The following is a 92,642-nucleotide window of genomic DNA, read 5'->3' as shown; positions in this document are numbered from 1 at the left end:
TTTTACAGATTTTAAAACATTGAAAGGGGCTGCCCCTAAAGCCTATGGCTTTTGGGACAGCCCCTTTATAAACTTGACAGCTTAGGACGATCTCTTTCTTATAATTGGTGAGGATCGTAACCGTTCAGCACGTTTTCTATTTCAATGCAGGGGTTGAAAGAGGCATACGGCGATGATCCGTCCCTTTCTCAAATCCATAGGCCATCTGAATTAATGCAGGCTCGCTGAACGGTTTGCCCAACAATTCGATGCCCACAGGAACTCCGATTGGTGCCGTATCAGTCGGCGTTGAGAATCCTCCTTGGAAAGTAATCGCTGGGAATCCGGTCACCGAAGCTAATATTCCGTTTCGGTCAGCCTGAGAAGCTCCACCGGTATCGACGACCAACCTCTTTTGATGCGGATACAGCAAGGCATCCAAATGATTGTCGTTCAATACCTGCAGCATTTGTTTTTTCAGATTTTCCATCTTCGCCAACCTTGCTTTATAATCAGGCTGTTCCAGAGGCGAATCGATAGATTGGGCCGTTTTTAAAGTGTTTGCGATAGACGGATCGATTTGACCTATTGCAAGGAGCTCTTCAAGAGACTTTACAGGTGTTCCGTATTTTGAAAAATATTGGTTCAACACGGTTTTGATTTCGTATTTTTGGACATCGTAATCCTTGACGACTTGATCGGTATCCAAGTTCGGAACTGTAATCGGCACTAGAGTCGCGCCAAGTCCCTCCATCTCTTTTATTGCCTCATTCGTGACGAGATTGACTTCGTCGTGAACAGGTTGATTGCCGAAGAAATTTTGCAATATTCCGATTCGCTTTCCTTTGAGGCCGTTTTTATCCAAAGAACTTGTCAATTTGACAGGGATATGGCCTAGGCTTAAGGCGGTATATGAATCGTTCGGGTCAAAGCCGCGCATCGCATCCAGCATAATCGCAGCATCTTCAACCGTTCGCGCAATAGGTCCCGCTTCATCCTGCGTGAAAGATACCGGGACGATTCCGTCGATGCTTACTAATCCCTTCGTCGGACGAATCCCAACCAGATTGTCGGCAGATGCCGGAGAGCGTACAGAATTCACTGTATCCGATCCTGTTCCAGCAACCGCGAAATTAGCGGTAACCGAATCCGCTGTCCCCCCGCTCGATCCGCCCGGGGTCTTCGTTAAATCGTATGGGTTCAGCGTCTGCCCGCCTAACGAACTGATGGTCGTTCCGGACAAAGCAAGCTCATGCAGATTCGCCTTGCCCAGAATGATGGCCCCCGCGTCGCGCAATTTCTTGACTGCAAATGCATCGTCTGCCGGAGTAAATCCCTTCAGAGCAGCTGTACCTCCCGTTGTCGGCATTTCTTTCGTATTATAATTATCCTTCAAAATAATCGGGATCCCATATAATGGGCCTCTCGATTTAGTTTGCTTCCTTTCGGCGTCAAACTGGCCTGCTTCATCCAATACATGGGGGTTAATCGTAAGTATTGCATTTAATTTGGGCCCTTGATGATCGTAGGCTTGAATCCGGTCCAAATACATCTGCACTAACTGTTTCGAGGTGATTTTTCCGGTTTCCATAGCAGCTTGTATTTCATTAATGGTAGCATCCATGATGTTAAACGGCTGCTTTTTATAGATCCGCAAGGCTATCACGGACGCCTCGATCTCATTAACCGCTCTGCCCCTCCCGTAAATTTTGCCGCTTTCACCTTGAATGATGCCATCCTTTACAGCGGCACCAACTTCACCCGCATATTTGCTGCTTTTAGAAATATCCTCAAACAGCGCTTCTGTATCCTTCAATTTCAAGACACGGCTCACGATAATCGCCATTTCTTCTTTAGAGATCGGTTTGTTTGGCTGAAAACTGCCATCGGGATAACCGGAGATAAAACCGGAGGCAACTGCCTTGTCAATACTGTCTTTGAACATTTCATCTCCAGCTACATCCGTAAACGGGGAGTTCTTCACGGGAGCCATCGTCTGTCCAGCTAATTCAAGCGCACTAATCATTAGACTCACAAATTCGTCTCTCTTGACAGGCGTATTTTCCTGATGATCAGCCTGATTCGCAAGGAGAAGTTTGATGCGCTGCGCCGTATTTACTTCTTCGTCATCCCAGTACTTTGCTTTCACAGGAGCGGCGTAAGCCATACTCCCTATTGCGGGAATGGAGAATAAAGAAACGGTCAATAGTAAAGAGGTCACACTTCTTGTTAATCGGCGGCCAGGTTTTTGATGAATGTTATGTTGGGTGTTCTTTGGCGTAAACAGTTGGCATAACTCCTTTTAATTGAGATTAAAACCTTTAGATGAGCCCAAATATAATGTTACATAACTAACACTATTTAACTGTTTAACAGATCTTTAATCGCTTGGTCGACGAAGTCCGCATCCGATTTGTTAAGTCCTCTGCCGGCATAGTGACCATAAATACTTGGAATTACGCGAACTTGGGCATTTGGAATAAACTTCGCTTCATATTGAATGTCCTCAACCGGAAAATATAGATCCGTCTGTCCCGGAAGAATCATCGCTTTTGCCTTAATACGGCTTAAAGCTTTCTCGCGGTTGCCGTCACAACCGGGTGTCATGCCAATATCGCCGTGCTGCCAAGTCCAAGCCATCGATAGCAAATTGTTCGCATCTTTGCGCAGGAAATTGCCTTCCCAAAAACCGATCAGGAAATCCTCAAGCGATGAGTATCCATGCTCAAGATAAAGCCTTTGGTAATAAAAAGCTTGCGATAATCCCCATCCGGCATAAACACGCGCCAATGCCCTCAACCCGGTATTTGGCTGCTGGCTGTAGAATCCATTGTTCCAAGCCGCATCAGCACGCAAAGCATTTACAAACCCCTCAATAAATACAAAGTTGTGAGGGGTGGTGGATGCCGTTGCGCACCAAGGCGCAATACGCTCGACCATGTCCGGATAAGCGGCAGCCCATTGGAAAGTTTGCTGCGCTCCCATTGAATAACCGCATACGAGCGCCACACGTTCAATGCCAAATTTTTCAGTCACCAGCTTATGCTGACATTCGACATTGTCAAGTATAGTTATGCGGGGAAAACGTCCTTGATTGTATGGAGCCGGGGTGTTGCTGGGCGAAGAAGATAATCCGTTTCCAAGCTGGTTCAGCTGAATGATGAAATATTTGTCTGGGTCCAATGCTTTTCCTGCACCGATCATATATTCATCATTTTTATGAGTACCGGAAAAGAAGGTTGGAACCAAAATCACATTATCTTTATTGGGATTCAAAGTCCCGTGAGTTTTATAGGCAAGCTTTGCATTGCGTAAAGTAGCTCCACTTTTCAAAAGAACATCGCCTAAATTAAAAGTTTCATAATCCGTAATAAGGTCATATTCCGTCATATCGCTTGGTTCTCCTTCCTTGGTCAGCTGTTGTTACCAGCCAATCGCCAAACCATCGCCTCTCGGGTCGACGCCTCCGCTTAAAAAGCCTTGTTCATCAATCCGAATCGCCTGTGCATGCCCCATAACTCCATCAAAGTCAGTCACCACTTTTACCTCGTGACCCGCCTTTTTCAATAATTCAATCGTTTGCACGTCAACGCGATTTTCGATTTTTAAATCTGACGTGTTTTCTCCCCAAGTACGTCCCCATACCCACCTTGGTTCGTTAATGGCTTGCTGCGGATCCATGCCGTAGTCAATCATTCTCGTAATAATGGCCGTCTGTGTTTGGGGCTGTCCTTCTCCCCCTTGAGTTCCATATAATATACTTGGTTTGCCGTCCTTGCAGGCAAGCGCAGGCATTAAGGTATGGAAGGTTCTTTTATGAGGCTCCAGATAATTGACATGGCCGGGATCCAGCGAAAAAAATGACCCGCGGTTTTGCAGCAGAATCCCCGTATCTCCAGCGACAACGGCTGAACCAAATTCGAAATACAGGCTTTGAATAAACGATACCGCATTTCCTTCCTGATCCACCACTGCAGCATAAGCTGTATCGCTGCCCATTGAACCGGACGCTACACCTTGCTCGTGCTGCATATCAATTTGTTGAGCAAGTTCAGCAGCATAGCTTTTGCTTATTAAACGATCGATTGGAATATTGCTAAAATCAGGGTCAGTCAATACTTGATTCCGGTCACGGAAGCTGAGCTTTAATGATTCAATCAGCAAATGATAATATTCGAAGGAACCGTGAGGAATTTGATCCAGTTGATAATTTTCCAGCATATTCAATGTCATTAACCCTGTGAAGCCTTGTGAATTAGGCGGAACTTGATAAACGGTATAATCCCGATATGCAGTTGATAACGGTGTAACCCAGTTGCCCGTATGATCCGCAAAATCCTCTAATGTAAGGTATCCGCCATTGCTTTGTAAATAGGAAACGATTTTTTGAGCGATATCTCCTTTATAAAAACCGTCTCTTCCTTCTTGAGCAATGTATCGCAAGCTTTGCGCCAAATCTTTTTGTACAAATCTCTCACCGATACGGGGAATTGAACCGTTTGGCGTATAAATTTCGGAAGTAATTGGCATTTTAGACAGTATATCAATATTTTTTTCCGTGTTCTCGTGCTGATCTTTTGTAAATGGAAAGCCATTCACTGCGTACGAAATAGCCGGTTCCAATACTTCCGCAAAAGATAAACGGCCATATTCTTGTAAAAGCGCGTTCCAGCCATCCACCATACCCGGAACGGTAATGGCACTTTTTACACCGCGGTTCGGTATAGAGGCCTCACCCTTATATATTCCGGAATGAACCTTATAACCGGAACGTCCGCTGGCATTATAGGCTCGAATTTTTGAATCCTTGGCATTGTACATCAACCAAAAGGAATCTCCGCCTAAACTGGTCATATGTGGATATACAACCGCCAAACAAGCACTTACTGCAACAGCGGCATCAAACGCATTCCCACCCTTTTGTAATATTTGACTGCCTGCCATTGAGGCAAGATAGTGAGGGCTGACTACCATCGTTTTTGTGCCGACTATCGATTTGTTCATTTTTTTCCTCCTTACAGGAAACTCTAAGTGTCCTATCTTATCTTTCTAAGATCTCTTTTTTACTGAGGGGTGAAAAGGATGGCTGAACCGATTCCTGTTTCGTAAACATAAACAAAATACCGCCAATCAATAAAACCGCACCCGCTATATAAAAACCAATTTCAATCTTTCCGGTTGCTTGCGCAAAGTAACCTGTAATGTACGGAGCAAAAATCGAGGACAGCATCCCTGCAAAGTTAAAGAAGCTGTATGCTCTTGAATACATATGCGGTGGCGTATTTTCGGCAACAAAAGAGATAAGAATCGGGTCGAGCGCTAATTTTCCGACAAGTCCGTAAACGACCAAACCAACGATCATCAGAGAAAAATTATCCGCATAGGGAATTAAAAATTGACAGAAAGCACCGGCAAGTACCAAGAATAAAACGAGCGGTTTTTTATTTTTGACTTTATCAGAAATGTAGGCGAATAATAACGCCCCGGGAATGGAGGACCAAGGAACCAATGAAGAAATAATACCTGTTTGCGAACCTTGTATGTCTCTTGCTGTTTGCAAATAATAGGGCAGCCAAGTCAACATTCCGAAGAAGCCGTATAAGGAACAAAAGATCAAAATATACGTCAGTATGTGATTCCTTGTGAAAAGAAGTTTTAAATCAGACTTCGGTTGATCCTGATCGCTTACCAAAGCAACGCTTTTACGATCATCTTTTACAAAAATTCCGATCAGCAAGGCTACTATAACCGTTAATCCTGCAAATAAATAAAACGTGAACTGCCAAGGTTTATTCAATGTGAATGTAAAGTAGCTTGATGCAATAAAGCCAGCAGATATACCGACTGCCATACCGCTATTGATCATTGCGGAGGAGATGCCTCTATATTTGGCGGGGATGACACTGGAAGAAATCCCGTACGCAGGCCCGTAATAAGTTCCTTCTCCAAATCCGGTTATAACTCTGAAAAGGAGAAATACCGCGAAACCGGGAGCGAATCCGCTTAACAGTGTTCCGATACCAAATAAGATATACCCGCCCACCAAGACCTTAACTCTCCCAAAGCGATCCGCCAAATAACCCGCGGGAATTTGCATGGCAGCATACGCAATAAAAAACGCGGTCGACATCAAACCCAGTTGAACTTTATCAAGTCCCCATTCCTTGCCGATGACCCCCATGACTGGAGATAAAATGTTACGGTCGGCATACATAAATGCCCATCCAAGAGCAAACAACAAAATAATTACGATAGGCTTATTTGTTTTCATCTTGATGACTCCTCGTCCATTTTTTTTAGAACCTTTCCGCACTAACGCAATAAATCTGAATTCACCTCTTTCGAAAGACAATTTTCTACATCAAGGTAACATGACATTAAAAGTCACATTCATAGATGTGCACGATTTTGTTGTGCGTTTTTTAAGAATTTTGTCAGGTAATATTACATGAGTCAAAAATAGCACAGGGCTTCAATCCTAGTCAATATCTTTTTTTATAAAACGAAAGCATAATTGTTCGTTTATCTAAATAAGGTAATTAAAAATATTATTTATTGAAAAAAATGAATGCAATTGATATAATTATGTTGCATATTGAAATCATTAAAAATATAGAATCTGCTATGTTTTCATATGAAATGCGGCAATAATTAATGAACTGTTAGTATATCTCACATATAAAGGAGGACAGGAAAGCAATGGATTAATCCAGCGGTCTCGGAACAAAACAAACTCCTTTCTCTTCAGCCTATCGCTGAACAAGAAAGGAGCGCTGCATAAGCCAATGGATTAATCGCCTATTATCTGCTTGTGTTCGACCGAATGAAACTAAAACAAAAGGATGAGAACTACTATGTCTGTTACTAATCTTATTATCGCTATGGCCCGAACGGGTATCTTGGGATACGGCGGCGGCCCATCTGTAATTCCACTGATCCGTTATGAAGCAGTTACAAGATATAAATGGCTGGAAGATGACGAATTCGGAGAAATTCTTGCTCTGGCCAATGCGCTCCCGGGTCCGATTGCGACAAAAATGGCGGCATATCTTGGCTACCGCTTAAAAGGAACGATAGGAGCTGTGATTGCGGTTCTTGCACATATCGTGCCGACAAGCGTTGCAATGGTTGCCTTACTGGGCTTCCTTTACTCCCTGAACCACTCACCCATTGTTGCAGGGATGATCAACGCGGTGCGACCGGTAATTATGGTAATGCTTGGCATAATGGCTTATGAATTTGCTGCCAAAGCGTGGAAGGGACTTGGTAAAAAAATGGGGATCACCTTGGGTATTATAGCCTTTCTACTTCTATCCATAATCAATATTCACCCTGGTATCGTCGTCGCTATCTTTTTAGCCTACGGAGCATTTCATTTTAAAATCGCGGAACGCCTCAAACATAGAGTAGATAAAGGGAACGGGGTTTCCTTATGAGTTGGTGGGATATTTTTTGTGGATTTTTAGTAGCTAACGTACTTGGATACGGCGGCGGTCCTGCATCGATTCCCCTTATGCAGGAAGAGATTGTAAATCATTACGGCTGGATGACAAATGGACAGTTTGCAGACGTATTAGCTGTGGGAAATGCTTTGCCAGGGCCGATTGCAACCAAGCTTGCCGCCTTCGTCGGCTATGAAGTTGGTGGTTGGATCGGATTTTTGATAGCGACTATAGCAACCGTTGTCCCGTCGGCTATCGCTTTGATTGTGATGTTACGGATTCTTAATCATTACCGGCAATCGCCCGCAGTGAAGGGCATGACCCTTCTTGTACAGCCGGTAATCGCCGTTATGATGGCCGTATTAACGTGGCAATTGTCAAACGTTTCGATGGGGTCGATTGGCATTTGGCAATCTCTAGGTATTTCCATGGTCGCCTTCTGGGCATTAACAAAAGGAAAAATCCATCCTGCTTTTGTGATTATTGCCGCTTTCGTTTATGGGGGATTGGTTTTATCCCACATGACCCTCTGATGAGGGTTTTATATGCATGGCGGGTCATGGCCAAGCTGCTTTTTAGTTCTGAAATGAACTGCGCCCCCGCTTTAGACTGCACCGGCAAACCGGTGCTGCTTTCCCATTCCGTTTCTATTGAAGTATACTCTTTCTATAAGACATTTTTATTATTAAGGAGAGCATACTGTGAGCAATAGTTTACCTTTTGATATGTCCAATGTTCAAATCGATGATATTGACATGAAAATTATTTCTATGCTTCATGAAAACGGCAGGATTTCTTACACCGACCTTGCTAAAGAAGTTGGTCTTTCCCGTGTTGCCATTCAATCAAGGGTGAATGCCTTAATGGATAACAATATTATTGAAAGGTTTACGGTTGTAATTAATGCTGAAAACATAGGAATGGCAGTATCCGCCTTTTTGAATGTGGAAGTTGAACCGCAATATTTACAGCAAATAGCAGAAAAACTTGCTAACGACCCATACATGACAGCAGTGTATCATATGACAGGTCCAAGTAAGCTGCATATGCACGCGGTGTTTGCAAATAATCAGGAAATGGAAAAGTTCCTTCGAGAAAAACTTTATGTCCTTCCCGGGATAATGAGTGTTGATTGTCAATTATTGATTACGCGGTATAAAAATCAAATGGGAATCAATATTTAACTAAAATAACTTTAGATGATAAATAAAGATCAGGCTGCCGTGGCGGCCTGATCTTTATTTATTTATTATCCAATTAGCCAGTAAATGTAATCGATCAGCCTATTAAGTTCTCCGTTCTCGAAAACAGGTAATAGCATGCAATGCCGGCAAAAATGACGGCAGCCATCCAAAAAGGGAAGGATGCACTGACCCGTTCCGCCATCCAACCGCCCAAGGCAGGGCCAGCCACGACCCCTATTCCTTCGATTGTGGAAATTAATCCCCATCCGGCCCCTACGGAATCTTGGGGCACATAGCGGGATAAATATGCATTCCATGCCGGGAGCAAGGAAGCATAAGATGCTCCCAATATCATCGAAAGAAAAACCGTCTCTATGAATGTGTTCGAAAACGTCAGCATGAATACGGTTAATGCGAATATGCCGAAACCTCCGATCAGAAACCATTTGCCGCCCAGCCTGTCAATCCACTTTCCGGCAGGAACCAGAATGAGCAATGCGGAAACTCCGCCTGCAATCAAAGAGATGGAAAGCTCAGAATGGCTGAGACCTATATGTTGGGTCGCAAACGGAGAAAGAAGCGGGACAAGCAGCCCTCCCGCAGTCGTTTGCAAAATCATGCTAGGCAGAAGAAAACCCGTCTTTGCTATTCTTTCCCACAGCATCTTTAATTGAGCCGCCAATGACAGTTTGGAAATTCCCGATCGGCGGGCGCTCTTCGCAGTTAACGCAAGAAGCCCGCATGCGCATAACATGCCGATTAAGATATTAAACACGACTTGATCGTCGACATCCATCAAGAAATTCATGACAACCGGTCCAAGCCCAAGTCCGCACATCCAAAACAGATACAGCATGCTCATTTGCGAAGCGCGGCACTCTTCCTGAACACCGCTCAAGCAAACGAGCCATACGGGCGATCCGCCAATGCCGAGAAGCGCTGTTGCCGTTAATATTTCCCACTCGGACTGGGCATGAACAACGAGCATAATACTGATGATCGAAAGCAGGATTCCCGTAAACAAAACGATTCTGGTTGAAAAGCGGTCGATCAAATAACCGGCAAACACTTTGACCGCATTATCCATCAGGTAATGAACGGATACAGCCAAGCCGATCACGGATAATGAAAAATGCAGTTGTTCAGAGGCATAGGAAGGCAAGTAGGAAACGAGAAACGCGCCTCGAACGAATTCAATGATAAATAAAATGAAAAAGTAGGCGGTCATGCCCGAAAAATTGAATTTCCGGCTCAAACGGTTACGAATATTCATCTATGATCTGCCTTCCTTGCAAGGATGTATCCGCCTTTTTCTTCATACGGCTATTTATTACCGCAACGACTTCCTGAACGATGATAGCCGCTGATTGATGATCATGATAGCCGCCTGCATTTCCATTCTTGGCTTTCAATTTCCATTGCGTGGCTGCTTGAACAGCTGCATTCAACTGTGATCGGTCGTCGACAATTTGCAGAAATCCTTTTGCTTGCCAATATTCGGCGTTTCCCTTCTCTTGCCCAGGGAGCGGACGATAGACGACAACCGGTAGTTGCAAGGTTCTTGCCTCCTCCAGCGTTATGCCGCCCGCCTTTGAAATCAGGCAGGACGAAATGGACATCAGCTCTTCGATTTGCTCGACAAAACCTAAAATATGCACATGTTTAGTCTGTTCGAATGCCTTGGACATCGCATGATACAGGGACTTGTTTTTGCCGCATACGAGAACGACCTCTGCTTCATGCTGCATGATTTCCTCTACAATCGTTGCAGCATCAGCAAAAACGCCATTAGCGCCGGCCATAATAAGCACGATGGGCAGTTTCGAATTCAACCCGTACTTCTGAAACACAGCTTGCGTTTGAATGGTATTTTGAAATGATGACCGAACAGGGATTCCACTAACGATGATGCGATGATTACTTACCCCCTTTTCCATTAACCAGTCTTTCAATTCACTGCTGGCAACGAAATAACGGTCCGTATTGGGATGAATCCATCGGTTATGCAAGACATAATCGGTCACGATGGTCAAACATGCGAAACTGCCGCCTGACTTCGGTTTCAGTTGCGACATCGCCAGGAAAGGGAAGGTATGAATGACTGCGTCCGGCTTTTCCCGCGCTGCGATTTCTTTCATTTTGGCCATGCCTAATAACTGAAGCCATCTGTTAAAACGCCCATTCGGTTTCAAAGCGTTTGTTAACGCATAGACCCATCCATACAATTTCGGGCAATAGACAGAGCCTTTGTGGAAGGCGAATCGCGATATTGCATTCCACATTGGATGCGATTCGGCAAAAACATCCATGATTTTAACGTCAAACTGACCTGTATTTTCTAAACATTGTTGCATGGTGCGGGCGACCTGATAGTGTCCGTCCCCATATTTGGCGTATATGATCAAAATTTTGCGTTTTTGAATCATCTATCCATCTCTCCATTCTAATGCGCCTAACGACGTGAATCCAGGATGCCATGTAGATCCGCCATCATTCCACGGTAAACATATTTGCGTGAACAGTACATGCTCTCTTAGTGTAGTGGATGTCCTTGAATGAGCTATTACTACTGTAGTGCCCATTCCTAAACCCCGCATGAACCATTTCTTAACTTTTTCTTAACTGGTGTTAAAAGTTTATATCTTCGTCCCACCGCCAGCCGCAAACCGTAAGGAAAGGCGGCGGAACCGGTCTTTCCTTACGCATGACAAGAACGTCCCGGGGATGTTACTCCGGGACGTTCTTTGCAGCAGTATAAGGCTAGCGTTCAAAGAGATAAATATTGACAACATTTTAGCTGGCTTTAGCGTAATCACCTTTCTACATTGCTATCGGAAGCAGTGAACAGCCCGTCCGCAATGCGGACGGGCTGTTTGACGCTGATTAACTGCTGATTCACGATTCGTTTAATCGTTGACCATGACCATCTTGATCGCAGAGCCGCGATCATCGCGCAGCTCCTTCATCGAATCCGCGAACCGTTCGAGCCCGAACGTATGCGTGACCAGCGCATCGCCATCTACTACTCCTGATTTGAGCAGATCGATGCATTTCGGGAAGAATAGCGCGGGGGTGGCATGCGAAGCCCGCAGCTGCAGTTTCTTGAAATGAAACTCGTTCGCATCGAACGTGATATTCGCGCCGGCACCGAATTCGATACCGATAAAGCCAATCACGCCGCCCGTCCGCGCCGCCTTGAAAGCCGACGGGATCGTCGACGGCGGAGCCGTGACGAGCACCCGGTCCACCCCGCCGCGGTCGAAGGCATAGGTTTCGAGGGGCGTCTTGTCCGTGTAGATGATTTCGTCCGCCCCGAAGGCAAGCGCCGTCTCGATGCGTTTGACGGAGTGGGAACGGGCTGCCGCGTAGATTTTGCGTGCACCCCGCAGCTTCGCCAGCCTGAGCGCCATGAGGCCGATCGGCCCGAGGCCCACCACCAGCACGTCATCGCCCATGCGGATGTCGACCGTCTCGGTCAGATCGACCGCAACGCCGAGCGGCTCCACGAGCGAAGCTACCGCGAAGGAAAGACCTTCGAACGGAACGACAACCTCCTTAGGGGCGACGATGTATTCGGCGAACCCCATGGAGAAGCTGCGCCCCCAGAAGCTCGGGCCCCGGTTGCATAGATCGTACCGGCCGTCCCGGCACCACTCGCAGGTCCGGCAAAACGTACTCGTCTCCAGCGTAACCGAACTGCCTTCCTCGACATGCTGGACGCGCGCTCCCTTCCGCACGATAATGCCTGAAATTTCATGGCCGATCGGCTCCCAGTCAGCCGCGCCCGTCTTGGCGGTCGTCATGTCCGTGCCGCAAATGCCGCATGCTTTCACGCGAATCAATACCTCGTCGTCGCCAATCTCCTCCAGCTCGCCTTCGCGAAGCTCAAAGTCAAAAGGCGCTTTGACATACCACGCTTTCGTTTTCAACCCCATTGCCTCCCATAAAATTGCTGTATTCTCCCCAGACTAGCTCCATTATAAGCAATTGCCATGGCAACTTCCAATATTCTGAAGATTACTTCTCAGGTTTTTGAGTATCAGTGGTCACATATTGGCCTATCTACAACACTTGGTGGTAAAACCCCGCCATTGTTTAATGGCGAGGTTTCTGGTGTTCGTTATTTTCAGCACGGCCACTGGTAAATGAGCCGAGCCTAAGCCCGGTAAATACCTTTGCGGCATCCGAGCTTAGGCACCGGTTGGAAGGGAACGATCAGACCATTCCTCTATTTATTTTAAAAATTGCGGAGGCTTCCGGTGAAGGGTTGCTTGTTCATAGGAATACGCTAACGAAATAAGGGTCGGCTCGCTGAATGCTCCTGACAAAAATGAAACACTAATGGGAAGCCCGTCCGACGCAAACCCCGTCGGTACCGAAATGGATGGATACCCGGATAAACTGGCTAAATTACTGCTGCCGGGCGCTTGCCCGCATTTATAGCTAGCGTCATTTACTCCTTCAAGGGGCTGAGCGGTACAACCGCTTGTCGGAAATACAACGGCATCCAGATCATTATCTTTCAATATTTGATCGATGACTCTCCGAAACGATTCCGGACCATATTTCAATGTGGCCTGGTAATAAGGATCCTGAAGTCCCTCTCTGGCATCTGCTGTCTTTAGACGTCCAAGCACGTTATCATTAAGCGGCAGATTATTTTTTTCTGCATCCACTATGATGTCGGATAATGTTTTAAACGGAAATGCATTGCCCCTAGTTTTAAAATAATCTTCAAGCTGCCATTTAAATTCCAAATCCGAAATGGTGCTGTAGATTTTACCGGAAACGTCAATCAGATCCTGCGGGATTTTCAAGGAATCCACAATTACGGCCCCTTGTTTTCGCATATCTTTGATGGCGACGTTTACGGATTGGTCTACTTCCGCATTAGCCCCGAAATAATTGCGTAAAACTCCGACTCGCGCGCCCTTCAGCCCGTTCTTTTTCAAGAATGGCGTGTAGTCTTTATACGACTTCCCTATACTTTGGTAAGTCGCGGGATCGTCCGAGTCGGCACCTGCAACAACACCGAGGAGGATAGCCGCATCCGCGACGGAACGGGCTATGGGTCCGCCGACGTCAAAGGTCAAGGAAAAAGGAATAATTCCGGAACGGCTGGTAAGCCCCAAAGTCGGCTTTATGCCCACGAGTGCGTTGCTTGCTACCGGACCGCGAATGGAACCGAGTGTATCCGTGCCCATGCCGACCGCAGCCAAATTTGCCGCAACGGCCGCACCGGGACCGGAGCTGGAGCCGGAAGGACCACGGTTCAATTTATATGGGTTTAATGTTTGCCCGCCTACCGAACTATAGCCCCCGCCCGGCGCTCCGCCATGCGCCCATTCATCCAAGTTCCCTTTGGCCAGAATAATCGCCCCGGCGTCACGGAGTTTTTTCACCATGAACGCATCCTTAACAGGGACAGTGCCTTTGAGAGATGCGGATCCGCCTGTAGTCGGCATATCCGCCGTATCATAATTGTCTTTCAATATGACGGGAATCCCGTGCATCGGCCCTCTGGACCCCTTTGTTTTCCGTTCCTTATCTAATTCAATAGCCGTTTCCAGCGCATGCGGGTTTACCGTTATGATCGAATTTAAATGAGGACCTGCTTTATCGATTGCATCGATTCTTTGCAGATAAAATTTTACAAGAGCTTCCGATGTAAGTTGTCCCGAAGCTAATGCTTTCTGAATGTCTGCAATCGTGGCCTCTTCGATGACAAAGGTTTTTTTGGCCGGAGATCCTCCTTCGGCAGCAATAGTGGTCGGAACAATCGCAACAATCATCAGCAATAATAAGATGGAAATTCGCAAATTTTTAATCATTCAAATCATCTCCTCTTGGATAGTCATTCTGCCATTGTATAAACAAGAACTTCTTGGAATACGATGCTCACCCATTTCGATGTTATTTAATTTCACATTAATATTGCATAACCATTTCAAACAGTAATGAATACCCTATTAATTTGCCATAGTGTAAATAGTAGTAAAGTCTAAACTCTCGATCACCAATAGCGCAGGAAAGACTATTCCATAAAATGGCTTTTTTCAATTATATATTGCATCGTAAAAACGAAAATCACAAAATGGTCCCTTAATGTCTTCAGGATCAAATCAACAATTTGAAGCTGCCTATCCTAGTAAACAATTGTAGAAACGATTTCGGTAATCGATTTCTTTTTTCGAAAAGGTGACTGCTTTCTGCAGTACCAACTTCGAATCTTTCAGCTGATCAAACACGTTGGAAGTCTCTTTTTGTCATCGACCCCTTTATATTATGTGATGTTTTATTACATATTACTAACATATTCGATATCAGTCAACAGTCACTTTTTTTGGGAAGCAGTCAGGTGCCTGATCTCATACAACTTCCTTCATAAGTTTCATGGCAAACAAAAAAGCCCGCTATATTAGCGATCCTTAACACCAGTACGTTCAGCTTTCATTCTAGCAATGGCTTCACTAACCAGCTATCACGTTCCGGATCAGGACCTGGCATCGATAGCATCGTAGCATGCATTTTTGAAACAATTCTTATTATTTAGGGAATATGACACTGGGGGCTCCCCCCTCCCATAAATTCCACTAATTGTACTTGCATAGCAAACGTACGTTCGTAGTATAATAAACACGAACAGATGTTCTTTGCTATATCGTGCTCGGGCTTCGGCTTCCTAGGGAACATAACGGGCACGCAGGGCAATCAGCTCACTAACCGGAGGCGGATTCGATGATCGCAGACGCGAACAAATACATTGGCAAGACGATCGAGATTATTTATCAGGATGGGCAGGATCAGATTACCCAGCGCCTCATCTATGTCTACGCCGCTACTGAACGGCATGTGAAGGCCAAATGCTTGAGCTCCCATGCTCCTCGTTTGTTTCTGCGAAGCGGCATATTAGCTATCCAGCCGGTCCGGAATTATGCCTGAGTGAACGCGCACTTCACTTCTTACAAGTACTGCTGATGGAGGGTTATCCTATGTCGAGACAAATTTTTCTAATCGACGGACAGTCCTTTTACGCATCCGTGGAGAAGGCGGCCCATCCCGAATATCGCGATATACCGGTTGCCGTGGGCGATCCTGCGAGGATGAACGGCATCGTGCTCGCGGCGTGTCCGATTGCCAAGTCCCGCGGCGTGACGACAGCATCGCGCGTGGGAGAAGCGCTGGCCCGGTGCCCGGATCTCGTTGTCATTCGGCCTAGAATGCAGACCTACATTGGGGTCTCGTTATTCATCACCCAAATCTTCGAGTCCTATACGGATCTCGTGGAGCCTTACAGTATTGATGAGCAGTTTCTGGATGTGACCGGTTCGGTTGCCCGCTACGGCTCCCCTTATGCCATGGCCCAGGACATTCAGAATCAAGTCCTGCTTTCAACAGGGGTGTGGTCAAGGGTGGGCATCGGCCCCACGAAGATCCTTGCCAAAATGGCGACCGATAATTATGCCAAGAAGATGCCCGAAGGCATCTACGAGCTCTCCTCCGACACGCTGGAGTCCACCCTGTGGAAGCTTCCGGTCCATCACATGTTCATGGTAGCCTCCGCCATGACCCGGCATTTTACCCGGATGGGTCTATCCTTCATCGGCGATATTGCGCGGCTGGATTTCAGCGAGTTTAAGCGAAGGATGCGGCGGGAAATGGGCAAGCAGAGTGATATTCAGGCCGGGTATTATTGGCAGACGGCGCGCGGCATCGATCCGAGCCCCGTCGTCTCCGGGATCCGGCATCAGCTGAAATCCGTCAGCCACGGCAAGGCGCTGCGCTGGAATCTGTACCGCTGCCTCAAAGACATTGAGGTCGTCCTGCTCGAGCTGGTCGTCGAGGTATGCCAGCGCACAAGGCGCCATCATTATATGGGCTCCGTGGTTTCGGTTGCCGCTGCCGAGACCGACGGCCAGCATTCGTCTTGGTTCAGCCGGCAGACTACGCTGCCGCAGCCGACTTCCCTGACGCTCGAAGTGGCAGCGGCGGCACATAAACTATTCCTCGAGCATTGGAGCGGATTGCCGATCAGCAACCTAAGCGTCTCCTTATCCGCTCTGACAGACGACAGCGTGATCCAGCTCACGCTTTTTGATGATCGATCCCGCGCCTATCGCAAAGAGTATGTCATTGACGGAATCAAGGAGCGATACGGAAGCCATGCGATTATGCGCGCCTCTTCTCTGCTCGACGCCGGCGTAGCAAGGGAACGAGCCGAACAAATTGGAGGACACTTTAGATGAGCAAACTAGACGGTAACGAACGCTGGAAATCCAAAATGTTATTGACGGAGCATGTGGAGCAGTATGAACAGCAGCGCCATCCTGCGGCCGCTGCCAAAATCATTACGGCCGAGGAACGCACCATGATCCGCGACTATATCCTGCTGCCCCACATGGAGAAGATGGTTCAGAAGAGCATCGCCGACGTGGAGCACTCCACTAATATTCTAAGACGCATGTACGTCTTGGCTGGCCAGAAGATTCTGGAGCGGATCATGAAGGACTTGTATACCCTGCGGGGCGAGCTTAAGAAACGCAACATCAAAATCCTAACCGAGGAGCAGTCGGATTTGGTCGTCTATCACCGTTATTATTGCCGGGGATATGAAGAACGTTTCGGCATGACCCGTGATGTGATGCGGTCGGAGATCAGCGTGCAGCTGACCCGATATACCTCGGAGCTGGCGGCGCTGCTGAAAGAAATGAAATGACGGCCTATTCAAACCAAATCTGCATCCTAAACAGACAGACCCAAAACAGACGTCCCTTGTGGATGTCTGTTTTGGGTCTGCGTTGAATGCTATACAGCGGCTAAGCCAGCAGCTACAGCTGCTTGCGCATTTTCACATGCAGAATATTGGCATCGAGGAACGGCTCTGCCGATTCGGTTACATAACCGAGCTTATGATAGAAGGCCTCCGCTGTGCACTGTGCCTCCAATACGCCAACGGGGTAACCGGATTGCTTGGCGTCCTGCTCCATGCCAAGCAGCAGCACCTTCCCGATTCCGCGTCCCCTGTAGGATTTTGCAACGACGATGCGCTGAAATTTAACAACGCCCGGCTCATACTCGCGCCATCTGCCGGCTGCAATAATCCGCCCCTGCTCCTGAACGACAAAATGGTTACACGCTGCAGGAGACACATCGAAATCATCGTACTCCAGCTCTTCAGGAACCTGCTGCTCGCGAACAAAAACCTCGAACCGGATCGCTAATGCTTCTTTAAGAAGCTCTTCAGTTGTTACTTTGATTAATTCCAACAATAAAACCTCTTTCTATGTGCAATTATAAGAAAAATCAAGCCTCAACAAGGGCTAAACGCTTCGCATCTCCCGTGATGAACGGACTCCATCCTGCTCCAACCGCGTAGAGATGAAGCTCATGCATGGCCCTCGTACATACGGTATAGAACAAACGGCGCTCGTTCTCTCGCCCGTAGCTGTCCGCAGAAGCGTCATAGACGATGACAGCGTCAAACTCGACTCCCTTGGCCAGATAAGATGGAATAACAACATTGCCAGGCTCGAAAGTGGTGGTTTCAGTCTGAATCAAGCGAAGCTCTTCGTGAGGTGACAGAGCTTCATGAGCCTGCACACTCTCTTCCGCTGTCTTACAAATGACCGCAATCGTATGGCATCCCTCTGATCGCAGAAGCTTGATTTTATGCAGGATGGAGCGGTGGAGCTCCTCTTTATCCGTAACGGCCGTTAGCACCGGCTTCGCCCCATCGCGGTTGAACGGCTCGATCAAATCGCCGCCTTCGATGAATCGGCTTGTGAATTCCACAATAGGCCTCGTCGAGCGGTAGCTCCGCGTCAGAATGATCATCTCGGTCTCCTCGGTACCGAACCGCTCCGTCAACGCGTCAAACCCGCTGCCTTGAGCAGCTGTATGAGCGTGAATCGACTGGTTCAAATCACCGAGCGCTGTCACTCTGCTCCGCGGGAAGAGACGCATTAAGAAGGCAAATTGAAAAGCCGTGTAGTCCTGCGCCTCATCAATTAATAAATGCCTCACCGAGGTGTTCATTTGGAAGCCGCGGATGCGTTCCACCAGATACAAGAATGGTGTCGCATCCTCATATGCCATCACACGGCGGTTCAGCCGCTCCATGGTCTGCTCAGCAATAACCTCCCAGCCCGATGGCAGTCCAGCCCCGTTAGGACAGTCAGCCGCCAAATTCCTAACGAACTGCGGGTCAGTGAATAAATGGCGGAAACAAGCGCGGATATTAATAAATCCAAGCTTCCGCACCTGCGAACGAAGCGGCTTGAAATGCTCACGCACGACATAATTGCCCAGCAGCTCGCGTTCACGATCGAAGTCATCGAAGGAAGAGGACGAATAACCTTTTTTATTTTTCAGGCTTTGATAAGCCTTTAAGTAAGTCTCTTTATCGAGCAGTTCCACCTCTTCGTCCACCCAAGCATCACGGCGGATGGAAGCTTCCCGTTTTCGCAGCAGCTCAAGAAGCCACTCCGCGACTAAGCGCAGCCGGTTAGCAATGGAATTCGAGCGATCCAGCGCGTAGAAATAATCCCTTATCGCCGCCGCTGCAGCAACCGGCTCTCCGCGGAACATAATATCGCGAAATATCAGCCCTTGCCCGCCCAAATAGGTTAGATAACGTTCAATCAATGTAACATAATCGGACGAAGCTTTGTAGCGGATACCTGCCATACGTGCCTCATATTCCGGATGATCCATTGCGGTTAAGGAATATTCCAGCTGTTCATAGGGACCTTCCAGCGTATAGGAACGGCCAATCCGGTAAGACAGATACTCTTGAAAGGTGGTCTGCTGCATATTCTCCTCGCCAAGCTCAGGAAGCACGGTTGACACATAGCTGTTAAACATCGGATTCGGTGAGAACAATACGATCTGATCCGCGCTAAGCGTCCCCCGGAACCGATAGAGCAAATAAGCGACACGCTGAAGGGCTGCAGATGTCTTACCGCTGCCTGCTGCTCCCTGCACAATAAGCAGACGGCTGCGAACATTACGGATAATTCGATTTTGCTCCCGCTGGATAGTCGCGACAATGCTTCGCATTTGGGCATCGGAATGCTTGCCAAGCACCTCCTGCAGCAGTTCATCGCCAATCGTCACACCGGTATCGAACATGCTTACGATCTGGCCATCCCGGATAACGAACTGCCGCTTTACCTGCAGTTCACCTTGAATGGTTCCAGAAGGTGTCTCCACTTGAGCCGGACCTGGAGGATAATCGTAGTAGAGGCTTGATATCGGCGCACGCCAGTCGTAAATCAAATAGTCTTCATCATTCTTATCCCGGAGAGAGGCTATACCCAGATAAACGAGATCGGTATCGGACTGCCCTTCTTCCGTAAAATCAATCCGCCCAAAGTACGGGGAATGCTGCAGCTTCTTCAACGTGCGAAGCTGTACCTCGGCCTGCCTGTAAGTACGCTCCCGTTCAGAGAGGACCTCCGCCTGCTGCTTCAAGCTGGCATACGTCTCTGCTGATTCCGCAGAATCCTCAAAATTGACCGTGACGTCATCCCAGAAATTTTTACGTATATCGACCATTTCAGATTTTGAACCTGATGTTTGCTCCTCAAGTGATTCGATCCGCGTATGGATATGATCGACGACCTGATCCACACGCTGCTGCTCAAACTGCTGTTCTTGGTTGGTTGGACTCAATTTAACCCATCCCCTCACAAATAAATCTCTGTATAATACGCTGCAAAAAATCGGGCGAAAAAGTAACTTGACTCCGCTCATCATCCTGTGCTATAATTATTTTGGATAATTACGTATTTTTGTTGAATCTCAACTTAAAGTCCAAATCTTATAATAACAGACACAGTTAGCAAAATCAACTGGTCTTTCATTCACAATCAATCACGGAGCGCAGCTGATGCGGCTCTGTTTTTTATTTGCAGCTGCAGTGAATGTTCCCTACCTATGTATGCAGAAATCCCCTCGATGCCAGTCATAAACAGGCAGCGAGGGGATTCTATTTTGTTGCTTGGATAATGAATGCTTAGTTTGCCGCACCGCCAACCTTCGTTTTACCGAAGGTCTTCGCTTCTTCGCGCGCCTGTGCGATAGCCTTCTCTTTAATCGCTGATGCCTGATCCGAAGCGGCCGCCATCCCCTCTACGAAGATCCCTTTGAAGTCGTTGATGCCGAAGAATTGCATAATAGTCGACAAATGACGGTGACCCATCTCCATGTCCACTGCAGGGCCTTCGGAGTAAAACCCGCCTCTTGCTTGAATATGGATTGCTGATTTATCAGACAGTAAACCGACCGGGCCTTTTTCCGTATATTTGAAGGTTTTGCCCGCAATGCAGACTGAATCGATATAAGCTTTCATAACAGGCGGATACGAGAAGTTCCACATCGGCGTTACGAAAACATACCGGTCCGCGGCAATAAACTGTTCAACCAGCTCATTCAGCCGACTTACTTTAGCTTTCTCCGTATCGTTTAGCTGGCTGGCGTCACTGCCTGAGCGCAGCTTTCCCCAACCGCTGAATACATCAGCGTCGATGTGGGGAATGACGGAATTGTACAAATCCAGATGAATAATCTCATCCTGCGGATTGGCCTCACGATAAGCATCAATGAATGCTTTACCGACCGCCATACTATACGATGCCTCATGATCATTCGGATGTGCAGTGATATGCAATAATTTAGCCATGAAGGGAAATCCCAACCTCTCGCGCTTAGAATGACAGACACCACTAGCATGTACCGGTCATAGCTCCCTCATGTGCACGAATAATATCTGGGCAGGATTAAAATCTGGAACGTCTGCCATGCAAATGAAGACGGCAGCAGCTAAATTCCGAATTCGGATCGACTTGTCTACCGCTGGCCGGGCAGCAATCATTTACAGCCAACCTCCATGCATGCCTCACTTAGATTCTCCCGTTTGTTCATCCTTATAATTACGAAGCATAAGAGTGAACGTCGTTCCGATATCACGCTTACTGCTGACCTGAATTTCACTGTGATGCATATCCATAATCCGTTTGACGATGGACAAGCCGAGCCCGCTTCCGCCAATCGTGCGATTGCGTGCTTTGTCGGCCATGTAGAATCTCTCGAAGATATGCGGCAGATCCTCCTCAGAGATGCCTGTGCCATTATCCGAAATAACGACCTTCACACCGTCCTGGACAGCCTTTGCTTCGACGGATACGATACCGCCGCCGGGCGTAAATTTAATACTGTTGGCCAGTATATTCGTCCAAACCTGCGACATCAAATCTTCATCAGCCGTAAGGGTGACTTCATCCATATCAACATCCATCATGATATCTTTCTCTACCCATTGCGGTTCACAGGCAAGAATCATACGTCGAATCTGTTTATCCAGCCGGTAAGGCTTTGGCTCAAATGGATGCTGATCCGACTCGAGCGATGTCAGCTTCAGCAGGTTATCGCTTAGCTTGGACAGCCTGAGGCTTTCTGTTTCAATGATGTTGTAGTAATGAAGGCGCTGATCCTTCTCAAGATCACCTTGCTGAAGCGCACGGGCAAACCCGCGAATTGACGTTAGCGGCGATTGAATCTCATGCGAGACGTTGGATATGAATGTCTGACGCATCTGCTCGACTTGACTGAGCTCGGAGGCCATGTCATTGATACTCTCCACCAGCTCGCCATATTGGCCGCGAATCTTCTGATTTTTTGGAATAGCAACGGTATAGTCGCCCTTGGACATCCTGCGGATCGCGTCAATGATGCTGTAGAGAACCCCCATTTCACGTCTCCAAGGCCGAAGCGAGAGCATGCCGATGAACATAATGACGAATCCGCCAAACACCGTGAGAAGCTGGATTCCATAGTTCCGGTATAAACTTGGGGTAGGGCTCTGAATGAATAACGCAGCCTGCCTGCCGTCAAGCTCAAGAGGCACGCCCACCACCGCAGCACCAGATTTAAAGATATTGCTTCGCTTGATTTCTTCGTATTCACCGCCCGAAAGAACGGACTGCACGCTGGTCTTCGGCAGATGAAGAGAATTCCCTCCGCTGCTTCCATAATGATGTTCGGCGCCTTTCCCGTCGATGACTACAAACGAATATTGATTATGCTCGGCTATCCGGTTTAAGCCCTCCGTCCATGAAGTATCGCGCCGTGCAAGCATATCCGCGAGAAGCTTACCGTCATGAACCATCTCAGCTGTCACGCCCGACTCATTCCGCTTCTCTTTCACATAAGAAACGATTGTAAAAGAAAGGCTCCAGCATAATAAAATGATAACGTTAATGAATATCATGCCGCCGATAACTTTAAGGATACCGATCTTTGCCCACATCCCTATACCTCCAGCCGATAACCGAGACCCCGGATAGTCTGTATTCGGAACCGGTTCTGTTCCTCGGGGAACCGTTCCCGAAGCCGTTTAATGTGGACGTCTACCGTTCTCTCATCTCCTTCATAATCAAAGCCCCACAGCTGTTCAATCAGCAGCTCCCTGGAGAAGGTCTGCCCCGGGTAGCTAGCCAGCTTGAACAAGAGCTCAAATTCCTTAAGCGGAAGCGAGACGGCGCGTCCGCAAGAAGTAACCTCATAGGTGATGCGATTTAACACGACTTCCCCAACCTGTACGGACTGTGAGATCGCAATCCGATATCGCTTAAGCAAAGCTTTAACCCGTGCAATAAGCTCCAGCGGCTCAAATGGCTTCACAAGATAATCATCAGCTCCAAGCTCAAAGCCTTTCAGTTTCTGGTTGGTTTCCCCTTTGGCAGTCAGCATGAGGACGGGAAGCTCAGTCGTCTCCCTCAATTCCTTGCATAGTGCCCAGCCATCCATGTTCGGCATCATCACGTCAAGAATGGCCATATTAACCTGCTCCGTCTCGAGCAGACGCAGCGCTTCTAATCCATCCGAAGCTTCAATAACCTCAAAACCCTCCCTGGTGAGGAAAAGCTTAACAAGCTCACGGATATACGGATCGTCGTCAACGACGAGTAGTTTGGTCATCGCCCGATTCATCTCCGATTCTAGTCATATACGTAATGGTTTTCCTGCAGCTCTAGAGTGAATATACGACGGTTATATGAACAGAATATGAACAGATATACATTCACACCAGTATGCATTTGAACTCATTTATCATAAAGGCGCAGCAAATCACCCTTGAGATGAACCGGTTCAATTCTTCTTAATAATTCCACAGCAACCTGCTTAGCCGTCCATAGCTTCCCTTCCGTATAGGCGGTCATGGCGCAGCTTATATTCGAACGGAAGCAGCTTGTCCGTATCCAGCAGCAGCCGGGTTCTGCTTAGCCAAATACTTGAGCTCCAGACGCTTTCCTCGTCAGCTGTGAGGGGATAGTTCGTATAATGAATTTTGTACATCTTACTGAGACTTGTCACTTCACCGGCAGCTGCTAATGTGATCAGAACAGCTGCTCCGATAAACAAGAACAAGGTGACGACCAGCAGCGTAGTATAAGAAATGAGCAGTTTGGCGCGTATAGACATCGGTATCGGTAAACCCCTTTGCAATCCTCAGGATGTTGTCACCACTTTACATCACCCTTTCTTCCAAAAGCAACCGTCACTAGAGAGGCAATCACCGCTGCAAAAGCAACCGTCACTAAGCAAAAAAAATAAAACCAGTCAGCCCGGAGACTCCGGCCGGCTGGTTAAAGAGCAGTTCTTAAGAAACAGGTAAGCCGCTGCGCGCGCAATCATGCGCGGACGAGCAATCTGAAGGGTCAGTCCTCCGAATGTTCTGGGTTCCGACGTCAGAAGCCTACCTCAATTGAAGCATTTACGACATAAATAAGATCATTCTTATCCTGTTTATCCGGAAGAATCACACCGCTTGTCGTAACCATGCCGCCATCGATAACCTCGATCGTCACTTGACCATAGGGGAGGACCGCCTTAACCGCCGCTTCATCTAACGTCTCGCGTTCACAAGGCACCGCCAGCTTCACGTTTACCTTCATGTTATGAAGGCTTCCCTCAGGCAGCACAGAACGAAGTCCCGGCATGGAGTTGTGATGAATGGCATTCTGCACCGCCCGGATCGCTGCCTTCGTAATGCTTTGACCATGCAAATCTGCACCCATCCCGAGTTGAACGAAAAATAATTGTTCCATAACAAAGAACCTCCCTCGCCAAAATCAGCCTAATTTTCTACTAGTATACCAGATCACGAACACATCGGGTTCCGCAATATGCGGAGTGGAAGATACCAATGATCCTATAAGAGAATTGCAATTAATAGGGAATTTCATCAAGAGGAGGTTTACCGGCAGCGGCCGGCGCTGCGGACTCAGGCGCATTATCCGGAATCTGCTTCCGGCCGACTAGCTCAAGCACTTCGAGCAGATCTGGCGGCTGCAGCAGCTCAACAGGGGACATGCTCCGGTCAAATTGGAACGCATCTCCTTCAATAAGGGCAATATATCGGCCGTTATAGGTAGCAAAATGAATCGCCTGCCCGAAATCCGTGAGCGGACCTTTAATAGAAACAGAATCCAGCTTGAACGACACGCTAAGGTTGGGCTGCTGCTCAACCAGCTTCTCCGCCGCGGTTACCACCTGTTCATGTGTCCACTGCTCTTGAAGCCCCCGCTTCTCGCTTGCAGCCCATACCTCGTATTGTTGCTCCTCCTGCTGACGTTCCTCACCGCCTTGACCCTGCCATTTCTCTTCCATGTATTCATGGACCATTGTCAGCATCTGCTCGCTCATCAGCTCCGGCATCGCTTTCTCATAACTGACAAAGCGCAGGAAATCTTCGAAATATCTCGCATGCGAAGCCTGATGAATCTTCAGCTCCCATGGTTCGATCATCCCTTCCTCCGGCATAAGCGGATATTGAATCGATTTCATATTCCGCGCGCTTATCGCCATCTCGACATGCGAAATCAGCTGCCGTTCATCGGCAATTCTAGCAATTTTCGGTTCAAAATCACATTTGAGCACGAACAGCAGCGGTTCATCGGTAACCTTATTGGGAGTTGCACTGACGAGAATCAGCGCTCCGCCGCGAACGGCAGCCGCATCCATATAGAGCCGGACAAGCTCATCTGCGAAGCCATGATACTGCTCCTTCGAATCCGAAGTACGCAGACGTTGGAACAAGTTATAATTTGGATTGCTGTCCAGCTCGTAGCCGGGCTCAGCGATGAAACGGCCGATTTTGGTAGGCGCATTCTCCGTGCTTGCATGACGCTCAGCCTTTCGCTTGGCAATGCGCTGAAACTCCCCGTCCAGGAAGGCTTTGAGCTCACTCTCCGCATATTCCTCCCGGTCAAGGGTCTGATAATGTTTAAACATCTTTGCGGCATTATCGGGGCCCTCCGCTTGTATGACGAAGAATGACAAGTAATTGACGATGAAATCCATTGTGCAGCTTCCCCTTTATGTTCAAAAATAACGGTTAAGAGCAGTCAGTCAAAGCTCAACCGGCTGCTCCTTCAAGTCTTTAGCATAGCATATTTCACCCCCGTTCGACATCCATCTGCGGTTAGCGGATTGGTCAGCGATCAGCTGAAGGAGATGTAATCTAATCCATTGCCGGCTGCCTCTAGCATCCTGCCGATAGGGAAGATATTTTTTGGGAAAGCTTCGGATGACGGTATTTCCTGCCGCTAATGCGTACAAACTGGGTATAAATGGCAGTAAGACCGGATAGTTCCTTCTAGCAGCATCCAGTTGTCACATGAAAACTGCTTTTTTGCAGCAAACCGTAAATAAAGAAGACTATGACTTTCAGGAGGAGAACGATGTCCAGCAAAAAAATCCTCATCGTCGGGGGCGGACTCGGCGGGTTATCTGCCGCAATCCGGCTAAGAGCCGACGGGCACGAGGTTACCGTTCTGGAGAAGAATGAACGTGCGGGCGGTAAATTAAATATACGTTCAGCCAAAGGCTACATTTTCGATACCGGACCATCCATCCTGACAATGCCATGGGTGCTGGAGCAGCTGTTTGCCTCTGCCGGCCGCAATCTATCGGATTACATGACATTAACAAGAGTTGAGCCTCAGTGGCGTACTTTCTTCGAGGATGGCGTACAGATGGATCTGGACGGCGATCTGCCTCGGCTGTTAGCCAAGTTCGGAGCTGTCTCCGCGCATGATCAAGAACGGCTGCTGCCTTACCTGCAGCATGCCCGCAAGCTGTATGACCTCAGCATGAAAAGCTTCTACAGCAACAGCTTGAGCGGCCCTGCGGATATGCGACGTCATCACTCGTTAAAGGATTTGCTTGCCATGGATCCTCTCAAGACGGTCGCACAGAAGACTGCAAGTTATTTTGAAGATTCTCATCTGCGCCAGCTGCTGAATTTTCTTGTGATGTATGCCGGTTCATCGCCTTATGCAGCTCCGGCAATATTAACGCAGCTTGTTTATGTTCAGCTGGGGCTTGGTATCTATTATGTCGATGGCGGTATGTACAATATTGCGCGCGGTATGCTGAGGCTTCTGGAGGAGCTGGAGGTTGAGGTTCGTACGAATGCGGAAGCGGCTTCAATCGTCGTCGACAAAGGTCAAGCTGCAGGTGTCCGCCTAAGCTGCGGAGAGCTTATACCTGCCGAAATCGTGGTCTGCAACAAAGAAGTCATTCCCGCTTATTCCTCCTTGCTGGGTGACTATGCCCCTGCCGCTGCAGCCCTGAAGAAGCTTGCCAAGTATGCACCGGGCGTCTCCGGGCATGCGCTGCTGCTTGGCGTCAAACAATCCTTCCCGAATATGAAGCATCATAATTTCTTCATGTCGCAGGATCCGGAGCGGGAATTCCACCGCATCTTCGTTGAACGTCTGCCAGCTGAAGATCCAACGGTCTATGTTGGCATTTCATCCAAAACAGACCCGGGACAAGCGCCGGAGGGCAAAGAAAATTGGTTCGTGCTTACACATGTCCCTCCTCTTCAGGATGGAGAGAGCTGGATATACCGGCGCGATTATTATCGCGAGGTCGTTCTGGATAAGCTGGAGCGTATGGGGGCTGGCGGACTGCGCAGGGCAATTGAGTTCGAATATGATTTTGTCCCGGATGATCTGCAGGCGCTGTATGGCGCAAACGGCGGCTCGATCTATGGGGTCGTGTCGGACCGCAAGCTTAACGGCGGCTTCAAAATCGCCAGCCGGAGCGCAGCCGTTGACGGCCTGTATTTCGTAGGGGGCACCGTTCATCCCGGCGGAGGCATTCCGATGGTTACCCTCAGCGGACAGCTGACAGCAGACCTGATCCGCAGCGATTTGGCGAGTCAAGCGGTTATGTAGCGGTGAAGAAAGGCCAGCTTCTAAGCGTGCACGCGGGGTGCACGCTTGGAAGCTGGCCTTATTTGGATGGCGTCTGTTGATAAGCCTTGGCTTTCATTAACAAGTAGCTGACGAGGTAGAGCGCACAGGCAACAGCGAGAATGGAAAATATAGAAATGGAAGCTAAGCTGAGATACAAGCTGATCGGCAGTGACCAAAGAAAAGCAATCATCATCAGGATCCGAATGGACAGCAGGACAGCGGTAATGGCCGCAACTGCCGGCAGCACAAGCATGATAAAGGTTCGCGTTACCGTGTCACCGCTGGAATTTGAATACGGATTATAAAAATTGAAAATAACCCACAGCGCAATTGAAACTATTCCCGCGCCCAAGCCTAGATAAAATGCCGGTTTCGAAATTGTCATCGGCAGCCTCCTTCAGCCCTCAACTGGATAACTGATCCAATTATAACATGAACCGTTTCCTCTTGGTTGAATAGGCTAATGGAAGCAGCATCAACCCAGCAGCATAACCGAAAGGTGCGGATTACGTTGGCTTTTCAATTTCCGGTAGGTATTCAAACGGGCACCACAACAGCTCCGGGCACGACCATCTATTATCCTCAGATAACCGGGTTGTCCAATCGGGCTGTGCAGGATCAAATGAACCGGGCTATAATCGGGCTCGCTTCTTATTTACGGCAAGAGCAGCTGAAAGTGCAGACCGGTACGAACATGCAAATGATCGGCCATTATGAAATCAAAACGAATGAGCGCGGCATTCTGAGCCTGATTCTCAGCAATTACGCCTACTCCACGCCAATGGCGCATGGGAACACAATCGCCAAATCGCTTACCTTTGACGTTAATACAGGGAAGCTGTACAGTCTGGCAGACTTGTTCAAACCCGGCTCCGATTACGTGTCTGTGCTCTCGAAGCAGATCAGCGCTCAGCTCAAAGAGAGGGATCTGCCGCTGTTGAACGGGTTCACTGCAATCAGTCCGAACCAGGATTATTACCTGGCTGACAAAGCGATTGTCGTCTACTTTCAGCTGTACGAGATAACGCCATATTATGTCGGCTTCCCGATGTTCCCGATTTCGGTTTATACGCTTCAAAGTATTACGGCGGAAGGCGGGCCGCTCGATACGCTCTCTGTGGATGTCGTGTAGCGAGGATAAGAGATGCTCAAACAAGTCAAATAGCCGGCTGGGAGATTCACATTCCCGGCCGGCTATTGTGAGGTGAGCAGCTCCATCCTCTGACTGACAGAAGCGCTCTAACTTACAAAGCAAATCTATGTCTGCAGTCCTAGCTCATCACGACAGCTTCCTGCACTAAATTCGTAAGTGCGCCGCAGTGCAGCAGCTTGAGCTTATGCAGAGCACGCGTGCAGGCTACATACAGCAGCTTGGCATCATTGGGTCCGAAGCTTGCTTGGTCGGCATCAGCAATTAGCACCGCATCAAATTCCAGCCCTTTCGCCAAATACGCCGGAACGACGGTCAAGCCGCCTTTGTATGCTTCCTGTTTACTTTGGACAAGGGAAACCTGAAGCCCTTCCGATAGGAGCCGATCGGCAATGTCCTGACAGGAACGGGCGGTTCGTCCAAGGACAGCGATCGTTCGATAGCTTCCATCATTCTGCCAGTCCTTCACGGTTCGGACAACTTCCTCCAGCCGCTTCTCATCGTCAGCTGCAAGCTCGACATCTACAGCTTCCCCGCTGCGGAATACAGGCGTTGCCGGTTTCACCCCATCCCCCATACCGCCCAAGACGCGATTGGCAAAATCGATGATCTCCATCGTCGACCGATAGCTCCGGTCAAGCTCGAAATACCCGGTATCCTCAGCCGGGAACAGCCCGGTCAGCTCCTTCCAGCTGTGAATACCCGCATAAGCATGGATCCCCTGCTGCAAATCGCCCAGCACCGTCATCGAGGCCTGCCGCTGACAGAGCTTCAAGGACTCCAGCTGAAACGGAGAATAATCCTGGGCTTCATCAATGACGACATGGTCAAACGTCGGCTGCTCCAAGCCGAACAAACGAAGCTGGATATAAACCAGCGGAGCCAGATCCTCAGGCTGAACGAGATTTTGCTTCAAGCCTTTAACCGATTCTTTGCGCGCATCCTTATTTAGCATCGGCAGCACGCCGGGATCTGCAAGAAGCGAGATATAGAGCTGCGCAGCTGTGAAGGACGGGATTTTTTTGCAATAGGCATTCAGCTTGGCATTGGCCTTTGCCTTTAATTTGCTGTCGGTAAGCCGCCTTGTCTTCCATTCCGACTCCAACCAGCGCTTGATGCGGCTGGCTATGCGGTTTCGCCGTTTCATATAAGGCTCCGAACGGTCATCGGTTGCAATCCATTCTGCAATGGTAGAAGGGCGGAGAATCATGCCGTCAACCGGTTCAAACGGCAGCTGCGGCAGCAAAGCCTCTTCGGTTTGGGCAAGCTTCTGATCGGCAGCCTGCTTAAACAGCAGACTTCCCTTGAGCCGTCCCGGCGCCTGTTCGACTTCAGCCCGGGTACGCGGATGTTCAAACCAATAATCCATCGTGTCCCTGTTCTCATCCAGCCTTACGGTTTTCTGCAGCTGCTCGATCGCCCATTCCGTATACGTAGTCTGAACAATATCGCCGACGCCAAGCTCCGGCAGAACGCCGGAGATATAGTCTAAAAACATCCGGTTAGGCGCAAAGATAACCATTCGATCCGCACGGATACTGCCTGAATACCTGTAAATCAGATAGGCTAGGCGATGCAGAGCGACGGTTGTTTTACCGCTTCCCGCGACGCCCTGGATGAAAACGGCTTTATTCTTCTCCGTACGAATAATGCTGTCCTGCTCCTGCTGTATGGTGGATACGATATCTCTGAGCTTGTTGTCTTTGCTCTCACCCAGCCGGTACAGCAGGAATTCATCCGTAACGGATTCATCCTCCTGTCCCCGGACATAGCTGTCGACAAGACGTTCCAGCTTCCCTTCCCGTACCATTAAATTACGTTTGAGGTGTACTGTTCCCTCGATATCACCGTCCGGTGACTCATAGGAAACCGGTGCTTCACCGCCGCTAAAAGCATAGAATAAGCTGGCCACGGGAGCCCGCCAATCGATAACGAGCAGCTCCGTTGTTTTCTCATGAGCGACGCCTGCTTTGCCGATATATAGCGGCTTTGGCGTCTCCTGAGACGTCTCTTGAAAATCAATGCGACCAAAATACGGCTCTCTCTCGGAAATTTCAAGACGCTGCTGGCGCTCATCACGCTGGAGCTGAAGCATTTGCTCTGTGAAATCGTCCCCCGTGTACCTCGGACCGATTGCGCGAAGCTGGTTGCGAATATGCAGCAGAACGGTTTCCACCCGCCCGGCTTCGTCTTGAAAGGCACTTTGAACAGTCATGTCAGTTACCTCCCTGTTCGACCGCTTTTCACTGCTTGGAGTCAGCGAAAGCCGCATTCTCATGCGGCTTGGTCGAGTCATATGATGGCTTCCGCCAGTTGACAGGCGGAGCACGAATGAACACTATAGCATAACTGGTCAGCAGCAGTCAATCCGTACTAATTATGCGAAATAAAGAACGGCTTAGTAGAAATAACGGAGCAGCATGATTGCAAGGGCAATATGAATTACAAGCATGAAAGGCAGCCCGACCGCGAATGAGGCATGCTTCGTTTTGTGGCGGAACATCCGCATGCCCGCATAGCCGCCAAGCGAGCCGCCAAGTGCACTCACACCAAGCAGTTTACGCTCGGGGATACGGTGTCTGCGGTCGTGAACCGCACGCTGTTTGTCGCTTCGCATCATGAAGAAAGCAGCAAGGTTCATGATGACCAAATAAGCAAGAATGAGAGTTAGCGGTGTCATTGTCATTGTGTTCTTAACCTCCTAGGTGTCACTCGCAGCTGCCGGCTTTGGGAAACGGGCCGGGTCAATAGAATCCGCTGCCGTTCAGCTGGCCACGACATCATTACGCACGCGGCTTTGCACGATTGGTCGGTGCGGCTTCCAATGGGTTATCCGGCCAATAATGCTTCGGGTAACGCCCCTTAAGATCTTTCTTCACTTCAAAATAGGCATGCTGCCAGAAGCTCGCCAGATCCTTCGTCACCTGAACCGGCCGATGCGCCGGGGATAATAAATGAATCGTGACCGGGAGCTTCCCGCCGGCAATGTGAGGCGTATGGCGCAAGCCGAACAGCTCCTGTAATCTCACTGCCAGGAAGGGAGCGGCCGGATCGCTGTAATCAACGGGGATCCGGGAGCCGCTTGGCACCGTCAAATGGGTCGGCACCTCTTCACCCAGCTGCTGACGTTCCTGCCAGGATAGCTGCGATTCGATGATTTCGGCCATTTTGAGCTTACTCAGATCGTTGCGGCTGCGCATACCGCCAATATAAGGGCTCAGCCATTTCTTCAGTGAAGCGGTCAATGTCTCATCGGAGACATCCGGCCATGACGGGTTATGGGAACGCATAAGCTCGATTCTCGCCTGAAGCTGCCTGGCCGGCTTCGTCCAAGGCAGAAGCCCGAGCCCTTGCTCGGCAATTCCGCTCAGCAGCGCCTCTTCAACCAGCTCCGGATCCGGATCGGCAAGTATGCCCTCCTTCAATATCAGTGAGCCAAGCCGCACCCGGCTTCTTGCCCGAACGGCTTCGGCCGCACGCTCCCACTGCACTTCCGTCTCCACCTCGAGCTGATCGCCAAAATGCCGCTCAATCTCCATAGGTGTAAGAGGAGCAGCCAGTAAAATCCGGCTGTCCGATCCGCTGTCCTCAAGCTCAGCTGCAGCCAGAAATGGAGATGCAGATAAGGGCTGCAGCTCTTGAACAGCGGCACCGCGGCCATTGCGAAGCAAAAATCGCCCATCCCCGCGCCGCTTGGCGATACGATCCGGGTAGGCAAGCGCGATCAGCAGGCCGATGCTGTCGATGTGAGTTGAACTGCTTATGGGAATCCCTGCGCTTTCCGCCTTGCTGGCAGTTCCATTGTTGCCAATTTGTCCATTATCACCCGCATTGCCCGGGCTTGCGGGCTGAATGCCGGCGGCCCGCATCCATTCTCTGGCCTCGGCGGCGATTCGCTTGGCCGCCGCCTCATCCATTACAGCGCCGCCAATCGCGTGGCCATGCAGCGCTTCAAGGCGCAGCCGCATATCAATGCTGCGGCTGCCGCGAAGCGGATCGCGATCGCTCAGCAGAGCAGCGAGCTCACAAGCGATCACGCCAAGTCCAAGCTTATCCGCTGTAAGAACCATATGAGCAAGCCGCGGATGCATGCCAAGCTCGGCCATCGCCCTTCCATGGGCAGTCGGCTTGCCCTTCGCATCCAATGCGCCCAGCTCGTGCAGCAGCTCTTGCGCTTGCGAATATGCCGCAGCGGGCGGCTTGTTCAGCCAAGCAAGCTCCTCGGCTGGATCGGCGATGCCCCAGACGGCAAGCTCCAGCGCAAGCGGCGCCAAATCCGCACCCAGCAGCTCCGGCTCGCTTTGCGGCTGCAGCGCGCGGTGCTCCGTCTCGGTCCACAGCCGGAAGCAGATACCCGGCGCTTCCCGGCCCGCCCGCCCCCGCCGCTGATCCGCTGAGGCGACGGAAACAGCAACCGTTTCCAGCCGGGTCATACCCGTACGCGCCGAGAATCGCGGCACACGGCTGAGACCGCTGTCCACGACAATCCGCACGCCTCGCACCGTGACGCTCGACTCGGCAATGGTCGTTGCGAGCACAATCTTCCGCTCGCCTTCCGCACAAGCCGCAACCGCCCGGTCCTGTGCGTCCGGGGGCATGCTGCCATACAGGGGCATAACCCGAACATTCGGGCTCAGCCCCAGCGAACCAAGGAGCCCTTGCACGCGGCGGATCTCCGCTGCACCGGGCAGGAATACAAGTGCATCACCCTCATGCTTGTCCATCGCATCAGCGGCAGTGCGGGCAACCGCATCTTCCATTCGTCCTTCGACCCGCTTCGGAGCGTAATGGGTTTGCACGGGATAAGCGCGTCCCTCGCTAACAAGCACCGATGCTCCGCCAAGCAGCCCGGCAACCGGCTCCGCATCAAGAGTCGCAGACATAACAAGCAGCCTTAGATCATCCCGCAGAACAGCCTGAGTCTGCAAGCACAGCGCTAAACCGAGATCGGAATGCAGATGCCGCTCATGGAATTCATCAAAGATAACGATACCTATTCCTTCAAGTGAAGGGTCTGCCTGCAGCATGCGCGTCAGTACGCCTTCGGTAATAACTTCAATTCGCGTATGAGGACCTGCCTTCGTATCCATGCGGACCCGGTAGCCGACTGTCCCGCCCGGCTGCTCGCCTAATGAGGCTGCCATATACCGGGCCGCTGCCCGCGCCGCGAGACGCCGCGGCTCAAGCATAATGATCTTCTGCCCCTCAAGCCAGGGAGCATGAAGCAGGCAGACAGGTACTCGTGTCGTCTTCCCCGCACCGGGCGATGCAATCAGAACCGCATTCATCTGCTCGGACAGCCGCTCCAGCAGCTCAGGCAGCAAGCCGTCAACCGGCAGCGCTTGCTTGTGCCGTTGTTCCATCTATCATTAACCTCTCTTCGTATACACCGTTAAACTCAGCCTGTTTTCAGCTGATATCGTTTTATTATACTAATTTTACGGTCCGAAACGCTATATTCATTTGCTTGGACAATCAGCTCCGCTAAACGCAACTTTCTACCGCCTGACATCGTCTGGATGATAATGGAATCATCCATATGCTATTGTAAATCTGGACTCGCCACTCGCCATCCCGTTCGAGGAGGGGCACACTATGAAACCCTATATCTTCATGCTTGCAGCAGGGATTTTCATCCTGTTTCTGATTCTTTTTGGCTTGTGGGATACGTATAGACCGCATACAGGTCCAGTCGGCAATGGCATTGACGACAATAAAGTAATCAGAGAATTTATGATTCAGCTGATCACGCCAATCGGATTCATTACAGCAGGTATTATCGGCATTCTTTTGGAGAAGAAAAAGAAATAAGAGGCTTATCGAAGGAGGAAAACAAATTGGCCTGGTCTGAACTTAGAATCATTCCAAACGAATACAACGAGGAAGTCAAGCATATTGACGAGCAGCTGCTGACTTTATTCAAAGAAAGAAGGCGGTTAACGGCAGGCCGAAGATTCTTCCCCTGGCCAGAACTCATTAAGGAATGGGCAGTCACATTTGAGCTGGAGGAGACTTACATCTCAGGGTTTATTCAACAGCTCCAAGAATCGACAGCTCCGGCGTTTCCAAATGAAAAAGGCGATGTAACCGGCGTGCTGCCTCTTATGAAGAGGGTGGTCACGAACGAAGCCGAATATATCCTCACCCACGCTATGCAGTTTGAACAGGTCAGTGAAGTTTCTGTTGAAATAAATTATAAGCTTCAAGCAGAGGCTAATGTGCGGATCAGACCGAATTTGCATCTTGAAATAATCGGCGGCGACCGGATCTACTCCGTTCGCAGACATGGAGCAGGAGGCTCGGGAATTCAAACCCATATGCAATTTCTCATCTCGCCGCCGCTGCCTTCCGCACTGGATGATCTCCAATTTTCGCTTGTTCCTTCCTTGGTTCACAGGGAAAGGGAAATTCGAACGGTTGTATTGAATCAGCAGATTGATTTTGATTAACCATTCTGATTGACATTGCGGCTAGGAGGCGAGCTCCATTCAGCAGACTGCTCCTCACCCGCTCTTTTCCCAGATTCGTTCCCATTCACGCTTCTGATGGCCGTTTTCCAGTTTTCTGGTTACCTTCATCACGATCGCTTCACTGTTTTCCTAAGCCGTTTCTCGAGCGTATTCCGCCAGTCGCTGCCCAGCGAACCCCCTCCTTCAAGCACTTGCTCCACCAAGCTTCGCCATGAATCCCCGGTGTCATAACGCGCGTTGAAAGCATCCAGCACCGATACACCTGATCTCTCTCGATCCTCAAGCGTCCAATAACCGGCAGGCTCTAAAATGCCTTCCTCCAGAACACGCAGATAATACCCGGAGAAGCCGGTCTCTTTCATCCAGAGCGGGAGCTTCGCTTGGCCATGAAGCATCGCCAGCTTATAACAGGGCTGCCTCGGTTCGGATACCTGTACAATTGCGGAACCCGCTCGAAAAATATCCCCGATCTGAATGGTCGACTCGATTGCTCCGGCTAGAGATACATTTTCACCGAAAGCTGCAGGCTCAATTGCCGCCCCCAGCCTTTCACGCCAGAAGCGGTAATGATCATAGGGATAGATATGAACAGCCTTATCAGCACCGCCATGAACGGATGGTTCTCCTTGCAAGTCGCCTACCAAATTCAGCAGGTTCAGCTTAACCGGACTATGAACGGCGGACTTGCGAATGGCGGACACCACTTCTTTTCCCCGAAAAAGCATAGTCTCCGGCTGTCCAACGTAGAGCCCATGTACAGCAAACTTCAATGACATCCACCTCATTCATGCAGCTGTTAATCGTCATTTTGCGTCCTGACGGACTCAAAAACGGATTCGTACACCAGCTTACAGATTGCATCACCGATTGTCGTAGCTGCGCCTGCATAAGCGTGAAGCGCGTTATAATGCTCGGACTGACTGACCGCGATCACAACGGAATCGGTTGTCGTGCCCGTTGCTGCAAGTCCGTGCAGGGAATCCATAATACCCAGATCCTGCAGGGCGGCTGTCTTCGCTTCCGTCGCCGATATTACAGCATTCACCATTGCCGATTGCGTCATGCGTCCATCGATAAACAGGAAGGAATTAATCGTGCCGGCTGAATACGCGGGGAACAGCGGACGGTTTAACCCGGCTCTCGCCGCATTTCGGGTTCCCGCTGTCGTGCAGCAGAGCATGGTGAAGCAATCACCATTTGCCTCCATGATGGAAGCATGCGACAATTTGGCAGCCGTGATCAAACCAATTGAAGAAGCTCGCGAATAGCCCCAGCGCTCTACCATTTTACCTAAATCCAAGACCGGATCACTGCAGTTGTAGCTTAGCGGCACCTTCCAGTTGACGAAGCTGTCCGCTTTGCTTAGAACAGTTACGGGTTCAATACTTTGCATAACGATATGATCTTCTTCCAGCCTGATAGAGACGCCAGGGCACACAGAAGATTGATACGCACCGCTGCCGCTGCGAAAAGGCTGTGTCATTCGGGTGATCTCCTCCCTATTTGCTTATCTGTCAGGTATTCTTCAGAGGCTATTCAGCCGGCTTTCCGAGCAGGTTCCTCAGCTCTCCAAGCAGCCGTACATGATCTTCCCGAAAACGCAGAGCACTTCGGCAATAGGAGCCATTCAACCCTTCATATCCCGAAGCATCGCGAATTAATATCCCTCTTGTCCCAAGCGCGTGTTGAAGCTGCCGGGAGCTCCATCCGAACCGATCGGGAATTTGGAATAAAACGTAATTAACCTTCCCCTCATAAACAAGGAGTCCTAAGGCCGACAACTGCTCCACAAACCATGGCCGTTCCGTTTGGAGCCATTTGATCGTCTGGTCGCCATAATCCGTCTCATCCAATACAGCTTCACCGATTAGCTGGGCAAGCGAATTGACGCTCCATGGTATTTGCAGTTCTCCCATCGCCCGAACAAGAGAAGCTCCCGCTACCAGATACCCAAGACGGATCCCCGGTATCGCATAAAACTTCGTCATTGATCGTATCACAATTAATCGGGTGCAGGATGCAGCTTCGCGAAGCAGGCTCCAGCAGTCGGTGTCCGTTACAAAATCCATAAAGGCCTCATCGACAGCAACAATCTCGCCTTCTCGAACCAGCAGACGGACAAGCTCCGGTTCTATGAGCTGACCTGTCGGGTTATTAGGAGAACCAAGAAACCACAGCGTCTGGCCTGCAGCTGTTCCCTCTTCTCTTAACTGCTTCAATAAACTCAGAATGGCTTCCTGCGTTAATTTGAATTGTGCCTGAGGCTCGAGCTGAAGCATTCGAATCCGGCTGCCGCATTTACGGGCTGCATCCCCATATTCATTAAAGCAAGGGGCAGTCAGTACGGTTACCGCCGGCTTCAACAATTGAACCGCCAAATCAATGAGCTCTGCAGCTCCATTGCCGACAAGCACGCTTGCTTCATCCACATTGTGATGATCCGCCAGCTTGCGCCGTAAGCCTCTTACGGCAGGGTCTGGATAACGGCCAATTTGATCCGCATAATTCCGAAGCACTTCTGCCACACATGGAGGAGGCCCGAAAGGATTCATATTCGCACTGAAATCAAGATAACGATCGGCTTCAATACCATACAATTCCTGTGCCGTCCTTAAATCTCCGCCATGTCCGAATCGCTCCAGCATGGATGTACCCCCTTTATTTAACCCCATTAATTAATCTCGTTAATTACTTGACTCTCATTCCACGCTTGCTGCTTACGCCGTGCTGCTGCATTCATCGCTAGAACAACAGATGGAATCCATTCCCGCCGGCTAATGCGGCAAATAATAAAACGGATTCGATGACCTCATTCAATGCGCCGTAGGTATCTCCCGTCAAGCCTCCCAGCTTTCGGCAAAGCCAGCCGGAAACAACCGAGCCCGTGATGAGAGTCAGACCTGCCTGAACGGCTAACTGATTCAGAACATCGCCCCAAGCTAAGCCGAGCAGCAATCCGATTCCAAGCACAAGAACCAGCTGAACTAACGTTGCGGCAGCCGCATGTCTGACCCGTACCTCTGCAAACATTGACGCCATTCCTTCTCCCGGTCTGGCCATTGGCCAGCCAATCATCGCCCATACAAGCCACAGCCTGCTCCAGCCGCAAGCAGCTGCAAGGTACAATGCCGTATGCAGCCACATCTCCTGCCCGAGCAAGCTGGCCAGCAGGGCGAATTTGAACAGCAACACAAAAACAGCCGCAATGACCCCCATCGCACCGACACGGCTATCTTTCATAATCTCCAGCATCCGCTCGCGGGAGCGGTGACTAAGCACCCCGTCAGCTGTATCCATCAGCCCATCCAGATGCAGCGCTCCGCTTAGCGCGGCCCATAGAATTAATAGAAGGACGGCAGCGGGCATTGCCGGAACATAGGTGAATAATAACCAGCCGGCTCCTGCCAAAATTCCGCCGATCACCGTTCCGACAAGCGGATAATATACTGAGCTTCTGGCAAGCACCGGCGGAGTGAATGGGATCAGGACTGGAATCGGTATTCGTGTAATGAGCTGAAAGGCTGCACCTGCCGCCTGTAATTGATTGCTCAGGAAACGCAAAGCCATAGAATAAGCACCCCCGCCAGAACCAGCATGGAAACTGTATATAGCAAACGAACCGTGCGAATAATGTCATGCGCGGCAAGCGGACGAAGGGGCCAGCCCAGCCGGGCTCTTTCACTTGCAACGCCAAAATAAACATTCCGGCCGCCAAGCTCAATCCCCAGCGCTCCGGCTGCAGCAGCCTCCGGAATGCCGCTATTCGGACTTGGATGAAGGCCTGCAAATTGGTAAACCGCCCTCAGCGATCGAAGGCATGCGCCGGCTCCAAGGGTAAGCAGCGCTGCTAAGGACAGCAATAAACCTGTAATTCGTGCTGGAATATAGTTAAGTACATCATCGAACCTCGCCGATGCCCAGCCAAAATAAAAATACCGCTCATTGCGGTAGCCAACCATCGAATCCAGCGTATTTGCAGCTCTATACAGCATGGCAAGCGGTGCACCTCCCAATAAAGCGAAGATTACAGGCGAGAGGAAGGCATCCACCGTATTCTCCGCAACGGTTTCAACCGTTGCCCTGACCGTATCCTTTTCTTCCATGGCAGCTGTATCACGGCCAACAATATAACCTGTATACTTGCGGGCATCCCCCAAGTTTCCAGCCATTAGGGGATCGTAGACACGCATCGCTGCATCCTTCAGCCCTTTTACAGCGATCGTCGTTGATATATACCAAGCCGAAACCGCATACCCAAGCCAAGGATGAATAAGAGCAGCCGCCTCAGTAATCAACCACATCAATGCAAATGCAAGAATCACGGTCCCCGCCGTTAAAATAATGCCTTTTCGCCTTAATTCATCCCCGGATTTCTCCGCTTCTTCAGTCCTTAGACGTTTCTCGAACATCGCAATGAAGCGCCCGATCCAGATGACCGGATGTGTCGGCCACCTCGGATCGCCGACGATCCAATCGATTATAATTGCCGCAGCTGTCAGCAGCAGGATTTCAGGTAAGGAGTAGAACAGCATCCTACAGCTCCCCCAATTGAAAAGCATGTGCCTTCAAGTCCAGCGGGAATCCCGCCACAACAAGAAACGCCTGCTCGCAAACCGCAGCAAGCCTCCGGTTCAGCCTCCCTGCCTCATCCCGAAAGCGCCGTCCTAAAGGATACGCGGGGACTATGCCGCTGCCTACTTCATTGGTAACCATCAATAGAGTGCCGCTGTATTCAGTCACCGCTTGAACAAAATCCTCAATAACAGGAGGAAGCGATTCATCAACCCGATTCTGAGGAGTGTCTTCTCCTGTTCCGCTTGTCTTATCCGGTGACGGATGTTCATGATCAGCATCGAGTTTAAGCATCCAATTTGTCAGCCATAAAGTCAGGCAGTCGATCAGAACTGCCGGTCGGTCTTCCCCATTAAGAGCTTCTTTCTCAAGCTTTCGCAGCATAGCGGCAATCTCATAAGGCTCCTCTATCGTCTCCCAAGCAAACGCAGCGCTTTCTCTTACCTGCTTATGGCGCTTGATTCGTTCAGCCATTTCCTCATCCCAGCTCTGGGATGTCGCAATATATATTCCTCTCGAACAGAGATGCATCGCATATCGTTCAGCAAAATCGCTTTTTCCGCTTCGTGCGCCGCCTGTAATTATGATCGCCATCTGAAGTGGCCTCCTTACTCCATATCCGTAACAACTCTGCAGCCGGAGTTATCCCCGGGATACCCCCGCGCTTTCGAACGTGGCCATCTCCCGCATAATCATCAGGGCAGCGTCGATAAAATGAAAACCAAGCACGGCTCCCGTTCCTTCCCCAAGACGCATATCCAAATGAATCATCGGTGAAAGGCCGATTGCGGATAACAGTTTTCGATGACCCTGCTCATGCGACAAATGAGAGCCGATCATGAAAGGTACACATTGCGGTGCAAGTTTCGATGCAGCGAGCGCTGCTGCAGACGAGATGAAGCCGTCAATGACGACTGGGCAGCGATGCGCGGCCGCACTAAGAATGACACCGACCAGGCCGGCAATTTCTAACCCGCCTACTTTGGCAAGTACATCGATGGGATCGGCCTCATTGGGTTTATTGATTGCAATAGCTCTGTTTACAACTTCAACCTTATGCAGCCGACGCTGTTCATCGATCCCTGTCCCGAGTCCGACTGCCTCATCGGCTGACATTCCGCCGAGCACCGTACATAATGCAGCACTTGCGGTCGTATTGCCAATCCCCATCTCGCCGGTCGCAAACATCCGGTAACCTCTGGAAACTAGCTCGCCGACCACTTCAAAGCCAGCTTGGATCGCAGCAACCGCCTCTTCACGGGACATGGCGGATTCAACAGCCATATTCGCTGTTCCTCTGCGAATCTTGCGATTAATCAGCCGTTCATGTTCGAGTTCAGCATTAACCCCCATATCTACGCAAAATATTTCTGCTTCCGCTAGTCTTGCAAGCACATTGACAGCAGCCCCGCCCGTCAAGAAATTCATAACCATCTGCGGTGTGACTTCAGCCGGGAAGGCACTGATTCCTTCCTCACACACCCCATGATCGCCAGCCATCACGATGACTGCCCGCTTCGATACATCAGCTGCTGTTTCACCTGTTATCCCTGCGAGCTGTTTCGCGATATCTTCCAGCTTACCTAAGCTGCCCGGCGGCTTGGTCAAGCTGTTTAAGTGCAGCTCCGCTGACTCAATTGCCTCCTTATCAAGGGGATTAATTAATGTGATTAAATGAAAAACATCCTGCTTGCTCATCCTTTTCTCTTCCTTTCAATTCGCAAATGCTCCCATTGTGACGATGGTTGTGACGGCTGCAGCAGCAGCTGCGGAACACCTGTTTGAGGATGCGGCAGTACAATGGCTTTCGCCCCGAATACGCGTTCAATCAAGTCCGGCTCCATGATAACCGCCGGCGCTTCGAATGCCTCTATCTTCCCATTATGCAGAACAAGCAGCTTATCACAATAATGAGCGGCCAAATTCAAATCATGGAGTACGGCAATTACGGTCATGCGGCGATTCCTTTGCCAGCTCTTCACAATATCAAGCAGCTGTACCTGATAACCGATATCCAGAAAGGTCGTCGGTTCATCGAGCAGCAGCAGACTTGGGTCCTGCGCCATTACTTTAGCCAAGGCAGCGCGCTGTCGTTCTCCTCCGCTCAACTGATCCATGCGCCGCTCCTGCAGCCCGGTGAGTCCCATCGCTTCCAGCGCCTCATCAATAAGAGGCGTAACATCTTCTTTCTCTTCGCCCATCCAGTTTTGAAACGGATACCGCCCCATTGCAACAACCTCGCGCACCGTGAAACCAGCCGGAGCAAGTCCGCCCTGCTGCAGGACGGCGACCCATTTGGCCAATTCTTTGCGGCCGTAATGCGCAGCATCCCTACCTTCAAGCAGTACCTTTCCGGAGGTTGGCTTATCCACGCCGGATAAGAGATGAAGCAGGGTAGATTTTCCTGCTCCATTCGGACCTATAATACCGTACATGCTTCCTGCATCCATTGTAAATGATAATTCATTCAATATCGGCTTTCCATGAATCATTGTTACCAATTTTTGCACATCGATCATAATGAACCTCCCTGCAGCACTTTACGTCTGTATAGCAGATAGGCAAAAAAAGGTGCTCCGATTAAGGCTGTGATGACACCTAAAGCGATTTCTTTGGGACTCAGGACTGTCCGGGCGAGCGTATCCGCCCATAGAAGATAGATTCCTCCGCCAACAGCAGATAGAGGGATAATGATTCGATAGTCGGGGCCAACCAGAAGGCGAAGCAAATGAGGAACGACAAGTCCCACAAAACCCACTACACCTGCAATAGACACGGCTACAGCCGTCAGCAGAGTTGAGGTGAGGAGGACGATTAGCTTGGTTCTCTCTACGTTAATGCCCATATGTGCCGCATGCCGCTCTCCGAATACGAATAGATTCAAGGACTGTCCGTAGCGAATGAGTACGGGCAGGCCAACAATAAGAAACGGCAGAATCAGTCTCACATGCTCCCAACTGCGGGCGCTTAAGCTGCCCATCAGCCAGAACATGACTTCATTAACCACACCTTGCGATAATGAAACCATGAACGAAACAATTGCACCGAGAAAAGCTTGAACGATGACGCCTGACAAAATCAGCGTCTCCACATTCATCGATCCTCGTGCGCGGGAAAGCGTAAAAACGATAAGAAGCGTAATCATGCCGGTTATAAAGGCAACAAGAGGCACAGACCAGATCCCGATAACCGTCTGGAATCCAAATACAATTAAGAATGCCGCTCCAACCGAGCATCCTGATGCAACGCCAAGCGTGAATGGATCTGCAAGCGGATTGCGCAGCACACCTTGAAAGCCAGCTCCCGCTAGAGACAAACAAGCGCCTACCAATATGGCGAGCAGAACACGTGAGAGCCTCAATTGAGTAACAATGGCAATATCGCTGGCATCCCATTTATCTGCTCCCCCACCCATCCAAGGCAGCTGATGAACGAGAATTCCCCACACATCACGCAGCGGCAATCCAGAAGAGCCAATTGACAGGCTGACGACTATAGATGCGAGAAGGAGGAGCATAGCTGCTCCTCCATATGTGTACAGTTTTATTTTCATTTTACTTGATTAGATCCGGATGAAGTTTCTTAGCGACTTCGAGCAATCCTTCAGCAAGGCGCGGTCCTACACGGACCAGCGGATCTTGATTAACCTCGAACAGCTGTTTGTTGGTCATGGCTTTGGTCGTATTCCAGCCAGGTCTTGTTTCAATCGCTGCAAGAATCGGATTCTTCTCGCCTTCCTTCACGGTCATCGAAGCGTAGATGATAGTATCCGGGTTCGCTTTCAGTACCGCTTCAGGATCGATTTCATACCAGCCCGACTTTGTAGAGATATTATTGCCGCCGGCAATGGTAAGCAGTTCATCCAGGAATTCACCTTTTCCGACGGTCCAGCCCGGTGAGAATTCCAGATAAACATTCGGCTTCGGAGCTTCTTTAACCGCATCGGTCACCTGCTGGCGGACGTCCTGCATATGTTTGGTTACTTCTGCAGCTTCCTTGGCATGATCCAAGATTACGCCAATTTGTGTGATTTTGTCGATTACCGCATCATAGGTCTTAGGGTCAGATGCGTACACGGTCAGCTTAAGCGCGCGCAGTTTATCAACAACAGGCTTGCTCATGCTTGAGGAAGCTAAGACAAGATCCGGCTTGAGCGAAACAATTTTCTCGATGTTCGCTTCCATCCCGCCGATCTTTTCCTTTGCTGCCGCTGCTTCCGGGTAGTTCGAATAATCATCAACCCCTACAACCTGTTCACCTGCTCCGACTGCATACACAGCCTCAGTTTCGCTTGGAAGAAGGGTGACGATTTTTTGCGGTGCCTCTGCGAAAGTAAGATCGGTTCCCGTAGCATCCTTAACTGTCAGCGGATAAACGGTCGCTTTCTCCGCATTCGCTGTATCATTGACCGCAGCAGGCGTTTCATCGGCAGGTGCTGTGTTTCCTGCCGCAGTACCCGTATTCTCAACGGTTCCTCCATTATTGTTTGCGGAATTGTTGTTCTTGCTGCCGCATGCCGCTGTCATTAACAGCATTGCTGCAAGCAGAACCATCATCGTTAATTTAAACCATCTTGCTGAATGATTCGGTTTCATTGATTACTCCCCTTTTACATCATAATTAATCGTTTACTGATGCAGCAAAAAAAAGCATCTCCGACTAAAGTGTCAGAAATGCTTAAGTTCCGAAGAACAGAGGCTCTAAGGACGCAACCACCATTGCTGGCGGACCCTCGTCCATTGTCTTAGCCAATCTCTAACACCTCCCTAAGTCCTCGTAGGTAGCGTTTATCTAAACAGGCAGGTTTCCTGACTCGGAGCATGAGTAATGACCGTCTTCCCAAGTAAGCTTATATACTCAGTGACGCAGGGGTCATTCCCTTAGTCCATGCGCAAAGCTGATCCCGCGGGGGGCTCGTCTTTGTGTATGGACACTCCTTACAGTGGCGGGTCCGTGCCGGTTTTTCACCGGTCTTCCCTATTAAGCCGAAGCGAATGCCCGGCACCTGTTTATTAAGCTATGTAATTATGCATGTGTAACTATAACATTACGTTTTAGGGTTGTCTATACAAAACAAACGTGCTTACGGGGTCTTTTGTCGAGCTTTGGCGCATACCTCTAAAATAGTGCATTTACTTCAAGGAGCCAGGAGGAATCGATTCATGAGTCAAATGAAAAAGCCAACAGCTTCATCTGCTTTATGGGCGGCAGCTGCCGTCCTTGCGGTTATCCGCTCCAAATCAACGAGCCGCATTGAACCTTCACCTAAAGAATGGAAGGATTCTACTGTTCCGTTCCAGGAAGAACAGACGGAAATATCCTCTTCTTGACCCCGACCGCTACGCGATCAAACGCCGGTTGAGCGTTCTCCGCATTTGACCATGAAGACGAAGTGAATTCCCGACAACGGAAACCGAGCTTAGCGCCATTGCCGTACCCGCCATCCAAGGCTCAATCGAACCCAGTGCAGCAAACGGAATTACCACCAGGTTATAAACAAATGCAAACCCAAGATTTTGGCGTATGTTCCGAACGCAGAGACGACTTATAAGTAAAGCTTCATAAATGCCGGTCAGCCTGGGACGAATAAGGGTTAAGTGACCGGCATTCAGTGCGGCGTCCGTACCATTGCCCATAGCGAATCCTACATCGGCTGCCGCCAAAGCAGGAGCGTCATTGTAACCATCGCCAGCCATCCCGACCCTGCGTCCCTCCTGCTGTAATTTTTGTATAAGCGAAGCCTTCTGCTCAGGCAGCTGTGATGCTTGAATGCAAGCGATCCCCGCTGCCTGAGCAGCTTCATGAGCTGCCGTTTCATGATCGCCGGTCGCCATCCATATCATGATTCCTTGTTCCTGCAGCATACGTACGGCTTCGATCGAAGAACGTTTGACCGGGTCGGCGAAAGCAAATGCACCCGCGCACACGCCATCTATCGCTGCGAATATGACTGATTCACCCTTTTCTTCTTTCTGCGAAGCAAACCGGAGTATCGTCTGGTTAGGCTGCCAGTCATGAGCCTCCATAAAATGAAGATTACCAATCTGGATTCTTCTGCTTTCCACAACGGCTTCAATTCCCATCCCCAGCTGCGAGCTGAAGTGATCAGCCGCCGGAATGATAAGCCCTGCCTGCTTTGCCGAGGCAATTAGGGCCGCAGCAAACGGATGCTGGGCTCTTTCCTCCGCAGCGGCTGCCATTCGAAGCAGACGATTCGGAGATCCAATGACACTTGAAATACCCGTAAGCGATGGCCGGCCTTCCGTAATTGTGCCCGTCTTATCAAGTACGATCGTATCGAGCTGCGTAAGCCGCTCCAATGCTCCTGCGTCGTTCAATACGATTCCCCGCCTTGCTAATTTACCCGAGGCAAGCACGAGCGATATGGGTGCAGCAAGTCCAAGCGCACATGGGCATGCCGCCAGAAGCACGGCAAGCGCATGAACCGACGCGGCTCCTAAGTCGCCAGGGCGAAGCACGAACAGCCAGAGGAGCAGCGTACTCAATGCCAGCAGCAGCATGACAGGCACGAAAATACCGGCAATCCGGTCGACTTTACGGCCAATGGAGGATTTCGTCGTCTGTGATTGCCGCGTCATGACTGCAATGCGGCTGAGCAGCAGATCATCGCCGATAGCCGTCACTTGTATGCGCAGCTCGGCAGGCCCGCTAATCCGCGTGCCTGCAAACACTTGATCCCCCGCCTTTTTCATGACCGGCATGCCTTCACCCGTCAGGAAAGATTCATCTATGGCCGCATGACCGTCCAACACCAAACCATCAGCTGCCAGAAGCTGATCCGCCTCTGCGATGAGCTGTTCGCCTACTCGAATTTGTTCTACCGGAATTCGCTCTCTTCTGCCGCCGCGCAAAGCGAGTGCATCCTTCGCCAGCAGGTTTCGGAAATTGTCGTTATCCCGCATGACGCGCTGGGTCGCGGCAGCTTCGAGCATTTTGCCCAGTAAAACAGCCGTAATGACAACAGCCGATGTCTCAAAATACAGTGCTCCACCTGACATCATGGCGTAATAACTGTAGCCGAATGCAGCTGTGGTACCAATGGCAACCAATACATCCATATTGCCCATCCGCTCGCGGAGCGCATAATAAGCCCCGAAGTAAAAGGGCATTCCGATAAAAAACTGTACGATCGCAGCAAGCACGAACTGCAGCAGCGGCTCTTGAAGCATGAGCGGAACAGGAATGCTCCTCAGCCAGCTGTAATGATGCGCCATCGACCACAGCAGCGGGAAAGTCAGGACGGCAGCAACCGTAAACCGCAGCTTCAGCTTATCGAGCTCATTATCCGTGCCGTTCATCCTGCTGGCATATTCAGCTTGGAAGCCAAGCTGTCCGATTCGTTCTATGATATGAGCAGCAGTTACGACGGCAGGAGTAAAGCGTATCGTGGCTGATTTGGCCGCATAATGAACCGATACGCCCGATATACCGGACATTTTGCCGACAGCCCTCTCAATACGGACTGCGCAAGCGGTGCAGCTCATTCCTTGGATGTGCAAATCAAGCACGCCGCTCCCCTCTCCCATTGTCACCCCTCCTGCTTTATAGACACTGCCTAACAAGTCTACTCTCTCACTATATGGCAAAGTCGGCCAAGTCATGATTGATTCCTTTGTTTAAGAGAGAAGAAGGAGTTTTCATGCCTGACGTGGAAAAAGAAGAACATGAACAAACTTAATTCCATACCAATCGGAGGTACTGACCTTGGCACTCATTCAATGTGACTTTTATTCCGACACACTCGGACTTTCCACCTCAATGAACGTCATCCTGCCCCAAACCACTTATTCTCAGATCGGCATGAAAACGTTGTCTTCCGGACACAAGCATAAGACCCTTCTACTGCTGCATGGACTGTCGGATGATCATACGATTTGGCTTCGCCGCACCTCAATCGAGCGATATGTATCTGAGCTGGGTATTGCTGTCGTTATGCCTTCAGCTCAGCGCAGCTTCTATACGGATATGGAACAGGGGATGAAATTCTGGTCTTTTATCAGTGAAGAGCTGCCTGCGATTGCAAGGTCCTTCTTCCCGCTGTCCGACCGGAAGGAGGATAACTTCGTAGCCGGTTTGTCCATGGGCGGATATGGCGCCTTCAAGCTGGCGCTCACACATCCGGATCGTTACCAGGCCGCTGCCAGCTTGTCAGGGGCTATGGATCTTTCCCATTTAAATGAGTTTGCGCCGGACGACTTTAAGAAGATCTTCGGAACTCTCGATCAATACCAGGGCAGTAAGAATGATTTATTCAACCTCGCCAGAGAAGCGGCCGCTCTTGGCGAGGTTGCTCCTTTGCTCTATCAATGCTGCGGGACAGAGGATTTCCTGTACGCGGAAAACATCCAGTTTCGTGATCATGCGGAGCAGCTGAAACTGCCTATAACTTACGAGGAGGAACCCGGTAATCACGACTGGGGCTACTGGGATCTGAAAATCCAGCGCGTGCTGGAGTGGCTGCCGCTGCAATCGAACCGTTAAGGGAAGCGTTTAATGAAGCAGAATCGGCGTAATTGCGATTCCGGAGGGGAAGCTGCCTGTCGGGAGAATGGCGACGGGCAGCTGGCTTTGGATGTCGATGACTGCCATATAGCCGAAGGTGAGCACAGTTACATAAATTTTCGCACCGTCTGCGGACACCGCGATGTCGCTTGCATTACTGCCTTCCGGTAATTCAATGGTCGTTAATATCTCATTGCGTGCAGTATTGACGACGACGATTTCGTCACCGCCGCGGCTTGCAATATAGGCAAGTGCGCCATCCGGCGTAATAACTAGATTCTGAGGGTCACTGCTCTCATCGAGTATAATCGTCGCGATAATCGAATTTGAAGACAAACGGATGACGTAGACCTTCTCATAGTGGATATCTGTGACATAAGCGAATGCTCCGTTTGGCATAATCGCAATGGCGGAAGGCTGACTGCCTCCAGGCAGCTTAATCGTCTGTTTGATTGCATCGGTCGCTGTGTCTACGACCGCAATGGATCCATAATTGATGAGGCATAGATAAGCTGTGCTTCCGTCAGGAGAGAACGCTATGCTGGAACAGTCAGCGCCTTTCGGTAATGAGATGATTTTCGTGATAGTCTGCGTCGCGGTATCGATTACGATCACATAATCTTCGATCAGCGTTGTCACATAAACCTTATTGCCAATCGGGGACACCGCTACGGCAAAAGGCACCGCTCCCATTGGAAGGGTGATCTCGGCACATATCTCCTGGGTTCTGGAATCAATGACACGGACGGTTTTATCACCTTGACAAGTCACATAGACTAGTGATCCATCCGGCGTAATCGCAACCAGTCTGGGAGAGCTCCCCGCCGGCAGCATAATCGTAGCAACTCGTGTTAAAGTCGATGTTTGAATGACTGACAGCGTATGCTGGGTATGGTTAGCCACATAAGCCAGCATAAGCTCATCTACGAAGCTGGCACCTGCTGCACCTAACCTCCGCTCCTTGATTACCTCCATGCCTTCATCGAATTCCATAATGGACAAGCTGACATCTCCGGCTCCTAGTCCATTCGTAACGATGCGCACTCCGTACGTCTCAAAGGTCTCTACCGGGTAATGAATGGAATATACGGATTCATCCTGTCCCAGCGGCTGCAGCCGGATAAGCTTCAACGTCTCCAAATTCAGGCTGCCATAAGACCCATCTTGACGAGCAGGCCGACCCGTTTCACTATCATCCTGCTGTTCTTGATGAGACTGCATTTCCCCGTTCATCGAGTATACCTGTATACCGGCGACTGCCGGCTGCCTCCCCATATTCATGACTGTCAAAGTGAGAAATGATGTTCGCCTAAGCTCCCGATTAAACAGCAGACCCGTATCCAATACTGGCATGCAGCCGCCCCCTCTACTCTTCCATTCTCTATCGTATGAATTGATAGAAAGAATGGCATGAGGCATCACACTATCCAAATAAGTAGATTTGAGGCGTCGTTATAAGCAAAAAGACTGCCCAAAATGAGCAGCCTCTTACGCGTATTGGTTTACCCTTGAGGACCATCGGCCAACAATTGATGAATCTCGCTCAGCCTCTCAAGCATCGTCCGAAGCTCAATGGCAAGAAAATCCTCATTCACTGAGGCAAAAGCTTCTTTGAGCGAAGTTAGGCTTTGAATCGCTGCCGGCAGCAATTCAAAGGCTGGCTCCGTATGCTCGTAGAATGGATGTACGCGAAAATCACGGCTGCTCATTTGAAACAGTCACTCCCTGGATGTCGTTTAGAACTACTCTACCACCTGGATGAATGGGAAGTCCAGTCCCTTACTTTCGAAACTTAGATCAGCTGCCTCGATAGGTGCTGTACCCTCCTGGAGCAACGAGCAGCGGTACATGGTAATGCGCATTAGAATCGGTAACACGGAAGCGCACAGGTACTTCATCCAGAAAAAGCTGTGACTCATGGACAAGCATAGACCCTCGCTCCCGAAAATAATCGGCAACAGAGAATACGAGCTGATACAGTCCGGGTTGAAGCTCCTCCTTCTCAAGGAGAGGCGAGTCAAGTCGTCCATCTTCATTGGTAACCACGGCTTTCACAAGACGATGGAGCTCATTGTTCTCCGGCAGCAGCCAGAGCTGAACATGCATGCCGGCTGCAGGTTTACCTTGCGATAGATCCAGAACATGCGTCGTTATGCGCCCGCTCATGGCTGATTTATCTTTCCCGCTGAAGCATTGGAATCAACTGCGGTCTCTTCATTATGATCCAGATCCTCCCTGGTCAGAGAGAAGCCTTGGAAACCGAACGGCGGACGCGGCTCCGTGAATACCCCGGCATGCGTTACAGGATCCGGCTCCACAACGGTCTCCCATGTCCGATTATTCGATTCGAAACGCACCTCCGAAAGCTGCGGGAATCTCGTAAGAATAAGCAGGGCGATTTGATAGATTAAATATTGGATGGAGGGTGTTTTGTATTCATGGAAGACATGGTGGGCGATATCCCGTATCTGTTCAGCGGGTACATACCGCTCCAAATCCGCCTCAGCCGCATCTTCAATATTCGTGTAACACCAATAAATATTAAGAAAAATGAATAATGGCCTGTCATAGCTATCAGGCAGGGTCGTATATTCGTCCCGGATAAATCCAAAGAACGAGCTTCCGCTCACTTTTATCAGCTGTAAATCCGTCAACCCGCACCAGTGGGATACCAACTGCGTTCCTTGGGATTCCCGTTTGTAAACAAGTGAAGCACTGGCATGATCATTATGGGATCTCCGGTAAACAAGACCGCTATCCTCAAAGCCTTCCTCCCCCCTCACTTGAAGGGATTGGAAAGGAATCCGGTCCCCGCGGATCTCGATAGCCGTAATATGGGCATAGGTTTCGAAGAAACGCCGGCTGACAAAGGCCAGAAAGCCTTCCGTTGTACTTCCATTAAACTGCCCGGCATGGCGCAGTATGAAATTCTTCATCGAGTCCGTAGCAACGACTATGGAGTTATCCCCTTCTGTGAATGAACTCAGCAGCTGCTCACTGCTTACGGAGAACGTCAGGTTATGTGCGAAAATCACGTTTGAATCGCCTCGGAAGCTGGATTCCGGAATTGAATTTACCGTTAACGGTTTGGCATATGTGCGGTAGGTGAGAACATCACCTTTGCCGTAGTATAACGTACGTCCGTTTGCAAGATTTAGCATGGCAACCGACATCCTCTCCGCTGTTATTCTTCGATAACGTCCTGAATGCGAAACGCTGTAATTTTTCCGATTTCCACCAGGGCCTGCTGACGTTCCTCGAATGGCGTATGATTCATTCTTGCTTTCATTGCGCTTAGAATATCCGCTTTCGTCTTGCCGCGAACCGCATATACGAAGGGAAACTCAAATTTCTCCATGTATTCCCGGTTTAAATTCGAGAACTGCTTAAACTCCTCGGGGGACAGTTGATCGAGTCCGACTCCTTGCTGCTCCTTGGTTGAGAACTCGCTGATGTTTAATCGGGTAGCGAGGTCCGGATGGGCGCGGATCAAGTTAAGCACCTGCCCAGGCGCTGCTTCCTTCACAGCAAGCATCATCGATTCATGCAGCTCTTGGCAGGAATGAAAGGGTCTGCGCTCCCAAGCCTTATTCGCAACCCAAGGTGAATGCTCGAAGATCCCGCCTATTATATGCACGAATACTTCCCGACTCAGTGTATTCAGCTGCCATAGATTTATTCTCATAGCCAAAACCCCTCATGAACGGCAATTGTCTCCGTTTCGATTTCTGGAAAAGGACCTATAACCTCAATAGGCTTGCGTCCACAGGCAAAAACCTCGCGGCAAGGTAAGTTTAACGTCAGGTTCTGCTCATTATCTCCCGTCAGCTCCGCGAGCCGTTCCTCCGAGATGCCATAAACGACGGTTCCGACATTCCCCCAGTAAATCGATCCCGCACACATCGCACAAGGCTCGGCAGTGGTGTACAGCGTGCAAGACCAGAGCTCCTTCTTCGTGAACCGCTTGGAGGCAGCCGCCATTAGAGATGTTTCGGCATGACCGGTGCAGATGGATTCCGTCCATTCGATATTGCCCTGCTCCAGCAAAATATCGCCGGATGGGTGAACGAGAATAGCGCCAAACGGTGTATTGCCTGACAATCTGGCTTGCCTGGAAACCTCGATACACCTGCGCAAATAATGAATATGGCGCTCCTGATCGTTCACGACGATCCCCTCCCCTTCTCAATTGCCCGGTGAACCGCTCTCACAATGCCTCCATAGCCTGTGCACCGGCATAGATTACCGGATAACGCCTCTTCGACTTCCTCTTGTGAAGGATTGGCGTTATCATCCAGCAGCGCCTTGACCGATATGATCATACCGGGTGTGCAGTAACCGCACTGATAGCCGCCTTCTTCAAGAAAAGCCTGCTGGACCGGGTGCCTGCCACCCGCAGCTATTCCTTCAATCGTCGTTATTTGCTTGCCTGAGCATTGATAGGCCATAGTCAAGCAGGCATTCATCGGCTTGCCATCCACCAGAACCATACAGGCGCCGCAGCGGCCGATCTCGCAGGACCGCTTCGTGCCTGTGAGCTCTAAATCTTCTCTAAGTATGTTCAGCAGCCGTTTGCCGGCAGGAATGGCGAGCGTAACAGGCTCCCCGTTGACATCACACGAAAAGATTGGCTGTCTATACGATTCAAGCTGTGCTTCATTTTTCATCGACATTCACCGCCTTCTGGATGAAAGTAGGCCGCTCATGAAGCTCGGACGGATCAATAGGAAGCTTGTGAATCCATTTGCCGACCGCATCATATACAGCAGCGGCAATAGCAGGCGCTAATCCGATTGAACCAATCTCGCCAATGCCTCTGGGGCCATATTCGTCTCCTTCATTCAATGTCTCAATGGGCAGCACCTCGATGCTCCCCCGCACATCAGCAAGCGTCGGAATAAGATACGTATCCAGATTGCGGGTCACATAGAATCCCTTACTCATCATCGCTTCTTCTGTAAGCGTATATCCAAGCGCCATAACGGCACCACCTTCAATTTGGCCCAAATAGCCTTGCGGATTCATAACAGGCCCTGCTGCGACGGTATGAAACTGATTCAGCACCTGCACTCGCCCTGTCAACGTATTGATCTGCACTTTAACCGCAGCAGCAGCGAACGTATAGAGAAAATGAGCACCCGTCATAGGCGATACTGTCGTTGGGAAGGAGAAGTCCGTCTCTGCCATAATCGGTTCTTCTGTAAGTTCTGCGAGCTTCTCATAACTGATCAGGAGCTGCTTGGGATCCTGTTTGACTCGTACGCCTCCAGCTCCCACGATCAACTGGTCGGTCGGCATCGACAAATGCCGGCCAGCCGCTTCAAGCAGCCGGGCTGTAAATACCGGTCGCAAATGCTGCAGCGATTTCCACATCATGGAGGTTGCCCTTGAGGCTGTAGTTGAGCCGCTGTCCGGAACGACGTCTGTATCCCCGATGATCAGCCGAATATCCTGCGTCCCAAAGCCAAATTGCTCGATCAGCATTTGCTCAAGCGTTGCCAGCAGCCCCTGCCCGCATTCTTCATAGCCGAATACAGCTTCAATGCGTCCATCCTTGGCGAGTACCAGCCTGCCCCCGGCTGGATCTGGTATACCAACGCCCAGTCCTGCCCCATGCATGACGAAGGAAGCACCAATACCCGTGCGAATCCAAGGTTTCTCCGGCTGTAAGGCTTCGGGAGCCAGTCTATTCTGCCACAATTCGCTCGAAGCCAGTGCATGCCAAACTTGATCCGCTCCATTGGTGGGAGCAATCGGATGCCCGTATGGACCGGGATCCGAAGCTTTTCTCATATTCAGACGGCGAAACTCCCAAGCATCCATCCCTAGATGCGCCGCTAATCGTTCGATCTGTCCTTCTAAGGCGAAGATGGCCTGATTGCCGCCAAATCCCCGGAATTCCCCTGACATTCCATTGTTGGTATAGACGGAAACACTCGCCACATCCACGTGTTCATATCGATAAGGACCGATCACATGCTCAGTCGTGAAGTTAAGCACCTCTGCACCGAGTGTTGCATAAGGCCCGGTATCTGCCGTGATCCGCACTTGATGTGCAACCAGATAACCTTCTTTGTTTATGCCTGTTTTCATCCATATCTTCATGGGATGACGCTTCAAACCAGCCCGAACCGATTCCCATCTGGAATGATGGATTTTGACCGGCTGCTTCGTGAAGAGCGCCAGCAGCGCCCCGTACGGCTGCACATTCAGTTCATCTTTGCCGCCGAACGAACCTCCGATTGGACTCGATACAATTCGGATATCCGTCTCCGGCAGCCCGGTAATACGGGATAATTGAAGCCGATCCATGAATCCGTGCTGTGTGGGGGAGTAAACCGTCAACCGGCCATCCTCTTCAGGAACAAAGAGCCCGCCTTCGGTTTCCATGTACGTATGCATCTGTCTGGGTGAGTCGTATAACTCCTCCACAATGAATGAGCAGGCTGCAAATGCGCGCTCCGCATCGCCGCGGCTGTAGCCATTCCGGTGCAGGACATTGCCGTGCGGATGTAACTGCGGCGAGTCTTTCTCGAGCGCTGCCTGTGGATCTTCGACGATAGGAAGAAGCTCATACTCCACCTCGATTAAAGAGAGGGCCCGTTCAGCGGTTTCCAGGGTTTCAGCTGCGACTGCGGCAACTGCATCCCCGATATATCGGACACGGTCGAAGCAAAACACCGGCTGATCTTGAGCAGCAATTCCATAAGCGTTCATGCCGGGTATATCCTTATGCGTAAGAACGGCGGCTACACCTGGCAGCTTTAGCGCCATTTCGGTCCGAATGGCGATGATTTTGGCATGGGGATGCGGACTTCGCAGCACACTTCCCATTAACATGCCAGGTGCCGTCATATCCGTTAAGTAAGCAAGCTTGCCTGTCACCTTATCGGGACCATCGGGCCTCACCCGCCAACGTTCCCCGCTGGAGCTTCGGTTTAACAGCATGTTCCCACCTTCTTCCCTCTCTGAAATGATCGCCCGCTGCCCTTAAAGCTTTAAGCTCCACAGCTCCGTTGATATGAGACTTGCGGCTGTCCGCTTCCGATATTCTGTTGACGCGAATAGATCGCCGCGCGGTTCATATTCCAGAAGCAGCTGCTCGTAGAGCAGTTCCAGCAATTCCGCGTCAATGGTCTTGCCATGGAGCAGCGATTCCGAAGCGTGCAGCCGATGAGGGATCGTTTGCCCTCCTCCGGCAGCAAGCCTTGATCCCGCTATGCGCTGATTCGAATCTATCCATACATTCACGGCCACCGTAACGAGCGAGGGGGTAAAAGACTCCCTGCGGCCGATTTTGTGATAAGCGGAGAAACCTTTAACGGACGGGACCGGATGTTCTTGTTCAGATGGAAGCCGAATCTGCAGCAGCAGTCTTCCCGGCTCTGCCCGCAGATGGAGCAGGTTATTCAGCCAATCTGCAAGCGGCTCTGTGATTTCGTTACGGCCGTCAAACCAGACCAATTTCGCATCGTAGGCAAGCAGTGCCGGGATGGAGTCACCGACTCCCGCTGCGATATTGCCTCCCAAGGTAGCCTGATTCCTTACTCCCGGAGCCGCTATTACACGTACCGCATCGATGAGCAGCGGGAAGCGCTCTAGGAGCAGCGGGTCCTGCCGGATAACTGACATGGATGTGAACGCGCCAATCGCAACCTCCTTGGTACTTGCCGTGACTCCTCTCATTCCGGAGACGGACCCCAGATCGATTAGATGCTTGGGCATTGCAGCCAAGCCTGACTCCCATTGCGTTCGAAGAAACGTAGCTCCAGCCGCATAAACGCTTTCCTCGCCCAAGGATTGCTTGAACTGCCATGCTTGTTCCGCACTACGCGGCTGCCATATGAAGGGAGACTGTAATCTTTCATCGTTGACTGCTGACATCGCTCTCCCTCCTTGCGGGTAAGGTATTTGATAACCCTTTACGGGCTGGGGCTGCAGCTAGAAACGCTGCTCGCGAATATAGGGGGCACCGAGCGCCTCGGGAGCGCCGGATGGTTTGTTACGGTTCCGCCAGCCAAGGACCATCAAAACGAGAATCGTGACGATATACGGAATCATTTTCAAGAAATACGAGGGGATTTCACTGCCGATCAGCTGAATTCGGAAGCCCACCGTATCCAGCATGCCGAAGAAATAAGCGCATACTAAAGCCCGGATTGGATTCCACCGCGCGAAAATAATGAGAGCGACCGCGATCCAGCCTCTGCCCGCCGTCATCCCTTCATTCCAGGTCGGCGTATACACGAGCAGCAAATCTGCACCCGCAAATCCAATGAGAATAGAACCAACGATGATACAGCCGTACCGAAAAGCAAACACCCGGATCCCCATAACATCAGCCGTAGGGGGATTATCGCCGATTGCGCGAAGGTGAAGCCCCCAGGAGGTGCGGTGGATGAATACATGCATAGCAGCAACAAGAAGGAAACTAAACCAGGTCAGAATATCAAGATGCCCGAATACATCGCCAATAACGGGAATGGAATCCAGCCAGGTTAAATTCATCTTTGGAACCGGATGCGGCACGGGAATGCCGCTGACAGGCTTGCCCAGATAAGCACTCAAACCGGAGCCCAGCAGCGTCAAAGAAAGACCCGTTACAATCTGATTCGCCCGCAGCGAAACGGAGAGTGACGCATGCAGTAAACCAAGTACGGCGCTGACGGCGCTAACCGCAAGGAGGGTAAGCGTTAAACTGCCTGTATGAAGAAAGGTCAAACAGGCAACAACTGCCCCCATCAGCATTAAGCCTTCCGCACCCAGCTGAATCACACCCGAGCGCTCGATGAGAATTCCGCCAAGCGTCGCGAAGAGCAGCGGGGTTCCAGAGGCGATAGCTGCATTTAATAGTTGGATAATGACATCCATTGGCTCCTTCTCCTCTCACCCTGCACGGCGCAGGCGCAGCTTACTCAACATACTCCCTGCAAGGAGGGCAAATAGGATTGCACCCTGAAGCATATTTGAGATTGAGGATGGCAAACCAATCGTTTGAACACTGTAGCCGCCAACGATCAGACCCCCGAACAGTACCGAAGCTACGATCAGGCCGACCGGATTCAGCTTCGCCAGCCAAGCTACGATAATCGCGGTATAACCGTATCCGGGTGATATGCCGTACATCAGCCGGTGAGTAACGCCTGATACCTCGCTCATTCCGGCAAGGCCAGCCAAGCCTCCGCTGATGACCATCACGATTAGAATATGCCTGCTGATTCGAATGCCTGCATTTCTCGCCGCCTCCGGATTCGCTCCGATTAGCCGCAGCTCGTAGCCCCATCTTGAATAGCGGATCATCAGCGCATAGATGATGACGGCTGCCAGAGCGAGGATGAATCCAAAGTGAAGACGGGTATCTCCAAGCACAGGCAAAGATTGAGCATCCGTGAACATCGGTGTTCCGGGGAAATTAAAGCCTTTCGGATCCCGCCATGGTCCGAATACAACGTAATCCAGAGCTAATAAGGCGACATAATTGAGCATTAAGGAGGTGATAAGTTCGTTGACTTGAAAATACGTTCTTGGGATTGCGGTGAGCAGACCCCAGAAACCGCCTGCGATCATACTGAACAGAATCATGAACGGAATGGAGAAATAGACGGGTAAATCGGGAAAATAAACCGTAACGGCCGTGGCGCCGATGGCTCCGGCTGCGAACTGGCCTTCAGCGCCGATATTCCATATGGAGATCCGGTACGCGATAGAAACACCAAGTCCGCACAGCAGCAGCGGAATCGATTTAACCATGATCTCGGTGATTCCAAACGATGTGCCGAAAGCGCCGGTAATCATTTTCTTGTACACTGGAATCGGATTGATCCCATTGGCAGCGATGAAAATGCCGCATACAGCAAGGGCTGCTGCAATGGATAGTATCGTTATCCACCAAGGGCTGCCGCCCTGCTTAGAGAAATCCATTTCAAGCCGGAAATTCATCCAACTTCTCCGGGACGGTTCCTTATCTAATGAAAGGGGCGGCGCTGCCGGTTGATTGCTCATACCGCTTCCACTCCTTCTTCTTCCTGCATGCCCGTCATATACAAGCCAATTTGTTCCCGGTCCGCCTTATCCCTGCTCACCTCGCCGACGATCGATCCGTTATAGATGACGAGTATCCGATCTGAAAGCTGCAGCACCTCATCCAGATCCTCCGATATGAGCAGAACGCTGTTCCCCGCTTCCCGAAGTTCAATTAACAATCGATGGACCCCTTCGGCGGCCCCTACATCGAGACCCTGCGTCGGATGAACGGCCACCATCAGCCTCGGCTTCTGATCAATTTCTCTGGCAAAAAGCAGTTTCTGCTGATTTCCCCCGGACATCTGGCTGACCGGTGCATCTAGATCAACTGTCTTCACATTGAACTGATCGATTAACGACTGCGACCATTCTTTGTTGGATCTTGAACGAAGAATACCGAACCTGGAACGTTCACTGTTTCGATAGGATTTGAACAGCAGGTTATCAATAGCGCCTAAGCTCCCGGCAAGACCGCTCCGCATCCGGTTCTCCGGTACATGCGCAATGCCGGCTTCGATGGCTGCACGGACGGATGCTTTCTTCATCTCTTTGCCGTCAAAGGTGATCTTGCCTCCGTCCTTGGCCCGAAGACCAGTCAGCACCTCGGCGAGCTCCTTCTGCCCGTTGCCTGCTACACCGGCAATACCGACGATTTCCCCTTCATGGACATTCATGGACAGCTGGTTAATCGCCTTCCGGCCATGGTCTGCATAAACCTCTAACCGCTCAACGGTGAGCAGCCTCATACCCCTCGGGGAACTGACCGTGATTCGCTCTTCCGGGTTCATTTCTTTCCCTACCATCAGCCGCGCAAGCTCACGTTCATTCGTCTGGCCGGCAGGCGATGTGAAGATCATTTTTCCTTTGCGCATAACCGAAATTCGGTCGGAAGCAGCCATAACTTCCTTTAATTTATGAGTGGTCATGATGACCGTTTTCCCCTCAGTCTTCATCCGTTTAAGCGTAATAAACAGCTGATCGGCTTCGCCCGGCGTCAATACCGAGGTCGGCTCGTCGAGAATAATGAGATTCGCCCCGCGATATAAAGTTTTGACGATCTCCACTCGCTGCTGTTCGCCGACAGATAGCTGCCAGATGGGCCGATTGACGGGAATGGATAAGCCGAAGCGATCTGCGATCGCTTCAATTTCTTCCTGTTTGCGCCTCATCCATTTAGGGCCGCGCCAGAAGGTGGATTTCTCTCCCAGCACAATATTCTCGGCAGCGGTAAGCGTCTGTACAAGCCGAAAATTCTGAAAAACCATGCCCACGCCAAGCTTCATCGCATCCTTCGGAGAACGGATTCCCGCTTTCTCGCCATGGATATAGATATCGCCGCTAGTTGGCCGATAAACCCCTGAAAGGATGCACATGACCGTGCTTTTGCCAGCCCCGTTCTCCCCAAGCAGTGCATGAATCTCACCTTGCTTCGCACGGAAATCAACCGAATCGTTCGCTATTACCGTGCCGAACTTCTTCACGATTTGGCGCATGTCGATGGAGTAGATGTCATTCATGCGGGTTCCTCCTCAACGTTTATGCTTAGCTGCTGCTATAGTAAGCATCCGATTTTATAAGGGGAATAAACCAATAAATCCCTTCAAGAAGGGATTTATTGGTTCGGAAATATAGGGGGTCGTGGTTATTTGGGAATAGTGCCGTCTACCCCTTTAACAAACCAATCCATTTTTAATATATCATCTATGCTCATCGTTTCACCCGGTTTAAGCTTCTCGGCTCCTCCAGAATCCAGGATCGGACCGGTGAATAATTTCAAGCTGCCATCCAAAATCTTCGCTTTGGCATCAGCAACCAGCTTCTTCACATCATCAGGAACCTTCGGTCCAAGCGGAGCAATGTCGACCATGCCATCCGCCATTGAACCCAGGTATTGTTCATTTGTCCAAGTGCCATCCTGCACGGATTTTACGATTTTGGTGTAGTACGGCCCCCAGTTCCAAGTCGGATTCGTCAAATAAGCATCGGGTGCGTACTTGGTCATATCGGAGTCGTTGCCTCCTGCGAAAGCTCCGCGTTCCGCGGCAGCCTGCACGGTTGCCGGTGAATCCTGATAGGCGAGCAATACATCGGCTCCTTTATCGAGCAAGCTGATTGCTGCTTGCTTTTCAGTCGTAGGATCGTACCATGTGTTCGACCAAACGACGCTGACTTTGGCATCCGGATTGACGCTTTGCGCGCCCAGTGCAAAAGCATTGATATTATAAATAACCTCCGGAATCGGGAATGCTCCGACATAACCGAGCAGGTTCTTCTTCGTCATTTTGCCTGCCGCTATTCCGGCAAGATAACTGCCTTCAAAGTTTTTACCGAAATAGGTTCCCATGTTTTCTGCTGTCTTGTATCCAGCGCTGTGTTCGAAGAAGACCTTCGGGAATTTCTTAGCAACATTCAATGTGTAATCCATATATCCAAAGCTTGTTGTAAATATGATGTCGTGATTCTGGGCTAATTCTGTAATGACACGCTCAGCATCTGCACTCTCCGGTACATTTTCCACCGTGTCGGCCTTAACGCCGGTTTGCTCTTCCATGAACTTACGGCCTTGATCATGCTGGTAAGTCCAGCCGCCGTCTCCGGGGGGGCCGATGTAAACAAAAGCTACGCGAGGTGTTTTCTTGGCCGTATCGGCACTGTCGTCCTTCGGTGCACCGTTTGTCGCCGTATTCGCCGTGGTTGTGTCCGTTTCTTCCTTCTCCTTGCCGCTTGAACAGCCGGAAAGAACAGCCGCGAGCGTAAGAACGAATAACAAAACCGCCGTCAACTTCTTGTTTCGAATTTGCATACGGTTCCTCCCTAAGGCCTCTATGTATTTCATCTTAGGGGTTCACCCCAAGATGTAATTCAACTATATAACCATGTCATAATTACGTCAACTTATATTACATAGATTTCATCTGGCTTTCAGCTGAAGCTCCGACCAAATTAATCGCGCCTTCTCCATCTCATCAGGAGTGTCCACATCCACGAAAGCCCACTCCGCAGCATAACGCACCCGCGTACCCTTGAATTCCGGTGAATGAAAAATATGTCTGGCCCCGGCATCGCCTTGGAGCTCTGTCAGTACCGGAAAAATAGATTTGGACAAGATGACAGGCGGAACGGAAGCCTCCCCTTGCCCGCTCGCTACGTAGTCCACGGTAGGATCTTTAAGATATACAGAGATTAGACGCTTTAATAATGCCTGTGTAACGAAAGGCTGGTCAGCAAGCGCAACGAGAACAGCATCGGGCGATTCCGGAAGCAGTGCATCAAGTCCGCTCCGAATGGAGTGGGACATCCCCAAATGGGCTTCTTTACATGGAACAATCTTAACTTTGGATAGGCGGCTGCCTAAATCTCTGCGATCATAGACCCATAGAAGCGGATCCTCTTGACGAACAACGACAGTCAACGAGCTGAGTCCGCAAGCACGTAATTCACGGAGCCCTCTACTCCCGAGTGTAATGCCCGGCGACAGCTCGAGCGGCAGCTTCGCCTCCCCCATTCTTAGGCTCGCTCCAGCCGCCAAGTATAACCCCGCAATCTTCATCTAACCGCACTCCTCTCCTGCACTCATTCCTTGCCCTTGCACGTACAGAAACAAGCTCAGCTGCGACACTGACCGCAATTTCTTCCGGCCCATCCGCCCCTATGGCCAATCCTACAGGCGCATAGACGTTAGCTGTTACTGCAAACCCTTCGAACAGTTTACTGATTCTGCTTTGTGATCCGAGAACCCCGATATATTTCGGCCTGAGCGGCAAAGCCTGCTCTAACATTTCACGGTCGCGCTGCAGGTGATGGCTGCAAATGATCAGATAATCATCGCACCCGATTCCAAGCTGCCTGGTAATCATCCTCCCTGTTCCACTCACCAATTGAGCGCCAGGATAACGGGTTTCGGCATCAGGCAGCACGCGCCAATCAGCCACAATGACTTGAAAATCAATCGCTTGCGCGATTCGGCAAATGGCCTGCGCATCATTGCCCCCGCCAAATAGGAGGAGCCGGGATTTGGGAACCCAATCAGAGCGCATCGTTTCAGCCCCTCCCGCTGGATCGGTCTCCTGCGAAGTACTGGTCAAAGCTTTCGTCATAAAGACATCGCCTTGTGGGTGGATGCTATATTGTATGCTTTCTGCATATATTGTTCTTACCAAATGAACACTGCGCCCCGAATTCATTCTAGCCAGCGCTTCGGAGAGGAATTTGCGAAATTCACGGTCTATAGGCTCCAGCAGCACACGTATCGCACCGCCGCAGCCAATTGATTCCCCCCATACCGGATCTTCTTCAGACTGCATATTATATGAAATGATTTCTGATTTCCCACTACCGTTTACCGCATCGATGCGCTCTTGCAGATCCGCTTCAAGACAGCCGGGACTAATGCTCCCCAGCTTGCAGCCATTCAGAGAAAATACCATCATGGCTCCTGCTTTTCGATAGGAATGACCGTTAACCGATAGGATTGTCGCTAATACAGCATCCGTTTCCAGGCATTGAACAGCATTTAAAATCGAATAGGCGTCCATATTTCCCCTCCTCTAAAGCTGATTTTACAAGCAAGAGTTGATGGCTACCCGTCCTTTAGGCTGATCATACAATGTTATATTATATAACATCATAGGCGGAATTGTGATGATTTTCAAGAAATTTTTGTTACCATATCTAACATATAATTGACATAAATTTAAATAAAAAAATGCCCTATGCATCATCAAGGGAACCGGTTAATACCCGTGTCGCCTTGATCATACAAGGAGCATTGATTGCCAACAAGGTTGTTGAATCCTTGACTAATGAACGTTATTGAAAATAACCGTTCGCGGATGATGATGGGTTTGACATTGGCGATGAGGATGAATTTGCCGATGCAAGAGAGGATTGAACCTGCTTCACCGCTTGCTGCATCCGCTGTTGAATGCTTTGAATTTGCCGCTTCTGCGCATCCATTTGCATCTGAATCTGGTTCTCTGCAAGACTTAATTCATTTTGAATATTATGAAGCTCTTGGACAACCTGCTGGATCTGCTGCGATTTGGGATCGAGTCCGGCATTTCGAAGCGCCTGCTGTGCCATCATCTGCTCCTGCTGCTGCTGCCTTTGCACCTGCTCCTGAAACTGCTCATAGCTTAATTGCTGACTATTGACCTGGTTTTGATTTTGATTTTGAAATTGGTTTTGATCCATTGTTGGGACCTCCTAAAAGTTTTTGTGAGCTTTGCGATTCACCAATTAATTTGGTGAAAAAACAAAAACTCGCTTCGGAAGCATACACTTCGTTTTTGTGAGCTTTGCGATTCACCATTAATTTGGTGAAAAAACAAAACTCGCTTCGGAAGCATACACTTCGTTTTTGGGAGCTTTGCGATTCACCATTAATTTGGCAAAAAAACAAAAACTCGCTTTCAAAGCAAAGCTCTGCCGGTTCATCCATGAATAGGATGTCCACACCAATGGATATTTATTAAAGAAGGGCAGCCTTATCGGCCGCCCTTCTCCTGCTGCTCCAGCAATAGCCGGAGCTGTTCGTCAGATACCGTTTTTCCACCGTAACGCACCCGGTTATAAGATCGGATTAGCTCATCGCCAAGTGACTGATCCTGAGACGTTTTCGATACCTGCTTCTGCGGCTGCAAGCTCAGTTCAACGCCAGTCTCGTTCGGAGTCAGGTGCGGCTTAAACGCATATCCACTCTTAACCCGATGTCCGACCCATTGCCGGTATAGATAGCGAATTCGGGATTCATTATCCTGCAGATCCTTCCAACGTATACGGGGCTCTTTGGATGAAGAACGCCAAATCCCGCTCAAAAAGCCGGGTTTACGTATGCTCTTCTCCTCATCTACGTAACCTTTCGCAGAGCTCAGCTTATCACGAACGAACAGCGCGGCAAACTTCTCACGCAGCCGTCTGAGCCAGTCAGGCAAATACCGAAGCTTGCGCAAAACAAACCACAGCAATACAGCGATAATGATGCCGCATAAGCCATAAAGCAAAAGATCCACCCAATGAGGTAATGTTTTAGCGGCCTCTCTTGGCAGCGGCAAGTCTGGAGGTGTTTCGTTTGGTTGTGTTTGCGGCGGCGGCGTTCCTTTGTCCACGCCCTTTAACAGCTCAGCCAGCCAAGCACGAAACGTCTTGAACAGGGAGCCAAGAGCGGCCTGCAGCTGGTACGTAAACACCATCATGACGGTAATGGATAAAATAACGGTCACATAGAACCGATTATGCTTTCTGACCGTCGGCTCCACCATAGGCTTCTGGCTGCCTGAGAGAGACTCTTGATTAACGTTGCCGCGGTTTAATTGAAATAAGGTAAGTACGAGCACGATTACACCGATCACCGTAAAGCTGTACGGGTACGATGAACTGGAATCAGGCTTCAAACTCAGAAATAAGGAAACGAAAAAATAGGCAAACAAACTGATCGCATAATGTCTGGCCTGCGGCCGGAGCGCGAGTGAGCTGACCGCCATCTGCTCACCGCGAAACAGACAGAAAGTCAAAAGGATAGCAGAAATGATCGCCTCCACGGATAAGCCGTTAAACAGCCAACTTATGCATCCGCCCACAAGGATCGCAATAAACAGCAGCGGAAAAGAGTGGCGAAATTTAAAGATTTGATTGACCAGAGAACCTGCCGGATACCCTGCCCACAGTAGAACTAACCACTGCCATGGCACTCCCGAAGCAGGGAATTGCAAATAGAGGATGAACAGAACCGGGTAAATCAATAATAATTCAATCATTCCAGCGACAGCGGCGCTCAGACCATTTCGAAGAAAGGGGGTCATGCGGTTTCACCTGCCTGTGAAGGAATTGGCATCCAATCCACGCTGTGACCATCGCTCCGCAGTTTATCTGCAGCCCGCTCGATTTTCTCACTCATAAAAGCGGAAATAAGGACAATATCAAAGGAATCTTCATCCCTCCACTGCTCAGCCATCTGCTCCATTAACACATCAAAAGGAACGGCTCTTATAATAGCGAGCTTGGCCATCTGTTCAAATATTTGGAGCAAATGCTCATTTCCGTTACCTCGCTCCACATAGATCGCAGTACCGGGTACGTCGAGGTCATGTCCATTGGAAGCGAAGCCCGTCTCCAGCCCCTGTTCTGCAGCATATTGCACGAGAGCAGCCGCAAGACGTATCCCCTGCTCAATAACCGCCGTCTGATTAACAACCTCCCACATTAGCTCGTGATCCTCCACATTCAGCAAAACCATAATACGGTAGTCGGCTGTGAAGTCGCGACGATGCACCTGCAGCTTGCCGGCCCTGGCTGTGGCGTTCCAATTGATCGTTTTTAACGAATCGCCAGAATGATAATCACGTACACCGGAGATCGTGAACGGATCCTCCACAATCCAGCGCCGCACCGTTATATCGCCTTGATAACTGCGGGAAGGAAGCAGCAGCTCTGAATAATCGGCCGGTTGAGGATAGACAATCAGCTCTTCCTTCAGAGGTACAGCTGTCCATGAACTGAACATACCAAACAAATCGCCATAAGTTAGGGAAGCTCCCGTTAACCTGTAACAGCCCCTCTGCACACATTGAACAGCATGCCTTCTAGTCAGCTGCCGGTTGCCTCTTAAACTGAATAAGCTTTTATGGTTCTGATAAAATTGTCCGTTACTGACATCAAAATTAGCATCGCTTTGAAATTTAAGACCGGTATGAACCAGCGACTCGACGCGAAGCCAAGGCACCGGAAGCCCTTTACGATTCGTAAGCTTCTCAATCATTTCAATATGATCGCCTTCAAAACAACGATTCACACTGAAGCTCCGCTCATAGGAGAGCTTCTTCATGCCAAACTGCCGGAACACAAACCGCTGAACCATGATGACGACAATGGCGCTTAATATATACCAATGAATGCCCATGCCATTCCCCTTTCGAATCAGCCATTCTTACGATTTGGCCAATAAAGGCGTGTCCGAAGGAACCGTAATCGTTTGCAAAATGGACTCCATAACACTCTCCGCAGCATGAGGACGCATCCGCTGCGCACTTCTCAAGGACACTCGATGCGCCAGCACAGGCACTGCCATTGCCTTCACATCATCCGGCGTGACATAATCGCGCCCTTGCACCGCAGCATAGGCTTGGCATGCCCGGAGCAGCGCTTGACTGCTTCGCGGGCTCGCTCCAAGCGCTGCATCGGGATGCTTACGCGTAGCTTCAACGATCGACAGCATATACAGCAGTAAATCCTCCGACACCGCCACAGCTGTGAACAAGCGCTGAGCCTCTTCAATTTCCTCAACGCTGGCTACCGCAGTCAACTGGTCGAGGGGATTATCGGACATGAATCTTTTCATGATAGCAATACCTTCTGCCGTTGAAGGATAACCCATCTTCACTTTGAAGAGGAACCGATCTAATTGAGCTTCCGGCAGCGGAAACGTTCCCTGCTGTTCCACTGGATTTTGAGTAGCAATAACAAGAAAAGGACGGCTTAAGAGATGTGTCGTGCCATCAATGCTGACCTGCCGCTCCTCCATACATTCAAGCAGGCTCGATTGCGTTCTCGGTGTTGCGCGATTGATCTCATCTGCGAGGACGATATTCGTAAACAAAGGTCCTGGTCTGAACTCGAATTCGGAGAGCTTCTGATTATAGAAATGAATACCGCTCAAATCGGACGGAAGCAGGTCCGGCGTGAACTGGATTCGTTTGAACGAGCAGTCGATGGATTTAGCAAGCGCTTTCGCAAGAAGCGTCTTACCGGTACCAGGCACATCCTCCAGCAGAACATGACCGGAAGTGATGATTGCAATGACCAATTTATCAATAATCTCTTCTTTTCCAACTATAACGCTGCTGACATTCGTTCGAATTCGGTCCGCTAAGCTTTGAATCTTCTGCAAAGTCATCCGGCGGTGCTCCTCTCGTTTTCCAAAGAAATGGGTGTTTATATTTCCCAGTATACCTGCTTACAAAAGCAACCGCTATACCTATCGTGATAGATGAACGATTCCTAATCCGGCAAAATAAAAAGGAACCGCCCTCGAAAGTAAGTTAGGTTTACCTTTGTAGTTGAGTAAATAAACAAACCCGGGAAGGGGAAGCGTTATTTCTGCTCCTTCCCGTTTGGTCGATTGCTGCTTTTCTTCAGCAGACTATAGGCAAGCGAAAGCCACCTGATTTCTTGGCTTACTTTTGGCAACCCGCAAGCAGGAACCGCCGGAATCCCCGGTTGTTTTTCAGTTGCCCAAATACACTCTCCGGCTCGATCATCCTCCGAACCTGTTACACCCTAGCCTATACTGGAATTCGTACAGTTAAAAAGACTTCCATCCGATTAAAACTGTCTCTATACTGCATTCCATACAGCTAAATCGCCCCAAATGAACCTTTTAAGCTCAATTCGGCATTTATAACTGGAAATTTCCAGTATAGCGCTGATTCGTACATCTAAGGCCCGAAATAGCTGTAAATATCCAGTATAGATGTGCATGCATCATGCGGTTGACTGCCGACACCTATCGCCCCGCCACGTGCCGAGGCTCGGTGCAGAAGTAAACCGCGAATGCCGAACACGCAGCAAGTCGTTCACACAAGTGTATTACGGATTTGCCCCAAATCTCTTTCGTTAAGATTTGGGACAGCTCCTTCCGCCGTACTTTATCGAAGCTGCTCCTGCCCCTTCAAGTAGGGCCGCAGCGCAGCCGGCACGTAAATCGAGCCGTCTTCCTGCTGATGGTTCTCAATTATCGGTATAAGAATTCGCGGCGTCGCGACCATCGTATTGTTAAGCGTATAAGCAAACTTCAGCTCCCCTTCCTGATCCCGGTACCGAATGCGCGAGCGCCTGGCTTGAAAATCAAGGAGGAGCGACGCCGAATGTGTTTCCCCATAGTTATTGCGGCTTGGCATCCAGGTCTCCAGATCATACTGCTTATAATTCTTCTGCGACATATCGCCTGAACATACCGCAACAACCCGATAAGGAAGCTCCAGCAGCTGAAGCAGCTCCTCTGCGTTAGCAGTCATTTGTTCTAATAGTTGTCCAGCAAGCTGAAGGTCGGCTTGGCAGATGACGACCTGTTCCACCTTTGCGAATTGATGCACCCTATAGAGGCCGTGCACATCACGTCCGGCTGACCCTATCTCGCTTCTGTAACAGGGGCTTGCAGCCCCCAGCCTAATAGGTGAAGTTAAATCCAACAGTTCACCGCCATAATAGGATACAAGCGGCACCTCGGCCGTACCGACGAGCCATTTGTCTTCACCTTGAATCGCATACGTCTGGTCACGGTTTAGAGGGAAGAAGCCTGATGCAACCAGCGTTTCCTCCTTCACCATAACGGGCACATCGAGCAGCGTATACCCTTTCTCCTCAAGCAGATCCAGTGCTAGCTGCTGCACGGCACGATGAAGCCGCAGCCCGTTATTTTTCAGTACATACTGCCTTGAACCGCCAACCTTCACTCCGCGCTCCATATCGATCATATCCAGCTTTGTACCAAGCTCCACATGATTGCGAGGTTCAAAAGCGAAATACGGCGGCTGACCGATCCGCCTCATTTCTACATTGTCCTCATCGCTTGCTCCCACCGGTGTATCTGGCGACATGAAATTCGGCACGAGCAGCATGCAGCGGTTGTACGCCGCTTCCGCATCACGAAGCGCAAGCTCTGTTTCCTTCAGCTTCCCGAGCATCGCTTGAGCAATCACTCTCTCTTGATCTGCTTCTTCCTTCCGATTCTCGCCTAGAAGCCGTTTAATTTGTTCCGTACGGCGGTTACGCTCTGCACGGAGATTCTCTGTGAGGGTAAGAAGCTCTCTTCGGCGATCATCAATGGCCATAAGCTCCTCCACCTTGAATGCGAGCCGTTTCCGTACTGCCGCTTGCTGAACCTCTTCCGACCGTTCTCGAATCATACGAATGTCTAACATGAATAAGCACTCCTTCTTGTTCACGAAATAACAAAATACGCGTTCTTCTCCCCATAATGGGACGAAGAACGCGTTCGCGGTGCCACCCAAATTAGTCGTTCAACGAGGAACAGACTCTCTTGATCCGCAAGTAACGGTGCGGAGCCGGAATACTTAGAGGACGCCTGCCAGCAAATTGCAGCTGCGGTCCCGATCGCAACGCCTCCGAGTTGGATTCTCTTCATCGGCCTGTTTGCATTTTCGGTTATTGAGGGTCATTATATCAAAGCCGGTGAAGCGAATCAAGTTATCTTCGGCCCAAAGTTTGAATTTCTGCGGTCCTGGCATTATCGTAAATCAGAGCGTGCTCGCAGTAAATGTCAGCCTCAACCGGCACAACGCAAAAAAAGCAGGCAATTTACCTGCTTTAAAGCATCCATCCCGTTCAATTGCCGCACGGACTGCCTTAGTCTACGGTGTTGTAAAGCTCGCCTTCTAATACCTGTTCCTCAAATTGAGCTGCATATTTACTCATGCAGTTACAGTAATAGTCACGTCTGCAAATCGGACAAGGAACAGTCAGCAGCCGGTTCGTACCAATCAGTTTCCACTCCGGCGTATTCGTGAACATCAGTCTAACTTGAGTTTGATCGGAGAAAGTGGCAACAAAATGATATAGACCTGTCGCCGGATTACTATCTGCTGCAACAAAATTTTTAAATTTGTAATTGAATGACATAATCAATCTCCTGTTTGTTTAGATTTAAAAAGGCATTGTAAGCTTATATACTTTTTGGAGACTTGTCAAACAATTTATGAAGGTTCTAAGTTGTTTTTTTGGTTTTTCCATTATTATTCATCATTTTGACGAAAAGAATACCTATTTGATCAAATTCCTCATGAATGAAAACCGCCCCGCAGAAGAGAAATCTTTCACGGGGCAATTTCATCTCTATTCACTTAGCGCTTTATGCGCCTGTCTGCAGGGTTAAAGATTGCTGCATTTCAAATTGTGTCATATACAGCTTTCGGTACAGCCCATCCTTCTTCATGAGCTCATCATGAGTCCCCTGCTCGGAAATCCGCCCGTCCTGGACAACAAGGATCAAATCCGCATCCCGTATCGTCGATAGCCGATGTGCAATAATGAATGCAGTGCGACCTTCAAGCACGGTCTGGAGCGCGGATTGAATATGCTGCTCCGTTTCCGTATCTACGCTCGATGTTGCCTCATCCAGAATCAGAATGCGCGGATCGGACAGCAGCACGCGTCCAAATGCAAGCAGCTGGCGCTGCCCGACAGAAAGCTTGGATCCCCGCTCTTCCACCTGCGTCTCGTAGCCTTCGGCAAACTGGGATACGAATTTATCAATCCGCACGCTCGTAGCCGCACGCTTCAATTCCTCATCCGAAGCATCTTCGTTGCCATAACGGAGATTTTCCTCAATTGTGCCGGAGAAGATAAAAGAATCCTGCAGAACAATCCCCATCTGTCGCCTTAAGGATTCCAAAGTGACATCCTTCACGTCCTGTCCGTCAATAATAATACGTCCGCCTGTTGCATCGTAGAAGCGCATCAATAGATTAACAATCGTGCTCTTCCCGGCTCCTGTCGGACCAACCAGCGCTACGCGCTGACCTGGTTTGATGGTTAAGTTGACACCATGAAGGACCTCAGGTTTGTCTTCTCCATACCGGAAGGATACGTTGTCGAACACAACTTCGCCTTGAATTTTCTTAAGCGGCTTGGCATTGGACTGATCCTTCACCTCCGGATCTGTATCCAGCACTTCGAAGATCCGTTCTGCAGACGCCATCGCAGACAGGACCTGGCTGTATACCTTGGAAAGGGCGCTGAGCGGCCCCCAGAAACGCCATAGATAGTTGATGAAGGCCATGATAAATCCCAGCGTTAATTGATCATTCATTACTTCTCTGGCACCGAACCACAGCACAATACAGGTACCGATCATACCAATCATTTCTACAGCCGGCCAGACCGTTGATTCGAGCGTGATTGCGCGCATGAAAGCCGCTTTGTTATTCGTATTCAACGTTTGAAAACGCTCATTGTTCACCCGCTGCCTTGAGAAGGCTTGAATGACACGGATGCCTTGAATCGTCTCATTCACGTTGCCGTTTATAGCAGACATCGTCTTGCGCGAGCGGGACCAGGAGCCTTCAATCTTGGGCTGCATCTTGCCTACAATAAAGTACAGCAGCGGCATCGTAATGAAAGACAATAAAGCCAGCTTCCAATCCATCCACAGCAGAATTGCAACAATCCCGACAAGATGGGTGACCTCCATGACAATGGTGATTAATCCGCCGTTAATAAGCTCACCGATCGCATTCGTATCATTTGTTATCCGGGACATAATTTTCCCTGCCGGCCTGCCGTCAAAGAAACGGAAGGACAGCGTCTGCAAATGATTGAACAACTGCTGGCGCAAATCGAATAATATTCGCTGTCCGGTGAAGTTAATCAGCCTCGTATGCCAGTATCCGAACAGCCAGCCTGCCAACCTCATCGCCAGCAGTGTGAACCCAATCCAGTGAATGACATGGAAATTTGGATTACCGAGTCCGATCCCTTTGTCAATAATAGCCCGAATCAGCAATGGCTCTGCTAAACTGATCGCCATGTTCAGAAGCACGATGACGACGACGACCGTCAATACGCGCCGATAGGGGAGCACGTATTTGAACAGCCTCTTCATATATTCCCGATTAAAGGGCTTCTCCTCCAGCTCATCCCCGGAGTCCCATTCCACTTGACTCATTGTTTTCCCCCCTTTTTATAAAAAATTATCGAACCGAAGCCGCTTCCTGCATCTCAAACAAGTTGCGGAAGAAGCCGTCTTGTTCAAATAATTCCTTATGCGTGCCCTGCTGCACGATTTGACCGCGGTCCAGCACAATGATGCGGTCCGCCCGCTTCACTGAGGAAAGGCGCTGGGCGATGATGAAAGTTGTGCGTCCCTTCATGACTTCCAACAACTCCTCATGAATAGCTGATTCCGTCGCAGTATCCACACTCGCTGTCGCTTCATCCAAGACGAGAATCGGTGGATCCATCAGAATTGCTCGGGCAAGCGCAACACGCTGCCGCTGGCCGCCTGACAATCCAACCCCGCGTTCGCCGATCAATGTGTCGTAGCCATACGGCATCGACTCAATGAAGCCGTGAATTTGCGCTTTCTTGGCTGCCCATTCGATTTGTTCTTGAGTCGCTTCCGGTACGCCGTATGCGATATTTTCTCTGATTGACGCTGAGAAGAGGAAGGTTTCCTGAGGAACGATTCCGATTTTGCGGCGTAATCCTTCCAGCTCATATTCGCGTACATCAACCCCATCAAGGAGCACGCGTCCGCGGCTGACGTCATAAAATCGGGACAGCAGCGCGATCATGCTGCTCTTGCCTGAACCGGTAGACCCAAGAACGGCCACAACCTCGCCTTCACGCACGCCCAAATTAATTTCCTGGAGCACACCGGCTTCGGATGCTGCATCTTGATCGCCAAAATGAAAGGAGACCTCTTCAAAAATCACATTGCCGGTAATCCGCGCCGGGTCAGCACCCCCATCATCCGGGGAGCTAATGCCAACCGGCGTATCAATGATCTCAAAGACCCGCGGAGCAGCTTTAATGGCCTGCTGCATAATATTGATTTGCCAGCCCAGCATATTAAGCGGCCAGATAATCCCCCATGTGTACCACTGAAAGGCCATGAATGTTCCTAGCGTCATCTGATCCTTCGCGACGTAGACAGCGCCGAGCCAGATCATGATCAGGAAAGTTAAGCCCCCGTAGAAACCCATCAGCGGAAACGCTTTCGCTTCAAGCTTAGCCCGCTCCATATTCGTATCGAAGTTCTGGTCGTTGCGGCTCTCGAATTTGTCCTGCTCCGCTTTCTCTCTGGCAAAAGCTTTCACGACCCGAATACCGGAGATATTCTCCTGCAGCGTCGTGGTCAATCTGCCCATCTGCTCCCTGATTTGTCCCCATGCCGGGCCAACGTTCTTATTGAAACGGTATAAAATAAATAAGAGCAGCGGGATTGTTGCCATACTCAGCAGGGTTACCTGCCACTGCATGAAAACCATGAAACCGATCGTCCCGACAAAAGTCAGCAGTCCGCCGACCATCGTCAATGAGCCAAAACCGATAAAGTTCTTGACCGCCTCTATATCTCCGGTCATGCGGGACATCAGCTGACCTGTCTTCGCTTTATCATAATAGCCGAATGAAAGCTTCTGCAGATGCTCATACATTTGCTTGCGGAGCGTGAACACGACGTTCTGGCCGACCAGCTCTTGCGAGCGGCCTTGAACAAACATCCCGAAGCTCTTGACGACTTGAATACCTGCAAGCGCTAAAGTAAACAGAAGTATAGCTTTGGTATTCTCTTTGGCGATCCCCTTATCAAACACTTCTTTGAGCAGCCATGGTGCAATGAGATCAATCAGTGTACCTAGAATCAAGAGCGTTAAGGATATAACCACCCATTTGGTGCTGGGCCGCAAATACATCATGAGTCGAAGCAATACTTTCATTTTCTCTATCTCCTCCTTCGAAAGTATGCGTTGATTCCATCCATCAGAGAGCAAAAAAGGAGACCTCAAGCCCTGCATGGGCTCAAAGTCTCCTTATACGCGTACGAATCGCAGCTGGAAGAAGCTACGACACACGTAAGAAGGCGGGCCGATGGTTAGGAAATATTTTAAAATTGTGGACATCAAGATTAAAATAAATCATAGCCATCGCCCTCCTTCCTTGTTTTCCGATAATTGGAACATCCAAATCTTATCATCACTTCCTGCAGTTCGCAAGAGAAACATTTTCTTGATATTCAAGCGTTAAATGGCATATCAGGCGTAATCAATGGACAGCTTAGCTCAAACCGGACTTAAAGATCACGGGAAGATTCAAAATCCGCTGCTGTGATTCCCTGCTCTACCGCAAACTCGTAATCCTCGATATCATACACTTGGACAGGCACTTCCGCCTCCAGCAGACGGTCTTGAAATTCAAATTGATCCGATAACAGAGGCACGCTTAACTTAAGCGAGGTTAAAAGCAGCTCGGTCTCAATGGGATCAAAATATTCACCATAGGAAGCATTATCAACCGCATGCACAACCGTAAATTGGATCATGTCATTGAGCAGCAGCGGTGAACTCGCACGCCACGGCATCTGGAGCGCGCGTTCTATCTTCTTGCGGTTCAGGGCATCCTCGAAGAAAGAGATAAGTTCGGCAATTTTCTGTTTCACGTGAGCATCTTCCTCCGGATCGTCCATGACCGGCTCTTTTCCGTCTTTCATATCGTACAGCTCTAATATAGTGGAGTACGGCAAGACAAAATCGACTGGACGACTTGGTACGAGCAATTGTCCATAAGTGGCTATCATTACGGCTTCAACAACAAAGCGCCGTCGCATTCTATCTCCCCCTTCTGTTATTCCATATACGTATATTCAGCAAGATTAGCTTATTATACATCATATCGCCGCCTGTACACAGAGCCAATTGCCTGTACTAGCTCATGTTTACGCAAAGCAGCAGTATTTAATAATCTTCAAAGCGGTAACTTATAGACGATTATGTTAAAATAGATCCGACAAACGAAAATATTAGCTCTCCATATCTGTTTACCTGGCGCCGTCGCTTAAGGCGATGCAAGGGAAAGCTTTGGAAGAATAATTAGGAGGCCTTTGCGAATCCCTATGATTACCGAACAAGTCATTATCATCGGCGCTGGTCCTTGCGGACTTGCCGCAGCTATTGAGCTGCAGGCAGCCGGCTTAAATCCGCTGATTATCGAGAAGCGGAATATTGTTCATTCCATCTCCCAGTATCCGACTTATATGCATTTCTTCAGTACACCGGAGCTTCTTGAAATCGGCGGTATCCCGTTCACGACCGCAAACGACAAGCCTTCCAGGCTGGAAGCGCTCAATTATTACCGCAATGTCGCTCTGCGCCGCAAAGTTCGCATTCAAGCCTATGAAACCGTAACGGCTATAATCCGTCGTGAAGAGGGCGGATTTTTACTGGAGAGCTGCGATCGTTATGGAGAAAACAAGACCTATGAAGCTTCAGATATTATCATCGCCACCGGATATTTTGATCATCCCAATGAGCTTGGCATTCCGGGGGAACAGCTCGACAAGGTCACCCATTTCTTCAGGGAGTCGCATCCCTATACCGGAATGAATGTGGCGATTATCGGAGGCAGCAACTCTGCAATCGATGCCGCACTTGAGCTTGAACGTGCCGGTGCGTTTGTAACGGTTGTATACAGAGGCGAAGATTATTCACCCAGCATCAAATCTTGGGTCCGACCAGGCTTCGAAAGTTTGGTGAGCAAAGGGCGCATCGGTATGCGCTTTGCATCAAGAGTCATCGAGATCAAGGCGCATTCGGTCACGGTTGAGAATGCAGAAGGTACGGAAGAGCTGCCCAATGATTTTGTACTCGCTCTAACCGGCTTCCATCCGGACCGCGCATTCCTGACCTCCATCGGCGTTACGATTGAGGAAGAAGGCTATCCCACTTTCAATGATGAGACCATGGAAACGAACATTCCCGGCATCTACCTGGCCGGTGTCGTTGCATCACGGCGCGAGGCCAATGAGATTTTCATTGAAACCGGGCGCTTCCACGGACGGAAAATCGTCAGTCATTTGATGCAATGTGCACAGAGGCCATTCGATTAATGGGATTAAACAGCTGCCAACTTCTTTTATTAACAAAAGGTGCACCCGCCAGATTGATTATCTGGTAAGTGCACCTTTTTCAATCTGCCGCATTCGGTTAAACCAGTCCCTCTTGATCCGCACCGGTAAAAGTCACGACATTTGCAATTTTTTGCAGCCGTATGTACTCGTTATTGGTCAAATCCGTACGGAAGTAAGCGAACATATAGATGGATTCCAAGAAGGTTAAAGCCGGGTAAACGGCGATATTCTGATTGGAGTGCGGATTATCCAGCAGCACCTGCCACTCTCCGTCCCGATCCGCAGCAGGAATCGTCTGGAATAAATACCGCTTTGTTCGAATGATTCGTTCATACTCCTGCCAAATATAAGCCCATGACGGGCTGATTCGGCCTGGCTCGGGAATCGCTGTACTCGCAAACAGAAGGAGCTCTTCCGCCCGTTCTCCTTCGTTGTCAGTGAAGCGTCTCAGATAATCGCGAAATTCATCCAGCAGACGTCTAAGCGCTGTGAAACCTTCCGTACGTATCCGCTCGCCGAGTGCAGCCGCTTCTGCAAGGCTCCTTACTTCCATAAGCTGCTGATAATGGAGATTTTGCGTTACGCTCATATCCAGCTGCGGCCTCCTTCCTGGATGGCTATCCTTTTTGTATGATTATCGTTCCGTCTGCATTCAGATAAAGTCTGCGGCGGGTGTCATTATTTAATTTCACGTTAAACATTTTCAACCGCTCATCTCTCACCTCAAGCAGCTCCCAATCAGACTCTTCCTCGTACACGCGCAGCACTTCATTCAGAAGATAAGAAACTCTGCTCTCCGCCGTTTCATTATCCTCCCACCAATAGGCGCCATAATATTCAATATCATAGGCATTACGGAGAATTCCGCAAGCGATTTCGCCTGTCTTTCGATTCCGAAGCACCGTTGGCACCTTTATCATTCCCTCTCTTCGATCATCAGCCACGCGACTCGTTCCTATGAACAAAAACGAGGTGCGAGCAGAACTCTGCTGCACCCCGTTAACCTGTCAAATGTCTTACAAATAAGGACTTTCGTGCTTCGCCTTCAACCTAACCCATCTGCGTTCTACCTCATCCTCGAAGGACTGCAGCGCCTCTGCATATTCCGGGCGTGTCATATGCTTCGTTTTGCCCATGTTTTTGAGCCAATCCGCCAGTGGAATGCGCTTGCCCTTCTCCTCCGGATTGTACGTGATCGTAGTCACGCCTTCCTCCACCTCATACATCGGGAAGAAGCAGGTGTTGACTGCCTCATCAATTAAAGTCTGCCCGATTTTCTCTTCGGAGAGCCAATTGAGCGGACAGGAAATGAGAATTTTACCATAAACGAGACCAACATTGTTAGCGTAATATTGTGCTTTGGCTGCTTTGCGAAGCAGATCCTGCGGCAGCGATTCCGAACCGGTAAAGACGTAGGAAATATTGGTGGCTGCCATGATTTGCGCCGTATCTTTGTGGTGAAACAGCTTGCCGCCTTGATGCTTGCCGACATTTGATGTCGACGTACGGTGACCGAGCGGCGTGGAATAGGATAGCTGAGCACCCGTATTCATGTAACCCTCATTATCGTATTCGACAATAATCATCTTGTGGTTGCGCAGCGCGCTGCCGATTGCCGGCCCCATGCCGATGTCCATCCCGCCGTCACCAGTGATCATGACGAATGTGAAATCATCACGTATGCCTAGACCATCCAGCTCCCCGCGGCGTTTGCGCTCCCAGAACATTTCGACGACGCCTGAAAGCGTTGCTGCGCCATTTTGGAATAGATTATGAATGTAGGTCGCCTTGTGAGAGGAATAAGGGAAACCTGTCGTAACGACCATCGCACAGCCGGTTTGATAGAGGGCTACGATATCCCCCTCAATGCCTTTGAAGAACAGCTCAAGCCCCGAGAAAATACCGCAGCCCGGGCATGCCCCGTGACCTGGAGCAAGCCGCTTCGGCTTCTTCGTTAATTGACGTACCGGCGGTACTTTGACCTTCAGCTTACCCGTCGAGGCGTCGCGGTCGACTGTAATCAATCCAGTCTTCAATTCTTCGAATTTCATTGGTTCGAGAACCCGCTTCATCACTTTGTTCGGATCGCCGGCCGTGTGACCGTAGTAATCGAACGGAACCTCCACTTTACCGCTATTCGCCGCTTCAATTGCCAGCTGGAACAGATGATGGCCGTCTTCAGCATAGAAATCCTTGCCGCCCAGTCCGTATACACGGCTGATCACAAGCGTATCCCGATTGCCATGGGTGAATAAAGCCGCTTTAATTTCATTGGTCATATTGCCGCCATGTCCGCCGTAGGAGTCGGCCCGGTCTCCAATCGTAATCGCCTTGATGCCCGTCAGTGCCTCGGCAATTTCCTTGGCCGGAAACGGTCGAATCATATTCGGAGCAATAGAGCCTGCTTTAATTCCTTGGGCACGCAGCTGATCCACGACGTCTTTGATGATTTCGGAGGCGGAATTCATGAGGAAAACGGCGACCTCGGCATCCTCCATGCGATATTGGTCAAGTAGCGGGTAATCACGGCCCGTAATAACCTGGTACTCCTTGCGCAGACGATCAAACACCTCGGAGGCGTTATACATCGCTCTTGATTGCTGATAGCAGTTATTAATATAGTCCGGTTCATTCATATAAGGACCGACTGTAATCGGATTGTTCCGGTCCAGCACATGCTTGAAGCCCTCCGGTGAATGCTCCCCTACAAAAGCATGAACGTCAGCGCGGTGAGCGAAGGTTTGAACCCGGCGCTTCTGGTGAGATGTGAAATACCCGTCCGAGGCCACCAGCACCGGCAAGCGAACAGCCGGATCTTCAGCAAGCTTGAGCGCTATAATGTTCATATCGTATACGGCCTGCGGATCGCGGCACATCAGAATCGGCCAGCCGGTATTCAGTGCAAAATACAAATCCGAATGATCGCCGTGAATATCTAGCGGACCTGACACCGAGCGGCAAACCAAATTCATGACCATCGGGAACCTCGTCCCTGATTGCACCGGCATCTGCTCAAGCATATATAAATAACCATTGGAACTGGTAGCGTTAAAAACACGGCCGCCAGCTGCGGAAGCGCCATAGCATATTCCCGCTGAACCATGCTCTCCGTCTGCTGGAATGAGCTTAATATCATGCTGTCCGTTTGCTTTCATCAGGTCGAGAAATTGCGCAACTTCCGTTGACGGTGAGATTGGGAAATACCCCATGACATGATAATTGATCTGATGCGCGGCATAAGCTGCCATTTCGTTACCAGACTCGTATACCATACGCTGTTCAACGGTACCCGTACTCACTTCTTTGTTGATTTCAATGGCCATTGTTCCTCTCCTTTCTCTCATGCAAAGCGTGACGCGGCTGATAATAGAGTTTGAATTAGTTAGCCCAGTTAAATGAGTGCGCAACGCGGTTCGCTTCCCCATACCCATCTGTCTCGCGCGCTGATGCCAGCGCTTCTGTAGGACAGGCGACGACGCATTTCAGGCAGCCCTTGCAGTACTGATAATCAATACCTTGAAGGAACATCTGAGGCCGTCCTTTCTTATCGGGCTGCTCATCCCAGACGAAGCAGAAGTCCGGACAAGCTGTATCACAGGCAGCACAATGAATACATTTCTCATCATCGAAATGCGGCATCATGCCCTCACGGGAAATACTCAAATCCTTAAGCACACTGTTGCCGGGGTTCGTAATCATCCCGCCAATCGGCTGCGTTTCATAGCCAAGCGACGGCGTATCCCAGCGGGTTGGCAGCGGCATCGTCTCCCCCTCCGGCAGCGAGAAGTTACGGAATTGAACTTCATCATACCCGCGCTGGAAAGTACGCAGTGCGGGCTCGACTGCCGCGGGATATTTCTTCTCCAGGGATTTACGGATTATCCCTTTCATATGTTCAAAATCCAGGAAGTCGCAGAGCCGGAATAACCCGCCAAGCATCCCCATGTTCACTCGATTGTTTTCTTCCAGAGCAATGCCCGTTGCATCCACAACCGCCAGTGTGCCGCCGAGAAGCTTCAGCTTCTCCTTGAGCTCCTCAGGGGATTTTGGAGAATTAACAAGCACGACACTGTCCTCATAAATCCCGCTGATAACATTAACGGTTTTGGACAAATTCTCATGAAAAATGCCTACGATATGAGGCCTCTCCACCGGTGTTGTGTCTCTAATGTTGGTGTCCAAATCACAAAAGCGGATATGCGCTTTTACTGGAGAGCCCTTCTTCTCTGAACCGTAGGAAGAGAAGCTTACCCCGTTGAAGCCGCTTCCAACTACACCGGCTTCAGCCAGCATTTTTCCGGCCAAGTTTGCACCTAACCCACCGATAGATTCTAAGCGAATTTCGAAGAAACCGAGTTCATTCTTTTTTGGAAGATCTGCCACTTGCTCAACTCCCTCCCTGAATTTTCTGAAAAGTTTAGTAAATTCACAACTATCAGTATACCATTATTAACTATTTACGAATAGACTCTCTTTTTAAACCGAACAGCCCCTTCTAGTAAATCATCTACGGCAACTATTTTCTTAAAGTGAGAGCTTGTCCAGAACCTGTTATCCCGCTTCTTCGTCTTCTTGCGCGTTAGCAAGGATAAGCCCCAGGCTTCAAGGCCGAGTCTGGCTCCGCTGCAAAGCACGCAAATCCCGCCATTTAACCGGAATGATTCCTTCCGCTCGAATGGTTTCCTGAATGTCCGGATCTCGAAACAGCTCCAGCTCCATTCCCCGTTTGAGAGGCTCCTCATGAAAAGCGTACAGCTCGTCGGTTACGAGTGAGGGATGGATGATGATTTCAGATACGCCTGGGTGCAAATGCTGCAGCAGTTTGATCATTTCTACTTTGAAGCTGTCATAGGTTTCGTTCGCTTGGGAACGAAATGGCAATCCAAGCAAATAATCGAGCACGACAACACCAAGCCGATCTGCTTCCTCCGCATGCTTGCGCGCTTGATTCGCCAGTTCAGCCGGTGCTAGTTGGCCATTTTCGAGCAGGAGGTTGCGCGGCAGCCGAAAAGGCAATCCATAATTGGCACATACCTCTAGTACTTGTTTTAAGAAATTCCTGCCGGTTTGCAGTCCATACAAGCTCCCCATATGATTATCCGCATGCGTCAGGTTAACGCCCAGCTGGAGAGCCATTTTAATTTGAGCATTAAGCTCCTGGCGAACTTGGACGGGGTCAGCTTGACGCTCGAAGGATTTGGCATCCTTGCAAAAATACCCTTCGCTAGTAACGAGTGAATCTACCGGGCCATCCCGATATACAGGTCCCCACTTCATCGCACTCCACTCGCTCGTAAACGTAAGATGCACGCCGACGTCCAATTGGGAATGACGGGCACTCCAAAGCGCAGCTTCCCTGGCCCAGGCGCAGGGCATCATAATAGTAGCTGACGACACGACTCCATCTTGCAGCAGCGATTGAATGCCGCTATTTGTTGAATGACATAAACCATAATCGTCTGCATTTATGATAAGTAACCGATCTTGTGGTCCATATCCTAATGACTGCGCGACATTCATCTGAAAACGACCTCCATCATGCAGCATCAAGCTCCCTCCCTATATATATGGCAAATGCCCGATGTTTCATTCTTAACCGTTCAAGAATGATTCACACGGGCATTTATTTAACTAGCTTAAATAATTATCAAACAGTTCTGTGATTTCGGCCTTATACTGATCCAGCCATTTACATACATACGCTGCTCGCTGGATTTGATGATCCCAAACCGGCTCACCGTCCAGTCCTTCTGAGTATCTCGCGGCAAAATGCAGAAACACATCCAGCATTCTAAGCTTTACAAGATCAGATAGTTGACCGATTTCGACTTTCGTCAATTTAACCGATGATCCAAATCCTCTGCAAAACAAGGCAATCTGTTCCAGAGCTCTGGAATAATCCTCATTCGGAAATTCCGCAAGGACGACAGCGAGCTCCATTGCACGCAGATCAATGGTGCTGAATTCAAAATCGAGCACACCGGAAATTCGATTCTCATGAACGAGAGAGTTGTTAAACACAATGTCTCCATGGATCCATTGATGCGGCATGTCAGCCATTAATGTTCTCAAAGCAGCTAATCGGGCCCGTTCTGCAAAAAGCAGGCTGAGCTCAGCTTCTCGTTTGCTAAGCACCTCTGAAGCTTGGCTCAATCGTTCCAGTTTTTCGTTTGTCATTGCTGCATGCGACTGTTCAAACTCATAATATGGCTTATAGACGGGTCTTATTTCCCGATCCATTTCCAGATGACTCATTGCATTCGACAGCGCTCCAGCCGCTGCTCCTAAGGCCTCAACATGACGATCTGTACTGGACGATGGCCGCTCACCCTCTATGTAGGCATACAGAGCCGCGAGTTTACCGTCGGGCGATATCGTAATTGTCGAACCGTTAAGGTTCGCAACAGGCATTGGCACCTGAAACGGCAAACCGGCCAGCTGAAGCTTGTCCAGCAGTTGATGTTCAATCTGAACAATTCCAACATCACGATGATTGTCGTACACGCGCAGTACATATTTATCCTTGCCGGAGTAGATCATCCGGGTGGTATTGTTCATCCCGCTTTCTTCCTTGACTGCCCTCCACAAGGTATCCCTGGAATAGGCTTCCAAATAGAAAGCGAAATCACCGTCTGAATTTCCAAAAGACATCGTAGTTAACCTCCTGCTTAAATCAAACCGGCTTCATCTGCCAGGTGTCACTCTTGAGCGGATAATTTATCCAGCCGCTTGCTAAAATGCTCCTGCCAGCTGTCCGCTAACTCCTGAACGCTGAGCAGTCTGCTTATTCCGGCACGATCCTCTTTATTCTCGTACATCAGCACATTTGCTTCCGCAATGGATATGCCCTTTTCATGGCGCTTTTCCACAATGAGCTCGTCGCCTTCTTGAACGATCCCTTCCTGCAGCACCCGAAAATAATAACCGGTGTAACCAGATTGCTGTACTTGTAGGGAAAGCTCCGGAATTTGATGTTTGACGCCCAGCTTAAAACATGGTTGCCGGGGTTGACTCACTTGTACAACAGCCTCTCCAATCCGGATAATATCACCAATATGTATGTTTTCCTCCGTCAGTCCGCTTATTGTAAAGTTCTCGCCGAAAGCCCCGGCTTCCACTGGCTTTGACCACTGCTCCTCCCAGTAAGCAAAGTGATCTGCCGAATAGACACAGACTGCTTTATCCGGCCCGCCATGATTAACTGTATCCGCTTGTTGATCGCCGACTAAGCCTGTTCTAGTCAACCTGAGCGGCTTTCCGCTCGAGGTCTTGAAAATACCTGTCTCCACCACTTTGGATCCATAGGGAACAGAGACTGCTTTTGCGATATTCAATGATAAGAGCTTACCCAAGACTGCCATCTCGTTTCCTCCGTTCAATTACAGACATGAATGCTGAAATTATAAATCGTATGGGGCATAATGGCAATTGTTAATGCTGTTAATCATCACTCGAAATATAGATAATTTCGATATATTTTCCAATATTAAACATTCGTCATCAAATGTCGATTAAAATCTCTTTGTGTATTTTCATGCGCTTCCCCGGGAAATGATTCAATTTTCTCGGGAAATTAAAGTTGAGGAAATTTTCTTTCAATTCGGATGAGCTCCTCTAAAGCTTTTCTATTCAGACGTGATGGTCTGAAAGAACGGGCTCCACTTCATTCCGACGGTAATTGCGGCTATGATTACTGCAGTAACGGCTGCCAGAAGCAGAGCGGCCTGCGGCGAACGAAAGCGTTCCGATATATTCTTGAAGAGATGAGCGTATGGGATGTTCTCATTGCGGGCCAATGCAAATAACGTTCTGGATGCAGAGGACATGCTGGAGAGCCCGCTGGCCCCTCCTGCGCCCATAAGGATAAGGAAAAACCCGAAGGAAATGAAGCTCCCCGCTCCCCACTCCAAACTTCCGCAAACCATCTTCCAACTCCTTCATAGCCGGCATACAGTCCTGTTCCAATCGGATATTGGAGCAGCATGACGGAAAACAGGACAAATATAGAAACGTATAAACGATTGGTCAAAATTAGCACCAGAATATTGCCTGTGCAATGAAGCAGCCCTGACATTAGACCGAGCCGCCTGTCCACGATCGCGCACGTCCAGTGAACAAGACTCCCCGCTGCAGGGTAAGCAGAGGCAATCGCTGCCAATGAGCAAGCCGTACATAATCCGAATATCGCCAGAATTGGCCATCCGATTCCGACTACAACAAGCCTTCCGGCTGCAGCAGCAGGCCCGAGCAGTAAAACCGCCCCAATGGGCAGCGGATAATGCCGAGAAGGAGTGGCTGAATGAAGCAAGACCTCTCATAGACCTGGTCTGCTGCTGCGCGAATCCCATTTTATTTAAATCATGCTCATCCTGCATGTATCGGACATAGGAAGAATGTCAGGTTAAGGGCTGGTGCAGTGATAGCCCCATATAGCTGCAAACACAGCTCCACCCCCATACATGACTGTATGAGGGTGGCGTCCTTGTCAGCACAAGAAGATGGTCAGGATACTTCACCTTCCCGTGTTTCTTGTTTATTAAGTATACCCATAACATGGTTCTTCACATGATCGATATCAAAGGGTTTCGTGAAGAAAGCCTGCACGCCCAATTGCCTGGCTGCCTCCAGCTTATCCGGATCACCATAGGCTGTAATCATCACCACCATGACCTCAGTATCGACCTTTCGAATTTCCCGCAGTGCTTCGATCCCATCCATATCCGGCATTTTTAAATCTAGCAAAATGAAGTCAATGGGGTGATGCTGCACCATCTCGATTGCAGCCTTGCCATGCGGGGCTTCATAAACCGTTACTTGCTCCAGTTCAAAAAGCTCCCGCATCAGCATCCGGATCGCAGATTGATCATCAACGATCAGCACGCTGTATGGAGAAGAGCCTACGCTTGTAGGCGAAAGGTCCGCTTTACGCCTTGGTTCCAGCTTGGGTCCAGCAGCAGGCTGGAAATGCGCTATCGTAGAATTCTGCTCAATGATTGGCTTATTCTTGGAACGCTCCCTAAAACGAATTGCGATGCCAAGAGCAATACCAACAATTGGAAGAAAAATAAAAAAATAAATCATAGCTTAGCTCCTCGTATCGGCGTACTCACCAACTTTCGACATTTGGAGTGAAAAACCCTGCATTCCAGTCAAAAGATTATTAATTGTTCATTTCCATAGGAGCCAGCAGCCCGTTCGGATTAATAATATCGCTCAAATCATATACCGAAATCGGAAAATAAGGAAACCCGAACGCATAGGGAGTCAGTTCATAGAGTGCAAAATAAATAACGAGAGCGCGATCCGCAATGTAAAAGGATTGATCCACTCGAATCGAATTAAAAGGATCTAAAGTAGCAATCTGACGCGTTGTAATTTGCAGCTTAATCAAATCAGAAATCCGGCCGACATAATTGCTGCCCGGCTTGAACAGCTCCGCTAGTGAATAGGGCCTGCCGGTTGATGTATCGAACGAGAGCGACTCCTGCAGCGTTAAACCATGGGCTCCGCCGGTGTAGGCGTAGTTGAATAGAGAAAGACTGAGGACGTTTTTCTCATTGGTCTTTATCTCAAAATAACCCTGCATATCCGCACGAGGATCCGTTAGCGAGCCTTGATCGGCTACCAGCTCACGAACAGTTTGGCGGATCTTCTCGTTCATCGTATTGCGAGCCGTTGCATGATGCAGCCCGCTCAAGACGGGAACCCAAAGCTCTGCTTTTGGGAATGTGATTCGGGAAGCGTGGATGACTGCCGGAAATTGAAAGGCCATAGATGGACACCTGCCTATTAGGTTGATGGTCTATTCTATGCCGGCTTCACGCATCCTTTGCTAGTTCATTTCGTAAACCATTCCTATTCGCTTAGAACCAGCTTCATTTCATGCCACTGAAGTCCGCCGTGATTCGAGGATGAAAGCCCGATATACTTGAAGCCATGCTTCTTATAGAAGGGTATGAGATGCTCTTCGCACATGAGATAAACCGATTCCAGGTGATCGTTCAGCGCTTGCTTCACAAGCGGCTTCATCAGAGCGTCGCCCACACCTTGCAGGCGGTGATCTGGCTCAACCGCCACCGACAAGACACATAGATTCATCCCGTCCCTTTGGGGCTCGTGCGAACCTTTTACTTCATTTTCTTCGCAAGCGCTTTCTGCTGTACGAATCGCACAAGCAAGTCCAATCAGATGATCCTCCGACCAGGCCGACCAAAAATAGCATGGGAAATTCAACTGCCGAAACCTAAAGGCTTCAAGCGTTGCAGCCGCCTCTGGCGTAAAGCAGGCCATCTCGAGCTGATGGGCGGCTTCGACTTCATTGGTTTGTAAAAGACGATAGTGATATTCCGGAATCGTATCTGCACCGCTTCCGTAAGAAGCCTGTGGCGTCATAGCAGCATCTTCTCCCGTTCTGTCAATCTTCTTCCTTTAATATCGAGCACAAGCTTCCCGTTATTAAGCCCCACAATACGATCGGCAAACCGCTCCGCCCAGTCACCTTGATGCATGACAGCGATTACTGAAATCCCTTGAATGCGGCACATTTTTTTCAAATCGTCCAGTACTTGCTCCGCCTGATGCGGGTCAAGTCCGGATACCGGCTCATCTACGAGCAAGGTAGTCGCGCCATGGACCAGCGCTCTTGCAACTGCAATACGCTGCTTCTCTCCCCCGCTAAGCTGACCGCCTTTCTGATGTGCTTTTTCCAATAGGCCCATCTTCTCGATCATATCCATCGCGCCCATATAATCATCGCTGCGCACCATCCCCGTTACTCTTCGCCATGCAGGGGTTTGATATGCCGCACCGATCAGTACGTTCTTAAGTGCCGTACGGTTCGGGATCAGCTGCGGCTTCTCCTCCAGATAAGCCATCTCGCGGCGGACCTTGATCTTCCCGGCGAATCCTTTCTTGAAGATATCCACACCATCTACTATATAAGTGCCGCCGCTCCAGCTCTCACGCAGGGCCAGACAACGCAGCAGCATCGATTTTCCGCTTCCGCTTGCTCCTTTTACCGCAACGAATTCACCCGGTTGAACTTCAAGATTGATGCCTGAAAGTACCTGCGGGCCACCAGGTATTTGTTTCGATAACTGAATGACTTTTATCATGAATGGCGCTCCTTTAGACAAATCAAAATAAACTCTATCAATCTAGTTTAAGGGAAACAAAAAATAGTTTCCATCCGAACAAATGTTTGGTATAATAAAAACCAGAACACTTGTTCTAAAAATACTCGTTTTTACAAAAGGAGGCTAATCATCATGAACAACTGTGAAAACTATCGATTTATCGAAAGACATCGTCCATTTCGGGATCTGACTTTTAAGTTTTATTCGAACGGCTCGCTGACTATTATCGACAACACAGCAGAGGAGGTGATTACGCCCCGGGAGCTTAAAGGCGAGAGCTATGATTTTTATGTAAGACGAAGAATAGCTTATATCAAACAAAACTTACACGATAAATTGAATAAATATGCTTAACCCGCGGTATTCGTTGGGCACGCGCTCGTTTAGAATCTAATTCGCAATTTGAGCGCATGCCCATTTTGTATTGTGTTCATGATCGTTTAGACGGCATCGGTGCGTATTAGGGAAGCTGTTTGTTAATGCCGTTTAAGCTTGGTGGTCGGATTGCCGTTTTCTCCGGAGTTAATGTTGCATTGCGTCCTCGAAATCCGCTGCTCCGATTGTCCTTCATCTCATTTTTATTCACAGCCATATGAAGTCTCACCTCCAATCTACAGTATTCGCTTAATCAGCCACTAATATTCGATTTGACGGCGAATCCCCAGATGAGGTAGATTTGTTCTACAGCCGCATCATCTGGAGAAGGAGCTGTGCCATATGAAGCAACAACTTTTATTTGATCTTGATGACACTCTTATTTACTGTAACAAGTATTTCTATCTTGTGATCGAACAGTTTACGGACCTCATGTCAGACTGGTTTCGCGGCCACAATATTACAACCGGCACGATCCAGGACAAGCAAACGGAAATTGATATCGCTGGCGTGCAGGTTGTCGGCTTCAAGAGCGATCATTTCCCCGAATCCTTTATTGAAACGTACCGCCACTTCTCGGACCTTGTAGGCCGATCACGTTCAATTGTGGAAGAGGATTTGTTGTGGAAGCTTGGCCGCAGCGTCTATGAGCATGCTGTGGAGCCATACCCATTTATGGAAGAAACGCTCGATAAGCTCGCATCTTACGGGCACGAGCTTCATTTGTATACTGGTGGAGAATTGTTGATTCAACAACGAAAAATTAATCAGATGCAGCTGGAACGCTATTTCGACAATCGAATTTATGTTCGTTCTCACAAGAATATCGAAGCGATGGAGACGATATTACAAGATGGTCTTTTTGACCGAAGCACAACCTGGATGATTGGTAACTCCTTGCGCACCGATGTTATTCCTGCACTAACCACTGGCATCAATGCCATTCATATGAAGACGGATTCTGAATGGGTCTACAATATCGTTGGTGTCGATGTCGAACCCAAAGGCGCTTTCTTCACATTAAGACAGCTTAGCGAAGTGCCAGGCAGCATTCACGGTTACATCCAGTCTCGCCAGGCCCAATAGTTGTTTATCGCATAAAAGGCTTGTCCCGCATCATGTGGGACAAGCCTTTTTAGATTATGAACAGGTCAGCGCCGCAGCGAAACCGAGCCGTGTAGCTGTCTTGCTCTTTATCCTCGCCATCGAGACGACAAGATGAGCGGTTTCCCGTTAACGATGAGGGATTCTTCCGTTACAGGGGAACAAATTCAACTGTTCCTTTAGAAGTATCCTTTAATACAAGCTTTCCTGAGAAAGCAGATCCATCTTCGGACTTGAAGGATAGCTTACGTGTCTCTCCACTTGTAGCAATCGCTTTGGCCATAGCCGCGGTAACCGTTTTGTTATCCTGCTCCTTCCAAATGACGAAAGAGCAGCCCTCACGGAACTTTAAGCAGCCGTAGCCGCGTTTGCCTTCAACTAATTGGCCGCTGCAGCCAGGACGCGGGCACGGAGCTATAATCGCAGGTGAGGCTGCTGAAGATTGAGAACTCGATGTTAGAGCTGTAACGGTGCTTTCAATCTTGCTGCTTGTGCCTCTTTGCGCTGCTCCGCCTTTCTTAACCGCAGAACTAGCTGCTGATTCAGTACCAGCTTTATTGCTCGTCTGACGCTTGACCGCCGCTCGCTGCTTTGTACCTGCCTGCTTCGCATCCGCATCTGAGCTTTTCTTCGGCGCTCTACTCTTCCCTTTGACTTTCGCTTCAGATTCGGGTTCTGCGAATAAACTCGCAGCAGCCGGCCGCTGATGTTTGACTTTGCCCACAATCATCTCGGCAAACTGCTTGACCTTCTGCATGAACTGTTCATCAGAAGCCTCGCCCTTGGAGATTTGATGAAGCCGCTGCTCCCATCGACCCGTCATTTCGGGTGATGCTAACAATTCAACGCCTGCACCGCGGATTAGCTCAATCGCTGCACAGCCTTTAGTTGTAATATCCAGGCGTTTTCCCGTCGGCTTGATATAGCCGACCTGCTTCAAACGCTCGATCGTCGCAGCCCGCGTAGCTGGCGTACCAAGACCCGTCTGCTTCATGGCATCCCTCAGCTCTTCATCCTCGATGGACTTCCCGGCGCTTTCCATTGCTTTGAGAAGCGTCCCTTCCGTAAAAGGCTTTGGCGGGCTAGTCGCCTTTTCGATCCCGGCAGCTTCCTCGCAGAGAACAGGAAGATCCTTGTTCACGGCAAAAGGCCGATCAGTCACAAGCAGATCATCCTCTTGATCATCGGAAGCCTCGTCAGCCTTTTTCTTGCCTCGTGTTTTCTCTTTAACGCCCGTTCCCTCATCTCCTCCGAGAACGACTCGCCAGCCTTGATCCAGCTGTTCCTTCGCTCTTGTACGGAATAGTTCATCCAGTACCTGTGTCATCACTTCATGATTGTTATAAACCGCCGGAGGATAATAGTGCGATAAGAAGCGGCGGACGATGAGATCATAAATATTCTGCTCTTCCTGATTAAGCGTCCCCGGCCGCTTGGGGGTCGGAATAATCGCATGGTGATCCTCAACCTTCGCTGGATTACAGACAGCTTTATTGCCCTTATGAACCCTGCCGCGATCTGCGTTATTGGCTAGCTGACCGTAGTTTGACGTTTGTTTAAGCATGTTAAGAACATTCCCCATGACTGGGATATTCTCTTCCGTCACATAGTTTGAACTGGTACGCGGATAACTGATCACCTTATGCTTCTCATAAAGAGCCTGTGCGATATCCAGTGTTTTCTTCGCCGGATAGCCAAACTTGCCGTTCGCTTCACGCTGAAGCAAGGTCAAATCATATAATCGATAAGGATATTCCTTCGATTCATTCGTTTCATAGCTTATAATGGTGCCCGGCTGCCCAAGCACTTTGGCGGCAAGAGCATCTGCCTGCTCCTTCTTGGTGATTCGATCCCCCTGCCAAAGCCCTTTATAGCTAAAATCCTCTTGACTGAAAACAGCTTGGACAACAAAATAGGTTTCGCTGTCGAAAGCAGTTATTTCCTTATGACGGTCATAAAGCAAAGCTAACACGGGGGTCTGGACACGACCAACCGATAATAGCGTCTTATGACGAATAGTAAAGGCTCTGGAGGCGTTCATACCCACAAGCCAGTCCGCCTCGCTGCGTGCCCTAGCCGCTCTTGTCAGCGGATCGTAATCTTGATCGTTCCGAAGGGCATCGAAGCCCTTACGTATCGTCTCGGCCGTCAGATCGGATATCCATAACCGCTCTGTAGGCTGCATCATTCTCAAATATTGCTTGATCAAATGAAAAATGAGCTGACCTTCGCGCCCGGCATCGCATGCATTCACGAGCCGATCGCAGCGCTTAGCCAACTCTCCGATCGTATTCAACTGATCCTTCGTCCTTGCGTTCGGCCACAGCTTAAATTGATCCGGAATGATTGGCAAGTCCCCTTCATTCCATCGTTTGTATTTGGGATCGTAATGATCCGGTTCTGCCAGGCTAACTAAGTGTCCGATAGCCCATGTTATGATATAACGCTCGCCTTCCAGATAGGAACGTTTGTTTTGCGCCTTAGGTTCAATAACGGCGGCAATTGTCCGGCCCATATCCGGCTTTTCTGCGATAATTAATGTTTTCAACTAATCGCCTCTCTAACGCTCGATGTCTGACTGGATATAACGTTTCATGGCTTGCAAAATGCTCGTTACGCCTTTGGACCAATTGGGGTCTTCAGCATATTCACGGTTAATCCAAGTAATGGCATCCTTATTATAAGGCCGATCTTTACTTAAGCGGTTGATCGTTGTTGCAGCAATTCGAGCCGATTGCTCAATGGTCGTATTGTATGCCTTCCAGCTGTAAAACACATTAAAAGGATTGTTCGCAATCTTCTTCGCCATCTTATGAGTTCTGGGCACAAAGGCTTGCTCTTGACCAGTTATCGCAAACATGAGGAGTGGATGAATATCCTTCTCTTTCGCCACTTTGAGAATTGCCTCAAGATACGGCTTGTCCGCTAGCAGCGAGGATTTACTATGAAGATATTGGACTAATAACTTTTCATCCACTTCGGTATACTGCAGTTCACTTGGGAGCTCATTGAGCATATGCACTTTTATAGCTTGAGCGGGCTTGGTGTCGATTGGCGGCTGCAGGCGCCCGGAAGGCTTTGGCGCCAGCATCAACCATCCATATACCAGCGTCATGGTAACAAGCACAATAGACAGCATGGCAAAAAATGAGCTCCGTACATAAGTTCGCTTATGTACGGGAAGTGCAATCACTTTAGCCGGTTCCTTGGAGTTTAAAGTTGAGAAAGAATTAGTGTCATTTGCGTTGTTTGATCTGACAACATGTCCTGCTAACGTTCGCCAAGACTGCAAACCGCTGCTGTCTGAATCCTTTAACCGAACCGCTGCGTCAAGCTGCATACGAAACCAATCGGCTTCTATGATTCGGTTCAACTGCTGCTGGGTCCATACATGAATAGGTCCAAACAGCTCCTTATCCCTATAATCTAAGGACAAACAAGCATGAAAAATATGCTCCGCACGTACTGGAATCTGCTGCTGGACTGCCGCATCCCGAAGCAGCTCGCCAGTCAATTGATTCTTGATCGATTCAGGGAAGTCGGGCAGCTGTTTCATAATAATTCGCTGCATCGCATCGGCGACGATTTCGGCTCGCCGTTCACTTGGCAAATCACTATATTTATGCTGAACATATCGACGAATGTTTCGAATTTCGGTCGGTGTAAGAACACTCACGGATTCAGTCCGCATCGCTCATTCCCCCACGAAAGTTCGACGGAGCCAATTTTCAGTTCAAGCCAGCCCAGCGCGTCGTAGTGTCATTTTACCACAACTTTCC

Annotated in this window: 86 protein-coding genes, 1 pseudogene and 1 riboswitch; of the genes and pseudogenes, 15 read left to right on the top strand and 72 right to left on the bottom strand. The window is 49.7% G+C overall.

The genetic code is table 11. The annotated features are described in order from the left end of the window. Nucleotides 1–136: 136 nt before the first annotated feature. The 4 genes from ACFPYJ_RS05290 to ACFPYJ_RS05275 form a co-directional block, all read right to left on the bottom strand. Nucleotides 137–2,146, bottom strand: coding sequence for an amidase family protein (locus ACFPYJ_RS05290; protein ID WP_379187004.1), 2,010 nt, complete (start codon nt 2,144–2,146; stop codon nt 137–139). A 194-nt stretch (nt 2,147–2,340) separates the two neighbouring features. Next, nucleotides 2,341–3,369: an alpha/beta fold hydrolase gene (locus ACFPYJ_RS05285; protein ID WP_379187003.1), complete on the bottom strand. Its 1,029-nt coding sequence runs from the start codon at nt 3,367–3,369 to the stop codon at nt 2,341–2,343. A 33-nt stretch (nt 3,370–3,402) separates the two neighbouring features. After that, nucleotides 3,403–4,983 (bottom strand): gamma-glutamyltransferase, encoded by a 1,581-nt coding sequence (ggt, locus tag ACFPYJ_RS05280; protein WP_379187002.1) that lies wholly within the window; start codon nt 4,981–4,983, stop codon nt 3,403–3,405. Nucleotides 4,984–5,020: 37 nt separating this feature from the next. Further along, nucleotides 5,021–6,250, bottom strand: coding sequence for an MFS transporter (locus ACFPYJ_RS05275; RefSeq protein WP_379187001.1), 1,230 nt, complete (start codon nt 6,248–6,250; stop codon nt 5,021–5,023). Nucleotides 6,251–6,833: 583 nt separating this feature from the next. On the opposite strand from ACFPYJ_RS05275, the gene ACFPYJ_RS05270 reads away from it, so the two are divergent. From ACFPYJ_RS05270 to ACFPYJ_RS05260, 3 genes are all read left to right on the top strand, one after another. Continuing rightward, nucleotides 6,834–7,415 (top strand): chromate transporter, encoded by a 582-nt coding sequence (locus ACFPYJ_RS05270; RefSeq protein WP_379187000.1) that lies wholly within the window; start codon nt 6,834–6,836, stop codon nt 7,413–7,415. After that, nucleotides 7,412–7,954, top strand: coding sequence for a chromate transporter (locus tag ACFPYJ_RS05265; RefSeq protein ID WP_379186999.1), 543 nt, complete (start codon nt 7,412–7,414; stop codon nt 7,952–7,954). The genes ACFPYJ_RS05270 and ACFPYJ_RS05265 overlap by 4 nt, the downstream gene beginning before the upstream one ends. Before the next feature lie 192 nt (nt 7,955–8,146). Beyond that, entirely contained in the window at nt 8,147–8,605 is a 459-nt protein-coding gene (locus ACFPYJ_RS05260; protein ID WP_379187016.1) for an Lrp/AsnC family transcriptional regulator, read from the top strand. A 94-nt stretch (nt 8,606–8,699) separates the two neighbouring features. Here ACFPYJ_RS05260 and ACFPYJ_RS05255 read toward each other — a convergent pair whose 3' ends face one another. The 4 genes from ACFPYJ_RS05255 to ACFPYJ_RS05240 form a co-directional block, all read right to left on the bottom strand. Then, nucleotides 8,700–9,878 carry an MFS transporter gene (locus ACFPYJ_RS05255; RefSeq protein ID WP_379186998.1) on the bottom strand — a complete coding sequence of 393 codons (1,179 nt, stop codon included), beginning with the start codon at nt 9,876–9,878 and terminating at the stop codon, nt 8,700–8,702. After that, nucleotides 9,865–11,031 (bottom strand): MGDG synthase family glycosyltransferase, encoded by a 1,167-nt coding sequence (locus ACFPYJ_RS05250; RefSeq protein ID WP_379186997.1) that lies wholly within the window; start codon nt 11,029–11,031, stop codon nt 9,865–9,867. The genes ACFPYJ_RS05255 and ACFPYJ_RS05250 overlap by 14 nt, the downstream gene beginning before the upstream one ends. A gap of 480 nt (nt 11,032–11,511) precedes the next feature. Then, on the bottom strand, nt 11,512–12,534 hold the full coding sequence (locus ACFPYJ_RS05245; protein ID WP_379186996.1) for a zinc-dependent alcohol dehydrogenase: 1,023 nt from the start codon (nt 12,532–12,534) through the stop codon (nt 11,512–11,514). Nucleotides 12,535–12,837: 303 nt separating this feature from the next. Then, a complete protein-coding gene (locus ACFPYJ_RS05240) occupies nt 12,838–14,436 on the bottom strand; it encodes an amidase family protein (RefSeq protein WP_379186995.1) in 1,599 nt (532 codons plus the stop codon). Between the two features lie 907 nt (nt 14,437–15,343). Here ACFPYJ_RS05240 and ACFPYJ_RS05235 point away from each other — a divergent pair. Genes ACFPYJ_RS05235 through ACFPYJ_RS05225 form a run of 3 tightly spaced genes read left to right on the top strand, consistent with a single transcriptional unit; the run spans nt 15,344 to nt 17,321 of the window. After that, the gene (locus tag ACFPYJ_RS05235) at nt 15,344–15,547 is read left to right on the top strand and encodes a hypothetical protein (RefSeq protein WP_379186994.1); all 204 of its coding nucleotides are present in this window, start codon (nt 15,344–15,346) and stop codon (nt 15,545–15,547) included. A gap of 50 nt (nt 15,548–15,597) precedes the next feature. Continuing rightward, complete coding sequence (locus ACFPYJ_RS05230) at nt 15,598–16,851, top strand: DNA polymerase IV (protein ID WP_379186993.1); 1,254 nt, start codon at nt 15,598–15,600, stop codon at nt 16,849–16,851. Continuing rightward, nucleotides 16,848–17,321 carry a YhjD family protein gene (locus tag ACFPYJ_RS05225; RefSeq protein WP_379186992.1) on the top strand — a complete coding sequence of 158 codons (474 nt, stop codon included), beginning with the start codon at nt 16,848–16,850 and terminating at the stop codon, nt 17,319–17,321. The genes ACFPYJ_RS05230 and ACFPYJ_RS05225 overlap by 4 nt, the downstream gene beginning before the upstream one ends. Nucleotides 17,322–17,433: 112 nt before the next feature. On the opposite strand, the gene ACFPYJ_RS05220 is transcribed toward ACFPYJ_RS05225, so the two are convergent. The 8 genes from ACFPYJ_RS05220 to ACFPYJ_RS05185 all read right to left on the bottom strand — a co-directional run bounded on the left by ACFPYJ_RS05220 (nt 17,434) and on the right by ACFPYJ_RS05185 (nt 25,969). Then, a complete protein-coding gene (locus tag ACFPYJ_RS05220; RefSeq protein WP_379186991.1) occupies nt 17,434–17,871 on the bottom strand; it encodes a GNAT family N-acetyltransferase in 438 nt (145 codons plus the stop codon). A gap of 37 nt (nt 17,872–17,908) precedes the next feature. Further along, nucleotides 17,909–20,278, bottom strand: a complete 2,370-nt coding sequence (gene helD / locus ACFPYJ_RS05215) for an RNA polymerase recycling motor HelD (protein WP_379186990.1) — start codon at nt 20,276–20,278, stop codon at nt 17,909–17,911. A 343-nt stretch (nt 20,279–20,621) separates the two neighbouring features. Continuing rightward, nucleotides 20,622–21,287: an FMN-dependent NADH-azoreductase gene (locus tag ACFPYJ_RS05210; protein ID WP_379186989.1), complete on the bottom strand. Its 666-nt coding sequence runs from the start codon at nt 21,285–21,287 to the stop codon at nt 20,622–20,624. Between the two features lie 216 nt (nt 21,288–21,503). Continuing rightward, nucleotides 21,504–22,913 (bottom strand): sensor histidine kinase, encoded by a 1,410-nt coding sequence (locus tag ACFPYJ_RS05205; protein ID WP_379186988.1) that lies wholly within the window; start codon nt 22,911–22,913, stop codon nt 21,504–21,506. A gap of 2 nt (nt 22,914–22,915) precedes the next feature. Further along, nucleotides 22,916–23,584, bottom strand: coding sequence for a response regulator transcription factor (locus ACFPYJ_RS05200; protein ID WP_379186987.1), 669 nt, complete (start codon nt 23,582–23,584; stop codon nt 22,916–22,918). A gap of 204 nt (nt 23,585–23,788) precedes the next feature. Then, nucleotides 23,789–24,088, bottom strand: a complete 300-nt coding sequence (locus ACFPYJ_RS05195; protein WP_379186986.1) for a hypothetical protein — start codon at nt 24,086–24,088, stop codon at nt 23,789–23,791. A gap of 266 nt (nt 24,089–24,354) precedes the next feature. After that, nucleotides 24,355–24,714 carry a Lin0512 family protein gene (locus ACFPYJ_RS05190; protein ID WP_379186985.1) on the bottom strand — a complete coding sequence of 120 codons (360 nt, stop codon included), beginning with the start codon at nt 24,712–24,714 and terminating at the stop codon, nt 24,355–24,357. A gap of 121 nt (nt 24,715–24,835) precedes the next feature. Continuing rightward, a complete protein-coding gene (locus ACFPYJ_RS05185; protein WP_379186984.1) occupies nt 24,836–25,969 on the bottom strand; it encodes a DUF3900 domain-containing protein in 1,134 nt (377 codons plus the stop codon). Between the two features lie 380 nt (nt 25,970–26,349). Here ACFPYJ_RS05185 and ACFPYJ_RS05180 point away from each other — a divergent pair, with 380 nt between their 5' ends. Continuing rightward, nucleotides 26,350–27,852 carry a phytoene desaturase family protein gene (locus tag ACFPYJ_RS05180; protein WP_379186983.1) on the top strand — a complete coding sequence of 501 codons (1,503 nt, stop codon included), beginning with the start codon at nt 26,350–26,352 and terminating at the stop codon, nt 27,850–27,852. A 58-nt stretch (nt 27,853–27,910) separates the two neighbouring features. Here the strand turns inward: ACFPYJ_RS05180 and ACFPYJ_RS05175 are convergent, their stop codons facing one another. Then, the gene (locus ACFPYJ_RS05175) at nt 27,911–28,258 is read right to left on the bottom strand and encodes a hypothetical protein (protein WP_379186982.1); all 348 of its coding nucleotides are present in this window, start codon (nt 28,256–28,258) and stop codon (nt 27,911–27,913) included. Nucleotides 28,259–28,336: 78 nt separating this feature from the next. Here ACFPYJ_RS05175 and ACFPYJ_RS05170 point away from each other — a divergent pair, with 78 nt between their 5' ends. Beyond that, nucleotides 28,337–29,005 (top strand): DUF3298 and DUF4163 domain-containing protein, encoded by a 669-nt coding sequence (locus ACFPYJ_RS05170; protein WP_379186981.1) that lies wholly within the window; start codon nt 28,337–28,339, stop codon nt 29,003–29,005. A gap of 139 nt (nt 29,006–29,144) precedes the next feature. On the opposite strand, the gene ACFPYJ_RS05165 is transcribed toward ACFPYJ_RS05170, so the two are convergent. The 3 genes from ACFPYJ_RS05165 to hrpB form a co-directional block, all read right to left on the bottom strand. Next, on the bottom strand, nt 29,145–31,238 hold the full coding sequence (locus ACFPYJ_RS05165) for a HelD family protein (RefSeq protein ID WP_379186980.1): 2,094 nt from the start codon (nt 31,236–31,238) through the stop codon (nt 29,145–29,147). 183 nt (nt 31,239–31,421) lie between these two features. Continuing rightward, nucleotides 31,422–31,709, bottom strand: a complete 288-nt coding sequence (locus tag ACFPYJ_RS05160) for a DUF1294 domain-containing protein (protein WP_379186979.1) — start codon at nt 31,707–31,709, stop codon at nt 31,422–31,424. Between the two features lie 97 nt (nt 31,710–31,806). After that, a complete protein-coding gene (gene hrpB / locus ACFPYJ_RS05155) occupies nt 31,807–34,386 on the bottom strand; it encodes an ATP-dependent helicase HrpB (RefSeq protein WP_379186978.1) in 2,580 nt (859 codons plus the stop codon). Between the two features lie 232 nt (nt 34,387–34,618). Between hrpB and ACFPYJ_RS05150 the strand changes: the two genes are divergently transcribed. After that, a complete protein-coding gene (locus ACFPYJ_RS05150) occupies nt 34,619–34,834 on the top strand; it encodes a hypothetical protein (protein WP_379186977.1) in 216 nt (71 codons plus the stop codon). 26 nt (nt 34,835–34,860) lie between these two features. Beyond that, a complete protein-coding gene (locus ACFPYJ_RS05145) occupies nt 34,861–35,472 on the top strand; it encodes a hypothetical protein (RefSeq protein WP_379186976.1) in 612 nt (203 codons plus the stop codon). A 128-nt stretch (nt 35,473–35,600) separates the two neighbouring features. Here ACFPYJ_RS05145 and ACFPYJ_RS05140 read toward each other — a convergent pair whose 3' ends face one another. The 10 genes from ACFPYJ_RS05140 to ACFPYJ_RS05095 all read right to left on the bottom strand — a co-directional run bounded on the left by ACFPYJ_RS05140 (nt 35,601) and on the right by ACFPYJ_RS05095 (nt 44,660). After that, nucleotides 35,601–36,263 carry an MOSC domain-containing protein gene (locus ACFPYJ_RS05140; protein ID WP_379186975.1) on the bottom strand — a complete coding sequence of 221 codons (663 nt, stop codon included), beginning with the start codon at nt 36,261–36,263 and terminating at the stop codon, nt 35,601–35,603. Between the two features lie 26 nt (nt 36,264–36,289). Then, nucleotides 36,290–36,976 carry an adenosylcobinamide amidohydrolase gene (locus tag ACFPYJ_RS05135; RefSeq protein ID WP_379186974.1) on the bottom strand — a complete coding sequence of 229 codons (687 nt, stop codon included), beginning with the start codon at nt 36,974–36,976 and terminating at the stop codon, nt 36,290–36,292. Between the two features lie 49 nt (nt 36,977–37,025). Next, nucleotides 37,026–38,138: a pyridoxal phosphate-dependent aminotransferase gene (locus ACFPYJ_RS05130; RefSeq protein WP_379186973.1), complete on the bottom strand. Its 1,113-nt coding sequence runs from the start codon at nt 38,136–38,138 to the stop codon at nt 37,026–37,028. A gap of 97 nt (nt 38,139–38,235) precedes the next feature. After that, on the bottom strand, nt 38,236–39,060 hold the full coding sequence (gene cobS / locus ACFPYJ_RS05125; RefSeq protein WP_379186972.1) for an adenosylcobinamide-GDP ribazoletransferase: 825 nt from the start codon (nt 39,058–39,060) through the stop codon (nt 38,236–38,238). Beyond that, nucleotides 39,042–40,025 carry an adenosylcobinamide-phosphate synthase CbiB gene (gene cbiB, locus ACFPYJ_RS05120; RefSeq protein ID WP_379186971.1) on the bottom strand — a complete coding sequence of 328 codons (984 nt, stop codon included), beginning with the start codon at nt 40,023–40,025 and terminating at the stop codon, nt 39,042–39,044. Before cbiB ends, cobS begins: the two co-directional genes overlap by 19 nt. Before the next feature lies 1 nt (nt 40,026). Further along, nucleotides 40,027–40,659, bottom strand: a complete 633-nt coding sequence (gene cobU, locus ACFPYJ_RS05115) for a bifunctional adenosylcobinamide kinase/adenosylcobinamide-phosphate guanylyltransferase (protein WP_379186970.1) — start codon at nt 40,657–40,659, stop codon at nt 40,027–40,029. 48 nt (nt 40,660–40,707) lie between these two features. Beyond that, nucleotides 40,708–41,763, bottom strand: coding sequence for a nicotinate-nucleotide--dimethylbenzimidazole phosphoribosyltransferase (gene cobT, locus ACFPYJ_RS05110; RefSeq protein ID WP_379186969.1), 1,056 nt, complete (start codon nt 41,761–41,763; stop codon nt 40,708–40,710). Further along, entirely contained in the window at nt 41,760–42,584 is an 825-nt protein-coding gene (locus ACFPYJ_RS05105) for an ABC transporter ATP-binding protein (protein WP_379186968.1), read from the bottom strand. The genes cobT and ACFPYJ_RS05105 overlap by 4 nt, the downstream gene beginning before the upstream one ends. Next, nucleotides 42,581–43,618, bottom strand: coding sequence for a FecCD family ABC transporter permease (locus ACFPYJ_RS05100; RefSeq protein ID WP_379186967.1), 1,038 nt, complete (start codon nt 43,616–43,618; stop codon nt 42,581–42,583). Before ACFPYJ_RS05100 ends, ACFPYJ_RS05105 begins: the two co-directional genes overlap by 4 nt. A gap of 1 nt (nt 43,619) precedes the next feature. Next, complete coding sequence (locus ACFPYJ_RS05095) at nt 43,620–44,660, bottom strand: ABC transporter substrate-binding protein (RefSeq protein ID WP_379186966.1); 1,041 nt, start codon at nt 44,658–44,660, stop codon at nt 43,620–43,622. 186 nt (nt 44,661–44,846) lie between these two features. After that, a riboswitch (cobalamin riboswitch) is annotated at nt 44,847–45,089 on the bottom strand. Between the two features lie 138 nt (nt 45,090–45,227). Here ACFPYJ_RS05095 and ACFPYJ_RS05090 point away from each other — a divergent pair. After that, nucleotides 45,228–45,395 carry a hypothetical protein gene (locus ACFPYJ_RS05090; protein WP_379186965.1) on the top strand — a complete coding sequence of 56 codons (168 nt, stop codon included), beginning with the start codon at nt 45,228–45,230 and terminating at the stop codon, nt 45,393–45,395. 9 nt (nt 45,396–45,404) lie between these two features. Here the strand turns inward: ACFPYJ_RS05090 and ACFPYJ_RS05085 are convergent, their stop codons facing one another. Next, nucleotides 45,405–47,612 (bottom strand): heavy metal translocating P-type ATPase, encoded by a 2,208-nt coding sequence (locus tag ACFPYJ_RS05085; protein ID WP_379186964.1) that lies wholly within the window; start codon nt 47,610–47,612, stop codon nt 45,405–45,407. Between the two features lie 178 nt (nt 47,613–47,790). Between ACFPYJ_RS05085 and ACFPYJ_RS05080 the strand changes: the two genes are divergently transcribed. Continuing rightward, complete coding sequence (locus ACFPYJ_RS05080) at nt 47,791–48,567, top strand: alpha/beta hydrolase (RefSeq protein WP_379186963.1); 777 nt, start codon at nt 47,791–47,793, stop codon at nt 48,565–48,567. Nucleotides 48,568–48,576: 9 nt separating this feature from the next. On the opposite strand, the gene ACFPYJ_RS05075 is transcribed toward ACFPYJ_RS05080, so the two are convergent. From ACFPYJ_RS05075 to ACFPYJ_RS04955, 26 genes and pseudogenes are all read right to left on the bottom strand, one after another. After that, nucleotides 48,577–49,941, bottom strand: a complete 1,365-nt coding sequence (locus ACFPYJ_RS05075; protein WP_379186962.1) for a beta-propeller fold lactonase family protein — start codon at nt 49,939–49,941, stop codon at nt 48,577–48,579. Nucleotides 49,942–50,090: 149 nt separating this feature from the next. Then, a complete protein-coding gene (locus tag ACFPYJ_RS05070; RefSeq protein WP_379186961.1) occupies nt 50,091–50,297 on the bottom strand; it encodes a hypothetical protein in 207 nt (68 codons plus the stop codon). Between the two features lie 88 nt (nt 50,298–50,385). After that, a complete protein-coding gene (uraH, locus tag ACFPYJ_RS05065) occupies nt 50,386–50,754 on the bottom strand; it encodes a hydroxyisourate hydrolase (RefSeq protein ID WP_379186960.1) in 369 nt (122 codons plus the stop codon). Beyond that, entirely contained in the window at nt 50,751–51,749 is a 999-nt protein-coding gene (pucL, locus tag ACFPYJ_RS05060; RefSeq protein ID WP_379186959.1) for a factor-independent urate hydroxylase, read from the bottom strand. Before pucL ends, uraH begins: the two co-directional genes overlap by 4 nt. 23 nt (nt 51,750–51,772) lie before the next feature. Continuing rightward, a complete protein-coding gene (gene uraD / locus ACFPYJ_RS05055) occupies nt 51,773–52,273 on the bottom strand; it encodes a 2-oxo-4-hydroxy-4-carboxy-5-ureidoimidazoline decarboxylase (protein WP_379186958.1) in 501 nt (166 codons plus the stop codon). Continuing rightward, nucleotides 52,270–52,755, bottom strand: a complete 486-nt coding sequence (locus ACFPYJ_RS05050; RefSeq protein WP_379186957.1) for a nucleoside deaminase — start codon at nt 52,753–52,755, stop codon at nt 52,270–52,272. The genes uraD and ACFPYJ_RS05050 overlap by 4 nt, the downstream gene beginning before the upstream one ends. Next, the gene (locus ACFPYJ_RS05045; RefSeq protein ID WP_379186956.1) at nt 52,752–53,255 is read right to left on the bottom strand and encodes a (2Fe-2S)-binding protein; all 504 of its coding nucleotides are present in this window, start codon (nt 53,253–53,255) and stop codon (nt 52,752–52,754) included. Before ACFPYJ_RS05045 ends, ACFPYJ_RS05050 begins: the two co-directional genes overlap by 4 nt. Beyond that, nucleotides 53,245–55,536: a xanthine dehydrogenase subunit D gene (gene pucD / locus ACFPYJ_RS05040; RefSeq protein WP_379186955.1), complete on the bottom strand. Its 2,292-nt coding sequence runs from the start codon at nt 55,534–55,536 to the stop codon at nt 53,245–53,247. Before pucD ends, ACFPYJ_RS05045 begins: the two co-directional genes overlap by 11 nt. 42 nt (nt 55,537–55,578) lie before the next feature. Then, nucleotides 55,579–56,472, bottom strand: coding sequence for an FAD binding domain-containing protein (locus ACFPYJ_RS05035; RefSeq protein WP_379186954.1), 894 nt, complete (start codon nt 56,470–56,472; stop codon nt 55,579–55,581). A gap of 57 nt (nt 56,473–56,529) precedes the next feature. Next, nucleotides 56,530–57,459: an ABC transporter permease gene (locus tag ACFPYJ_RS05030; RefSeq protein WP_379186953.1), complete on the bottom strand. Its 930-nt coding sequence runs from the start codon at nt 57,457–57,459 to the stop codon at nt 56,530–56,532. Nucleotides 57,460–57,474: 15 nt separating this feature from the next. Further along, entirely contained in the window at nt 57,475–58,527 is a 1,053-nt protein-coding gene (locus ACFPYJ_RS05025; protein WP_379187015.1) for an ABC transporter permease, read from the bottom strand. A 59-nt stretch (nt 58,528–58,586) separates the two neighbouring features. Continuing rightward, nucleotides 58,587–60,128, bottom strand: coding sequence for an ABC transporter ATP-binding protein (locus ACFPYJ_RS05020; protein WP_379186952.1), 1,542 nt, complete (start codon nt 60,126–60,128; stop codon nt 58,587–58,589). Between the two features lie 125 nt (nt 60,129–60,253). Next, nucleotides 60,254–61,414 (bottom strand): BMP family ABC transporter substrate-binding protein, encoded by a 1,161-nt coding sequence (locus ACFPYJ_RS05015; RefSeq protein ID WP_379186951.1) that lies wholly within the window; start codon nt 61,412–61,414, stop codon nt 60,254–60,256. Between the two features lie 108 nt (nt 61,415–61,522). Beyond that, the gene (locus ACFPYJ_RS05010) at nt 61,523–62,116 is read right to left on the bottom strand and encodes a nucleotidyltransferase family protein (RefSeq protein WP_379186950.1); all 594 of its coding nucleotides are present in this window, start codon (nt 62,114–62,116) and stop codon (nt 61,523–61,525) included. Beyond that, entirely contained in the window at nt 62,061–63,146 is a 1,086-nt protein-coding gene (locus ACFPYJ_RS05005) for an XdhC family protein (protein WP_379186949.1), read from the bottom strand. Before ACFPYJ_RS05005 ends, ACFPYJ_RS05010 begins: the two co-directional genes overlap by 56 nt. 274 nt (nt 63,147–63,420) lie before the next feature. Continuing rightward, nucleotides 63,421–63,804, bottom strand: a complete 384-nt coding sequence (locus ACFPYJ_RS05000) for a hypothetical protein (protein WP_379186948.1) — start codon at nt 63,802–63,804, stop codon at nt 63,421–63,423. Next, nucleotides 63,758–64,051 (bottom strand): hypothetical protein, encoded by a 294-nt coding sequence (locus ACFPYJ_RS04995; RefSeq protein WP_379186947.1) that lies wholly within the window; start codon nt 64,049–64,051, stop codon nt 63,758–63,760. The genes ACFPYJ_RS05000 and ACFPYJ_RS04995 overlap by 47 nt, the downstream gene beginning before the upstream one ends. Nucleotides 64,052–64,097: 46 nt before the next feature. After that, on the bottom strand, nt 64,098–65,411 hold the full coding sequence (locus tag ACFPYJ_RS04990; protein WP_379186946.1) for a DUF4129 domain-containing protein: 1,314 nt from the start codon (nt 65,409–65,411) through the stop codon (nt 64,098–64,100). Beyond that, entirely contained in the window at nt 65,408–66,508 is a 1,101-nt protein-coding gene (locus ACFPYJ_RS04985; RefSeq protein WP_379186945.1) for a DUF58 domain-containing protein, read from the bottom strand. Before ACFPYJ_RS04985 ends, ACFPYJ_RS04990 begins: the two co-directional genes overlap by 4 nt. Before the next feature lie 27 nt (nt 66,509–66,535). Further along, nucleotides 66,536–67,501 carry an AAA family ATPase gene (locus ACFPYJ_RS04980; protein WP_379186944.1) on the bottom strand — a complete coding sequence of 322 codons (966 nt, stop codon included), beginning with the start codon at nt 67,499–67,501 and terminating at the stop codon, nt 66,536–66,538. A 197-nt stretch (nt 67,502–67,698) separates the two neighbouring features. Beyond that, nucleotides 67,699–67,874, bottom strand: a pseudogene (locus ACFPYJ_RS33185) (transposase); the annotation flags it as partial. Nucleotides 67,875–68,252: 378 nt separating this feature from the next. Continuing rightward, nucleotides 68,253–69,527 (bottom strand): serine--tRNA ligase, encoded by a 1,275-nt coding sequence (gene serS, locus ACFPYJ_RS04975; protein ID WP_379186943.1) that lies wholly within the window; start codon nt 69,525–69,527, stop codon nt 68,253–68,255. A 445-nt stretch (nt 69,528–69,972) separates the two neighbouring features. Next, nucleotides 69,973–70,245: a hypothetical protein gene (locus ACFPYJ_RS04970; RefSeq protein ID WP_379186942.1), complete on the bottom strand. Its 273-nt coding sequence runs from the start codon at nt 70,243–70,245 to the stop codon at nt 69,973–69,975. Between the two features lie 229 nt (nt 70,246–70,474). Then, nucleotides 70,475–72,289: an ABC transporter ATP-binding protein gene (locus tag ACFPYJ_RS04965; RefSeq protein WP_379186941.1), complete on the bottom strand. Its 1,815-nt coding sequence runs from the start codon at nt 72,287–72,289 to the stop codon at nt 70,475–70,477. A 25-nt stretch (nt 72,290–72,314) separates the two neighbouring features. Beyond that, nucleotides 72,315–74,063 carry an ABC transporter ATP-binding protein gene (locus ACFPYJ_RS04960; RefSeq protein WP_379186940.1) on the bottom strand — a complete coding sequence of 583 codons (1,749 nt, stop codon included), beginning with the start codon at nt 74,061–74,063 and terminating at the stop codon, nt 72,315–72,317. A gap of 353 nt (nt 74,064–74,416) precedes the next feature. Then, complete coding sequence (locus tag ACFPYJ_RS04955; RefSeq protein WP_379186939.1) at nt 74,417–74,950, bottom strand: ADP-heptose synthase; 534 nt, start codon at nt 74,948–74,950, stop codon at nt 74,417–74,419. 285 nt (nt 74,951–75,235) lie between these two features. Between ACFPYJ_RS04955 and ACFPYJ_RS04950 the strand changes: the two genes are divergently transcribed. Next, nucleotides 75,236–76,228 (top strand): YpdA family putative bacillithiol disulfide reductase, encoded by a 993-nt coding sequence (locus ACFPYJ_RS04950; protein ID WP_379187014.1) that lies wholly within the window; start codon nt 75,236–75,238, stop codon nt 76,226–76,228. A gap of 97 nt (nt 76,229–76,325) precedes the next feature. Here the strand turns inward: ACFPYJ_RS04950 and ACFPYJ_RS04945 are convergent, their stop codons facing one another. The 12 genes from ACFPYJ_RS04945 to ACFPYJ_RS04890 all read right to left on the bottom strand — a co-directional run bounded on the left by ACFPYJ_RS04945 (nt 76,326) and on the right by ACFPYJ_RS04890 (nt 87,363). Beyond that, entirely contained in the window at nt 76,326–76,838 is a 513-nt protein-coding gene (locus ACFPYJ_RS04945; protein WP_379186938.1) for a hypothetical protein, read from the bottom strand. A 28-nt stretch (nt 76,839–76,866) separates the two neighbouring features. After that, a complete protein-coding gene (locus tag ACFPYJ_RS04940; protein WP_379186937.1) occupies nt 76,867–77,193 on the bottom strand; it encodes a hypothetical protein in 327 nt (108 codons plus the stop codon). A 72-nt stretch (nt 77,194–77,265) separates the two neighbouring features. After that, nucleotides 77,266–79,572 carry a thiamine pyrophosphate-dependent enzyme gene (locus ACFPYJ_RS04935; protein WP_379186936.1) on the bottom strand — a complete coding sequence of 769 codons (2,307 nt, stop codon included), beginning with the start codon at nt 79,570–79,572 and terminating at the stop codon, nt 77,266–77,268. A gap of 55 nt (nt 79,573–79,627) precedes the next feature. Further along, complete coding sequence (locus ACFPYJ_RS04930; protein ID WP_379186935.1) at nt 79,628–80,632, bottom strand: 2-oxoacid:acceptor oxidoreductase family protein; 1,005 nt, start codon at nt 80,630–80,632, stop codon at nt 79,628–79,630. A gap of 219 nt (nt 80,633–80,851) precedes the next feature. Next, entirely contained in the window at nt 80,852–81,796 is a 945-nt protein-coding gene (locus ACFPYJ_RS04925; RefSeq protein WP_379186934.1) for a polysaccharide deacetylase family protein, read from the bottom strand. 84 nt (nt 81,797–81,880) lie between these two features. Next, a complete protein-coding gene (locus tag ACFPYJ_RS04920) occupies nt 81,881–82,900 on the bottom strand; it encodes a phosphotransferase (RefSeq protein WP_379186933.1) in 1,020 nt (339 codons plus the stop codon). A 47-nt stretch (nt 82,901–82,947) separates the two neighbouring features. Next, nucleotides 82,948–83,610: an MOSC domain-containing protein gene (locus ACFPYJ_RS04915; protein ID WP_379186932.1), complete on the bottom strand. Its 663-nt coding sequence runs from the start codon at nt 83,608–83,610 to the stop codon at nt 82,948–82,950. Between the two features lie 264 nt (nt 83,611–83,874). Then, entirely contained in the window at nt 83,875–84,108 is a 234-nt protein-coding gene (locus ACFPYJ_RS04910; protein ID WP_379187013.1) for an amino acid permease, read from the bottom strand. 643 nt (nt 84,109–84,751) lie between these two features. Then, a complete protein-coding gene (locus ACFPYJ_RS04905; protein ID WP_379186931.1) occupies nt 84,752–85,330 on the bottom strand; it encodes a response regulator in 579 nt (192 codons plus the stop codon). A 79-nt stretch (nt 85,331–85,409) separates the two neighbouring features. After that, nucleotides 85,410–86,021, bottom strand: a complete 612-nt coding sequence (locus tag ACFPYJ_RS04900) for a DUF3298 and DUF4163 domain-containing protein (RefSeq protein ID WP_379186930.1) — start codon at nt 86,019–86,021, stop codon at nt 85,410–85,412. 83 nt (nt 86,022–86,104) lie between these two features. Further along, nucleotides 86,105–86,641, bottom strand: coding sequence for a GNAT family N-acetyltransferase (locus ACFPYJ_RS04895; protein WP_379186929.1), 537 nt, complete (start codon nt 86,639–86,641; stop codon nt 86,105–86,107). Further along, nucleotides 86,638–87,363: a phosphonate ABC transporter ATP-binding protein gene (locus tag ACFPYJ_RS04890; protein WP_379186928.1), complete on the bottom strand. Its 726-nt coding sequence runs from the start codon at nt 87,361–87,363 to the stop codon at nt 86,638–86,640. Before ACFPYJ_RS04890 ends, ACFPYJ_RS04895 begins: the two co-directional genes overlap by 4 nt. A gap of 153 nt (nt 87,364–87,516) precedes the next feature. Between ACFPYJ_RS04890 and ACFPYJ_RS04885 the strand changes: the two genes are divergently transcribed. Then, nucleotides 87,517–87,738: a hypothetical protein gene (locus tag ACFPYJ_RS04885; RefSeq protein WP_379186927.1), complete on the top strand. Its 222-nt coding sequence runs from the start codon at nt 87,517–87,519 to the stop codon at nt 87,736–87,738. A gap of 106 nt (nt 87,739–87,844) precedes the next feature. Here ACFPYJ_RS04885 and ACFPYJ_RS04880 read toward each other — a convergent pair whose 3' ends face one another. Further along, complete coding sequence (locus ACFPYJ_RS04880; protein ID WP_379186926.1) at nt 87,845–87,976, bottom strand: hypothetical protein; 132 nt, start codon at nt 87,974–87,976, stop codon at nt 87,845–87,847. A gap of 125 nt (nt 87,977–88,101) precedes the next feature. Between ACFPYJ_RS04880 and ACFPYJ_RS04875 the strand changes: the two genes are divergently transcribed. Beyond that, nucleotides 88,102–88,845 carry an HAD hydrolase-like protein gene (locus tag ACFPYJ_RS04875; RefSeq protein WP_379186925.1) on the top strand — a complete coding sequence of 248 codons (744 nt, stop codon included), beginning with the start codon at nt 88,102–88,104 and terminating at the stop codon, nt 88,843–88,845. Between the two features lie 169 nt (nt 88,846–89,014). On the opposite strand, the gene ACFPYJ_RS04870 is transcribed toward ACFPYJ_RS04875, so the two are convergent. Further along, complete coding sequence (locus ACFPYJ_RS04870) at nt 89,015–91,411, bottom strand: type IA DNA topoisomerase (protein ID WP_379186924.1); 2,397 nt, start codon at nt 91,409–91,411, stop codon at nt 89,015–89,017. 12 nt (nt 91,412–91,423) lie between these two features. Then, nucleotides 91,424–92,554, bottom strand: coding sequence for a hypothetical protein (locus ACFPYJ_RS04865; protein WP_379186923.1), 1,131 nt, complete (start codon nt 92,552–92,554; stop codon nt 91,424–91,426). Nucleotides 92,555–92,642 lie beyond the last annotated feature (88 nt).

The sequence above is a fragment of the Paenibacillus solisilvae genome (assembly GCF_042656405.1).
GTDB classification, from domain to species: Bacteria; Bacillota; Bacilli; order Paenibacillales; family Paenibacillaceae; genus Paenibacillus_Z; species Paenibacillus_Z solisilvae.
Note: the sequence above shows the minus strand (reverse complement) of the source record. Positions and strands in the feature narration are given on the sequence as shown.

What these genes read in the sequence shown, in the direction of transcription:
- ACFPYJ_RS05005 (WP_379186949.1), bottom strand. Translation starts at nt 63,146, where the DNA reads ATGGACGCCTATTCGATTTTAAATGCTGTTCAATGCCTGGAAACGGAT.
- ACFPYJ_RS04920 (WP_379186933.1), bottom strand. Translation starts at nt 82,900, where the DNA reads ATGTCTTTTGGAAATTCAGACGGTGATTTCGCTTTCTATTTGGAAGCC.
- ACFPYJ_RS05265 (WP_379186999.1), top strand. Translation starts at nt 7,412, where the DNA reads ATGAGTTGGTGGGATATTTTTTGTGGATTTTTAGTAGCTAACGTACTT.
- cbiB (WP_379186971.1), bottom strand. Translation starts at nt 40,025, where the DNA reads ATGCTGTTCTACTCCTTACCTGAAATCCTGCTGCTGACAGCTGCGGCA.
- hrpB (WP_379186978.1), bottom strand. Translation starts at nt 34,386, where the DNA reads ATGGAACAACGGCACAAGCAAGCGCTGCCGGTTGACGGCTTGCTGCCT.
- ACFPYJ_RS05000 (WP_379186948.1), bottom strand. Translation starts at nt 63,804, where the DNA reads ATGGATCAAAACCAATTTCAAAATCAAAATCAAAACCAGGTCAATAGT.
- ACFPYJ_RS05100 (WP_379186967.1), bottom strand. Translation starts at nt 43,618, where the DNA reads ATGAAAATAAAACTGTACACATATGGAGGAGCAGCTATGCTCCTCCTT.
- ACFPYJ_RS04875 (WP_379186925.1), top strand. Translation starts at nt 88,102, where the DNA reads ATGAAGCAACAACTTTTATTTGATCTTGATGACACTCTTATTTACTGT.
- ACFPYJ_RS05165 (WP_379186980.1), bottom strand. Translation starts at nt 31,238, where the DNA reads ATGACTGTTCAAAGTGCCTTTCAAGACGAAGCCGGGCGGGTGGAAACC.
- ACFPYJ_RS05020 (WP_379186952.1), bottom strand. Translation starts at nt 60,128, where the DNA reads ATGAATGACATCTACTCCATCGACATGCGCCAAATCGTGAAGAAGTTC.
- ACFPYJ_RS05250 (WP_379186997.1), bottom strand. Translation starts at nt 11,031, where the DNA reads ATGATTCAAAAACGCAAAATTTTGATCATATACGCCAAATATGGGGAC.
- ACFPYJ_RS05090 (WP_379186965.1), top strand. Translation starts at nt 45,228, where the DNA reads ATGAGTCAAATGAAAAAGCCAACAGCTTCATCTGCTTTATGGGCGGCA.
- ACFPYJ_RS05035 (WP_379186954.1), bottom strand. Translation starts at nt 56,472, where the DNA reads ATGTCAGCAGTCAACGATGAAAGATTACAGTCTCCCTTCATATGGCAG.
- ACFPYJ_RS04945 (WP_379186938.1), bottom strand. Translation starts at nt 76,838, where the DNA reads ATGAGCGTAACGCAAAATCTCCATTATCAGCAGCTTATGGAAGTAAGG.
- ACFPYJ_RS05095 (WP_379186966.1), bottom strand. Translation starts at nt 44,660, where the DNA reads ATGAAACCGAATCATTCAGCAAGATGGTTTAAATTAACGATGATGGTT.
- ACFPYJ_RS05150 (WP_379186977.1), top strand. Translation starts at nt 34,619, where the DNA reads ATGAAACCCTATATCTTCATGCTTGCAGCAGGGATTTTCATCCTGTTT.
- ACFPYJ_RS05130 (WP_379186973.1), bottom strand. Translation starts at nt 38,138, where the DNA reads ATGCTGGAGCGATTCGGACATGGCGGAGATTTAAGGACGGCACAGGAA.
- ACFPYJ_RS04925 (WP_379186934.1), bottom strand. Translation starts at nt 81,796, where the DNA reads ATGCTGCATGATGGAGGTCGTTTTCAGATGAATGTCGCGCAGTCATTA.
- ACFPYJ_RS05015 (WP_379186951.1), bottom strand. Translation starts at nt 61,414, where the DNA reads ATGCAAATTCGAAACAAGAAGTTGACGGCGGTTTTGTTATTCGTTCTT.
- pucL (WP_379186959.1), bottom strand. Translation starts at nt 51,749, where the DNA reads ATGCTAAATCTTGCAAACGGACGTACGTTATACTACGGCAAAGGTGAT.
- ACFPYJ_RS04900 (WP_379186930.1), bottom strand. Translation starts at nt 86,021, where the DNA reads ATGGCCTTTCAATTTCCGGCAGTCATCCACGCTTCCCGAATCACATTC.
- ACFPYJ_RS04895 (WP_379186929.1), bottom strand. Translation starts at nt 86,641, where the DNA reads ATGACGCCACAGGCTTCTTACGGAAGCGGTGCAGATACGATTCCGGAA.
- ACFPYJ_RS05285 (WP_379187003.1), bottom strand. Translation starts at nt 3,369, where the DNA reads ATGACGGAATATGACCTTATTACGGATTATGAAACTTTTAATTTAGGC.
- ACFPYJ_RS05010 (WP_379186950.1), bottom strand. Translation starts at nt 62,116, where the DNA reads ATGGGGGAGGCGAAGCTGCCGCTCGAGCTGTCGCCGGGCATTACACTC.
- uraH (WP_379186960.1), bottom strand. Translation starts at nt 50,754, where the DNA reads ATGAGCGGGCGCATAACGACGCATGTTCTGGATCTATCGCAAGGTAAA.
- ACFPYJ_RS05210 (WP_379186989.1), bottom strand. Translation starts at nt 21,287, where the DNA reads ATGGCTAAATTATTGCATATCACTGCACATCCGAATGATCATGAGGCA.
- ACFPYJ_RS05135 (WP_379186974.1), bottom strand. Translation starts at nt 36,976, where the DNA reads ATGACACAGCCTTTTCGCAGCGGCAGCGGTGCGTATCAATCTTCTGTG.
- ACFPYJ_RS04980 (WP_379186944.1), bottom strand. Translation starts at nt 67,501, where the DNA reads ATGACTTTGCAGAAGATTCAAAGCTTAGCGGACCGAATTCGAACGAAT.
- ACFPYJ_RS04990 (WP_379186946.1), bottom strand. Translation starts at nt 65,411, where the DNA reads ATGACCCCCTTTCTTCGAAATGGTCTGAGCGCCGCTGTCGCTGGAATG.
- ACFPYJ_RS05270 (WP_379187000.1), top strand. Translation starts at nt 6,834, where the DNA reads ATGTCTGTTACTAATCTTATTATCGCTATGGCCCGAACGGGTATCTTG.
- ACFPYJ_RS05225 (WP_379186992.1), top strand. Translation starts at nt 16,848, where the DNA reads ATGAGCAAACTAGACGGTAACGAACGCTGGAAATCCAAAATGTTATTG.
- ACFPYJ_RS05045 (WP_379186956.1), bottom strand. Translation starts at nt 53,255, where the DNA reads ATGAAAAATGAAGCACAGCTTGAATCGTATAGACAGCCAATCTTTTCG.
- ACFPYJ_RS05200 (WP_379186987.1), bottom strand. Translation starts at nt 23,584, where the DNA reads ATGACCAAACTACTCGTCGTTGACGACGATCCGTATATCCGTGAGCTT.
- cobT (WP_379186969.1), bottom strand. Translation starts at nt 41,763, where the DNA reads ATGAGCAAGCAGGATGTTTTTCATTTAATCACATTAATTAATCCCCTT.
- ACFPYJ_RS04915 (WP_379186932.1), bottom strand. Translation starts at nt 83,610, where the DNA reads ATGGCAGTCTTGGGTAAGCTCTTATCATTGAATATCGCAAAAGCAGTC.
- ACFPYJ_RS05030 (WP_379186953.1), bottom strand. Translation starts at nt 57,459, where the DNA reads ATGGATGTCATTATCCAACTATTAAATGCAGCTATCGCCTCTGGAACC.
- ACFPYJ_RS04865 (WP_379186923.1), bottom strand. Translation starts at nt 92,554, where the DNA reads ATGCGGACTGAATCCGTGAGTGTTCTTACACCGACCGAAATTCGAAAC.
- ACFPYJ_RS05185 (WP_379186984.1), bottom strand. Translation starts at nt 25,969, where the DNA reads ATGGATTTCATCGTCAATTACTTGTCATTCTTCGTCATACAAGCGGAG.
- ACFPYJ_RS04890 (WP_379186928.1), bottom strand. Translation starts at nt 87,363, where the DNA reads ATGATAAAAGTCATTCAGTTATCGAAACAAATACCTGGTGGCCCGCAG.
- ACFPYJ_RS05025 (WP_379187015.1), bottom strand. Translation starts at nt 58,527, where the DNA reads ATGAATTTCCGGCTTGAAATGGATTTCTCTAAGCAGGGCGGCAGCCCT.
- ACFPYJ_RS05170 (WP_379186981.1), top strand. Translation starts at nt 28,337, where the DNA reads ATGGAAGCAGCATCAACCCAGCAGCATAACCGAAAGGTGCGGATTACG.
- ACFPYJ_RS05195 (WP_379186986.1), bottom strand. Translation starts at nt 24,088, where the DNA reads ATGTCTATACGCGCCAAACTGCTCATTTCTTATACTACGCTGCTGGTC.
- ACFPYJ_RS04955 (WP_379186939.1), bottom strand. Translation starts at nt 74,950, where the DNA reads ATGCGACGGCGCTTTGTTGTTGAAGCCGTAATGATAGCCACTTATGGA.
- ACFPYJ_RS04995 (WP_379186947.1), bottom strand. Translation starts at nt 64,051, where the DNA reads ATGGATGAACCGGCAGAGCTTTGCTTTGAAAGCGAGTTTTTGTTTTTT.
- ACFPYJ_RS04950 (WP_379187014.1), top strand. Translation starts at nt 75,236, where the DNA reads ATGATTACCGAACAAGTCATTATCATCGGCGCTGGTCCTTGCGGACTT.
- ACFPYJ_RS05175 (WP_379186982.1), bottom strand. Translation starts at nt 28,258, where the DNA reads ATGACAATTTCGAAACCGGCATTTTATCTAGGCTTGGGCGCGGGAATA.
- ACFPYJ_RS05260 (WP_379187016.1), top strand. Translation starts at nt 8,147, where the DNA reads ATGTCCAATGTTCAAATCGATGATATTGACATGAAAATTATTTCTATG.
- ggt (WP_379187002.1), bottom strand. Translation starts at nt 4,983, where the DNA reads ATGAACAAATCGATAGTCGGCACAAAAACGATGGTAGTCAGCCCTCAC.
- ACFPYJ_RS04970 (WP_379186942.1), bottom strand. Translation starts at nt 70,245, where the DNA reads ATGTCATTCAATTACAAATTTAAAAATTTTGTTGCAGCAGATAGTAAT.
- ACFPYJ_RS05205 (WP_379186988.1), bottom strand. Translation starts at nt 22,913, where the DNA reads ATGTGGGCAAAGATCGGTATCCTTAAAGTTATCGGCGGCATGATATTC.
- ACFPYJ_RS05230 (WP_379186993.1), top strand. Translation starts at nt 15,598, where the DNA reads ATGTCGAGACAAATTTTTCTAATCGACGGACAGTCCTTTTACGCATCC.
- ACFPYJ_RS05070 (WP_379186961.1), bottom strand. Translation starts at nt 50,297, where the DNA reads ATGAGCAGCCGTGATTTTCGCGTACATCCATTCTACGAGCATACGGAG.
- ACFPYJ_RS05255 (WP_379186998.1), bottom strand. Translation starts at nt 9,878, where the DNA reads ATGAATATTCGTAACCGTTTGAGCCGGAAATTCAATTTTTCGGGCATG.
- ACFPYJ_RS04910 (WP_379187013.1), bottom strand. Translation starts at nt 84,108, where the DNA reads ATGGGCGCAGGAGGGGCCAGCGGGCTCTCCAGCATGTCCTCTGCATCC.
- cobS (WP_379186972.1), bottom strand. Translation starts at nt 39,060, where the DNA reads ATGGCTTTGCGTTTCCTGAGCAATCAATTACAGGCGGCAGGTGCAGCC.
- ACFPYJ_RS05275 (WP_379187001.1), bottom strand. Translation starts at nt 6,250, where the DNA reads ATGAAAACAAATAAGCCTATCGTAATTATTTTGTTGTTTGCTCTTGGA.
- ACFPYJ_RS04965 (WP_379186941.1), bottom strand. Translation starts at nt 72,289, where the DNA reads ATGAGTCAAGTGGAATGGGACTCCGGGGATGAGCTGGAGGAGAAGCCC.
- ACFPYJ_RS04880 (WP_379186926.1), bottom strand. Translation starts at nt 87,976, where the DNA reads ATGGCTGTGAATAAAAATGAGATGAAGGACAATCGGAGCAGCGGATTT.
- ACFPYJ_RS04905 (WP_379186931.1), bottom strand. Translation starts at nt 85,330, where the DNA reads ATGATTTATTTTTTTATTTTTCTTCCAATTGTTGGTATTGCTCTTGGC.
- ACFPYJ_RS05240 (WP_379186995.1), bottom strand. Translation starts at nt 14,436, where the DNA reads ATGATTAAAAATTTGCGAATTTCCATCTTATTATTGCTGATGATTGTT.
- ACFPYJ_RS05105 (WP_379186968.1), bottom strand. Translation starts at nt 42,584, where the DNA reads ATGATCGATGTGCAAAAATTGGTAACAATGATTCATGGAAAGCCGATA.
- pucD (WP_379186955.1), bottom strand. Translation starts at nt 55,536, where the DNA reads ATGCTGTTAAACCGAAGCTCCAGCGGGGAACGTTGGCGGGTGAGGCCC.
- ACFPYJ_RS04985 (WP_379186945.1), bottom strand. Translation starts at nt 66,508, where the DNA reads ATGGGCATTCATTGGTATATATTAAGCGCCATTGTCGTCATCATGGTT.
- ACFPYJ_RS04960 (WP_379186940.1), bottom strand. Translation starts at nt 74,063, where the DNA reads ATGAAAGTATTGCTTCGACTCATGATGTATTTGCGGCCCAGCACCAAA.
- serS (WP_379186943.1), bottom strand. Translation starts at nt 69,527, where the DNA reads ATGTTAGACATTCGTATGATTCGAGAACGGTCGGAAGAGGTTCAGCAA.
- ACFPYJ_RS05160 (WP_379186979.1), bottom strand. Translation starts at nt 31,709, where the DNA reads ATGACAATGACACCGCTAACTCTCATTCTTGCTTATTTGGTCATCATG.
- uraD (WP_379186958.1), bottom strand. Translation starts at nt 52,273, where the DNA reads ATGAGAATAAATCTATGGCAGCTGAATACACTGAGTCGGGAAGTATTC.
- ACFPYJ_RS05075 (WP_379186962.1), bottom strand. Translation starts at nt 49,941, where the DNA reads ATGCCAGTATTGGATACGGGTCTGCTGTTTAATCGGGAGCTTAGGCGA.
- ACFPYJ_RS04885 (WP_379186927.1), top strand. Translation starts at nt 87,517, where the DNA reads ATGAACAACTGTGAAAACTATCGATTTATCGAAAGACATCGTCCATTT.
- ACFPYJ_RS04935 (WP_379186936.1), bottom strand. Translation starts at nt 79,572, where the DNA reads ATGGCCATTGAAATCAACAAAGAAGTGAGTACGGGTACCGTTGAACAG.
- ACFPYJ_RS05180 (WP_379186983.1), top strand. Translation starts at nt 26,350, where the DNA reads ATGTCCAGCAAAAAAATCCTCATCGTCGGGGGCGGACTCGGCGGGTTA.
- ACFPYJ_RS05290 (WP_379187004.1), bottom strand. Translation starts at nt 2,146, where the DNA reads ATGGCTTACGCCGCTCCTGTGAAAGCAAAGTACTGGGATGACGAAGAA.
- ACFPYJ_RS05190 (WP_379186985.1), bottom strand. Translation starts at nt 24,714, where the DNA reads ATGGAACAATTATTTTTCGTTCAACTCGGGATGGGTGCAGATTTGCAT.
- ACFPYJ_RS05235 (WP_379186994.1), top strand. Translation starts at nt 15,344, where the DNA reads ATGATCGCAGACGCGAACAAATACATTGGCAAGACGATCGAGATTATT.
- cobU (WP_379186970.1), bottom strand. Translation starts at nt 40,659, where the DNA reads ATGGCGATCATAATTACAGGCGGCGCACGAAGCGGAAAAAGCGATTTT.
- ACFPYJ_RS05085 (WP_379186964.1), bottom strand. Translation starts at nt 47,612, where the DNA reads ATGGGAGAGGGGAGCGGCGTGCTTGATTTGCACATCCAAGGAATGAGC.